Below are 101,885 nucleotides of genomic sequence, written 5' to 3'. Positions count from 1 at the left end.
AANNNNANNNCNGNNNACGAGATGCTGGTGATCGATCTGGCCCGCCGCTTTCCCGGCATCGGCAGCTTCGGGCTCAATCCGGGGCTGATCCGCACCGATATCCGCGGCAACCTGCTGGGCGAGAACAGCCTGCGCCACCGCATCGTCGAAACCCTGATCGGCCTGCTGGCGCCGGATGCCGACAGCTATGCGCGCCGGATCGCCCCGCTCCTCCTTTCGCCCGATCTCGAACGGTTCAACGGCGCGATGTTCGATCGCAAGGCCCGCGCGATCCTGCCCACGGCCGCGCTGACGCCGGACCATATCGATCGCTTCATGGCGGCGTCGGAACGGCTGGCGCAGCCGTGGCTTGAAGGCGCCTCGTCGCCCCGGCTTTGACATGAAATCGCTGCCGGCGCATGGCTATGCCGTGGGAAGTCAGGCGCAGGTTCTGGATCGGTGACGGGCCGGAAATTCACGATATTCGCGATCGTTCTGCTGTTCGCGGGCTCGCTCGCCCTCAACCTCGCGGGCGCGGTCGATCGCTGGAGCTGGCTGATCCCGCCGGCGATGATCGCGGGCTGGTATGCCGCCGATCTGATGTCCGGCCTGGTCCATATGTATATGGATTACCGGCCCTGCCGCCCCGGCATGGGGCTGGACCGGCTCTATTTCTACGAAGGATCGCGCGAGTCCGATCATTATCAGGCGCTGTTCCGGCAGACGATGGCCCAGCTCTCCCCGCTCGAGCGGCTGGTCTATGATTTCAAGAACCACCATCCCCGCCCCAACGCGCTCGGCCGGCGGACGATGTGGCGGCAGATCGGATCGACGGTGATCGCGGGCGCGCTGCCTGCCTCGATCCTGCTCAACATCCTGTGGCTGGCGCTGCCCGTGCCCGGCTGGGCGGTGGCGGGCGCGATCACCTTCATCCTGGGCGGCACCTTCGCCCAATATTTCCACGGCACGCTGCACCGGGATCATAATCCGCCGGTGGTGCGGGCGATGCGGCGGCTGGGCCTGCTGATGACGCCCGCCGCCCACCAGCTCCACCACGACTCCCTCGCCCGCGATTTCGCCACCAATTGCGGCTGGTCGAACCCGGTGGTGAACCTGATCTTCAACGCCGCCACCCGTCGCGGCCTGCTCACCCCGGCGGGGCTGGAACCCACGGCCTGAAGGCGCGCGCCGACGACGCGCGCGCGCCTTCAGCTCAGCTGCAATTGGCCCCGCCCGATCCCACGCGGCGGATGGTGCACTTGGCGCCGCCGGTGACGGTCGCATTGCCCGATCCGATCACGGAGATGGCGGCGGTGGATCGCGCCGTCAGGTCGGCGTCGCCCGATCCCGCGATCGAGATGGAGGCGGTGTCCGCCTTCAGCCCCTGACCCCGGATCGATCCCGATCCGTTGATCGATCCGCTCACCGTCCGCGTGCTGCCGGCCACCGTCAGATTGCCCGATCCGTTGACCGAAAGGTCCACCGTCTCGCCTTCCACGGCGCCCACGCCCAGATTGCCCGATCCCGCGATCGACGCCGCGAATTCCCTGGCCTTGGCGTGATCCACGGACATGTTGCCCGATCCGGCGACGGTCGCGCCGCGCAGCGCCGGCAGGGTCACGATGAAGCGGGCGCTGCCGCGCGTGTTGGAATTCCAGCCTTCCTTGCGGCGGGCGAGGCGCAGCTCGCCGTCGACCACGCTCACCTCCAGCCGGTCGAGCACCGCACGGTCGCCCTCGGCGCGCACCGACACGGCAGGCCCCACCCGCACCGTCACGTCGTCAGGCCCGCGCAACGCCACCCGATCGAAGCCGGCGGCGGAGAATTGCCGCACGTCGCGCCCGCCGCCGCCATTGTCGGCCGCGGCCGGTCCACCGGCGTTGCAGGCCGCAAGCAAGGCCGCGGGCAGGGCTATAAGGGCAAGGCGCATCGGTCGATCCTCCACTGTGTTATGCAAGCAATACACAGCTTGGCGGGCGGCCTCAAGCCCGTTCCGCCCCTTCCCGCTCACCGCACCCGGATGCGCGGATCGGCCGCATCCCGCCGCATCCGCTTCAGGAACTCGCCCAGGGGCGCCGGCTCCGCCACCTCCGGTTCGTCCGACTGCGGCGGATTGGCCCAGAAGTCCTTCCAGGACGGCCAGAGCGCGTGGAACGTCCCCTCATAGGGCTCCCGCCCCGGCCAGCGCATCTTCATGTCGCCGATCGGCGACTTGTTCAGGTCGGTCGCATACCAGTAGCAGGGCAGCCGTCGCCGGAAATACCAGCGCCCGTCGATCCGTTCATAATTGTCCCAGTAGAGCATCTGCATGATCACCCATTCGGGGCCGGTCTCATGCTCGTTCTTGGAATAGACGACGCCATGTGCATGATCGGCATCGTCGAACTCGATCACATGGTTGCCGACATGATGGGACGTGCCCGTGAACTGCAGGCGAAGCGTATCGTCCAGCCACCGCTTCAGGTGGCTGCGACCCACCTTGTCGCGGCTCACGCGGATGTCGGGCGCAAACAGGTTCACGTGCGCGTCGAGATCGCGCATGTCGAGCGACAGGGAATAACGCGAAACGAGCTGACGGATCGCCTCGGTCGATTCGAGGCGGTCGATCCGGGTCTCGAGGTCTGTCATCATCCTGTATCTCCCGTCGTCTTTACGGCTTCCGGTTGCCGCGATCCCCTCGGCACGTCCAGCCCGGCGATGAAGGGCCGAAGGAACATGATTTGCTGAAGAGCCTCCAATCATCCCCCCGGATATTGTCGCTCATCCTTCTCGCCGGCTGCGTTGCGGGCGCGGCGATCGATGCCCATGCCGATGATTCCCCGCCGCCAACCAACTGGCGCGTCATCGCCACCAGCGCCGATCGCGAACGCCTGCGCGGCTGGCGGACGGCCTGGATCAAGGCGCTGGACCAGGTCGCCGCCGCCGGCCAGTCGCAGCAGATCGCCCCATTGGGCGCGCTGATGCAGCCTGATGCGGCCCAGCCCGGCGCCACGCCGCCGGCCGGCGACTATGCCTGCCGCGTCTTCAAGCTCGGTTCCCGCCGCCCCGCCGGGCCCGTGGTCACGACCCTGCCGCCCTTCACCTGCCGTGTCGCGCAGGAAGGCGGCATCCTCAGCCTCACCAAGCTGGAAGGCGGGCAGAAGCCGGTGGGGCTGCTCTTTCCCCAGGATGGCAGCCGCATGATCTTCCTCGGCACGATGATGCTGGGGGACGAACGGCGCGCGCTGGAATATGGTCGCGATCCGGAACGCGACATGATCGGCGCCTTCGAACGGATCGGCGACCAGCGCTGGCGCCTCGTCCTGCCCTATCCGCGCTGGGAATCGCTGCTCGACGTGGTGGAGCTGGTTCCGAAGGCGCGCGGCTGATCGGGCCTATCGCCCCGCTTCGCGCCAGCGCGCGGTGAGCTTCTGCGCGGCGTCGAGATCGGGGAGGAAATCCACCTCCTGCCATTCCATGCCGTGGATCGATGTCGTGCTGACGATGCCGAGCGGGGCGAGCTGGTCGATCAGCTTCAGATACCAGCTCGATACGCCTTCCGGCCCGTGCATCAGCGTATCGACCGCATCGACGAACACTGCCGGCCCCTGCCCCCGGAAGGCGAGGAAGCCGATCGACTCCGCATTGCATTCGGTGATGGTCTTGCCGATGCGCAGCAGCCGGTCGCCGTCGCGCAGCACCTTCATGTCGTCATCGTCATAGGCAGGCTTCTCGTCCACCGTCACGGTGATCGGCGCGGTCGCATTGTCGATCACCCTGCGGACGATATCGGGGCCGATCAGCGTATCGCCGTTGAGGATCAGGAAATCCTCCTTCATCTCCTCGCGCGCCATCCACACCGATCCGGTATTGTCGGCGACATGGTAGAAGGGGTTGTAGAGCGTACGCGCCCGCCGGTCAGGCCGGGCGGCGACCAGCGCGTCGACGAGATCGGAACGGAAACCGGTGACGATCACCGCCTCCTCCACGCCGGCGGAGAACAGCGCGTCGAGCTGCCATTCCAGCAGCGTCTTGCCCGAACAGTCGAGCAGGCATTTCGGCCGGTTCTCGGTGAGGGGCAGCAGGCGGGATCCCTTGCCCGCGCTCAGGATAACGGCCTTGCGGATGGTCATGATGCGCTCGCGCTGATGATGGGGACAGAATATGGCCCGCGCCTATCGCCCGCAATCGTGACTTTTCCGGGGCGGCGGCTATAGGCTCGGGCTTCCCGGCAGGCTGGCCGGCGGACAGGAAGGGCGGAGCGGCGGTGAACGAAACGGGCCAATGGACGGCGATCCTGCTCGCCGGGTCGCGGCCGGGCGGCGATCCCTTCGCCGAGGCTTATGGCGAACGCTTCAAGGCCCGCATCCCGATCGCGGGCGAGGCGATGATCGCCCGCATGGTGCGCACGCTGGCCGCCGTCGATCGCATCGGCCGCATCCTCATCCTCTCGCAGGAGCCCGAGGCCGTCGTCGCGGGCGATCTCGGCTGGATCGCCGATCACCCCAAGGTGCGGCTCCACGTCAGCGGCATGGGCATATCGCGCAGCATCGAGGCGGTCGCCGGCCGGCCGGAGGCGCCGTGGCCCGTGCTGATCGCCACCGCCGATCATCCGCTGCTGCTGCCCGCCGATGTCGATGCCTTCATCGATGGCGTGGGCGATACCGACGTGGCCGTGGCGATGGTGCCCGCCCGCGTGCTGCTGGCCGCCTATCCCGAGAACAAGCGCACCTGGCTGCGCTTCCGCGACGGCGGGTTCACCGGCGCCAACCTGTTCGCGCTCACCGGCCCGGCCGTGGCCCCGGCGCTGGAATTGTGGGCCGGCGCCGAACAGGACCGCAAGGCCGCGCGCAAGCTGATGATGCGCTTCGGCCCCTGCCTCGCCCTCCGCGCGCTCACCCGCACGATCACGCTGGCCGATGCGCTGGCGACGGCGGGGCGCCGGCTCGGCTTCCGGGTGAAGCCGGTGCTGCTCGACCGCGCCGAAGCGGGCATCGATGTGGACAAGGCCAGCGACTATGATCTCGTCGCCGGCATCCTCGCGAAGCGCGAAGGGCAAAACTCCGCCGGCTGATCGCCGGCGCGCCCGATCATTTGTCGATCAGCAGGCTCAGATGCTCGACGCGCGGCGGCTTGGCGAAACACGGCCCGGCCAGCCGCCGCCATTCCAGGAAGGCATCCGAATTGCGGAAGCCCACCATATGCGCATCGACCGATTCCCACTGCACCAGCAGCCGGAAACGGTGCGGATGCTCCATCGATCGGGTCACCTTCATGCCCAGGCAGCCGGGTGTCCGCAGGAAATGGCCCGAAGCCTCCTCCAGCACCGATTCGAACGCGGCTTCCTTGCCGGGGAGGATATCGATTTCAGCAAGTTCGAGGATCATGCCCTCCCCTTAGCGCAGCGCCGCGCGCTAGGCGAGCGGCTTCGCGGAAGGCCGGCCATCGCCCTTTTCCAACGCCCCGTGGACTTGCGGTTTCGCCCGGCCGATGGGACCGGTAACATTGCTGTCATCAAACGATCGACGATTACCCGCGAGGGTCGCGGGGAAGCGCCCGCTCCATCCCGGACGGGCGCTTCCTTCATTCTATCCCGCGCTCATCGGCCGCGCAGCGCGCTCACCGTGATCCCCGGCCCGATCTGCTCGATATCGGTCTTGAGGTGGAGCAGCGCCACGCCCGGCTGTTCCTGCGCGCGCGCCAGCGCGGGCGCGAACGCCGCCGTCTCCGTCACCGTCTCCGCCCAGGCGCCATAGGCCCGCGCCAGCGCGGCGAAGTCCGGGTTCACCAGGTCGGTGCCGGAAATGCGGGAGGGGTAGCGCCGTTCCTGATGCATGCGGATGGTGCCGTAACTGCCATTGTCGATCACCAGCACCAGCAGCTTCAGACCATATCGCACCGCCGTCGCCAGTTCCTGCCCGTTCATCAGGAAACAGCCGTCGCCGGCCAGCACCACCACCTGCCGCTCCGGCGCGCGCATCGCGGCGGCAACGCCCGCCGGCAGGCCGTAGCCCATGGCGCCAGCGGTCGGCGCAAGCTGGCTCACCGGGCCGGCATAGCGCCAGAAGCGGTGCCACCAGCCGGAAAAATTGCCGGCGCCGTTGCAGATGATGCTGTCCGCCGGCAGCGCCTCGCGCATCGCCGTCACGCAGGCGCCGAGATCGAGCGTCGCGCTGCCGGGCGTGGGCGTGGACCATGCCAGCCATTCGACATGGGCATCCTTGCCGGTGGTGAAGCGGATGTCCCCGCTGCCGGCATCGTCGCGGACCATCCCGCCCAGGGCAGCGGCGAAGGCCGCCATTCCCGCGCAGACGGCAAGGTCCGCGCGATAGACATGGCCCAGCTCCGCCGGATCGGGATGGACATGGATCAGCTTCTGGCCGGGATGGTTCGGGGTGACGAGGGTATAGCCATCGGTGGTGGCCTCCCCCAGCCGGGGTCCGACGACCAGCAGCAGGTCCGCCTCCTTCACCCGCCGCACCAGCGCGGGGCTCGGCCCATAGCCCAGATTGCCGGCATAGACGGCGCAATCATTGGGTATCGCATCCTGCCGGCGGAACGCCACCGCGACGGGCAGGCCGATCGCCTCGGCCGCGCTGGCGAAGTCGCGCGCGGCCTTGCCGTTCCAGCCCGCGCCGCCGATGATCGCCACCGGATCCTTGGCCTCGGCCAGCAGGGCCTTCACCTGGGCCATCGTCTCCGCGCCCACCGCCTGCTGCGGCGGCTCCACGCGGGGCCGATCGACCGCGCCGACCAGATCGGTCAGCATGTCCTCCGGCAGCGCCAGCACCACCGGCCCCGGCCGGCCGGACATGGCGACCGCATAGGCGCGCGCGACATATTCGGGAATGCGCTCCGCATCGTCGATGCGGGATGCCCATTTGGCGATGGGGGAGAACATCGCCGTGAAGTCGATCTCCTGGAAAGCCTCGCGGTCGCGGTCGCCGCGCGCGACGTCGCCGATGAACAGGATCATCGGCGTCGAATCCTGCATCGCCACATGCACGCCGATCGATGCGTTGGTGGCACCGGGGCCGCGCGTGACGAAGGCGATGCCGGGCCGGCCGGTCATCGCGCCGTCCGCCTCCGCCATGAAGCCGACGCCGCCTTCCTGCCGGGCGACGACCAGCTCGATCTCCGGCGTGTCGTGCAGGGCGTCGAGGACGGCCAGATAGGATTCGCCGGGCACGCAGAAGATGCGATCGCATCCCTGGGCGACGAGGGCGTCCACAAGGATCCGCCCGCCAGTGCGCTGATTGCTCATGATGCATCCATAACCCGCCCCGATCGGCGGAAAAAGGGACATCCCGCCTCCGCGTTTCCCGAGTGCGATTGCGTGGCGGACAATCGGGACAAGCTTCGATTGACGGCCATCCCCGCCTGCTTTTATCCCGCCGGCACAGAAGCGTTCAGGGGAGAGGAGAAGGCGTGGCTAACAAGATATATCCCGATGCTGCGGCGGCACTGGAAGGGCTGCTGTTCGATGGCATGACGATCGCGGCCGGGGGCTTCGGCCTGTGCGGCATCCCAGAACGGCTGATCGATGCGATCCAGGCTTCCGGCGTGAAGGGGCTCACCGTCGCCTCCAACAATGCCGGCATCGACAATGAAGGGCTCGGCAAGCTGCTGCGCACCCGCCAGATCGCCAAGATGATCTCCTCCTATGTGGGCGAGAACAAGGAGTTCGAGCGGCAGTATCTGGCCGGCGAGCTGGAGGTGGAATTCTGCCCCCAGGGCACGCTGGCGGAACGGATGCGCGCCGGCGGCGCCGGCATCCCCGGCTTCTACACCAAAACGGGCGTGGGCACGCTGGTGGCCGAAGGCAAGGAGTTGAAGGAGTTCGACGGCGAGACCTATGTGCTCGAACGCGGCATCCGCGCCGATCTTTCGATCATCAAGGGCTGGAAGGCCGACGAAGCCGGCAATCTCGTCTTCCGCAAGACGGCGCGCAACTTCAACCAGCCCGCCGCCACCTCCGGCAGGATCTGCGTGGCCGAGGTGGAGGAGATCGTGCCGGTCGGCAGCCTGGATGCGGACTGCATCCATCTGCCCGGCATCTATGTGAAGCGCCTGATCCTGGGCGCGCCCTATGACAAGAAGATCGAGTTCCGCACCGTGCGGACGCGGGAGGCGGCATGATGACGGAAGCAACCAAGGGCTGGACCCGCGACCAGATGGCGGCCCGCGCCGCGAAGGAATTGCAGGACGGCTTCTATGTCAATCTCGGCATCGGCATCCCGACGCTGGTGGCCAACCATGTGCCCGAAGGCGTGGAGGTGACGCTCCAGTCCGAAAACGGCATGCTCGGCATCGGCCCCTTCCCTTATGAGGACGAGGTGGACGCCGATCTGATCAACGCCGGCAAGCAGACGATCAGCCAGCTGCCGTCGTCCAGCTACTTCTCCTCGGCGGACAGCTTCGCAATGATCCGCGGCGGGCATATCGACCTTACCGTGCTGGGCGCGATGGAGGTTTCCGAAAGCGGGGACATCGCCAACTGGATGATCCCCGGCAAGATGATCAAGGGCATGGGCGGCGCGATGGATCTCGTCGCCGGCGTCAAGAAGATCATCGTGGTGATGGAACATAACGCCAAGGACGGCAGCCCCAAGTTCATCCCCGCCTGCACCCTGCCGCTGACCGGCAAGAATGTGGTGGACATGGTCATCACCGATCTCGCGGTGTTCCAGCGGCCGGACCACAAGTCCCCCTTCCGGCTGATCGAGCTGGCGCCGGGCGTGACGGCGGAGGAAGTCGCCGCCAGGACGACGGCCCATTATCTGAGCTGACCCATTATCTGAACTGAGGCGCCGTCGCCCGTTCCAGCGACCGGCGCCGGAACGGGCGGCCGCCATCCGATCCGGCAGCGATCCCGCCCGGCGGCGGCGGCGCAATTTCGTCGCAAGATCGCGCGGAATCGCATCTTCGTCGCGCGCCTCTGGCCGATCCGCCCGCGATCGGGCCTCTCCCGCCCCACATCCCGCGAGCCCCACCTTCGGGGCTCCCGCCTTGTGGGGAGGCCGGATTGGCTACGATTGCTCTTGCCCGCCGGCGCCGATGGGCGCCGGAACATATCTTCTATACCGGCATCGCGGCGTCGATGCTGGTCGCCGTCTTCATCGGCTTCGCGCCGTCCTGGTTCCTGGTGCCGTTCAACGGCCGGCCGGCTCATGTCCTGCCGCCGACGCCGCTGGTGCACCTGCACGGCGCGGTCTTTTCGGCGTGGATGCTGCTGTTCGTGGCGCAGACCGCGCTGGCCGGCGCCGGCCGCACCGACATCCACCGCCGGCTCGGCATGCTGGGGCTGCCGCTGGTCATCGCGATGATCGTCATCGGCACCCTGACCGGGCTTCACGGTGTCGCCCGCGCCTCCGGCCCGCCGATCGTGCCGCCCCTGTCCTGGGCGGCGATCCCGCTGTTCGCCGTGCCCGGTTTCGGCGGCCTGATCCTTGCCGCCCTGTGGAAGCGCCGGGCGCCGCAGACCCACAAGCGGCTGATGGTGCTCGCGATGGTGCCGATGATGGGCGCCGCCTTCGGCCGCATGCCCTGGTTCGCCGGGCTCAGCGGGATCGTGCTGGTGCCGGCGCTCTACATCGTCCTCGTCGCTTTGTGGGACATGGCGACCATCCGCCGCATCCATCGCGCGACCCTGTGGGGCGGCCTCTATGCGCTGGCGGCGATGGTCCTGCCCATCCTGGTCTGGCAGACGGAAGCCTGGCTCGGCTTCGCGCGCTGGGCCACAGCGCTCGTCGCCTGAAACGTCACGGGGCCGGGCGCGAAACCCGGCCCCGGATCGCGGCACGCGCCCCAAAGCGCGCCGCAACCCCTGTTTCCGCTCAGTCGTAATATTGCGCGGCGTAGCTGCGGAACTTCATGATCGGGCCGTCGCCGGCGCACAGGCGCGGCTGGGTCAGGTGCTTCTTATAGTCCAGCACCTTCAGGTCCTGTTCCACCTCGAACACGAAGCGCTCGACGAAGGCCTTGCCGATCTGCTCCATCGCCTCGGCATTGCCATTGTCCTTCAGGTAGAGCCGGGCCGTCTCCACCATCCGCTCCTCGTCGATCGGCGTGAAGGAGATCACGAACAGCGCCGTGAAATGCACGCCGTGATAGATCTGGGTCAGCAGCGACAGCGCGGAAAGGTTCATCTCGAACGAGGAAATCGGCGTCTCCTCGCCGGCGTCCGGGTCCGTCACATATTGCAGGCGCAGCCCGTAATCCCTGGGCTCGTAATTGGTGATGTCGGGCAGCGCGGCCGCATTGTGGAGCTGCGTGATGTGCGCGGTGTCGAAGATGTTCTCCAGCATGTCGCGGAAGGGACAGCGCGTCTCCCAGCTCTTCACCGCATAGCGCACCCATTTGTCGTCGCCGCGCAGCCCGCTCGAATCGAACGGCTCGAAGCTCGGCTTGCCGCCGGCCGGGTCGTGCCAGATCAGCACCATGCCGTCGGTCTCGCGCGTGGGATGCAGCGTCAGCCGCACGCTCGCCGGCACCGGCACGTCGGTATAGGGGATATGCTCGACCTTGCCGGTCGCGCTGTCGAATTCCCATTTGTGGAAGGGGCAGGTGATCCGCCCGTCGCACAACTTTCCGTCATGGCTGGCAAGATGCGCGCCCAGATGCGGGCAATAGGCGTCGGCCGCCTGCGCCGCACCGTCCTTCGTGCGGTAGATGATGAGCTGCTGGCCCAGCCAGCTCACCGGCAGCATCTTGTCGGCGGCCACATCCTCCGACTCGGCGATGCAATACCATCCGCGCGGATAGATGGTGTCGTGCGTCCGATAGCGCATCGGAATCGGGCTGATCGCATTCATTGGGCCTCTCCATTCTGTTTTCGGCAAAAGACATATCACGGGCCATATGATCGTCAATATTCCATACATATGTATGGCCTTGTCTTCGCCGCCGCGTCTGATAGCCAAGGTCCATGTCGATCGCGCCCAGCATCCAGGCCCGGCCCAGCCCGATCCCGCTTCGGGAACAGCAGCGCCGCGCCACCCGCGCGCGGATCGTCGATGCCGCGCTGGCGGTGTTCGAACGGCGCGGCATGGCGGCCGCCACGATCGAGGAGATATTGGGCGCGGCCGGCGTTTCCCGCGCCACCTTCTATGCCCATTTCACCGGCAAGCCCGATGTCGGCCGGGCGATCCTGGCGGACATGTGGGAGCGGGGAACCGGCCTCTACGTCCGCTTCGCCGAACTGCCGGACTGGTCGCGCCGCTCGATCCGCGGCTGGCTGGCGGAGGTCGGCGCCGCCTGGCGGGTCCATAATGACGGCATGCGCACCCTACTGCGCGAAATGCTGGCCGAGATTTCGGCGGATTCGAGCGCGCACGAGGCCGCCTTCGTCGCCGCGCTGATCGGGGATGGCGCGCGCTGGTCGGCCTTCACCGCCGATGAGGCGCGGCGGCGCGCGCAATTGCTGATCTTCCAGCTCGAACGCGCGATGATGGCGGTCCACATCCAGGGCTGGGAAACGGATTTCGAAGGGCTGCTCGATACGCTCGCCGATATCTGGGTGGCGACGCTGCGATCGGAAGGCGCCTGACGGGAGCCCGGCCTTCCGCCCTTATTTATCGAAATAATTGTCCCATTTCCGGCGCTTCTTCTTGCCCGCCTGCCAGGCCGAACGGACGGTGAAGCCGAAGCCGGTCAGGAACAGCAGCAGGGCCATCGCCTTGGCGCGATTGTCGCCCCCCATCAGCAGCAGCACGATCAGCGCGGCGATCGAAAGCAGGCTGAAGACTCCCCAGGCGGCAACCACCAGGTTGCGCTGCAGGCGGGTGACGGCCCGGCGCGGCGACGCCGCCACCAATATCAGGGCCGCGAACAGCATGATGCCCGCGACGATCGGGCTTACCGTATACTGGGCCAGGCCAAAGCCGAAATAGGCCGCCGCCAGCAGCCCGACGATCAAGGCAAAGAGGCGAGGTAAAGCCACGTTTTCCCCTTGCTACAGGTCCGCTCGATATCCTGCGTATCGTCTCTTTGCGATCCGGTCAAAGCACAACCATTTCGTCCCCGTCCCGCATTGGTGCGCCCCGCATTTCGCGTAAAAGCAGGGGAGGCGATTTGGTTTCACGCCTCCGCAACGATCGCGGATTCTCGCGGCAGAACGGCACCGATCAGGAACTCCACATTGCCTTCGGGGCCGGTGATCGGGCTGGGCGTGATTCCGGCCACATTCCAGCCACGTGCGGTCAGCCAGTCGGCCACCTCGCGGCACACCCGTTCGTGCACGTCCGGGTCGCGGACCACGCCGCCCTTGCCCACCTCTCCGCGCCCCGCCTCGAACTGCGGCTTGATCAGCGCGATCAGGTGCGCGCCGGGACGGGCGAAGCCCAGCGCGGCATCGAGCACCTTGGCCAGCGAGATGAAGCTCGCGTCGCAGACGATGACGTCCACCGCCTCCGGCACATGTTCGGCCGTCAGGTTGCGGGCGTTGGTGCGCTCATGCACCACCACGCGCGGGTCCTGGCGCAGCTTCCAGGCAAGCTGGTTGGTGCCCGAATCGACCGCATAGACCCGCGCCGCGCCGTTGGTCAGCAGCACGTCCGTGAAGCCGCCGGTGGAGGAGCCGACGTCGATCGCGATCGCGCCTGCCACATTCCAGCCAAAATGTTGAAGCCCATGGGCCAGCTTGACGCCGCCGCGCGACACCCAGGGATGGTCGCGGCCCTTCACCTCCAGCGCCGCATCGGGCTTCAGCGCCTGCCCCGCTTTTTCCACTTTCCGGTCAGCTACATAAACCAGACCTGCCAGGATCAGCGCCTGCGCCCGCGCCCGGCTTTCCGCCAGCCCGCGTTCCACCAGCAGCTGATCCGCCCGGATATTCTTCGTCATGGCGCCGTCCATGGCTGATCGGATTGCCGCAATAAAGCCATAATTGAGCGCCGCCCCTCTTGTTGACTGCAACGATAGAGATATCCTCCTCCCCAGCGAATCGCTTCGGGGGAGCTTCTTCCCGGTGCGGACAGGATCGGGAGACGACGCATGGTGCAGGCAATCTCCGAATTCAGCGGCCGGCGGCCGCTGGTGCTCACGGTTCCCGGCCTCAATGGTTCAGGCCCCGCGCATTGGCAATCGCTGTGGGAACAGAGCCGCGGCGATGTCGTGCGGGTGGAGCTGGGCATGTGGGATACGCCGCGCCGCAACCCCTGGGTCACCAAGCTCGATCAGGCGATCCGCTCCGCCGAACAGCCCGTGCTGCTCGCCGCCCACAGCCTCGGCTGCCTCGCCGTGGCGTGGTGGGCGGAACTGGCCGGACAGCCCTGGGGCTGGCCGGTCGCCGGCGCGCTGCTGGTGGCGCCGCCCGATGTCGACCGTCGCGACATGCCGGCCGAAGTCGCGGGATTCGCGCCCACGCCCCGGTGCAGCCTGCCCTTCCCCTCGATCGTCGTCGTCAGCGAGGACGATCCCTATTCCTCCGTCCAGCGCGGCTTCGATATGGCGCGGGACTGGGGCAGCCATTTCGTCAATATCGGTGCCTGCGGCCACATCAACGCCGCCAGCGGCATTGGCCTGTGGCAAGAAGGGCAACGCCTGCTCGATCGGCTGATCGGCACGGCGGAAGGGCCGATGGCGCAGGGCGCCGGCCTGAACGAGATCCTCGCGTCGCTGACGCATGAGGAGGCCGGGCTGCGGACGATCTGAGCAGCCGTCCGCAACCCGGCCCAACCCATCAGGCTTCGTTGACGGAAAGGGAGCCGCTCGATCCCAGTATATAGGGCTTCACCGTCGCCGGGCGGTTCGCATAGGCCGGCCGGCGCGCGGCGCGCAGCCGGGTCTTTGCGATCTCGGTAAAGCACACCCGGTCGGACTGGTTGCCGCCCAGCACATGATAGCTGCGCGCGCTTTCACCGACATAAAGCGCGACATGCCCGCCCTCGGGCCGCACGAAGGTCAGCACGTCGCCCAGCATCGGCTGGCCCGCCTCGACGCCGAATTTCCCCCAGTTCAGCGCCCAGAGCGGCCCGGACACCGGCTGCCGGGCCGCCCGCTTGGCGACGATCGCCATGAACAGCCCGCACCACGGCACGGCATCGGCGGTATAGACGCTGGCGACGGCGGGGTCGGCCAGCTCCCGCACCCATTGCATGATCACGGGATTGTTGCCCGGCCCCGGCTGCTCGCGCGTGTCGAGCAGCTTCAGCGCCTCCCGCAGCATGCGCGGCAAGGGATCGAGGCGTTCGAGGAATCGGTAAAGTTGAGGAAGTTGAGGCATCGGGATCGCTCCTTCTCCGGCTTCAAAACCGGAGAAGGCGATCATCCAGGCAATAAGCGCGCGGACCTTGCGCGATTATAGCGATTCCAGCCGTGTAGGACAGCCTTTCGGCCATGCGGCCCGGAAAAGCGCTTTCAGGCGCGGGCCTCCTGCGACACGCCGCCGCTATTTTTTCTGAGGGCAGCGAGGACGGTGGCGGTGATGGCGTTGTGGTCGAGGCCGGCCTGTTCGTATTGGCGCTCGGGCTTGTCCTGGTCCTGGAAGATATCGGGCAGGCGCATGGTGCGCAGCTTCAGGCCGCCGTCGATCAGCCCGGCGTCGGAGGCCAGCGTCAGCACATGCGCGCCGAGGCCGCCGATCGCGCCTTCCTCGATGGTGACCGCCACCTCATGGGTGGACAGCAGCCGGCGGATCAGCGCCTCGTCCAGCGGCTTGGCGAAGCGCAGGTCGGCGACGCTGGTGGAAAGGCCCAGGGCCTCCAGCTGGTCGGCCGCGCGCTCGGCCTCCGCCAGCCGCGTGCCGAGCGAGAGGATCGCCACCGTCTTGCCCTCGCGCACCAGCCGGCCCTTGCCGATCTCCAGCCGCTCCGGCGTGGCGGGGATGGCGNCGCCGGTGCCGTTGCCCCGGGGNTAGCGCACCGCGATCGGCCCCGTATCGTGCAGCGCCATGGTGTGGACCATGTGGGTCAGCTCCGCCTCGTCGGCGGCCGCCATCACCACGAAATTGGGCAGCGAGGCGAGATAGGTGACGTCGAAGCTGCCGGCATGGGTGGCGCCGTCCGCCCCCACCAGCCCCGCCCGGTCGATCGCGAAGCGCACCGGCAGGTTCTGGATCGCCACGTCGTGCACCACCTGGTCGTAGGCGCGCTGCAGGAAGGTGGAATAGATCGCGCAGAACGGCCGCATGCCGCGCGCGGCCAGGCCGGCGGCGAAGGTCACCGCATGCTGTTCGGCAATGCCGACGTCGAAGCAGCGATCGGGAAACGCCTTCTCGAACCGGTCGAGCCCGGTGCCCGACGGCATCGCCGCGGTGATCGCGCAGATCGTCTCGTCGCGCTTCGCCTCGGCCACCAGCGCATCGGCGAAGACGGCGGTATAGGCCGGCGGCCCCGGCGGCGCCTTGGCCTGCGCGCCCGTCACCACATCGAACTTCTGCACGCCATGATATTTGTCGGCCGCCGCCTCCGCCGGCGCATAGCCCTTGCCCTTCTGGGTCACGACATGAACCAGGATCGGCCCTTCGGAGGCGTCGCGCACATTCTCCAGGATCGGGATCAGGTGATCGAGATTATGGCCGTCGATCGGCCCGACATAATAAAAGCCCAGCTCCTCGAACAGCGTGCCGCCCATCGTCATGCCGCGGGCGAACTGGTCGGTCTTGCTGGCGACGTCGTGCAGCGGGCGCGGCAGCCGGCGCGCCACCTTCTTGGCGAGATCGCGCAGGGACAGGAANGGCCGCGACGAGACGATCCGGGCGAGATAGGCGGACAGCCCCCCCACCGGCGGCGCGATCGACATGTCATTGTCGTTCAGGATCACCACCAGCCGGTTGCCGGCCTGGGCGGCGTTGTTCATCGCCTCATAGGCCATGCCCGCCGACATCGCCCCGTCGCCGATCACCGCGATCGCCTTGCCCGGCGCGCCCGCCAGCTTGTTCGCCACCGCAAAGCCGAGCGCCGCCGAGATCGAGGTCGAGCTGTGCGCCGCCCCGAACGGATCATATTCGCTCTCGGACCGCCTGGTGAAACCCGAAAGCCCGCCGCCCTGCCGCAAGGTGCGGATGCGATCGCGCCTGCCGGTCAATATCTTGTGCGGATAGGCCTGGTGGCCCACGTCCCAGATCAACACGTCCCTGGGCGTGTCGAACACATAATGGAGCGCCACCGTCAGCTCCACCACACCCAGGCCAGACCCCAAATGCCCCCCCGTCACACCCACCGCCGATATCATCTCCGCACGCAACTCGGACGCAAGGGTGCGGAGCTGTTCCGGCTTCAGCCGGCGCAGGGCGTCAGGGGTGTCGACCGTGTCGAGGAGCGGGGTCTCGGAGCGTTCGGTCATGGATGCGGGCAATCCTTTCATGCCCTCCCCGTAGACCATCCTTCCGGGAAGGTGAACCGCGGCTGTCAGGATCGCGCAGGCGCATCCTGCGGCGGAAAATCAGGCCCCGGCGCAATCCGCGCAGGTGCCGTGGACCTCGATGATCGGCCGGGCCGCGGCGAATCCGGCCTTTTCCGCGGCACGGCGCACATTGCCGCTCAGGCTGTCGTCGTCGATATGGGTCGCCTGCCCGCAGGTGTCGCATACCAGGAAGATGCAGTCGTGCATGCAATCGGGATGCGCGTTGGCGACATAGGCGTTCACGCTTTCCACCCGCCGCGCGAGGTTGGAGCCCACGAACAGGTCGAGGATGCGGTAGATGCTGTTGGCCGCGATCCGCCGCCCTTCCGCCTTGGAAACCGCCTCGGCGATGTCATAGGCTGATGCCGGCCGATCGAACTGGACGAGCGCGTCGAACACCGCCGCGCGCATCGCCGTCCATTGCTGGCCCGATTTCTCCAATGCGTCGCGCGCGGCCGCCTTCAGCTCGGCGCCTTCGTGCAGGACGTGCGAATGGGCATCGGAATGCGCATGATTGTGGGCGTGGGCCATGGGCCAAATCTAGGCGCTGCCACCCCGATCGGCAAGCGATAGCCGCCGAAGCGGGGCTTAGATCAGCGCCCGGCGGTTGAGATCATGGCCCAGCGCCACAAGGCCCACGCCGATGATCGTGTAGATCACCTCGTCCGCATTGTGCGGCATGGTGAGCGCGCCGGCCATCACGCCGATGCCGAGGCCGCCGATCGATCCGGGCAGCATGAAGCCGTGCCGCATCACGCCGCGGCCGAGCCCCAGCACCGCGAAGCAGATCGCCAGCGCCAGGCCCACTTCATGGATGGAATGGTGGACGAGGATGCCGCCGGCCGACGCCAGCAGCGCCACGAACACGGCCGATCCGATGCAATGCGCGAGGCACAGGCCCGACAGGCCGATCGCCAGCCGGTCCAGCCACATCCCGCGTCCCGCAACGTCAGACACCGTTCGAATCCACTCCCTAAGCTGCCAGTGTAAATGGCATGATCGAGAGGAAGATACAACATATCATTTGCAGCGACCGGCGTTTCCCCGCCCCCGCACATGTTCAGCGGGCGGTGGTCCGGTCATGCGAAGGAATCGTCACCCTGAAGGGTCGATTCCGTCACCGGCGATGTCGGTGCGCGGAGGGAAGAATGCCGAGCCCGGCTCGGCATGACGAATTGGAGCAGGAATGTGCCCAGACATCCGGGATATCCCCGATCACGGTTTCACGACGAAGGAGAGAATGATGCTGGCCGGAGGATGCCATTGCGGCGCGATACGCTATGAGGTCGCCTCGCTGCCCGATCGCCATTCGCTCTGCCATTGCAGCGATTGCCGCCGTTCGGCCGGCGCGCCCTTCGTCGCCTGGGCGATCTTCCCGGAAGCCGACGTGACGATCCTTGCCGGCACGCCGAAGGTCCACGCCTCGTCCGAACATGGTCGCCGCCACTTCTGCCCGGATTGCGGCACCGGCCTTTTCTATACCAGCGCGGCGATCTTCCCCGGCCTGATCGACGTGCAGACCGCCACGCTGGACGATCCCGATGCCGTGCCGGCGCCTTCGGCCCACATCCAGATCGCCGAGCGCATCGGCTGGATCCGGGATGCGCACCATCTGCCCGAATTCGAACGCTATCCCGGCCCAGAGGATTGAGGAGGGGCCGGCACGCCCCACGGCTTGTCTGCCGCGCGCGCCGGGGGCATAGCCGCTCCTCATGTCGCTATCCCGCCCCATCGCGGCCCGCCCGCAACCCGCCCATATCGCCCGCTGGCTCCTTCTGGTTGCCTTCATGGTCTTTGCGATGGTGGTGGTGGGCGGGATCACCCGGCTCACCGAATCGGGCCTGTCGATGGTGCGGTGGGAACCGATATCGGGCATCGTGCCGCCGCTGAACGAGGCGCAGTGGCATGCCGAATTCGATGCCTACAAGGCGACGCCCGAATATCTGAAGATCAATCGCGGCATGTCCCTCGACGAGTTCAAGGGCATCTTCTTTTGGGAATATCTGCATCGGGTGATCGGCCGGCTGATCGGCATCGTCTTCGCCTTGCCGCTCGCCTGGTTCGCGTGGAAGCGGATGATCCCCAGGGGCTATGGCCCGCGCCTCATCCTGCTGCTGGCGCTCGGCGGCCTGCAGGGCGCGATCGGCTGGTGGATGGTCGCTTCCGGCCTGATCGACCGGCCGGACGTGAGCCATATCCGCCTCGCCGTCCACCTGCTGACCGCGCTCCTGATCCTTGCGGCGCTGGTGTGGACCGCGCTCGACCTGTTCGATCTCCAGCGCAATCCCGATGCCCGCCCGGCGCGGCTGACGGGTATCGCCGCGCTCGCCTTCCTGGTCCTCTTCGTCCAGCTCATGCTCGGCGCCTTCACCGCCGGCCTCGACGCGGGCTATGCCTTCGCCGAATGGCCCACCATGGGCGGCCGCCAGTTTCCCGAGGGCGTGGCCTTCCTCAAGCCGCTCTGGGCCAACCTGGTCGATAATCCGATCGTCGTGCAGTTCGTCCATCGCTGGTTCGCCTGGGTCGCCGCCGCGATCCTGCTGTCGCTGGCCTGGACCGCGCACAAGGCGGGGGTGAAGGGGCCGGTCCACGCCATCGCCACCTTCCTCATCCTCCAGATCGGCCTCGGCATCGCCACCCTGCTGACCGGCGTGGACATCCATGTCGCCGTCGCCCACCAGGCCGTCGGCGCGCTGCTGGTCGCCAGCACCGCCTGGACGGCGCAGCGGCTGGGCAAGGCTCGCCGCGCATGACCGGCATCGCCACCGTCTATGCCGTGTTCGCGGACGAGGCGGAGGCGGCGCGCATCGGCCGGGCGATGGTGGAGGCCGGCCTCGCCGCCTGCGTCAACATCCTCGCGCCCTGCCGCTCCATCTATCGCTGGCAGGGCGCGATCGAGGAAGCGACCGAAATCCCCGCCCTGTTCAAGACCCGCGCCGACCGCGCGGAGGCGCTGATCGCCGCCATCGCGGCCGCCCATTCCTATGACGTTCCGGCCGCGATCGCCTGGCCGATCGCGGCGGCCCACGGCCCTTATGAAAGCTGGGTTTCGCAAGAGGTATCTTGATACCACTCACGAAACCGGCCAATTTTCTTGACTCTGGCCCCCTCCATCGCCATTAGCGCTTCCGTCTGCGCCGCCCCTTGCCGGGCGGCGTGCTTCGTTTTTCGAGAAGGTCCGAGCCAATGAAAGCGCTCATGAAGACCACCAAGTCGGCCACGCCGGCGACGGTGGAAAAGAAGTGGCTGCTGATCGACGCCGAAGGGCTCGTCGTCGGCCGCGTCGCCAGCATCATCGCCAACATCCTGCGCGGCAAGCACAAGCCGAGCTTCACCCCGCACATCGATTGTGGTGACAATGTCATCGTCATCAATGCGGACAAGGTGCGCTTCACCGGCAAGAAGCTGGGCCAGAAGGTCTATTACAAGCACACCGGCTATGCCGGCGGCATCAAGGGCGTGACCGCCGCCAAGGTGCTGGAAGGCCGCTTCCCGGAGCGCGTTCTGGAAAAGGCCGTCGAGCGCATGATCCCGCGTGGTCCGCTGGGCCGCCAGCAGATGCGCAACCTGCGCATCTTCAACGGTGCCGAGCATGACCATGCCGCGCAGAACCCCGAAGTGCTCGATGTCGCTTCGATGAACCGCAAGAACAAGGTGGGCGCATAATGTCCGACAATCGCCAGTCTCTCGCCGATCTCGCGGCGCTGACGAACGCCGCCCCGGCCCCCGTCGCTGCCACCGCCCCGGTCGAAGCCGGCGTGGAAGCGCCGATCGCCCCCGTCCAGCCGACGACCCCGCTGCGCGAGCAGCAGATCGACGCGCAGGGCCGCGCCTACGCCACCGGCCGCCGCAAGGATGCCGTCGCCCGCGTGTGGCTGAAGCCGGGTTCGGGCAAGATCACGATCAACGGCCGCGATCAGGAAGTCTATTTCGCGCGTCCGACGCTGCGTCTCGTCATCAACCAGCCGTTCGGCGTCGCCGGCCGCGAAGGCCAGTATGACGTGATCTGCACCGTCAAGGGCGGCGGCCTTTCGGGCCAGGCCGGCGCGGTCAAGCACGGCATCGCCCAGGCGCTGACCCGCTACGAGCCGATCCTGCGCAGCCCGGTGAAGGCCGCCGGCTTCCTGACCCGCGACAGCCGCGCGGTCGAGCGTAAGAAGTACGGCAAGGCCAAGGCCCGCCGCAGCTTCCAGTTCTCGAAGCGCTGATCCGGAAATCGGGTTTACCGCTTGGACTACAGAAGATGGGGGTCGGAAACGGCCCCCATTTTTTGTGGCCGCAACGATGCCCGCGACGGGCGCGCGGCCTCAGACGTTCATGTCGATCGGCGGAATGTCGCCGGGCAGCGATGCCGCCCCGTGGCATTCCTCGCACGCCACCATATCCATCCCCACGCCGTAACAGGTCATCGACAGCGACCCCAGCGAATAGCCGCGCACGATCGGCTTCGCCCCTTCGTTCGCGGCGACGGCGAGCCCCGCCGTATAGAGCAGCGGGATGAAATGATCCGGCGTCGGCACCGCCATGGCATAATCCGGGTGATCGGCCGCCTTCAGCACCTCGCCGGGCGATTCGCCCATCAGGGCCGCCACCGCCTCGTCGAAGCGCTGCGCCCATGCCTCGCCCGCGTCGGGCATGTTCCACTGGATGCGGCGGAGGTTGTGCACCACGTTGCCGCTGGCAAGGATCAGCACGCCGGCATCGCGCAACGGCGCCAGCCGCGCGCCGAGATCGAGATGATAGTCCATCGGCTTCAAGGCGTTGATCGAAAGCTGGACGACCGGCACGTCCGCATCCGGGAACAGATGGGCCAGCACGCTCCATGTGCCATGGTCCAGCCCCCACTGGTCCACGTCCGCGCCCACCCAATGGGGCCGGGCAACCGCCGCCACCTCCTCCGCCAGCTCGGGCAGGCCCGGCGCGGGATATTGGAAGGCGAACAGTTCGTCGGGGAAGCCGTAGAAATCGTGGATGGTGCGCGGGCGCGCCATCGCCGTCACGGCCGTCACCCCCACGAACCAGTGCGCCGAAACGCACAGGATCGCGCGCGGACGCGGCAGCGCCCGGCCGATCCGGCGCCAGGCATCGGTATAGTCGTTCTTTTCCAGCGTGTTCATCGGGCTGCCATGGCCGATGAAGATCGCCGGCATCGGTGCGGAGCCGTTCGCCATGCTTATGGCGCCACACCGATCTGCTGCATCAGGGCGGCATTGTCCCAGAAGAGATATTCCTCGTCCATCGTGCCTTCCTTGTTCCAGCGCCCGAGCGTGGCCATCGGAAGATGATAGCTCTTGCCGGTGGGCTGGATGACCTTGCCGTCCGCCAGCACCATCGGCCTGGTGAAGGTGCCGTCGATATAGCCGATGACGGCGGTCCATTCGCCTTCCGCCGTGCCGAACCGCACCGGATGCTGGGTGATGCGGTTATCGGGCGCGAACGTCCACATGAAGGCCAGTTCCTTGATGTGGTCGGGAATGCCGCTGCTGGTGTGGCCGTCCGGATAATGGACGACGATGTTCCGCGCATGGCTCTTGTGGAGGTCCGCCCATTGCCGGCCGGTATAGACCCGGAAATCCAGATCGTCGAAGTTGCGCAGATTCTTCGCCAGGATTTCCGGCATCTCCGCCATTTCCGGGGCGGTCTGGCCGGCTTTCGTGCCCGGCCAGCGGCCCGGCCCGGCTCCATCCGGGGGCGCCGCGGACACGGGCTGGGCCGCGAGGCCCAGCGCCGCCGTCAGGATCATGGCCGCGCGCATCATGCCGTTCCTCCGCCCTGTTCCAGGCTCGTCGCCTCACCCGCCGGCCGGCATCAGAAATCATAGACCAGCGTGGCGCGCGTGATCGTGTCGGTATGCTTGTCGCCGGCCGGGGGATCGCTTTCATATTGCACGTTGAAGGAAAGCCGCGCCGATAGCGCGCCGATCAGCTGGGCGGTGACCGCCGTCGTCGAAAGGATGCTGCTGCTGCCGCCTTCGATGAAGCCGGTGGTCAGCTGGGTCAGCTTGGTGGTGGGCGTGATGCTCCAGGCGAAATCCGATGCCGCGCGGAAGGCGACGCCATTCTCGTCGCGATCGACGAACTTGGCCTGGCGCAGCGCCGGGCCGCCTTCCAGGTTCCAGGTGAGGTTGGGCTGGTTGATGACGGTATAGCCCAGGCCCAGCGCCTCGGTGAATCGCGATTTCAGCCCGGCGACGCGGTTGCGTTCCCAGCCGAAGGTGCCGAACAGGTAGAAGCGCTCGCCGAACTTGCGATCGATCTTGTAGCCGGCGGCATAGCGTTCCTGCGTATTGTCGCCGTCGCTGCGCNGCAGATCGGCCAGCGCGGTGATCGCGTGGCGCCAGACGCGGCCTTCCTTGTTGAGCGTGAGGCCCGCCGCGACGGTGACGGTATCGGAATTGCCCGTCGCCTTCGATCCGCCAAGCTCGCCCGATCCCTTCCAGTTATCGAAGAAGCCGGCATGGGCCATCTGCTCCTGCCGGGCCGCTTCCTGCTCCGCCTGGATGGAGGCGACCAGCGCATCGATCTCGCCCGCGCTGTCGGGATAGGTTTCCTTGGCCACGCCCACCACCGCATCGGCCTTGGCCTTGTCGCCGCTGCGCACCGCTTTTTCGACCATCGCCTTCACCGAAGGCGTCATCGGTTCCGCCAGCGCCGGCGTCGCCAGCACCAGCGGCAGGATCGCAAGATATCCCTTCACGTCGCCGCGCTCCCCTGTTCGAACCCAGCATCAGGGCCGAAACGGTGCGACGCGCCCAGATGTTCCGCATGCGATTCGAAATAGGCTTGGGGGCTGTTCAGGCAGCCGATAGCCTGGCGATGATCCGCTGCTTCATCGGCGCCACCCATTCCGCCTTCAGCCGGGGGGAAAGCAGGCCGGCGGCGTCCAGCTCATCGCACAGCACCATCTGGTGGCCGATGTCGAACATGTCGAACTGGCGGATGAACTTGCCGTCGCCGCCATAGGTGATGAAGGACACGCCCGGCGTCTCATAATGGCTGCCGTCGGGCCGGAGGCCGGGGCCGCGATTCTTCCAGTGGGTGATGATGCTGTCGCCGTTCACCGCATAATCGACGATCGGGAAGCTCCAGCCCGCCCAGCCGGAGCCCACTTCCATGTCGCGGCCATAATGGGTGCGGCGGATCTCCTCCCGCCCGTTGGCGACGACCGGCATCACCCCGCCATATTCGCAGGTGTAGACGCAATCCTGATGATAGAATTCGTCGGCCAGCCAGCTCCAGCTGTTGCGCCGCTCGCATTCCTTGAAGGCCTCGATCAGCCGCTCGATCGTGTCGACCACTTCCTGATGGGGGTGGGCCATGTCGCTCTCCTGCCATTTTGGCGGCGAGCCTAGCGCGGTCGTCCGGGGATGCCGCCTCCCCGGGGAAGGTTGATGGCCGCGATCCGCATCGCGGCCATATCCGTAATTAGAAGTTGATCCGGGTGGTGATGCGGAAATCCCGGCCCGCCAGCGGCGCATAATCCTTCAGGAAGCTGGCGTGCCGCCGCGCGACCACATCGAAGATGTTGTTGGCGGAAAGCACGATGCTGGTGGAATTGGCGCTGCCGAACGGCTTGAACGCCAGCGAGGCGTTGACCATCGTATAGCCTTCCGTCGGCGTTTCGAACTCGGTCACGCGCTTCTGGTCGTCGGTCCATTCCACCTCGACGCGGCCGGTGATGCGTTCGGCCTGCGCCTCGATGCCGCCCAGCACGCGGAGCGGCGGGATACGGGGCACGGGGCCGTCATGCTTGATCTTCGCGCGGACATAATCGGCCAGCGCGTCGGCCACGATCGTCGTCTGGCCGATATGCGCCAGCGTCGCCGATCCTTCGACCTCGAAGCCGTAATAGCGGGCGTCGCCCTGCGCGAACCGGTAGACGGGCAGATCGTCCTCGATCTCGCCGGTCGCGGTTTCGTAGATGTAATTGTCGAACCAGCTGTGGAAGACGGAGGCGTTGATGCTGTAGCCTTCGCCCTTGCCGCGCAGCGTCGCCTCCAGCCCCCAGCTCTTCTCCTTGCCGAAGGTGGGATCGCCGATCTCGAACGCCTGGGTTCCGGCATGCGGGCCGTTGGCGAACAGCTCGTCGGCCGAAGGCGCGCGTTCCGTGCGCGACAGGTTCAGGCCGACGCGCCAGCCCTGCACGATGTCCACGCCCGCGCCCAGCGAGGCGGAAAGCGCGTCGAAGGTGCGGTGGTAGGCGGGATTGCCCAGGTCCGCATCGGCATCGGCGCTGATCACCGAATGCTCGAAGCGGCCGCCGGCCTCCACCTTCACCGCGCCCAGATCGAATTCCTGGAGGGTGAAGAGGCCATATTGCTGGGTTTCGTTCTTCGGCAGGAATTTCTCCTCGCCGATCACGTTGAAGTCGCGGATCATCATCTGGCCGCCGATCGCGCCGCGCCAGCCGCCGCGTTCCTGCTGCACCAGCTCCAGCCGCCCTTCCCAGCCCTGGCTGTAGAAGGTGGTGCCGACCTCGCCGGTATCCTCGATCTCGCTATGCTGATAATCGGCATAGCCGCCGCGCAGCTTGATCGATTGCAGGAAGCCGCCGCCCGTCTCCACCTCGCCGCGGAAATCGACACGGGTCTGCTTCACGTCCAGCCGCACCGCCTCCGCCTCGATATCGGGATCCAGCGAATAGCGGATCGGCACGCCGTAGAGGCTGTCATAACGGCTCACCGACACGCCGAAATTGCCGGTATCGGTGATGACGGCCGCGCCGCCCGCCACTTCCCAGGTGCGCGCCGCACTGTTGGGCAGCTTGCCCTTGAGGTCGGCCAGCTCCGCGATCTCGGGATCGGGGTTCGCCGCCGCCTGCGCGCGCAGCGCCGGCGTCAGGATATGGCCGCCGGTGTCGAGATCGCCGGTCTTGCTGTAGCTGCCGTCGAAATGGACGACGAACTTGTCGCCGATCGGGCTTTCCACCGCGCCGCCCACCGAACGCTCGTTGGCCGCCGTGCCATAGGTGCCGATCGCATCGACGTGGATCGGCTCGTCCGGCACCCGGCGGGGGATGCGGCTGTCGATCACGTTCACCACGCCCCCCACCGCCGATGATCCGAACAGCAGGGCGGAAGGCCCGCGCAGCACCTCGATCCGGTCCGCCGTCAGCGGATTGATGACGACGGCATGGTCGGCCGACGTGCTCGATACGTCGAAGGTGCCGATGCCGTCGGTCAGCACGCGCACGCGATCGCCCTGGAAGCCGCGCAGGATCGGGCGCGAGGCGTTGGGGCCGAAGGAAGTGGAGGACACGCCCGGCTGGCGGGCCAGCGTCTCACCGATGGTGGGGCGCAGCTCGCGCGTCAGCGTCTCGCCGGAAACCACCGAAGCGCCGCTCAGCAGCGTGCCGACATCGCGCTTGAACGGCGCGGTGACGACGATGTCGCTCGCGGCCTGCGCGTGATAGTCGCCCGGCGCGTTGCGGTCATGCCGTTCCCCGGCCACGTCGGCATCGCCAGCCGGCGCCGCATCGTTCGTCGCGGGCGCCTCGCCCGCCGCCTCCCCCGCATGGGCCACCCCGGCCCAGAGAAACGCCACACCACATAACAGACCCGCCCGGAGCATTCGCGCCACCCTTTTGTTACGTTATATCAGGGTCGGCGATAGAGCAGATGATACATCATATCAACAGGCATTTGTCGCATTGCGGCACCGCTTTAACGTCCGCGGGCGATCGATATTCGGGATCGGCACGGCGCGTGCCCCGGAAACCCGCCATCCGGACAGGATGACGGTGGAAGGAATGCCGATGCGGCCGGAAATTCCGCCCGCTTTCTAGAGCAGGGCCTCGATCAGCCCGATCAGCGGGCGGTCGGCCGGCGGCATGTCCAGCCCGTGCATCTCCAGCGGCCGCACCCATTTCAGCGCGCTCGCCTCCAGCGCCTGCGGCACGCCCCGCCATTTGCGGCAGGCATAGAGGAGGAGCAGCAGATGCCGGTCGCCCAGCGGCTCGCTGGCGAAGGTGGCAGGCGCGAGACAGGCCGCCTCCACGTCGATCCCCAGCTCCTCGCGCAATTCCCGCACCAAAGCCGCCTCCGGGCTTTCCCCCGCTTCCAGCTTGCCGCCTGGAAACTCCCAGAGCCCCGCCATCGCCTTTCCCTCCGGCCGCCGCTGCAGCAGCACCCGCCCATCGCCATCGACAAGGGCCACGGCGACGACGGTCATGATCCGGGAAATCGCAAGATCGGGCTTCGTCATAAGGGCTTTCTTAAGGCTGACATGGCTAAGCTGCCCATGCCGGGAAACGAGTCCGGCGGCTAGAGCCTGATCCTCCGCGCGGGAACCGGAGAGGTCGGATCTGACGGGGAACGGTTCGGATGGGATATTTGCTGCACAGGCTGGCCGGAAACGATCGAGGCGCCACCGCCATCGAATATGGCCTGATCCTCGCTTTCATAGCGATGGCGATGGTCGGCGTGCTCAGCCAGGTCGCCGGAACGACCATCGATATGTGGCAGCACGTAGCGGACAAAGTAGCAGATAATAGTTAAGCGAACTTTCAGGTTATTTCTGGATTCGCATTAAATATTTCTCAACCAGCGCAGGGCCAGGATCATGGGCGTCGGGCCCCGGAAGGCTTCGGCGGGGGAAGACGGAACACTTCCCGGACAATGGAACGACGGAGACCGGATATGCAGTTTTTTCGCAAACTTCTGAAGAACAAGGTCGGCGCCACCGCCATCGAATATGGCCTGATCGCTGCCCTGATCGCCGTTGCCTGCGTGGGCATCATGAGCCAGCTGGGTACCACGCTGAACGAAACCTTCACCACGGTCGATGGTAAGCTGGCGGAAGGCAACGCCAAGAGCAACTAAGGTTAGCTCTCTCTGAAGAACGCAGAATCGGGCGGCGGATCACCAGATCCGCCGCCTTTTTCTTATCCCCAGACGATCAGCTTCACCCGCTGCCCCGGCGCCAGCCGGGCGCCGGCATCCAGGCCGTTGATCGTCAGGAAGCGTTCCTGCTTCAGCGTGTCATAGGCCATGCGCTGGCTCAGGCTCTGCACCGTATCGCCCGCCTTCACCGTCACCACGTCGATCCGGCGGGGGTGGATGGCGGCCGCCTGCGCCGGGCTCAGCCGGCTGAAGCTCTGCACCATCGGCTGGAACGGGCCTAACCCGCGCCCTGCCGGTGCGATCGTCACGAAATGATAGGCGCTGCCATTGCCCATGGAATAAGCGATCACGCCCACGTCCACCTGGCCCTGCTTGGTCTGCGCGCGGGTGACGGCATAAGCGGTATCGACGCCGTTGATCTGCGTCGTCTGCACATTGCCGACGCTCCCCTGCCCGCCGAGCTGCCGATAGACCCCGTCGATATAGGCGGCCAATGATCCGCCGAGCTTGCCGCCGGAAAATTGCGCCTGCCCGCCGCTGCCGCTGATCGACACCGCATCGCTGCCGTTGGAAAGGGCGAAGCCCTGCGGCACGGTGAAGGCGATGCGCAGGTCGGGGTGGCGGAAGGTCCGCCCGTCCACCACGCCCTGATGCGGATCGTCGCCATAGAGCAGGCCGTCCACCGCGTTCAGGAAAGCATCGCGGTTCCGTATCCGTCCGGTGCCGCCCATCGCCTGCGCCTTCTGCCGGGCGCGGACGACGCGGCCGGCGGGATCGGGGTGGGTGCTCGCCCATTCGGGCAGGTTGCGCGCCTCGCCGCCCTGATCGCGCGCGTCGAGCGTGGTCTGCGCCGCGAGCGAGGCGAGCATGGTGGACGACGCCAGCGTGTCATAGCCGGCCGAATAGAGATAGCGGATGCCGAGATCGTCGGCCTCATATTCCTGCTTGCGCGAATAGCGCAGGGTCATGAGCTGGGCCGCCTGCCCCGCCCCCTGCTGGAGCAGCTGCCCCAGCCCCGAATCGCCGGCGATCGCCCCCAGCCCGAGGCCGAGCAGCGCCCCCAATATGCTGTTGCGCTGCTGCGCTTCCTGCCGCTTGGCCGAATGGCGCGCGGCGACATGCCCCACCTCATGGCCCAGCACGGAAGCCAGCTCCGCCTCGTCGTTCATCAGGCCCACCAGCGCGCGGGTGGTGTAGACATAGCCGCCCGGTATCGCGAAGGCGTTGTTCACCGGCGAATTGAGCAGCGTGATCGTGAATTCGGATTGCGAATTGGCCAGCCCCGATTGCACGGCGATCTTGCGGCCCACGCCGGTCACATAATTGGCCGTCGCCCCCGGAAAGGCCCCGCCGAATTCCTGCAGCAACTGGGGATGCGCGGCCGCCCCCGCCTTCTTGTCGGCGGCCGATATGCTCTGCGCCTGCTGCGCCGCGCCATAGCCGGCATAACCCAGCAGGGACGCCGCGACGCCCCATGCCACGATCCGCTTCATTCGCCTCTCCCACGATCGGTCATCGCCCGTTCAACCCGGCGATTTCGGACGGGTTCCGTGCGGATTGTCAACCGATGGTCAGGAATTTCCGGCGGCGTTCGGCCTTCAGCTCGGCCGCGGACTTGCCGGCCAGCGCGTCCAGCTCCTCGCCGATCGCCTGCGCCAGCGCCGCGATCGCCACCGCCGGATCGCGATGGGCGCCGCCCACCGGTTCCGGCACGATGCGATCGGCCACGCCCAGCTTTTCCAGATCCTGCGCGGTGATGCGCATGGCATCGGCGGCGTCGGGCGCCTTGTCCGACGTGCGCCACAGGATCGAGGCCGCGCCCTCGGGCGAGATCACCGAATAGATCGCATGTTCGAACATCAGCACGCGGTTCGCGGCCGCCAGCGCCACCGCGCCGCCCGATCCGCCCTCGCCCACCACGGCCGCCACCATCGGCACGCCCAGTTCCAGGCAGGCCTCGGTCGACCGCGCGATCGCTTCCGCCTGGCCGCGCTCCTCCGCCTGGATGCCGGGGAAGGCGCCGGACGTATCGACCAGGCTCACCACCGGCAGGCCGAAGCGGTCGGCCAGCTTCATCAGGCGGATCGCCTTGCGATAGCCCTCGGGCTTCGCCATGCCGAAATTGTGGCGGATGCGGCTGGCGGTATCGTCGCCCTTCTCATGGCCGATCACCACCACGCGGCGCCCGCCGATCCGGCCGAGGCCGCCGATGATGGCGAGATCGTCGGCAAAGGCGCGGTCGCCCGCCAGCGGCACGAAATCGCTGACGAAGCCCGCCAGATAATCCTTCAGGTGCGGCCGTTCCGGGTGGCGCGCCACCTGGGTCTTCTGCCAGGGCGTCAGCCGCGCATAGGTGTCGCGCAGCAGCTTGTCCGATTTCGCCTCCAGCCTCGCGACCTCGGCGGCGATATCGACCGTGCCGGCCTCGGCCGTCTCGCGCAAATCGGCGATACGGTTCTGCAGTTCGGCAATCGGTTTTTCGAATTCGAGGAAAGCGACCATGCAGCGCGGTTAAGCCCGCTTTGGCAACACGTCAACGAGCGGATGGCGCGCATTGACCAGCTCGACCAGCCGGCGGCTGTCCACATGGGTGTAGATCTGGGTGGTTGCGATGTCGGCATGGCCCAGCATCAGCTGCAGCGCGCGCAGGTCCGCCCCGCCTTCCAGCAGATGGGTGGCGAAGGCGTGGCGCAGCACGTGCGGGCTGATCCGGTCGGGCGGCACGCCCGCGTCCGCCGCCAATATCTTCAGCAGCTGATAAAGGCGGATGCGCGAAAGATGGCTCTTGCCCGAAGGGAACAGCCACGGGCTGTCCACCGGCACCTTCACGCCCCAGGCGGCGACGGCCGCGCGCGCACGATCGGATATCGGCACCAGCCGCTCGCGCCCGCCCTTGCCCTTCAGGATCAGGAAGGGCTGGTCCGGCCGCAACGCCCGGCGGGGCAGGGAAACCAGCTCGGTCGCGCGCAGCCCCGATCCGTAGAGCAGCTCGATGAGCGCCGTCAGCCTGAGATTGGCCGGCGACGGGTCCGCCGCCTGCCGGCGCTCCAGCTCGGCGAACAGCCGGTCGACATCGCCGCGATCCAGCGTGCGCGGCAGGGCACGGCGCGTCTGCGGGCGCGGCAGGGCGGCGGAAGGATCGTCGGCGCGCATCCCCTCATCCACCAGAAAGGCGAAGAAGCGCCGCAGCGCCGCCGCCTTGCGCGCCGCCGTAGCGGGGGAAAGATCGGCCCACGCCTCCGCCAGCCGGCCCAGCGCGCCCTCGTCGGCCGCCGCCAGCCGCGCCCCCAGCACGGCGGAAGCCCCTTTCAGGTCGGTGCCGTAGGCGATCAGCGTGTTGCGCGCCGATCCCGCCTCGGCCGCCATCATCTCCAGGAAACGGGCGATGGCGCGGCCGTCCTCGCCGGCTTCCAGGCCATCCACCCCTGCTTTCCCCATCAGTGCCTCTCGCGGATCACGCGCGCGTCATCGCCTCCGCCGCCATCATCCGCGCCTCGCCTTCCAGGCCGACCCGGCGGAGCGCGGCCAGCATATGGCTGAAATATTGCGGCGGCACGCCCGCCCAGTCGCGCGTCTGCATGCCGGCGGCGACGAGCAGCGCCACCGTGCCCGCCTGCCCGCGCGCGGCGGCAGTATCAATCGCCTGCGTCCAGGCATCCTGATGGGCAAGGTTCACCCCGGCCTTCTGGCCCAGCCGGGCGGCATCGGCGGCGGAGACACGGCCCAGCCCCGCCAGCGCCGCCACCAGCAGCCGCGCCCGGTGCGCGCCCTCGTCCCCCCGGCGGCCGACATAATCCTCCACCCGGCCGGCGCTGGCATCCACCACCGGCGCCGGCGCGCCGACGGCAAGCAGCGCCCAGGCGTCGTCGCCGGCCGATCCGCCCATGCCCTTCACCACCGGCGCCCAGCGTTCGGCCTGGTAATCGAGGCCCGCCGACAGCATCGATCCGATCAGCGCGGCGGCATCGTTCGCCCATTCCTTGTCGGGCGCGATCCGCGCCGCCGCCCGCGCGGTGAGGATCGCGGCGGCATAGCGGTCGCGCGGGCCGGTGGCGCCGCCCCAGAGGGCACGGATCGCCTCCATGCGGGCGGCGGCATCCTCCCCCACATAAGCGGCGCGCAGCCGGCCGGCATCGCTGGCGGCGATCTCCGCCTCGTCGGTCTGCTCGGCGACCGTGCCGTAAAGGTCGACCAGCGCCGCGTTGGAGAACACCCCCAGCGCCGCCGCGACCCGCGCCGGCGCGATGCGGGTGGGCGCGGCCAGCAGCGGCGCGCGCGCCGCCCAGGCCCGCGCCTGCGGGCCGACCGTGGCGTAGAGCGAATCGGGGATGGGCACGTTGGTCGCCGTCGCCATGCCGAAGCGCCAGCTGGTGAGCTTGCTCACGCCCGTCCATTCGATGGTGACGGCGCGGCGGCCATTGCTGCCGGCGCCGATCACCTTTTCCGCGAGCAGCGTATCGATGCCGCGCGCGATACCGCGAGCGCGCGTGCGATCGATCAGCGCGCCGGACACCGCCGAATCGCCGGCCAGCGCCGCGCATATCGCCGTCGCCATCGGCCAGATCGGCTCGCTGCTGCCGCCCGCCGCCCCGGTGAGCGGGCAGAGCGCCGCCGGATCGGCGGTGGCGAGCGCCGTCTGCGCCGCGATCGAAAGCAGGCGGGGGTTGAAGCGGTCGACATCCACCTTCTGCACCAGCATGCGCGCGCCATCGGCCTCGCCCATGCGCAGCAGCAGCCAGGCGCGCTCCGCCACCCAATCCTGCGGCTGCGCGCCGCGCGGCGCCGGCACGCGCGACAGCAGCGCGCGGCGCAGCACGATGGAGGCCCAGCGCGACGGCATCGGCGCGGCGGTGCGCCGCATCAGGCCGGTGAGCATCCGCCCGCCGGCATCGCCGAACGCATCGCCGCTCATGCCCCAGCGATCGTCGAGCACACCCACCGTGTCGATCGGCCGGCGGGCGGCGTCGGGCAGCTCCAGCTCGGCCGCCTTCTCCGCATCGGCGGCAAGCTCGGCCGCGCTCTTCTCCTCCGGTGCTGCCGCCTCCGCCGCCATTTCCGGCGGCGGGACCGGCGGCAGCAGATCGGCCGGCGCGCCCGGCGCGGGGGCGGGCGCGGCGGGCCGGCTCGGCAGTGCGGGTTGGGCGGGCTGCGCCGGCGGCGCGGGCGCAGGATCGCCGAAGCCGGGCGGCAACAGCGATTCGGGGGCCTGCTGCCCCATGGCCGGCCAGAGCGCCGGTCCCAGCGCCGCGCCGCCCAGCAGCGCGGCTAGGACCAGCTTATTTCGCGGCAGCTTCATTCAGCATCGCCTTTTCCACGCGCACCGGCGGCACTTCGGTGTCCACCGTCGACAGGAATATGACGCCGCCGACAAGCACGATCAGCAGGACGATGAGGATGATCCCGAAACGCGACATATTCTTCCCTTGATCGCCAATCCTGGACGGCCGCCAGGCAGCCGGCACGCGGCTTTTGCCCGATGCCGCCGCTCTGTGTATAGCCCCCGCGCAATGCCGCATACCCTCCATTCCTCCCACGCCGCGCTCCGCCGGCCGATCGTGCTGGTCGGGCTGATGGGATCGGGCAAGTCCACCGTCGGCCGCCGGCTGGCATCCCGCCTGCATCTTCCCTTCGTCGATGCCGATCACGAGATCGAGGTCGCGGCCGGGCTTTCGATCCCCGAAATCTTCGAGCGATTCGGCGAGGCGGAGTTCCGCAGCGGCGAACGCCGGGTGATCCAGCGGCTGATCGACGGATCGCCCAAGGTGGTGGCGACCGGCGGCGGCGCCTTCATGCAGGATGAAACCCGCAAGCTGATTCTCGACAAGGCGACCGCCATCTGGCTGGACGCCGATATCGAGGTGCTGGTCGATCGCGTCGGCCGGCGCGACGGGCGCCCGCTGCTCAAGGATCGCGATCCGCGCGAGGTGCTGAGCGAGCTCGCCGCCATCCGCAATCCGGTCTACGCGCTGGCGCCGATCCGCGTGCGCAGCCAGCCGCTGCCGCACGACGCCACCGTCGATGCCATCATGAGGGCCTTGAAGCTATGAGCCGTGTCGAGGTCGCCCTGGGTGATCGCAGCTATGCGATCGACATCATGGCCGGCGCGCTCGATCGCGCGGGCGATCTGCTCGCCCCCTTCGCGCGGCGCGGCCGCTTCGCCATCGTCACGGACGAGGCCGTGGCGCAGGCGCAGCTCGGCCGGCTCACCGCCAGCCTGGACGCCGTCGGCATCGCCCACGCCGTCATCATCCTCCCTTCGGGCGAGGCGACCAAGAGCTGGGCCAGCCTCGAGCGCGTGACCGACTGGCTGCTCGATCGCGAGGTGGAGCGCAACGACAACATCATCGCGCTGGGCGGCGGCGTGATCGGCGATCTCACCGGCTTCGCCGCCTCGATCCTCAAGCGCGGCTGTGGCTTCGTGCAGGTGCCGACCACGCTTCTGTCGCAGGTCGATTCCTCGGTCGGCGGCAAGACGGCGATCAACGCCCGCGCCGGCAAGAACCTGATCGGCAGCTTCTACCAGCCGGCCTATGTGCTGATCGATCCCGCGACGCTCGATACGCTGCCCGCGCGCGAGGTCCGCGCCGGCTATGCCGAGGTCGTGAAATACGGCCTGATCGACGATGCCGGCTTCTTTGGCTGGTGCGAGGCGAACGCGCCCGCGCTCCTCGCCGGCAACGCCGACGCCCGCGAACATGCCATCCACCGCAGCGTCGCCGCCAAGGCCGCGATCGTCGGCGAGGATGAACGCGAGACCAGCGGCCGCCGCGCGCTCCTCAACCTCGGCCACACCTTCGGCCACGCGCTGGAGGCGGAGACCGGCTTTTCCGATCGCCTGCTGCATGGCGAGGCGGTTGCCGCCGGCATGGCGCTGGCCTTCGCCTTCTCCGCGCGCATGGGGCTGTGCCCGGCGGAGGACGCCGCGCGCGTCGCCACCCACCTGTCCGCCGTCGGCCTGCCGGCCACGCTCGCCGATGCGGGCGTCGCGGCCTCGGGCCAGGCGCTGGTCGCGCACATGATGCACGACAAGAAGATGGAGGGCGGGCGCCTGCCCTTCCTGCTGGCGCGCGGGATCGGCCGGACCTTCCTGGCGAAGGATGTCGACCTGGCCGAGGTGGCCGCCTTCCTCGACGAGGCGCGCTGAGTTCAGTCGCGCTTCGCGGGGACGAGCCTGTTCCAGCGGGCGTCGAGCGCTGCGGGGCCGGCCTTGTCGGCGCCCGCCCCGCCTTTGATCCGCTTCACCAGCGAAAGCCCGCGCAGCGTCACCTGATGGCCGCTCAGCATCTGGCCGCGTATGGTGTAGCCGATGTCGTAGACGGCGATATCGTCATGCGCCTCGCCATCGACGAGGAAGCGGGTTTCGATCAGCACCGGCAGCCGCTCGTCGCCCCGGCTGTCGTCCTGCAGGCCGGCGCGGTTGCGCGCCTTCTTCAGCCCGGCATCGAACCAGCGCGCCTCGATCCGCGGCTCGCCGGTGGTCTCGACCGGGTCGGCGCCGATCGCGGCCGGAAAGCGGATCGTCTGGCTCTGCACCGATTGGGAAGGGGAAACCGGCCGTATCGCCAGCCGGGCGCCGCGATCCTCGGGCGCGGCGCCGAGCACGAGCGTCGCCGCCCGCGCCGTCTCGCGCGTGGATTGCGCCGCCTTCTCGACCGCCTCGCCCCGGCGCTGCGACCAGTTCAGCCAGAGCGTGAGCGCCGAGATGGCGACCGCCAGCACGGCCAGCACCTCGCCCAGCGTGATCCAGCGGCGGCGGATGGCCGCGGCTTCCTCGGCCCTTTTCTCGCTGGCGCTATCGGCTTCGTTCATGCTTGTCGTTCCGGTTAAAGAAGGGACGGAGGCGGAATATGGGCGTGGACATGGATATCGGCGAGATCGACGGCGCCTGCCATTGCGGCCGCGTCCGCTTCCGCGTGAAATTGACGGACGGGCTGCGCACCGCGCGCCGCTGCACCTGCAGCTATTGCCGGATGCGGGGCGCGGTGGCGGTTTCGGCCGACCTTTCCGGCATCACCATCCTCGCGGGCGAGGATGCGATCGCGACCTACCAGTTCAACACCATGACGGCGAAGCACCATTTCTGCCGTCATTGCGGAATCTACACGCATCATCAACGCCGCTCCAACCCGCAGCAATATGGCGTCAACGTCGCCTGCCTGGAAGGGCTGAGCCCGTTCGATTTCACCGAGGTGCCGGTGCTGGACGGCGTGCATCATCCCAGGGACATGGCGGCATCCGGCCCCCGCCTTGCCGGCTATCTCCGTTTCGAGCCCGCCGGTCAGCCCTGATCGTCCCAGCGCGCGGCCGCCGCCGCGTCGCCCGCGCGCGGCTCCACCCAGGCTTCGCGCCCGTCGGCGAAGCGCTCGCGCTTCCAGAAGGGGGCGGCCGTCTTCAGCCAGTCGATCAGGAAGGCCGAGGCCTCCAGCGCCGGGCCGCGATGCATGGCCGCCGTGCCGACGAACACGATCCGCTCCCCCGGCGCCATCGGCCCATGGCGGTGGATCAGCGTCAGCCCCAGCAGCGGCCAGCGCCGTTCGGCCTCGGCCGCGATGCGCGCCATCGCCTTTGCGGTCATGCCGGGATGATGTTCCAGCAGCAGCTCGACAAGGCCGCCCTCGCCCCGGACGATGCCGGTGAAGCTCGCCACCCCGCCGCCGCCCAGCGCCTCCAGCCGGGCCAGTTCCTCGCCCGGATCGAAGCGCTCGATCTGGACGCGGATGTCCCTCATCCCCCCGTGACCGGGGGAAAGAGCGCGATTTCCCGCGCGCCGGCGATCGGCGCCGCGAAATCCACGAAATCCTGGTCGATCGCCGCGCGCAGCCGATGCGGCTCGGCGAAGGCTGTGGCATGGCCGGGCGAGCGGCCGGAAAGCCAGCCGACGAGATCGCCCAGCGTCGCGACGCCCTCGGGCGGCGTCACCGTTTCGGCGCCGGTGCCGATCGCCTCGCGCACCCAGGCAAAATAGAGCATCTCGATCGCCGCCATGGGCACCTAGTCCATATGCTTCAGGCCGACGCGCAGATAATCCCAGCCGGTCAGCAGGGTGAGCGCGGCGGCCATCCACAGGCTGAAGAAGCCGACCCAGGCCACCCACGGCCATTGCGGCACCGCGCCCGCCAGGATCAGCGCGCCCAGCGAGACGAGCTGGAAGGTCGTCTTCCACTTGGCAAGCTGGCTCACCGGCACCGATACGCGCAGGTCCGCCAGGAATTCGCGCAGGCCCGAAACCGCGATCTCGCGCAGCAGGATCACCAGCGCCGCGATCACGGCATAGCCGTCGATATCGCGGGTGAAGACGAGCATCACGATCACCGCCGCCACCATGATCTTGTCGGCGATCGGATCGAGGAACACGCCCAGCTTCGAAACCGTGCCCCGCGCGCGGGCGAGATAGCCGTCGAAATAATCGGTAACGCCCATCAGCACATAGAGGCCGAAGGCCAGCGCATAATCGTACCAGCCCGGCTTCCACAGCAGGAATACCAGGATCGGCACCGCCAGAATGCGCGAAAGCGTAAGGATATTGGGCAAGGTCAGCATGTTTCGGGCATCGTCTTAGCGCGCTTTGCCGGCCTTGGGGAGTGCGATCGGCATGGCGATGCCATGGCGGGCGACAATGCTTGGTCCCGCCCCGCCCATGGGCTATGCAGCGCGACCGATAAGAACAAGGCGAACCACGCTCGGCATGCATGCATCGATAGGGCTTCTAGCCAGAAGGCGGTTCCTGCCGCTGTTCGTCACCCAGTTCCTGGGGGCTTTCAACGACAACCTCTTCAAGACCGCGATGGTGCTGTTCGTCACCTACGAGGTCTATTCGGACCCCCGCGTCGAAGCCTGGTTCAACGCCATCGCCACCGGCCTGTTCATCCTGCCCTTCTTCCTGCTGTCCGCGCTTTCCGGCCAGCTTGCCGACACCCGCGACAAGGCCCGCATCGTCCGGCTGGTGAAGACGGCGGAAATCGGCATCATGGCCGTGGGCGCCACCGGCCTGCTGCTGTCGTCCGTGGCGCAAGGCTGGTCGATCGGGCTGATGCTGCTGGCGGTGCTGGCAATGGGTGTCCATTCCACCTTCTTTGGCCCGATAAAATACGCGATCCTGCCCCAGCATCTAAAGGAGGATGAGGTGCTGGGCGGCACCGGGCTGGTCGAGGCCGGCACCTATATCGCCATCCTCGCCGGCACGATCCTGGCGGGTTTCATGAGCCGCAACGAGGGCGCGGTGGCCGTCACCGTCCTCGGCGTCGCGGCGCTGGGCTGGCTTTCCGGCCGGCAGGTGCCGCCGGCCCCGCCGCTGGGCGATACGCCGCCGCTCGATTTCCACATCGTCCGCTCCTCGATCCGGCTGGTATCGGCGACGATGCACATCCCCCGCCTGTTCCTGGCGATCTGCGCGATCAGCTTCTTCTGGGCGATCGGATCGATCCTGGTGGTGATCTTCCCGCCGCTGGTGAAGAACGTGTTCACCGCCGACGAAACCGTCGCCAGCCTGTTCCTCGGCATCTTCTCGGTCGGCGTCGCCATCGGATCGGTGCTCATCAACCGCCTGCTCGGCGCCCATGTCTCCGCCCGCTACGCGCCGGCGGCCGTGATCGCGATGGGCATGGCGGTGCTGTTCATGTTCCACGTCGCCAATGGCTGGCAGGGGCAGCCGGAAGGGCATCTCTACAGCCTCGCCGAATTCACGCACCATCCCGGCGCGATCGAGGTGTTCGCCGCCCTGTTCGGGGTGGCGGTGTGCGGCGGCATGTTCGTGGTGCCGCTCTACGCCTTCCTCACCACCACCGTCGCCAAGGATCAGACGGCGCGCACCGTCGCCGCCAACAATATCGTCAATTCAGGGGCGATGGTGCTGGGATCGCTGGCGATCATGGGGCTGACAGCGATGGGCGTCACCGTCGTCCAGTCGCTGCTGCTGGTCGCCGCCATGTGCCTGGTTTCGGCCTGGATCGCCTGGAAGCTGCACTGCGCCTGCGACTGACGGGGCCGATGCCCGCTCCGGCTCCGGACGAAAGGCCCTTCAGCCCAGGAAGGTCAGGAAGAACAGGAATCCCGCCGCGAAGGTGATCGCGAACAGCCGCGCATCCTCGGCCTTCCAGCCCGATTCCGCGTCCGCCGGCAGCGCTTCGCCCCGCGCCAGCGGCACGGACGCCGCCGGCCGGATGACAGCACCGGCGAGGAGCGGGCGAATCCGTCGCCCCGCCCTGCCCGGCGATCGATATGGGGTGCCACGGCCGGCACCAAATCCCGTGCGTGCCTCGATCATATGCAAGGCTTAACGCCTTGGTAACGATTCTGTCGCCTGCGGAATTTGCGGGGCGATGTCCCGTCGCGGGACGGGACATCGCAGCAGCCCGGTCGGCCGTCAGAGCGGCGTGGAGCCGCCGCCCGGTGTCGTCGGCGGTTTCTTCGTCCGCGCCTTGGCGATCGATTTCTTCACCGATTCGACGATCTCGCCCGATGTGGCCGCGATCTTCTTGCGCCCCAGCGTCGCCGCGATGCCGGCGCCTACCGCGACGACCGCGGCCGCAGCACCGATGGCGACGTTGCGCGAGGTGGCCGGCGGCAGCTTGTCCTTCGCCTTGGCGGCGGTGGCCTTCGCCTTGCTCGCCGTGGCCTTGGCGCGGGTGGAGGCCGATTTCGCCAGCGCGCTCACCTCCGCTTCCACCTTGTCGATCGCCGCGCGGGCGCGGGTGGCGGGCTTGGCCGGCGCCGATTTGGCGGCGGCGGACCGGGCCGTCTTTGCCGCAGTCCGGGGCTTGGCGGCCGCCGGGGCCTTGGGTGCCGTGCGCTTGGTCGTCGCCGATTTGGCGGTCGAGCGGGCGGCCCGGCGGCGGACCGGCTTGGCGGGGGCGTCTCCGATCGGGGTATCAGCCATCATCGTCTCCCATCAGACTTCGGGATAACGAACATATGGCGGCGCTTGCGGTTCCGAAACGATAAAGTGCGATCGTTCGGCGGCGTGCTTCAGCCGCGCACCAGCGTCACCTGCGCGACATCGATTCCCCGCCCGCGAAAGCCGCCCTCGCAATACATGAGGTAGTAACGCCACAGCCGCACGAAGGCATCGTCGAACCCCGCCGGCAGCGCGCCGCCCGCCACCGCCCGGTCGAAGCGTTCGCGCCAGCGCCGCAGCGTTTCGGCATAATGCAGGCCGAACCGGTCGATCGCCTGCCAGGCCAGCCCCGCCTTCTCGGCGATGGCGCGGAACCGGCTTTCCGAAAGCAGCAGCCCGCCGGGGAAGATATAGGCCTGGATGAAATCCGCGCCGGTCGCATAATTGGCGAAGATCGCATCGTCGATATCGATGAACTGGATGCCGGCGCGGCCGCCCGGCTTCAGCAGCCGCGCGATCGCTTCCAGATAGGCCGGCCAATAGGCCTCGCCCACCGCCTCCACCATCTCGACGCTGGCCACCGCATCGAAGCGGCCCTGGACATCGCGATAATCGACCAGCCGGAAATCCACGCGATCGGCGAAGCCCGCGGCGGCGATCCGCGCCTCGGCATAGGCCTTCTGCTCGGCCGAAAGCGTGATGCCCGTCACCCGCGCGCCATAATCGCGCGCGGCGATCTCGGCGAGGCCGCCCCAGCCGCAGCCGATCTCCAGCAGATGATCCCCCGGCTTCAGCATCAGCCGGTCGAGCAGCATCCTGACCTTGCGCTCCTGTGCGGCCTCCAGCGGCTCGTCGGCCGAAATCGGCTCGGCGAAGCGGGCGCTGGAATAGGCCATCGTCCCGTCGAGCCAGGCGGCGTAGAAATCATTGCCGAGATCGTAGTGGAATTCGATGTTGCGCCGCGCGCCGCTGCGNTCGTTGCGGCGGAGCGCATGGCGCAGGCGGTTGACCAGCCGGCCCAGGCCCTGCGCCCGGCCGATCTCGCCCAAAGCCACGCGATTGCGCATGAACAGATCGAACAGCGGCACGGGATCGGGGCTGGTCCATTCGCCTTCCGCCCAGGCGCGATACCAGCCGATCGATCCGCCGGTGATCAGCCGCACCAGCGCGCGCCAGTTCCTCACGTCGACCACGGCGACGGGGCCGTCCGCCCGGCCGCCCAGCAGCCGGCGGGTGCCGTCGGGCAGGGTCGCATCGATCGCGCCCGCCTCCAGCCCGCGATCGACATGGTCCAGCAGCCGGCGGAAGCCGGGCGCCAGCAGCCGCGCCCACAGGCCGCCGCCCGTGGAAAATCCGCGATCGGCCGTCACCAGATGGCGGCCCCGCATGGGTTTTTCGGCGTTCATCCTGTCCTCGAGCCCAGACCCGCATTTGCGCCGAAGTCGATGACGAATGCAATCGGGAGAGAGAGGGCGCGGCCTTTTCCCCCGCGCCTCCGGCCGGGCCCCAAAAAACGGGGAGGAACCGGCGCTTGATGGCGACGCCGGCTCCTCCCCGGTGCGGCGGCGGGATGGCGCCGCCGCCGCAACACCGGTCAGGCGCGCGACACGCTGATCACCGTGCGCTGGGCGAATTCGGTGAGGCCCTCCTTGCCGAATTCCACGCCGAGCCCCGATTGCTTGGCGCCCGCGAAGGGGATGTGCGGGCCGAAATGGGTATGGTGGTTGATCCACACCGTGCCGCTTTCGATCTGGCTGGCGACGGCCACCGCCTTGTCGATGTCCTCGGACCATACCGATCCGCCCAGGCCATATTCGGAGGAATTGGCCCGGCCGATCACGTCGGCGGGGTCGTCATAGGCGATCACCGGCAGGATCGGGGCGAACTGCTCCTCGTCCACCAGTTTCGATCCGTCGCCGATGTCGCGCACCAGCGTCGGCTCGATGAAGTAACCGCCGCCCGCGCGCGCGCGGCCGCCGGCGATCACCCGGCCATCGGCGTGGGCGGCCTCCAGATAGGTCTTGGCCTTCTCATATTGCTGGGCGTTCTGCAGCGGGCCGACGCGGGTGCCCTGCTCCAGCCCGTCGCCCAGCGCGAGCTGCGCCACCTCGCTCGCCAGCGCGTCGCACATCTCCTCATAGATGGAACGGTGGACGTAGAGGCGCTTCAGCGCGATGCAGACCTGGCCGGCGTTGAAGAAGGCGCTGCCCACGGCGCGCTGCGCGGTCTTGGCGATATCGGCGTCGGGAAGGACGATGCCGGCGTCGTTGCCCCCCAGTTCCAGCGTCAGCCGCTTGAGCGAGGATGCCGCCGCCTCCATCACCTTGCGGCCGGTGGGCGTGGAACCGGTGAAGCTGATCTTGGCAACATCGGGGTGCGAGGTCAGCACCGCGCCGAGATCGTTCTTGTCGACCAGCACGTTGACGATGCCGGCGGGGAAGATGTCCTTCGCCAGCTTCCCGATCATCAGCGCGGTGACGGGCGTGGTCGGCGCGGCCTTCCAGATGAAGCTGTTGCCCAGGAGCACGGCGGGCGCGAGCTTGTAGCAGCCGATCAGCAGCGGGAAATTCCACGGCGTGATGCCGGCGACCACGCCCAGCGGACGATAATGGGCCTGGATGTGATAGGCCTCGTCGTCCTGCACCGTCTCCGGCTCCAGCGACTGGGCGGCGAAATGGCGGATGAACACGGCGGCATAGGCGGTTTCGGCCTGGGCCTGCTCCAGCGGCTTGCCCTGCTCCATCACCAGCGTGCGGGCGAGATCGGCGGCGTTCGCGTCGATCGCGTCGGCCAGGCGCATCAGCGCCGCCTGCCGTTCGGCGAGCGGCTTCGCCGCCCAGCCCGGCTGGGCCGCCTTGGCCGCGGCGATCGCGCGCAGCATATCGGCTTCGGACGCGCGGGCGACACTGGTGAAGGGCTGCCCGGTCGCGGGGTTCACCACCTCCAGCTCCGCCGATCCGTCGGTCAGCGCGCCATCGATCAGCATCTGATATTCGGCCATCTCGTCATCCTCCATGCCGCCGGCTCGGGCCGGCGTTTCCGGGGGAGGCTATGCGATGGGGAGGAGTCGGTCCTAGTCCGTTTGGAGGGGGTGGCCGAAGGACCGGCCATCAGTGCCGGCCGGATCGCCCGTCAAGCTCCGCAAGCCTCTGCGCCAGATCCCGATTCATCGCATGGAGCCGCGCGATCAGCCGGGCATTCTCGATCGCGGTCGCGGCCGATCGCGCCAGCGCCTCCAGCATCGCCACCTCGGTCTTCTTCGGCACGCGGATGCGATCCCAATAGGCCCCCAGCGCGGCGATGGCCGCGGGCGCCCCGATCGGCACCATCACCAGGCTGCGAACGAAGGTCTGCCGATAGGCCTCGATCGGCACGCGGGGATCGGCGGTGATATCGGGGATGACGGCCGTCTGGCGGTGGCGCATCGCCCAGCCGGACACGCAGGTTTCAGCCGGGAAGCGCTGGCCGGCCCAGAGCGGCTCCACCGCATCCTCGGCCACATAGAAGCACTGGTCCCCGTCCTTGAGCACCACGGCGATGCCGTCCGCGCCCACGATGCTGCGCGCCGATCCGCGCAGCATATCGATCACCTCATCGTCGGAACGGGCGCCGGCAAGCTGCTCGATCGTCGAGGCGAGGCTATACCAGCGGTCGTCCTCGTCGGCGAAGCCCGCCATCCCCTTCATCCGATCGCGGCCATATCCGGGTTGATCGACCACAAGCCCAATATCCCCTGCCCGTTCCGAAGCATAGGACGCGAATCCGCCGTGCCTTGAGCAGAAATACGTTCAAACCGGATCGTTCCGCACATAGCTGCCGGATATGCGATTCTTCGGCGGCGGCATCCGCAAGGATGTCAGGCGGCCGCGGGCAGCCTCAGCCGCGCGAGCAGGCCGCCCAGATCCTCGCTCTCCTCCAGGCTGACCGTGCCGCCGTAAATCTCCACGACATCGCGGACGATGGCGAGGCCCAGGCCCGTGCCCGGCTTGCCGGTGTCCAGCCGCGCGCCGCGATGGAACAGCACCCGCCGATCCGCCTCGGGAATGCCGGGGCCGTCATCCTCGACGATGATCTCGACATAGCCGGCGTCGCGCTTCACCTCCACGAACACGCGGCCCTGGCCATATTTGGCGGCATTCTCGATCAGGTTGCCGACGATCTCCTCGAGGTCCTGATGCTCGACATGGACGGCGGCGTCCTTCACGCCGGCCAGGTCCACCGTCACATGGCGATGGAGCCGGGCCATGGCGCGTTCCACCGCCTTCAGCGCGGGCCACACCTCGGCCCGGCTCTGCATCTGGCCGCGCCGGCCGACGGCGCGGGCGCGGGCGAGATGGTGGTCCACCTGCCGGCGCATCGTCGTCGCCTCGCGGATCACCGTGTCCTTGAGGTCGGGGCTGCCGGCGGTCGCCTCGTTCATGATGACGGTGAGCGGCGTCTTCAGCGCGTGGGCGAGGTTGCCGGCATGGCGGCGCGCTTCCTCCGCCTGCTTCTCATTATGGGCGAGCAGCGCGTTCAGCTCCTCCACCAGCGGCACGATCTCGTTGGGCACGGCATCGTCCACCAGCGCGATCTGGCCGGCGCGCACCGCGCTGATGCCGCGCCTTATCTTGCGCAGCGGCCAGAGGCCGTAGGTCGCCTGCAGGGCCGACGCGACGATCAGCCCCAGCCCCAGCAGGGCGAAGGACCGCACCAGCGTGCGCCGCAGGGTGGCGATCTGCTCGTCCAGCGCCGCGCGCCCCTGCGCCACCTGGAAGCGCCAGCGCGTGCCCGATCCCGGCAGGCGCACGTCACGTTCCAGCACGCGCAGCGGCTCGTCGGCGAATTCACGGCTGTCATAGACATGGACCGAATCGTCGCCATGCTGCGCCTTCACCGTCAGCGCCCGATCCCACAGCGATCGCGACCGGAAGGTTTCGAAGCCGCGCCCGCTGATCTGGTAATAAAGGCCCGAATAGGGCTCCAGGAAACGCTGGTCGGCGAGCGGCCGGTTGAAGCGCACCTCCCCGTCCGGCCCGATTTCCGACGATGCGATCATCGCCGTCAGCACATATTCGAGCTGCGCGTCGAAATTGCGGGTGATGGCGGAGGAAAGCACGCGATCGAGCGCGAGGCCCCCGCCCACCAGCAGCACGAATATCCACGCCGCCGAAATCACGATCATCCGCCGCGTGAGCGATCCGGTGGATCGCGCGGTGGACGGCGGCGGCCGCAGCCGCGCGCGCAGCAGGCGCAGGAAGGCGGGCAGGCGATAAAGCAGCGGCACCGCCTCCGTTGCGGGAGACGGCGGCGGCGCGGCTTCTGGCTCGGGCGGCTGGCTCATCGCCGGCTCAAGGCCGCTCGGGGATGGGCTTTCGCCCATTGGACGGCATCGGCGCGTTCCCCCAGCCGGCCGCCCAATGGCAGCATATTATGGGTGGCCGGATCGGGGCGCCTGAAATGCGCTGAAGGCGAATTTTCCAACGATCTCTCAGGCGTCCGGGTCCTCGAGGCTGTAGCCCAGGCCCCGGATGGTGGTGATCACATCCTGGCCCAGCTTCTTGCGGATGCGGGTGACGAACACCTCGATCGTGTTCGAATCGCGATCGAAATCCTGGTCGTAGATATGCTCGATCAGCTCGGTGCGGCTCACCACCTTGCCCTTGTGGTGCATCAGGTAGCTCAGCAGCTTATATTCCTGCGCGGTCATCTTCACCGGCTCGCCGGCCAGCGTGACCTTGCCCGATCGCGTGTCGAGCCGCACGTCGCCCGCCACCAGCTCGGACGAAGCATTGCCCGAGGCGCGGCGGATCAGCGCGCGCAGCCGGGCGATCAGCTCCTCCGTCTGGAAAGGCTTGGCGAGATAGTCGTCGGCGCCGGCATCGAGGCCCGCCACCTTGTCCGACCAGCTGTCCCGTGCCGTCAGCACCAGCACGGGGGTTTCCTTGCCTTCCTTGCGCCACCTGTCGAGCACGGTCAGCCCGTCGAGCTTGGGCAGGCCCAGATCGAGGATGATCGCATCGTAATTTTCGGTGGAGCCCAGGAAATGGCCGTCCTCGCCATCGGTGGCCAGATCGACGGCATAGCCCGCTCCTTCGAGCGTGGCGCGAAGCTGGCGGCCGAGATTCGGCTCGTCCTCGACAATCAGTACGCGCATATTTCAGTCATTCTCCCGAACGGCGAAGGATCTGGCCGGTGCGTCCGTCCACGTCGATCCATATCACGGAACCGTTCCGCATGAACTTCATGCGATACATGTTCGATCCTGCATCATATTCGGGTCGGCCGAGATAATCGCCCCTGATCTGCGGCAGCACGCGGCGCTCCAGCATCGGCAACGGCTGGCTGCGGCCGCTGCGCACGGCTTCGAACGCGGCATCCTGATCGCGGCGGCCGGCCTCCGCCGGCGCGGCGATCGCGCTGACGGCAAGGGTGCCCGCCAAGCAGGGCAGAACTAAAGTCTTCATCGGCATGGGCTTGTGGCATAGGGCCTCCGCCTTGAATAGGTCATGAATGCCACAGCCTTGCGCCAATCATCGCGCGAAAGGCGCGGAAAACGGCCATCCCGGCCTGAACAGCCGCGCGGCCCGCCCTTTCAGGCGTAAAGATCCACCACCTCGGCATCGGGCGCCACGGCGGCCAGCAGCAGGCTGCGATGGCAGGCGGCGGGATCGCGCTCGAAACAGAGGAGGGCGCTCGGTGCCTCCCCGGCCAGCTCGATCATCCGTGCCGCCGCGACGATCGCGTCCGGCTGCTCGAGCTGCCCGGCATAGACGGATTCGAGGCCGGCCCTGTCCCCCTTGCGCGCCGCCTCGCGCCCGGCCGGCGGCGTGCCGAGCGGCTTCAGGTGGACATAATCGATGCCGGCCTCCTTCAGCCCCGCCGCCAGCACGGTCTTGGAGAAGCCGGGCTTGCGGGACAGCGGCACGGCGCGCACGTCGATCACCCGCTTCACGCCCGCATCGCGCAGCGCGGCGATGAAGTCCGCCTGGGTCGCGCCTTCATAGCCGATCGTGAAGATCCGCATCAGGCGGCCGCCCCGCCCAGTTCCGGCGGCATCCGCGCGCCGGCGCGGCGCAGCCACCATTCGGCCGCGAGCAGGTTGGGCACCCAGCACAGCCAGGCAACGATGCGATAGGCCGGCACGAAATCGCCGAACGCCATGATCAGCAGCGGCAGTTCGATACGGAGCGTCACGGCGGCGAAGATCAGGGCATAGCTGCGGATCATCCAGCGGCGATGCGCGGCAACCCGGCGGGACCGGATGGCGATCCAGCCGGCGGCGGTCGTCAGCATCGTCAGCACCGCGAGCAGGCCGAAGCCGGTGGCCGCGATCGGCCCCGTATCGGCATAAGGCGCCAGGTAGAGGCCCGCCGCGCCGCCAAGGATCGCGGCGGTGGCATAAGCCCGCCCCAGCCAGCGGTGCAGCCCATAGCTTGCCGATCGGATCGCGGGATTGAGCTGGATGAAGCCCACGCCCAGCGCCACCGCGCCGAAACCGGCATGGACATAGATCGCCCAGGGGTGCCGGAGGAAGCTATCCCGCAGGCCCGCCGCGAAGGCGGGCGGCCCGACGATCGGATAGCGCGCGGCATAGGCCGACACCCCCAGCGCCAGCAGGCCCGCGATCGCGAAGCCGGCCCAGCCCGATCGGCTCAGGCGGGCGCGTGGCATACCGCCTCGATATTATGGCCGTCGGGATCGAACACGAAGGCGCCGTAATAATCGGCATGATAATGCGGCCGCAGGCCGGGCGCGCCATTGTCCCTGCCGCCGGCGGCGATCGCGGCGGCGTGGAAGGCATCGACGGCGGCGCGATCGGGCACCGTGAAGGCGACATGCACCTCGCCCCCCGCCGGGGCATCGCCATATATCCAGAAGAAGGGCTTGCCTTCGCGGCCATAGCCCAGCGCGCTGCCGGGCGTGCCCTTCATCTCGGGCGTTATCTCCATGACGAGGGCGATGCCGAGCGGCCCGAGCGCCGCCGCATAGAAAGCCCGCGACCGGGCGATGTCCGTTGCCGTCAAGCCGATATGGTCGATCAAGCTCCCGCTCCCACTCGCTTCCGTGCGCTTAACCTTCTATCGCACTTCGCCATGACTCACGACATTCATATCATCGGCGGCGGGCTGGCCGGGTCAGAGGCCGCGTGGCAGATGGCCGAGGCCGGATATCGCGTGCGGCTTTCCGAGATGCGCGGCGTGGAAGGCACGCCCGCGCACAAGACGGACGACCTGGCCGAGCTGGTCTGTTCCAACAGCTTCCGTTCCGACGACGCGGCAAGCAACGCCGTCGGCCTGCTCCATGCCGAGCTTCGCCAGCTTAACTCACTCATCATGGCCTGTGCCGACGCGCATCGCGTGCCGGCGGGCTCCGCCCTGGCCGTGGACCGGGACGGCTTCTCCGCCGCCGTGACGAAACGGGTTTCGGATCATGAGCGGATCGAGCTGGTGCGCGAACGCGTGGACGGCCTGCCGCAAGGCCCGGCGATCATCGCCACCGGCCCGCTGACGGCCGCGCCGCTCGCGCAATCCATCCTCGCCGAAACCGGCGAGGCGGAACTCGCCTTCTTCGATGCCCTGGCCCCCATCGTCCACCGCGACACGATCGACATGGACGTGGCCTGGTTCCAGAGCCGCTGGAACAAGGGCGACGGCAAGGATTATATCAACTGCCCGCTCGACAAGGACCAGTATCTCGCCTTCATCGATGCGCTGATGACGGGCGAGAAGACCGCCTTCAAGGAATGGGAGGCCGATACGCCCTATTTCGACGGCTGCATGCCGATCGAGGTGATGGCCGAACGCGGCGTCGATACGCTGCGCCACGGGCCGATGAAGCCGGTCGGCCTCGATGATCCGCGCACCGGGCGCTGGCCCTATGCCGTCGTCCAGCTCCGCCAGGATAATGCGCTCGGCACGCTGTGGAACATCGTTGGCTTCCAGACGAAGCTGAAGCATGCCGAACAGGTCCGCATCTTCCGCACCATACCGGGGCTGGAAAAGGCGGAATTCGCCCGGCTGGGCGGGCTGCACCGCAACACCTTCATCAATTCGCCGCGCCTGCTGGATGGCGAGCTGCGGCTGAAGAGCGCGCCGCACATCCGCTTCGCCGGCCAGATCACCGGCTGCGAAGGCTATATCGAATCCGCCGCCGTCGGCCTGCTTGCCGCGCGTTTCGCCGCCGCCGATCTGGGCGGCCGCACGCTGGCGCCGCCGCCGGTCGAAACCGCGCTCGGCGCGCTGCTGGGCCATATCACCGGCGGCGCGGACGCGGAGACGTTCCAGCCGATGAACGTCAATTTCGGCCTGTTCCCGCCCATCCCCGGCCGGACGAAGAAGGCCGACCGCAAGCTGCTCTATACGACGCGCGCGCGGGAAAAGCTGGCCGACTGGATCGACGCCGCCGCCTGATCCTCAGCCCTCCTCGCCCTCGTCGCGCGCGGGCGGCGGCGGGCAGTTGGGGCGGGCGGGCGCCTTGCGGGCGACGCGGGTGGTGGCGAACTCGGCAGCGTCCAGCGCGCCCGAACGATCCGCATCGGCCTGGCCGAACTTGTCGATCGTGCGGACGGCATATTCCTCGAACGAAAGCCGGCCGTCGCCATTGGTATCGAGCTTGGCGAAGGCCTTGCGCCGCGCCGCCAGATATTCCTCGCGGCCGACCCGGCCGTCCCTGTCGCGATCGTAGCGGGCGAAGCGGCGCTGCTCGCGCGTCCGCTCGCTCGCCTGGGGCGGGTCCCTATCCGCGCCGGCATCGGCGGGTGCTGCGATCAGCGGGGCCGACGGCAGCGCGGCCGGCCCCGCATCCGCCGCCCGCCCGCNCCACCAGAAGAAACCCGCAGCCGCCAGCAGCAGCGCCGATGCGACGCCCGCCAGGAATCGCGCCATGATCGCCTCCCCCATGTCCCCTGGGGCGGAAGGCTATCGCGTCTCCGCTCAGCGGCCAAGCAGTCCCGCAACGATCGCCCGGCCGAGCCGCGCCGGCGATCCCTGCCGCCGCGCCGCCGGATCGCCCGCCCGCGCATCGCGCCGCGCCAGCGCCGCCAGCACGCCCAGCGGCCGCAGCGCGCGCGGCCAGCGGCGCCGCGCCAGCAACGCCGCCGCCCGCGCCTGCAATTCCGCCCGATCCTCGTCCGGCCCATCCCCGGCGGCCAGCCGGTCGATCAGCGCCCAGCCCTCCCCGGCATCGGCCAGGTCGCGCGGCGCGGCCTCGCCCAGCAGCCGCGCCGACAGATCGAACAAGGCGCGCCCGCGCGCGCGCGCGTGACGACCAAGGTCCGGCGGCAGGTCAGCCAGCGCCGCCCAGCCTTCCTCCAGCGCCGCGACATCGGCGCCGGCAAGGCCCAGCGGCAGGATATGCGCCGCCACGTCCTGCAGCAGCGGCTCGTCCGGCGGGGGGCCATCGTCCAGCGCCTCCAGCGCCTCGCGCCACCAGGCCAGGCGGATCGCGCGGATCATCGGCTCCTGCGCCATCGCCAGCACCGCGCCCAGCCGCTCGTCCAGCCGCCACAGCACCGCCAGCGCCGCCCGCCGGTCCGCCGGCGCATAGACAAGCGCGAGCGCGCGTTCGGGATCGTCGGGCGGGATCATGCCGCCCGCCATAATCCCGCCGCGCGCGCCGCCCAACCGATATTGCGCAAGCCCACGGCCGAACGACGGCAACGCCGCGTTAACCACGGGATTTCAGATAGCCTTAGCCCTTCCCTGCGATGAAGGCAGACAGGCGCGCGTGGGGCGCCGGGCGGGGCGACCAAATGGCTCGGATAAACGAACGCGAAATACGCAATCATCCGAAGGGCCTGCACGAAAAGGGCCAGCGCGGATTCCTGGCACGGCTGCGCGACGACACCCGCGGCAACGTGCTCGCCATCGCCACGGCGGCGATCATCCCGCTGCTCTGCCTCATCGGCTCCGGCATCGATCTGAGCCGCGCCTATGCCGCCCAATCACGCCTGCAAGTCGCCTGCGACGCCGCCGCCCTCGCCGGCCGCCGCGCGATGAGCGCGGGGGTGGTGGACAGCACCGTCACCACCGAAGCGGAGAAATTCTTCAACTTCAACTTCCCGCAAGGCAGCTTCGATACCGATCATTTCACCTTATCCACCAAGGCCAAGGATGGCACGGAAAAGGGAAAGACGACCGTGCTAGTGAGCGCGCAGACGCGCATCCCGACATCGATCATGAAGATATTCGGCTTCGAATATCTGCCGCTCTCGGTCACATGCGATGCGCGCCAGGATTTCGTGAACACCGATGTCATGCTGGTGCTGGACGTCACCAAATCGATGGATGAAAATCTTGGCGGCAGTCCCAAGATCGCCGCCCTGCGAGAGGCCGTTATGGCTCTCTACGACGAGCTGGCGCCGGTTCAGGATCAGCTTAAAAAGGCCGGCCTGCAACTCCGCTATGGAATCGTGCCCTACTCCAGCAACGTGAACGTCGGAAACGTGGTTAGGGGCATAAACAATAGCTATGTTGAAAGCGATAAATGGACTTATCATTCGCGAAAGTTGACATACAAGCACACCAAGGCTGTCAACAACCAATCCGATTGCAACGCTATTCCCGCCGAATATCGCTCCTATAGCAACAAGCAATGCACATATTATGATTCCGACAGCACAGGCAATCAGTCCACCTGGATATACATGCCCGTAGAGTATGATATCGCCAATTTCGTCAAGGGCAACGAGGTGGACGTCCCGTCCAGGGATAGCGGAACGACGAAGAAAGCCAAGTGGGCGGGCTGCATCGAGGAAGCCCAAACGACGTCATCGATAACGACGTCTTCGGACTATACCATACCCTCCGGTGCCCATGACCTTGACCTGGACCTCATTCCGAACAGCAAGGAAACCCGCTGGAAACCCTTCTGGCCAGAGGTAACCTATCTTCGTGCAGCGGGAACGAGCGCGGATATCAATGGTGAATATCTGCCCAGGAAGGGGACTCCGACGACACCGGAAAACGCCTATACGGCCTGCCCGTCCGAAGCTCGCCGGCTCACCGCCTGGTCGAGAGACGACCTCAAGGCCTATATCGATAATCTGGTCACCACCGGCGGCACCTATCACGATATCGGGCTGATCTGGGGCGGCCGACTGCTCTCCCGAAAAGGCGTGTTCAAGAGCGACAATCCCGAGCAGGTCGGCAGCATGCCGGTCAGCCGCTTCCTGATCTTCCTGACCGATGGCGCGCTGGCGCCGAATGTCGACAGCTATTCCGCTTATGGCATCGAACAACTCGACAGGAAGATCACCGGCACCGCAAACACCTCGACCCAGACGAGCCGCCACGAGCAGCGGTTCAAGATGGTCTGCCACGCGATCAAGGGCCAGAGCGTGTCGATCTGGGTGATCAGCTTCACTTCCACCGATCCCAGTGCCGCGCTGAAGGAGTGCGCCAGCAGCCCGAATCAGGTTTCGAAATCGTCCGATAAAGCCCAGCTGATCGCCAAGTTCGTGGAAATCGGCAAGAATATCGGCTCGCTGAGGCTTACCCAATGACGCGCGCGTGCCGGAACCGGCTCGCCCGCGACCAGCGGGGCGCCACCATCGTCGAACTGGCATTCGTGATGCTGCCGTTCCTGGGCATCCTGCTGGGCTTCATTGATTTCGGTTACAGCATGTATCTGGGATCGGTGGTGGAGGGCACCGTCCACCGGGCGGCACGGCTGGCCACGGTGGGCGATATGCCCGCCGATAAGGTGGACGAATATATACGCGATCAGCTTTCCGCTTTCTCCAACACCGCCACGATCGAGATCGAGAAGACCAACTATTACGAATATTCGGGCATCGGCCGGCCGGAGAAGATCACCAAGGATCGTGGCCCAGTGGGCGAAGACCCCAGCGACTGCTTCGAGGATCTGAACGGTGACGGCATCCGCAACACCGTCGCCGGACGCGCCGGCCTCGGTGGATCGGATGACATCGTCTATTACAAGGTGACGGCCAGTTTCGAGCGGCTGGTGCCGCTGACCAAGATCTTCGGCTTCTCGCCCACGGCCACCGTCAGCTCCGGCACGGTGCTGCGCAACCAGCCTTATGCATCGCAGACCATCCCCAAGGAGGTATGCCCCGGTGGCTGACCTCTCCACCCTCCACCGCAGCCAAAGTGGCGTGGCGATGACCGAATTCGCCTTTGTCCTTCCGCTGCTGCTGCTGCTCGGGCTAGCGGGCATCGAAACGGCCAACTATGCCATCGCCCATCTGCGCATCAGCCAGATCGCCATGGCCACTGCCGACAATGCCGCGCGCGTGCGCGATTCGATCGACGAATATGACATCAACGAGCTGTTCATCGGCGCCAAGCTGGTGGGCCAGAGCATCGACTTCGCCGATCATGGCCGGATCATCCTGTCCAGCGTGGAGCCTCGCACGGTCGCACCGACCATGACCAACGGCAAACCCAACCAGTGGATCCGCTGGCAGCGCTGCTTCGGGATGAAGCAGGCCGCCTCCAGCTTCGGCGCGCCCAGGACCAAGGGCGGGACGATCATCACCAATGGGAGCGAGGCGGATTCGGACGCCACCAAATCCAGCGACCAGGCCAAATCCCAGCCTGAAGCCAACGGCACCCCCACGCCGACCGGCATCGGCCCGGCCAACAACCAGATCGGCGCCAGCCCCGGCACCGCGCTGATGTTCGTGGAGGTCGTCTATGATTATCAGCCGCTGGTCCCCAATTCGATCCTGAAGGATCGCACGATCCGCTACACCAGCGCCTTCAACGTCCGCCAGCGCTCGGATCAGGTGATGAAGACCGGGGGCATCGCCGCCGGTCAGCGCTCCACCTGCAACCGCTATTATAGCTGACCGGACTGACGACCCGGCAGGCCCACGGCAAGAGCCCGCCTGCCTTACTACCGCGGCAGCACCCCTCCCAGCATCGGCGGGCCGAAGCGGGCGAAGGCGTGGCTCTTGAGGTCGATCGGCTCCTTCAGCATCTCCACCCGTTCGAACAGGCGGACATAGCCGGAATGGCGGATGCGCCATTCGCCGTCGCGGTGGACATAATGGTCGTGATAGAGCGCGGTGCCGTGGGTCATGCGGTTGGTGGCCATGTTCACCGCCCAGTCGACCATATACCAGCGCCCCTCGGCCACAGCGCCGTCTTCCGCCACGTCGATCTCGGGCATCAGCGCCAGGTGCATGCCGACATATTGGTTGTTCTGCATCTGGCCGAGCATGGCGATGATCTCGTCGCGCCCGTTCGCCTCGTAGAGGTAGGAACCGCCCTCGTAGCGGATCGTCGCCTCGGCCACGAAGCAGCCGGCCAGCCCCTCGCTGTCGCCGCTGTCCAGCATCCGCATGTAGCGATGCTTGAGCTGCTTGATCCGCTCGATATCCTCCAGCCGCAGGGTCATGCGCCTCTCCCGATGCCGCCCGTCATGCCGAACTTGCTTCGGCACCCGTTTTCCGCAGGCGATCCCTTCGCCTGCGGCGCCACAGGCCCCGAAACAAGTTCAGGGTGACGAAAGGGCCAAGATCATGGCCGTTTAGATATCCCCGATCATCTCGCACAAGGTGGCCAGGCAATCCTCGGCCAGCCGCTTCGATCGCGCGGGCGACCAGCCGAAGGCGGCGTCGGGCAAGTCGTCATTGTCCTTGAACGGCATTTCCAGCGTCATCGCCACGCAATCGAAGCGGTTGGCGAGCTGGTTGGTGGACATGGAGAGGTTGGCCTTGCCGGGGGCGGCCGTCTCATAGCCGTGCGCCGTCTGGAAATCGGGCGTGCGGGCAGCCAGCGTGTCGCGGAAGCGGGCGTAGAGCGCGCCCTGCCGCTCGGTCCATTTGGGAATGCCCTCGAACCCCGCGAGGAAGACATGGGGGATCGCCTCGTCGCCATGCACGTCCATGGCGAAGTCCACGCCCGTCTCGTCCATCCGCGCCAGCGTGTGGAGCACCTCCGGGCTGCGCTCCGCCGAGGGCTTGTGCCATTCGCGGTTCAGGTTCACGCCGGCCGCATTGGTGCGCAGGTGGCCGCGCCGCGAACCATCGGGGTTCATGTTGGGGACGATGTGGAAGGTGGCGGCCGCGCGCAGCCGGCGGGCCACGCTGTCCTGCCGGTCGGTCAGCCGTTCCAGCGCGCCTTCCATCCACCATTCGGCCATGGTCTCGCCCGGATGCTGGCGGGCATAGAGCCACACCTGCCGGGGGCCGTCGCCCAGCGAGAGACAGTCGATCTCCTGCCCGTCCAGCGTGCGGCCGAGCGAACGATGGGTCACGCCCTCGCGGCTGGCGATCCGGGCGACCAGATCATGGTGCCGCTCCATCGAATAAGGCGCGAAATAAGCGAACCAGGCATTGTTGGTGGCCGGCATGTGGCGGATGGTGAGCACGCCGTCGGCATAGTCGGTCTCCGCCTGCCGCCACGTCTCGCGATCCTCGGACACGCGGGCGCGATAGCCGGGCCAGCCGCCCGGATAGGCCGATCCGCCCGCGTTCAGGATGCGCAGCGTCACCGTCCGTCCCGCCGCGCCCGTCAGCCGGAAATGGAACCATTGGTAGAAGTCCGACTCATGATCGCGGGCGATCTCCAGGTCGAACCGGTCCCCTTCCCGCCCCTTGACGATGATGTTGCCGCTGTCGAACGCCGCCGAAATGCCGATATCCATGTCACCCATACCTACGCCTGCACCGATTACTTCACCGTCACCACGCGGCCCGATTCGCCGGGGAAATCCTTGAACAGGGCGGCCGCCAGCCGCTGCACCGCGGCGGCCGGGGCCGCGCCCGGCGTGCCGGCGCGCGCCTCGCTCCTGGCGCGGCCTTCCCAGATCACCGTGCCTTCGGATCGGCGCTTGATCTGCACCGCAAGCTCGGTCAGGTCCACGTCCCTGGACTTGCTCTTGCCGATCGGGAAGCTCACCCCGCCGCCAACGCCCACGCCGCCGCCATAGCTGCCGCCGCCCAGCCCCACCGACACGCCCGATCCCGTATCCGCATCGCGGCGGGTGCGCCGCGTCACATCGACCACGGCGACCAGCTCGGACTTGGCGATGCCCGGCGCCAGCCGGAAGTTCAGCCGGGCCAGCTCGGCGCTCACCGCCTCCGCCTGGCTGCGGAATTCGAGGCTGTTGGCCAGCGTGGGATCGCGCGGCTCCACCACGATCTCGCCGCGGGCGATCGGCTGGCCGAGGTGGAATCGCGTCACCTGCACGGGCGGCACCTGCGAGGCGCAGCCCGCGACGAGCGTCAGCACGAAACCGGAAAGAACGAGGCGGCGAAGCGACATGGAGAGATTCCCCAGCTATGTTGAAGCACCACATGGACGTGGATCGAAACGCTTGTCCAACGTCTTTTGCTGCATGCCGCGCGCAAAGGCCGCGCACATGCTTGACTCGGGGCCGGGCGTTGAATAGGGGAGCGCCTCGCTTTTTCCAGACTGATGACAAGATAAGGCAGGCGTTCAAGCCATGAAGATCCGCAATTCGCTCAAATCGCTCAAGGGGCGTCACCGCGACAATCGCGTGATCCGTCGTCGTGGCCGCACCTACGTCATCAACAAGACCAACCGTCGCTTCAAGGCGCGCCAGGGCTGATCCACGCCCGGCCGATGGCCGTCATCTTCGATGTCGGCCACGTCCTTTTCGACTGGCATCCCAGAAACCTCTATGCCCGCCTGATCCCCGATCGGGCGGCGCTGGAGGATTTTCTCGCGCGTGTCGTTACCTTCGAATGGCACAGCCAGCACGATGCCGGCCGCCCGTTCGCGGAAACCAGCGCGGAGCTGGCGACGCTCCATCCCGAATATGCGCCGCTGATCGCCCAGTTCGGCCCGCGATTCGGGGAGATGGTGCCCGGCCCCATCCCCGGCAGCCCGGAAATCGTCGCCGCGCTCGACGAAGCGGGCGTGCCGCTGTTCGCGCTTACCAACTTCTCGGCCGAATTCTGGCCGCCCTTCCGCGCGGATCATGCCACGCTGTTCGATCGCTTCCGTGATATCCTCGTCTCCGGCGAGGAGAAGCTGGTGAAGCCCGATCCCGAAATCTTCCGCCGCGCCATGGCGCGATTCGGCCTTGCCCCCGGCGAGGCACTGTTCGTGGACGACCGGGCGGACAATGTCGCCGCGGGCGAAGCCGCCGGGCTGATCGGCCATCATTTCCGCGATGCACCCACGCTGCGCGCCGATCTCGTCGCGCGCGGGCTGCTGCCGGGCTGATCGCCGATGGCCGGCGGCGATCCCCACGATCTCGCCCGCTTCCTCGCCGCGCAGGAAGCCAGCTACGCCGCCGCGCTGGCGGAGATCACCGCCGGCGCCAAGCGCAGCCACTGGATGTGGTTCGTCTTCCCCCAGATCGAAGGGCTCGGCCACAGCTTCATGGCCCAGCGCTACGCCATCGCCTCGGCCGCCGAAGCCCGCGCCTTCCTCGCCCACCCGATCCTCGGCGAAAGGCTGCGCGCCATCACCCGCGCGCTGCTGGCCCATGCCGGCCGGCCGCCGGAAGCGATCATGGGCGGCATCGACGCCCTCAAGCTCCGCTCCTCGCTCACCCTGTTCGATGCCGTCGCGGCCGATCCCGCCGCAGAACCCTTCGCCGCCGCGCTCGACGCCTTCTACGACGGCCAGCGCGACGCCCGCACGTTGGAGAGGCTTTAGGATCCGATCCCTCCCCTCCCTTTCAAGGGAGGGGCCGGGGGGTGGGTAGCGCAGCCGACGGGCTCGATGCCCGTTGGCGAAGCCCGGCAACCGAGGGCGCAAGCTCGCTGACGCTCGCCACGCACCCCTCAATCCCCTCCCCTTGAAAGGGAGGGGAGGCATCGCCCTACCCCACCCGTTCGATCAGCGCCTGCGCCGCCGCCGGATTGCGCACCTTGGCGCCGGAAATGAAGAACAGGAACACGTCCCGCCCTTTCGCCGCCGGCGCGCTCGGCGCCACATGATCGAGCCCGCGCGGCTGGTGCCCCCCGGCCCAGCTCCGCGCGACATCGGCCCAATGGTCGAGCGCCGCCGCATCATAGCCGGTCGCCGCCTCCTCGCGCGATTGCTGCAGCCGGGCATAGACGAAATCGGCGGTCAGATCGGCGATGGCGGGATATTCGGCATGGTCGGCAAACACGATCGCCACGCCATTGTCGCGCGCCAGATCGACGAAGGCGGGATCGCGGAAGCTTTCGTGCCGCACCTCCACCGCATGGCGCAGCCGCCGGCCGCCTTGCTCATGCGGCAGCAGCTTCAGGAAGGCGCCGAAATCCTCGCGGTCGAACTTCTTGGTCGGCATGAACTGCCAGAGGATCGGGCCGAGCCTGTCGCCCAGCTCGGTCAATCCCTGCCCCAGGAACTTGGCGATCGAATCGCCCGCCTCCGCCAGCACCCGGCGGTTGGTGCAGAAACGCGATGCCTTGGCGGTGAAGACGAAGCCCTCGGGCACGGCATCAGCCCATTTGCGCCAGCTTTCCGGCTTCTGGGTGCTGTAATAAGTGGAATTGATCTCGATCGCGGTGAGCCGCTCCGCCGCATAGGCCAGCTCCTTCGCCTGGGGCAGCTTCTCCGGGTAGAAGGTGCCGCGCCACGGCTCATAGTTCCAGCCGCCGATGCCGACGCGGATCGCGCCGTGGCTCAAAGCTTCGCCCCGTCGAAATGCTGGACGGCGATGGCATCGGGGTCCACCTCCTCCACGCAGCGCAGGTTCACCGCGCGGGTCGCGCTGCCGTCCGGCGCCGTTCCCTCGGCGAAGGGCTGGCAGCCGCAGGTGGTACAGAAGCGGTGCGTGATGGCGTGGCGGTTGAACAGGTAGCTGCCCAGCGCCTCCTCGCCCTGTTCCAGCCGGAACCGGTCCGCGCCGTAGAAAGCCAGCAGGAAGCCCTTGCGCCGGCAGTGGGAACAGTTGCACGCCACCGCCTGTTCCGGCGGATCGGCCTCCACCGTGAAGGTCACCGCTCCGCAATGGCAGCTTCCGTGCAGCATTCACATCCTCCCCAAATCCTCGTCCGCCACGTCCAGCGTGCGCAGCAACAGATCGTCCGTGACCGTCAAGGTCAACAGCGGATCGTGGGGCGCATCGGCGATCGCATCGACGAAGGCGGCCCGCGTCTCCGGCTCGTCATAGGCCATCTTGGCATCCATGGCGTGTTGCCATGTTTCCTCGTCCGGCCATTCGGCGATGCCGACGAAGCGGCCGTCCGCCGCGCGGTGCAGCCGCGATCCCAGGCTGCCGTAGATTCGCGTGATCAGTTCCGTCCCGCGCCGCCAGGCCGCGCGGAACTGATCCTCCTTGCCGGGGTGGACCCACCACCAATAGACCGCGACGAACATCCGTCACGCCCCCCGCCAGGCGCGCTCCAGCCCGGCGATGTCGATCCTGGTCATGCCCAGCATCGCCTCCATCACCCGCTTCGCCTTCGCCGGATCAGGATCGGCCAGCAGTTTCGGCAGCGCGGTCGGCACGATCTGCCAGGAAATGCCGTAACGGTCGCGCAGCCAGCCGCACTGCTCGGTCTTGCCGCCGGCCGAAAGCCCGTCCCACAGCCGGTCCACCTCCGCCTGGTCCGCGCAGTCGATCTGGAAGGATATGGCGTGGCTGAACTCCGCCCCCACCCCGCCGTTCAGCGCGGTGAAGCGGGTGCCGCCCAGGGTGAAGCCCACCACCAGCACCGTTCCCGCCTGCCCGCCGGGGCTGTCGGCCGGCGCGCGCTGCACCTGATCGATCCGCGAATCGGGGATCAGGCCGGCGTAGAAGCGGGCGGCTTCCTCGGCTTCGGTGGCGAACCACAGGCAGGGTGCGATCTTCGACATCGGATTCTCTCCCGATCGGGGGGCGGGGCTCTCGCGGCCCTGTCGTAGCGTCCGACCCGGAAGCGCGGCTTTTGTTCNGCGACCGGGCAAGGGAATTGCGCCATCGAAGGATCGCTTCCCGGTTCCGCCAGCGCGCGAACCGCACTAGTGGATCGGTGGTCTGATTGTCCGGGCGATGCGGATGCACCCGTCCCGGCCAGACCGCTAGGCATGCGGCAAAAAGTGGTTTCAGCCACGCCGGAACCATGATCGAGGGAGAACAGGCTTGGCCGATCGGCAGGATCAGAACAGCGGCACCACCCCCGTGCGCGAGGCGCATCGCTTCGATGAGGCGCGGCTGGCCGCCTGGATGGCCGATAATGTCGCGGGCTATGAAGGCCCGCTGACGGTGGAGCAGTTCAAGGGCGGCCAGTCCAACCCGACCTACAAGCTCACCACGCCCGGCCGCGCCTATGTGCTGCGCCGCAAGCCGCCGGGCCAGATCCTGAAGGGCGCGCATGCGGTGGAGCGCGAGGCGCGGGTGCTATCCGCGCTCGCCACCGTCGATTTCCCGGTGGCCCGCGTCCACGGCCTTTGCACCGACGACAGCGTGATCGGCACCTGGTTCTACGTGATGGACATGGTGGAAGGGCGCATCTTCTGGGATGCCACCTTCCCCCAGGTTTCGCGTGAGGAGCGGCCGGCCTATTTCGACGCGATGAACGCCACGCTCGCCCGGCTGCACGGCATCGATCCGCAGGCGATCGGCCTTGGCGACTATGGCAAGCCCGGCAATTTCTTCGAACGGCAGATCGGCCGCTGGACGAAGCAATATCATGAGGATGTCGAGGCCGGCCGCAACGACGACATGGATGCGCTGATCGGCTGGCTGGAGGCGCATGTCCCGCCGCAGGGCGAGGTGCGCATCACCCATGGCGATTATCGCTGCGACAACATGATCTTCCACCCCACCGNGCCGCGCGTGGTCGCGGTGCTCGATTGGGAATTGTCCACGCTGGGCGATCCGCTGTCCGATTTCGCCTATCATCTCATGATGTATCGCCTGGCCCCGCCGATCGCGACCGGCATCGCCGGCGCGGACCTCGCGACGCTCAACATCCCGTCCGAAGCCGATTATGTCGCGGCCTATTGCGCGCGCACCGGCCGCGCCGGCATTCCGGACCTGCAATTCTACACCGCCTTCAACATCTTCCGGCTGGCGGCGATCATCCACGGCATCAAGGGCCGCGTCGTCCGCGGCACGGCGGCATCCGCCCACGCCCGCGAAATGGCGGAAAAGTTCCCCGCCCTCGCCGCCGCCGGCTGGAAGGCGGCCCAGGGCGGCTAGCTGCGCCGGGAGGGCCGGCGAGGTGCCTTTCCTTGGAAAACGGCCCTTCCGTTCGCGCCACCACCGTCATTCCTGCGGAAACGCCCCCCCAAAACCGTGATTCCCGCCTGCGCGGGAATGACGAAGGGGGGGAACTGGCGGAATGTCGGCCCGCCCCCCAGCACTCCAGTCGTCAGCGGGCCTGCCCAGCCCCCCTCACATCAGAAGTCCACATTCACCGAAAGCCACAGGCGGCGGCCTTCCTGGTTGATCGAATAAGCCGGCGTGTAGGCCGTGGTCGTCCCGCTGGGATAGGGCAGGTAGACGGCATAGTCGGTGTCGAACAAATTGTAGACGGTCGCGGCCAGCCGGAAGGCCGGCGTCACCTGATAGGCGCCGCCGAAATGGAACAGCTCATATCCCCTGAAGTCGCCCACGGCCGCCTGCTGGGCATTGTCGCCGCGCCAGCGGCTCGAACGGATCTCGCTGCGCGCCCATAGGGTGGCCTTGTCGTCCACCTTCCAGCGGATCTGGCCGTTCAGCATATGCTCGGGCGTGCCGATCAGCGGCATGCCCTTCTGCTCGCCGCTCTTCTGCTCGCTGTCGGTATAGGTGTAGTTCAGCGACAGCGTCAGGCTTGGCGTGAAGGCGAGGCGGGTGGCCACTTCCACGCCCCGCGTCACCGCCTTGTCGATGTTGATCGACTGGCCGAACAGGTCGACATTGGGGAAGGCGCCCACATCCAGGCATCCCGGCCGATCGGGATTGCCGGCGAACCGGCAGTTGGGAATGCCCGGCCCGCTGGCGATCTTGTCCTTGAACGCGTTGTTGAACAGCGTGACGTTGCCGCTGAAGAAGCCGTGCCCGTCATAATAGAGGCCGGCTTCGTAGGAGGTGCTGGTCTCCGGCTTCAGGCCCGGCGTGCCGATCAGCGGGATGGTGCCCTGCCCGCCGAAGCCGATGATGCCGTCGGCGATCTGCTCCAGCCGCGGCGTCTTGAAGCCCCGGCTCACGCCGCCCTTCAGGGTGAAGCGCTCGTCGATATTCCACACCGCATAAGCGCGGGGGGACCATTTTCCGCCGAAGGTGGAATGATCGTCATACCGCGCCCCGCCCGTCAGGCTGAAGCCGTCGACGATCGTCCAGGTTGCCTCGCCGAAGCCCGCCCATTGGGTGAACTTGAACGGCGCCGGCGCTACGCCGTCCACCATCCGCGCCCACCAATATTGGCCCCCCACGGTGAAGGCGACCGGCCCGGCCTTCCCGGTGAAGCGGGAATCGAGGATGTCGTTGCGCGCCTCCAGCATGCGGGGGCTGCCGGGGTCCACGCCCGGCGTGCCCGGCGGCACGGTGCGGCCGATTGTCTCGGTATCGTTGCGGGTGAAGGTGGTGTCCAGCGTGCCGATGCCGGTGCGCCAGCTATGCGCCGCCACATAGTTGGACCGGTTGAAGCGCTGCTCCTCCGCATATCCGCCGCGCACGCCCAGCGTGCCGAGTTGCCCCTCGCTATTGTCGTAGGTCTGCTCGTTGCGGTCATATTCGAACCACAGGTCATGGTCGGCATGCGGGGTCAGCGTCAGCCGGCCGCCATAGGTGTAGATGTCGGATCGCACCGGGTTGCGGCCCAGCGTCAGCGCCGGATCGCCGGGGATGCCGATATTCGCTGCCTCGCGGTGGAACAGGCTGCCGCGCAGCGTGAGCCCCACGAGGCCGGGCACCACCGGCCCCTGCGCGAAGCCGTTGAGCGACTGGATGTTGCCGAACCGGTCGTCGCCCTGGATGGTGGTCTCGGCGGTCGCGCTGCCCACCCAATGATCGCCGACCTTGCGGGTGATGATGTTCACCACGCCGCCCATCGCATCCGATCCGTAGAGCGTGGACATCGGCCCGCGCACCACCTCGATCCGGTCGATCGCGGAAAAGGGCGGCAGGAAGCCGGTGGAGGATTCGCCGAACCCGTTGGGCGTCACATTGCCGGGCGCGTTCTGGCGGCGGCCGTCAATCAGCACCAGCGTATAGTCGCTCGGCATGCCGCGGATCGAGATGTTGAGGCCGCCGGTCTTGCCCGCCTCGCCGCCGACATCCACGCCCTGCACGTCCTGCAGCGCCTCCGCGAGGCTGCCGAAGCGCTTGTCCTCCAGGTCCTGCCGGTCGAGCACGCTGATGCTGGCCGGCGCCTCGGCGATCTTCTGCTCATAGCCGGCGGCGGTGACGACGATGGTGTCGGCATCGGCCTGCGGCCCGGCGTCCGCCGCAAGGGCCGGATCAACGGCCAGGCCAAAGGCGATAAGGGCTGCGCCGACGAGATGCCGTGCGCGCGACGTGGATCGGAAATGCATGTTCCCCCGACTCTTTATTAATAATCATTTTCAATATCAGTCGGGCTGATGCGAACCGCTCCCCGCCCTGTCAACCGAAGCGAGGGCGAGCAACAAATCATTACATATTTGAATTGAACGGAAATTATCGCAGCAGCGGCCATGCTCATCGGGTGACGGGCCGGCAACGCCCTCCGGCCCCGCAGGCCGTCGGCTCTCGTCTCGTGGCGCGGCAATAGCCCGGCCTTGGGTCATTTTGCCGCATTCCCGTTTGCGGTTTCGCCGCCTAGAAGGGGCGGCCATGACCCAAGCCAGCTTTCCCGCCCTCCGCCTCCGCCGCACCCGCGCCTCCGCCTGGAGCCGCGCGCTCGTCGCCGAAACGCATCTGTCGCCGGCGCACCTGATCTGGCCGCTGTTCGTGACGGAGGGCCAGGGCGTCACCGATCCGGTGAAGACGCTGCCGGGGGTGTCGCGCCATTCGATCGACCGGATCGGCGCCGTGGCGAAGGAGGCGAAGGCGCTGGGCATCGGCTGCCTCGCCCTGTTCCCCAACACCCCGCGCGATCTGCGCACCCACGACGGGCGCGAGGCGCTCAATCCCGACAATCTGATGTGCCGCGCCATCCGCGCCATCAAGGATGCGGTGCCCGATATCGGCGTGCTCACCGATGTCGCGCTCGATCCCTATACCTCGCACGGGCATGACGGGCTGGTCGACGCCACCGGCTATGTCCTCAACGACGAGACGAGCGAGCTGCTGGTCGCCCAGGCGCTGGTGCAGGCGGAAGCCGGCGCCGACATCGTCGCCCCTTCGGACATGATGGACGGCCGCGTCGGCGCGATCCGCGCCGCGCTGGAGGCCGGCGGCCATCGCAACGTGCAGATCATGGCCTATTCGGCCAAATATGCGAGCGCCTTCTACGGCCCCTTCCGCGATGCGGTGGGATCGGGCGGGCTGCTGAAGGGCGACAAGCGCGCCTATCAGATGGATTATGCCAATGCGGAGGAGGCGCTGCGCGAGGTCGCGCTCGATCTCGCCGAGGGCGCGGACAGCGTGATGGTGAAGCCCGGCCTGCCCTATCTCGACATCATCCGCCGGGTGAAGGAACGGTTCGAGGTGCCGGTGTTCGCCTATCAGGTGTCCGGCGAATATGCGATGATCGAGGCCGCCGTCGCGGCCGGCGCGGGCGATCGCGACGCGCTGGTGCTGGAAGCCCTCACCGCCTTCCGCCGCGCGGGCTGTTCCGGCATCCTCACCTACCACGCCGCCCACGCCGCCCGCCTGCTCGCGGGCTGAGGGTGGGCCTCAGGCGGGCCGCCGGGGCCCCGCGCCCGTCTTGCAGGCCCGGCCGAGCCGACCTGCATGCCTGCCGCCGCCCCGGACCCGGTCCGGGGCCATCCCTCCACGGACGCTGCCGCCAGGAGCCTCCCGGCGCCCGCCACGGCCCCCGGATCGACCCCGCGTGGCGGAGCCTTCGGGGCCGGCCCGCATCTGCACCCGGGATGCCGATCCGCCCCCGCGCGCTTCCGGCGAGCCCTGCCGTCGCCATCCGGCCATCGCATCGCGGCCGCCCGATCAGGCGCCCGCCCGCACCAGCCGGCCGCTCCGTATTGCCATCACGCTCGCGCGCTTATCCCCAAACGAAAACCGCCGGCCCCCTTGCGAGGGCCGGCGGCCTTCCTCCCCGATAAGGGAATAAAGCGGATCAGGCGGCCTGCGGCGCGATCCCGCGGCGACGGCTGCGCAGGCCGGTGCCGATCAGGCCGAAGCCGGCCAGCATCAGCGCCCAGGCCGAAGGCTCGGGAACCGCGGTGATCGCGAGATTGTCGACCTCGAACGAGTTCGAGTCCGAAGAGAAGCGGATGCCGGTGATGATCTTGCCGGCATCGGCCCACACGGTCAGGCGGCCATTGGCGGACGGGCTGGTCTGGTTGCCATCGGCATCGCCATTGAAGATGGTGTCGCCGCTCAGGTCGGCGGTGGTGCCGTCCGAATATAGCAGCGTCATCAGGTTGTAGCTGTCAAGCGAGCCGACATCGATGCTGAAGCTCGTCGCGGCCGGCAGGCTGATCTCGGCATAGCCGCCGCCCAGCACCGAAAGATAGCGGCTGCCATCGCCCGCGCCCGGCAGCGCGCCGGTGCCGCCGCTGGTCGCGGCGTCGAGGAAGCTGAAGTTGATGCCGCTCACCAGGCTGTTGTTCGCGGGATCGTTGAAGTCCGCGATCACGGTTTCGAACGCCTTGGCGCCGCCCTCACCCTGGGCGAACACGAAGGTGGCCGCATTGGCCGAGGTGGCGGCGCAGGTCAGAAGCAGAGCGGCTGCAAGCGTCTTGAACATGGATTCCCTTTCGACGGGGATTGAAGCTGAAAGAGGTATCCCGAAAGTGGTATACCCTCGCTGCCATCACATGCACGGGCCGTGCCAGACAGCCGTGCTGGCGCAATTCCGCGGATTTTGCGAATTTGCCGCAGGGGTTGCTGCGCTGCGGTGTAAAAGTTTCCGACTCTCGCCGCCGCGGCGCTCCCGATATTTGCGATGCCGCCCCGCCCTGCCTAGGACAGGCGCGGGGAGAGACAGATGATCGAGACGAACCGATTGATTCTCCGGCCGATGACGGAGGCCGACAAGCCCTGGGCGGCCGCTCAATGCGCCGATCCGGAGGTGATGGCCTTGCTCGGCGGCCCGCAGACGCGCGAGGCCAGCGACGAGCGCATCGACAAGATGATCCGCCTCCAGGCCGAACGCGGCTTCAGCTTCTTCGGCCTGTTCCGCAAGGCGGACGGCCGGCCGATCGGCCTGTGCGGGCTCAAGCTGTTCGACGCGGAAGGCGCGACGCTGCCCGGCGAGGTGGAGATCGGCTGGCGGCTGGACAAGGATTGCTGGGGCCAGGGCTATGCGCGGGAAGCCGCCTCCGCTTCGCTGGACTTCGCCTTCGGCACGGTCGGCGCGCCGCTGGTGATCGCCATCACCAGCCAGCGCAACGCCGCTTCCTGGGGCCTGATGCGGCGGCTGGGGATGACGCGCCGGCCCGATCTGGATTTCAACGATCCCCGTTTCGGGCCGGAGGACAATCCCACCATCCTCCACCTGATCGAGGCGAAGGACTGGGAGGTCGGCGCATGGAAAACGGCATGACGATGGCGGGCGTCACCCTCCTGCCCTTCGACGGGGCCACGCCGGACGTGTCGCGCGCGGGCTTCGTGGCGCCGGGATCGCGCCTGATCGGCGATGTCGTGCTCGGGGAAGGGGCGAGCGTCTGGTATAATTGCGTGCTGCGCGGCGATGTCGCGCCGATATCGGTGGGCGCGCGCACCAATATCCAGGACGGCACCGTCGTCCACGTCACGACGAAGCAATATGATACGGTGATCGGCGCGGATTGCCTGATCGGCCATCTCGCCATCGTCCATGGCTGCCACCTGCACGATCGCGCCTTCGTCGGCCTGGGGGCGATCGTGATGGACGGGTGCGTGATCGAAAGCGATGCCATGCTCGCGGCGGGCGCGCTGCTCACGCCGGGCAAGCGCATCCTCTCCGGCCAGATGTGGGCGGGCCGCCCGGCCAAATATGTCCGCGATCTGACGGAGGAGGATCTCGCCGCGCATCGCAAGGGCGTGGCCGGCTATGTCGAGCTGGCCCGCCGCCACGCCGCGGCCCTCGCGGGCTGAGGATATCCAGCCGGCGTCGATGGGGCTCCGCCGGGGATCGAACCCGGTCAGGGGTTGGGCAGCTTGCCCGCCACCTCGCCGAAGGCCCGGCGCTGCGCCTCGTCGATCGCCGAAACCCGGCTCCAGGCGTTGGCCAGCTCGGGCGAGGGGGCGCCGCCGGTCGCGACCACCATCTCGTCCAGGCTGGCCAGCGCCGACGTCACCGGCCCCCGCTCCTGATCCAGCCGGCTGATCGCCTGCTGCGCCGCGATCCACTCCTCGCTTTCCGCCGGCTGCCCCGCCGCGGCGGCCACCGCGCGCCGCGCATCGGCCAGTTCGCCGTCGAATCGCCCGCGCGCCGTCTCCGCCGCGGCAAGCTGCGCCCGGATCGCGGCCGCCGTCGCCGCATACGCCGGCACCGCGACCGGCCCGGTCGAATCGCTCACCGGGTCCTCGATCGGCAATTTTTCCACCGCGCGGGGCGCGAGCGAGGGGAAGGCGATGTCCGATCCGGCGCATCCCGCCAGCATCGCCACGGCCAGAATCGCCGCTGCGGGCGCCATCTTCGGGAGGAAAATCATGCCATGGCTTTAGGCCCGCAAATTATTCGCGGCAACGGGCTTGCGCTCCGCTTCGCCCCCGACTAATAGCGCCACTCCAACGCGCCCGTAGCTCAGCTGGATAGAGCATCAGACTACGAATCTGAGGGTCGGACGTTCGAATCGTTCCGGGCGCGCCACTTTTTCAATGACTTAGGTGAGGTGGCTTCCTGTCGGGTGCCACCTCTCGCCGTTCTAGCAATCAGATAGCAATCAGGCGGGGAAAATTGGGCAGCCTCGCCTCTGCGCAACAGTGCCATCCCACTAGCGCGCAAACCTTGCCTCCATGCGCGCACGAGTGTTTGCGTTCGAGCATGGGGATTGCGCTTTTTATATTCCAGGCGGTTTTCATATCATCCCCCTGCCCGCGCACGGAATGCGCAATGGCGCAACGGCGGGGTTAATTCAGCGCCCTTGATAGTTCCTTGATCAGCGCCAGCGCCTGCATGGTTTCAGCAGATCGCCCGCCATGCTTCCACGCGTTCTTGTTACCCTCAGGCGCGCCGCTGCCTTTTCCGCCGTGCATCCTGCAACGGCGATTTCCCTTCACTGCTGGCGACTGGCACGGCTTCCCCGTTCTGGTCCGGGCAAGGCAACGTGGAGCCTGTGCCAGCCGCTCCACTTTCGGGTGCATGGGGTTGTTCGGCTGATTTTGCATTTTCTGATCCCCCCGCGTGATGATGGAATTGATCGGCGACCACGGCTTGCCCGCCTTCGTTCACATGAACATGGCGCACCGTCTGTTCGCGCGGTTGGTGCAGCTTCGCCAAGGCTTCCAATGTCGCGCGCGATGACGCTTGGGCTTTCAACGCAATACGAGCATATATCCCGGTCGCTCCAAGGTGCTCGCCTGTGTTCAAAGCCATGCGGCGGGCCATCTCCGCGAAAATCACGTCGAGGGTAGATGCTTGGGCCGCCAGCGTCCTGCTGACTAATGCCAAGTCGCCTTTCTCCGCCTCGTCTTCCCGCTTTCGGAGCGCGTCAGAATAATCGCCCAACCCAGGTGCGGAAGCCAGCTTGCCAAAATGTGCTGACAGCAAGTGCTGTATTACTGCACTGTGCCTCGCGTCCGGTGCTAACAGCGCTTTCGCCACGGCGGGGCATATCTTTTCGCTGTCCCCCCTCGATACCTCGAAGGCATCATTGGGGTGGTTGTCCGGCGGCACGATACTCGCGGCAGCCTTCGGAGTTGGATTTGGTTCGGGTTTCATTTTTTTACCTTTCAAAGCTCTTTACCCGCACCACCACCACCGCACTCCCCTAAAGGGAGGTGCGGGTGGTGTGGTTGGTTCAGTCAGGGTCGCTCGCCACACCTTCTGCACTTGCCGCACCACACTTTTCAGGGTGCGGATTTTCGGTTAGTTCCGCATCGGCGACCGATTTACCCATGATCACCATGGGGCGATCCCGCCCGCTAACTCGGCGAGCTTCGGGCTTCAGGTATGCGGCGGCAATCATCTGGCGCTGGATCGCCTGCACCTCGGCTCTGTCGTCCACTGGACAAAGCCCGATCACGTCAGCGATCACATTGCCAATCCAGTCGCGAGCTTGGCAATTTTCCCCGAAAGCCGCGCCGCCCATGCGATGCTGAATTTCGCGAACGCTCATCGGATCAAGATCGGCAGCTTCGGGAGCGTGCCAGATTCGCGCGACAGCCACCTGGTCGCCGGGAACCCAAAATTCGCCATTCCCCAAATCCTGGCTTTCCAGCTTGATCCATGTCGCCTGGTCCGGCGGCGCGCGATTGCCCTTGCCGGTATCTATGCGAACGAGCGACTTCCATTCAGTCCCATTGACTATGCCCAGCCGGGTCGCCTCACCTTTGGACATTCGATTGAGGGTGAGAACGACACGGGCGGCAGCGGGCAGTGCCGACGCGCCGCGCCCGTCTTCGGCGGATACGTCGCGGTCGCCTAGCTTCTTGGTGTGATGTACCAAGACCACTGCACAGCCGGTTTCCTGTGCCAGCCGCTTCCACCGTTTCACGATGGCGTCGATTGCTTCGTTGCTACTCTCTCGCACCAAATGGCTGGAAACGAAGGGATCAACGAACAGGACCGATATGTCTCGTTCGCGAATTGTCGCGGCGAGCTGATCGAAGGTAGCTTCGGACAGCGTGAAACCGTGTCTGTCCTCAGTCGCGGTGCAAAGCGGCTGAATTATGCCGCTATCAAGGTAGAGCCGGTCGTCGCATTCTTCCCGGTCGATGCCGTGGAACAGGCAAGCGGCAGCCATTTGACGCTCCAATTCCTCGGTGCCGTCTTCGAGATTGAAAATCCAAACCCCTTGCGAGCCTCGCGGAACCGGCTTCTCCAAAAACGTTCGGCCGCTTGCCAAACACAGCGCAATAATATTGCTGATCGTGCTTTTACCAACCCCACCCGGCGCGATCATCACCGTGACCTCGCCCCGAAGGAGCCAATGACCAAGCAGCCATTGCCGCGTCGGTAGCGATGCCGGATCGGGCCAGCGGTAGGGCGTGGCGCGCAAGGTGTTGTGGGCATGGATTCGCGCCGCCGCTTCATCGGGGTGTATTGCAGCCAAATCCATAGGCGCGGTTGCGGTTGATGCCATGGCGATCACTCCTCCAACCGAGCAGCGGCAATACGTGCTGCAACCCGATCGCGGGGAATGTCCGCAAAATCGATTCCTGATTTTACCGAGCGCGTTTCTAGCCCAAGGGGCAGCGGCACAGCCAAAAGCGCCCCAACGGCCTGAGCGGCCTTTCGGGCGGCATCCAGACCAAGATTTTCTGGCAGGTGACGGTCATCGTCCGCCGCGATGATCAGCGTCCGGCTGGGGAACAACTCGCGCATGGCGCGGGCGACAGTTTTGAGGTTGCGAGCAAACATGGCCGCGACAACGCCGTACCCGGTCGCATGGTGGACCGCCGCCATGGTGGCAAAGCCTTCCCCGATTACCAGCGGCCCAGCCGATGGCCTGCCATCCTGCATGTACACCGCATGGGGCCAGAACAGGCCATCGGTACGCCCACCAGACAGGAACAGCTTGCGGCCATCCGGATACATGCGCTGGACATTCCACAGGCGAAAGCCGGGATCGACCATCGGGACAAGCAGCGCGTCGCCATATTGCCGAATGCCGAACGGGGGCAGCCCCTTGCGTGCCAGATACCCATGCGCCGGATCGGCTTTGCCTGCACCGCGCCACAGATCGCGAGCCGCGCCAGCCGCCGCTTCCTGCTTGGCCACGGTTTCCGCTTTGCGCCGGGCTTCGCTTTCACGGGCCTGAGCCATGATCGCGCGTCGTTCGGCTGGTGACAGCGAACGGGGATCGCTCCCCGCCCGCCATACCGTCCGGATGCCCAGCCGATAATGCCGGAACACACCAGCGGGCACGCCATCAAGGTGCAGCCATGCCCAGCCGTTACGCCGTCCGGGCTTGTCACCGATGGCGCGAAAGCGGACAGGATGACCGGAAGCCAGCTTGACGGCAATCGGCTCGATGGGGCGGATGCCTGCCGTTGCCATCGCATCCATAAAATCAGCCACCGGGTTAGACATCGCAGCCTCTCCCAAACACGACTGCCGCTACCATCGCCGCCAGTTCAGGTCGGACGTGATGCACGGCGATCAGGAATTGAGCCTGCGCCGCAATAATGGTATTGAGCGCGTCGGAATTACTGATGCCAGCAGCGTCATGGTTCCCGGCCCCGGTCTGCACACCGGGGCCATTTTCGTTTGCGGTTCCCATTATGCCGCGCCCCTCTCGCTGGTGGAGCGGGTCAGACGGCTAGCGAGCCAATCGTCCAGATCAGCCTTGCGATAGCGCACAGCGCGGCCAAGCTGGGCATAAACCGGACCTTCGCCCGATACGCGAAGCCGGTCCAGCGTCGGCTTCGAAAGGCGGACATATTCCGCCGCTTCAATTGTATTCAGAATATCCAATGTCGCCTCCTTTTGTTTGGCGACATTTCATATATGCTGGTAGAAGTGACGGCGCTTAGCCAGCCTCGTCAGGTTTTTTCAGAGCCTGCCTGATTGTATTCACCTTGCCCCCCCTCAGCTTACAGATAATCTCTGCGACGGCTGCCTTCGTTAGGCCCCGGCGCTTGGCCCAAATTTTATCAGCTTCTTCCTGCCACGCACTGTGCACTTGGCGGGCTTTTGCACGCCTCTGGTCATTGGCGCGGGTTCGCGTGTCTGACAGTGTTTCATGCTGTTTCACGCCTGTTCGCCACTTGGGTTCATGCTCCAGTTTAATGCGCATTTCGGCACGCATTATTCCCAGAAAATAGGATTGGAGTGCAACCCAGCCAGCCTGTTCCGGATTAGTCGCACGCTTGATCAAGACTATCTGCTGTAGCATTCGAGCCGCGAATCCGACCACGCTGTCCAAACCGAAACCGCGTGCTTCTGCTATCGGCCAATGGGTGTTCGCTATACTCCAGCCGCCGCCAAAATAATCTTCGAGATTGGGTGGACTCTTCCATTCACCCTTGGCGTTGTAACTCCAACTTCCGTAACAATTAGGCAAATCTACCTCTGCCATGATTGCGAAGCATTCCGTTTCAATCAGGGAAAGCATTCCTTCAAAAGTATTACCCTCCATAATTTCCGCAATTTGCGGGTCCTTCTCGTCCTCCTTGTTCCAAGTGAACGTCTCATGCGCAGTTATTCCCTCGCCCCTGATGCTGCGCCGGATAACCATCAAACGTTGGCCTCTAGCAGCGCGATTTCATCGGGTGTCAGATCGAACAACGCATAAACCTTCGCGTTTATTTCGGCTTCTAGCCGGGCGATTTCGGCGGTCAGGGCATGAATCTCGGTGCGGCTGGTGGTGATCCAGTTTTCCCACTCGTTGCGCTCCTGAAGGGGTATTTTGGCCTTTAGCGCCTTTTCCACTTCCTTCTGGAAGGCGGCAAAGTCGGGCAGGCCCCACCATTGCTTCAACTTGCCAGTCAATTTCGCATTGGTCGAATCGGCGGCAAGGTCGGGAATTCGGCGGGTAATCGCCTGTTGCAGATCGTAGCGTTTTACCGCCGCTGCGTGTGCGGCTGCTGCCAGCGCGCCCAGTTCCGCTTTTTGGGTTTCGGTTGCTGATGGGATTGGCGTTTTTGCCAACCCTTCCGGCTGAATCTCAAAAAAACCGCCTTCCTTGACCACAAACAAGCTTGGCAAAAGCATCGTGGCCACGGAAGAATTGAGAATCGCAACGTAAAAATCAATGTCAGTTTCTGAGTTCAAGAAATATGATGTATTTCCTAAAAAAGATCCACATCTGTCCACGGTAAAGGTCGGACCAATTGATATTTTTGTAGAAATTATTTTTGGCTCTTTAAAGTGTTCATAATAGGTGCAGGCCCGAAGTTCCCACCAATAATCCCCTTTATCAAGCCGCCTTTTGCAAAACTCCTGTTGAGGTTCAAGCCATGCACAGATAGCAGGATACTTGGCTCGCATTCGTTCCCACTGGACGGCTTCGGTGTCTGGCCCGAACGTCCTATCGGTCCATCCACGCTCAAAAAGTATCAGATAAAGGTTGCGGCTTTCAGCGCGCCACCTCTTTATGTCTTTACCTTCAAGCCAAGGCTTAAGGATTTCGGCAGATTTCGGGTCGCTTTCAATTATTTTGTCGCGTGTGATTTTATCAATTACAAAGGCTTCGTTGCGCCCCGTGGTAAGGCCTCTGGTGGCACTGCCGATGCACTGCCCAAGCGTTTGCCTCCCGCTAACAAGCTTGGTGCGTAGCTCACGCAGCGCAGGGCTTTCTAGTTCCCACGAACCGCGCCCCATTGCCTCTTGCGGGAAGGGTTGCGCCGCATCGGCAAAGGCGTCGGCAAAACTGCCATCTGGCATTACGTCAATGTTCCAGAATTGTAATGCATGGTTCTGCGGCGGTGCGTCCGCACGCATGGTCAGGATCGCGGGATAGGTGGTGACGCCTGCAAAAATCTGATGATCGCCAAAGTCCACTATTGTTTCCAGCGTGGCGTTGGTGCGCAGAAAATCGCGCAGCGGCGCGCCCGATCCGGTCTTGAAAAAGGTAGCACTGCTGATGAATCCCAGCCGTCCGCTCGGTTTCAGGATACGCAAGCCACGTTCAAAGAAATAGGCGTAAAGGTCCGCTACGCCGTGATAGACCTCAAATCGGTTTTCGAGATATGGTTTCAGGTCTTTCAGCAATTCCTGTCGCACATAGGGCGGATTGCCCAGCACTACGTCGAAGCCGCCGCGTGCGAATATGTCAGGGAAGGCGGTTTTCCATTCGAAGCCGTGGTTGCGATAAGCGAAACTGCTATCTTCGATCAGGCTATCGCCCACCCGCAGATTGCGATCGAGACTGTTCAGCACCTTGCCGCGCCGTGCAGTCTTGATCCACAAGCTCAACTTGGCGATTTCCACGCTTTCGCTGTTCACGTCCACGCCGAACAGGTTGTGTGTCAGGATTTCGCTGTCAGGGTCCAGCAGGTTCCCCGCCATGCCCTTGCCTTCCAGTTCGGCCAGCTTGGTGTTCACCTGCTCCAGTTCGGCCTTCATGTAATCAAAGGCCATGATCAGGAACACGCCCGATCCGCAGGCCGGATCGACAATGCGCAGGGCTGTTAGCCGGTCGCGGTATTCGGCCCATGCCTGCCTTTCCGCCTTTGCGGATTTCCACGCAATCGCGTCGTCATGGGCCTTCGCCCCCTTGGCGGCATATTGGGCAAGGATTTCGGCAAAAATCTCTTTGCAGTGTGTGCCTAGCGTCTGATCCACAATGAAGCGCGCCACGTAGTCGGGAGTATAGACCACGCCGTCACGCTTGCGCCGCCCACTGGTGCCGCTGGCTTTCTTCTCCACCGGCGCTTCGCCCAGCGCTTCGGCCTGAAGCTGCTCCACATCGGCAATCGACTGCTCGAATATGTGGCCCAGCACCGTGACGGAAATTTCGCTGGCGAAGTCATATTCCGCCAGCCGTCTGAAACCCTCGCAAATGTGATCCGGCAAGGCCAGCGCATCGATGGTAGCGTTCGGCTGGAACAGGCCGCCATTGTAGCGGGGGATTCTGAGCGCGTCGTTGCCCCGATCAATCGCGTTGAACAGGCCCAGGAACGTCAGCCAGACCGGCTTGGGGTTGTAGGGGTCGTGGTGCTGGAAGGCGTTCAGCAGGCTGTCATCGGGCAGCAGGCCGTTATCCTCGGCAAAGGCAATGAACAGCACCCGGTCCAATATGGTCTGGCCCAGCCGGATGGATTCCAGCGGGTCGCCTTCGGGCAGTTCGGTTCGCACCGCGCCGATCAGATCGCTGCGCAGGGTGCGATAGTCGGCATAGAGCCGGGCGGTAATGTCGCGGTCTTCCTTCCGGCTTTCTTCCAATATCGCCAAGGTCTGCCCGGACAGCAGGTTTTCCGCTGACAGCAGCAGCATGAAGCGCTGATATTCGGCTGGATCATGCAGCTTCGCCAGATCGAAACTGTCATGGAATTGCCGCCCGTCCGCATAGCTGTAGAGCCGGATTTCAAGATAGTTGGAAACCAGCACCCATTTGGTTCCAACGTTGTCGCTGGCGTATTCCCATGCCTGTTGAACGGGAGACTTGGCCCGGCCGGGCATAATGGCATCTAGGTTTTTGGTCTTTGCGCCCTTCAGTTCGAATGGGGCGATGATCCGGCGCGAATCTTTGGTGAAATCCCCGAAAGCAAGGTCAACCGATCCCGCGCCAATTTGCGCTTCCACGTCCACGGTCCACTGGCCGCTTTCGTTGAAATCGCGATAGCCCAGCACATCGCAAATGATCCGCTGCTTGAAATTGCCGTGAAGGGCGGTTTCCTTTTGCGTCTCAATCGAGCGGTCGCGGATCGTGTCGCCCCACTGACGAAGGATTTCCAACTTGGCTGGATCGGGTGTTGCAGCGCGGGCGATGTGGCGATTGATTGTCTTGGCATTGAAAAGTTGCACGCGGCCAGCCCCTGCTTTGCTATATGTTTCTGCCAGCCGCCCCATAAGTTGGGAAACCAGCCCTCATCAAAGTTTATGCCGATTTTTGAACGATTCCTATTTTCACGATGTTGCTAGCGTCGGCAGGATGCACGATGGCCTGCACATGACGCGCCCATGCGTCTAACGCCGCCCGCTTTTCCTCTTTCCAGTCATGGCGCTGATAGACGCCTGCAATTCCGCCCTTGGCCCCGCTCACATGATTAAGCGTTGCCTCGGTCACTTCAAACCGGATGCCTAGCCGCTGAAACCCGGTGGCCAGCGTGCGGCGAAGATCATGCACCCGCCAATGAGCCATCGGTTCGTCGCCAGCTTTCGCCAGCACCTTGGCAATTTCGGCATCAAGCGCCGCCTTGGCCTGTGAATAGCAGCTAAGCGCGACCTTGCCGGTAAAGGACATGACGGGGCCAGCCTTGGGCCAGTTCCGCGCATCCTGATTATCGCTTTTTTCGCGGACCTGCACCGCCAGCGCCAGCCGGTCCAGTTCGGCCACCACGGTGGAGGCGAGGGGCACGATATGGGCAACGCCGTTCTTCGCCCGGTCGGCTGGTATCGTCCACGTCGCCGTCGAGCGGTCCAGTTCAGCCCAATTCATGCCCGCCACTTCCTCGCGGCGCTGCCCGGTCAGCAGCAACACGCGATAGAAGGTGCTCAAGGGCTGGCGCAGGTCGGTTGTCGCTTTCCAGATCGTCGCCAGTTCCTGATCGGCAAGCGCCCTATCGCGCGCCTTGGGGGCCTGGGGCTTGGCCATCGCTTGCAATGGGTTTTCGGCAATGTCGCCGCGCTGGAATGCCCAGCCGAAGAATATGGACGCATAGGCATAGACAGTGCGGCGGGTTGCCGCTTGGCGTGCCGGGATGCCGTCCAAAATGTCTTGCAGATCGGCGCGACCTATGGAGGGCAGGGGCTTGCTCGCCAGCTTGGGCATAAGGTGCTTGTTCACCACGAGCGCGGCCTGTCCATAGGAACGGGGACGGTGCCCCAATTCATATTCCGCCAACCAGCGGGCTGCGACATTCTCGAAGGCCAGATCGGTATCGCGCCGGGCCTGTTCCTCTGCCCGTTGCTTGGCTTCGTCAGCAGCGGCGAACGCGTCCAGTTCACGTTGGCGGGGGTCAATGCCCTGTTCCACCATTACCGCCAGTTCCTTCGCCCGCTTGCGCGCCTGATCGGGCGTCAGGTTTCCGTGCTTGCCGATGGTGAACCGCTTCATCGTGGTCCGTTCGGCGTGGCCGGGGCGGGCGATACGATATTGGTAGATGTAAATTCTACCGCCAGATGGTGTGACCTTGAGACCAAACCCGGCAACGTCATCGTCCCATAGGAACGAATCTTTCAGGCCCGGCTTTGCCGCGTCCACCGTCCGTTTCGTGATTGACGCTCTAGCCATCGCCGTTGCCTTTTCCTGATTGCTGATCACCCTCCAGCAATCAGATAGCAATCAGACAGAATACAATCAAGGATGGTTTGTGATAACGTGTGACAGTGAAAATGGCGGATTTATGGAGTTTTATAAAAACACAGCACCCAGTGCTGCTGATATTCCTCTAACTACGAATCTGAGGGTCGGACGTTCGAATCGTTCCGGGCGCGCCATTTCGGTTCAAAGGCACGAACGCCTAGCACCGCCGCCTCTACGCCAGAGGCGGCGGTTAGGGTTCGGAGCAGCTCGCTGCGCAGGCCGCGAATCCGAACCTCCGTCTTGCTGACCACTTCGACGCGCTGTGCAACTGCCCGGACATGATCGCGGGCGAATGAGCCATCGCGCTGCCGCAGCTTCTTGCGGGCAGCCATTGCAAAGGCACGCAAGCTCTCTGGCGTGATCGCAGGGCCGATCTTCTCGATATGCGCCACCGCCCGCTCGGCATCGCCCCTGGCTTGATCGCGGGTTGCCGTCAGTTCGGCGATCCGATCCTTGAGCGACGAATCGCTCACGTCGATCACCCCATTCTCGATCGCGTCATAGAGGCGCTTGAGCCGGGCTTCGGCTTCCGTCGCGCGGCGCTCCAGATCGGCGACATGGAGCCGCCGCTGATCCACCCATTCGTCGCGGCGTTCGAGGATCTGATCCATCAAATCCTCAAGCCGCTTCGGATCGAGCAGTCGCCACTCCAGATGTCCGACGACGGCTTCATTAAGCCGATCCATCGGAACCGTGATGCCGGGGCAACCCTTCGCGCCCTGCCGCGCCTTCGTGGAACAAGTGTAATAGCGATACTCGCGGCCGACGCTGCTGGTGCCGGTGCGCAGCGTCATCGCCCCGCCGCAGCAGGCGCAGAAGCAGATGCCCGTGAGCAGCGTGGGGCCGCCCACCGCCATCGGTGGCATCATTTTCGGGCTGCGCGCCTTCAATGACCGCTGCACGGCCTCGAACTCGGCCTCCGACACAATGGCAGGCACTTCCATGATGGCGTGCTCGCTCTCGGGCTTGGGCGCCTTCGTGCGATAGTCCCGATAGTTGAACTTGTGCTGGCCGATATAGGTTGTCCGGGTGAGCACTTGATGCACCGCGCCAAGCCCCCAGCGTCCGCCATCGCGGGTGCGGATGTTGTTGTCGTTGAGCCAGGTCGCGATGGCTTTGAGGCCCATTGGCCCGTTGTCTTCGACGCCGTTCAGCGCCATCCGGTAGATGCGCCGCACCGTTTCAGCCTGGATCGGGTCGATCTCCAGCTTCTTCTTGATCTTCGCGCCACGCTGCCCGGCTTCGACGATGCGATAGCCGATCGGCGGCCGCGCGCCGTTCCAGAAGCCTTGCCGGGCGTTTTCCTTCATCGACCGCAGCGTGTGCTTGCCGTTCTCCTTCGACTGATACTCGTCGAACAGCGTCATGATCTGGCGCATCATCACGCTCATCGGATCGTCGCCCAAATCCTGCGTGATCGAAATCAGCCGCACGCCGTTCTTCGCCAGCTTGCGAACGTAGAACTCGAACTGGAACTGATCGCGGAAAAAGCGCGAGAAGCTGTGGACGAGGATCACGTTGAACGGCGGCGGCTTCTGCATCGCCGCGTCGATCATCGCCTGAAACGCCGGTCGGCGATCATCGGTCGCGGTATTGCCTGGCTCTACGAACTCCGCTGCCACCTCCCAGGCGCGCGACAAGCAATAGCCTTCGATATGGCGGCGCTGGTCGGGGATCGACAGGTCACTATCGGCCTGACGCCCGGTCGATACGCGCAGGTAGAGTGCGGCGCGGGCCGGCGCCACGACCGGCGAGCTATCCGCAACGCGACGGGCGGCGTCGGTCATGGCGTTATCCTCCTTAGTTCACGGCAGGGGGCCGAACAGATCGTCCAACTCCTTGCGCAAATGTCCTTCGATGACACGCAACTCGGTGTCCCCGATAGGAACTCGCTCGGGCCAATCATCAGTAACGGTGATCGGTCCGCTATCCTTGGCGATCCGCTTGTGGGACGCCGCCCGCTTCGGCGGCGCTCGCAAATAATCGTGGAGGTCGTCGAGACCATCCGACCAGCCGCTGGGAGCGCGGCGGCGACGTTTGCGAGACAGAGCCATGCGCCAACGCTGGCGCGCGACTGTGCAGGCTGCAAATGGTCCGGCGGGGCGTAGCGCAGATAAGTGCTCAGGGCGGCTTTGCCGCCAAGCGCCACGCCGCCGACTATGCTCACCGACGCCATTGCCGCTACTCCTCCGACTCGAAGCTGCGGTTTTCGCGGCAATGCCACAGTCGCAGGATGAAGATGGTCCCGGCTGCGATCTCGTAGCGCATCTCATAATTGCCGACGATGACCCGGCGGACCTCACGCGGTTCATAGGCTTCCAGCTTCTCGCCGATCCTTGGATAATCGAGCAGCCGATCCGGCGCGTGGGCGAGCTGCTGGACCACGCGCGCCGCCGCTTCGGGGGCAACCGGGCTCAGATGCTCGTGCAGGCGCACGAGGTCCGACGACGCCTTGCTGGTCCACTGGATCTTCATTTGATCGGCGAAGGCAGCGGTCTGTCCGTCCCAAGGCTGTCCGCCCATGCCGTGATCGCCTGGTGGTCGATCACCCGTCCGGCATCGACATCCTCCAGGGCTTCAAGCGTCATCCTATGACGCTCCTCCTCCTGATCGACCCATGCGGCGAGCGCTTGTTTCATCACCCAGCCGCGCGAGCGTTCGAGCCGAGAGGCCATCGCTTCAACCTTTTCCGCGAGCCCCAGGGGGACGTGCGCGGTCAATACTTTTGTCTCGGTCGCCATATTTATCACCTGCTATCAGTGCGATTAAAATATAATCGAAATGACGGAATAGTGCAAGTTGGGCAGATGAGGTTGGCGCCTCCCTGCGGGACCGCCGCTCTATCTCCGCTGTGCTCCGACCGAGCCCCTGACGGGTCTCGTCCCTGTCGGGTGACGATCAGCATGGCGGGGTGGCGCTGCTGCGCCGTTCGGGCAATCCGCCGCGCGGATTGTCGTCTTTCCGGTCTGCGGAGATCGGGCCAGGGCTGCGCCGTCCCGATCGCGTGTGATCGTTGCTCACTCCGTCGATGGGGTGGGCGACGCTTCCCTTTAGGCCCGCCGCGCCGGGCCGCAACGCGCTGTTGGCGCGTCCTCCACTGCGTTCCGGTCCTGCGGATGCCGCCCGGCTCCGCCGACGGGCCTGCCGGTCGCTTCTTCGCCGCCCACCCCATTCCGGGGTGAGTGTGGTTTTTAGGAGAAGTGTGATGAACGCTGTTACCGAAACCGTAGCCGCCGAGCCTGTGTCGGGCGTCGAGATTTTCGTGCCGCTCGCCAAGCTCAAGAAGTCTCCGCGCAATGCTCGCAAGGTGCCGCATGGGGAGGCCGCAATCGAGGCGCTGGCCGCTTCGATCCAGCACAAGGGGCTGATCCAGAACCTTGTCGTGGAGCCGGAGACCAAGGAGGACGGGACGCCGACCGGCAACTATCTCGTTACCGCTGGCGAAGGCCGCAGGCTGGCGATGCTGCTGCGCGTCAAGCGCAAGCAGATCAAGAAATCCGATCCGGTGCGATGCTGGCTCGATACCGCCAACGATCCGTCCGAGATCAGTCTGGACGAGAATGTCACCCGGACCCCGATGCACCCTGCCGACCAGTTCGAGCGCTTTCAGGAGCTTTCGGAGAACAAGGGCTGGGGCGCGGAAGAAATCGGCGCAAGGTTCGGCGTGTCGGCTAGCGTGGTGAAGCAGCGGCTTCGCCTCGGCGCTGTCAGCCCCAAGCTGTTGCAGGTCTATCGCGAGGACGGGCTTACGCTAGATCAGCTAATGGCCTTCGCGATCACCGAGGACCATGACCGGCAGGAGCAGGTGTTCGAGGGGCTGCATCACAACCGCGAACCGTGGATCATCCGGCGCGACATGACCGCCGCCAACGTGCCCGCCGATGATCGCCGCGCGGTGTTCGTCGGGGCCGACGCCTATGTCGAGGCGGGCGGCAATATCATCCGCGACCTGTTCAGTGAGGACCGGGGCGGGTTCTTCGAGAATGCGGGCTTGCTCGATATGCTCACCGCCGAAAAGCTGCGCGACATTGCGGGCGAGGTTCAGGCCGAGGGTTGGAAATGGACCGAGGCGCATATCGACTATCCCCATGCCCACGGGATGCGGCGTTTCTATTCGCAGTCGGTGCCGCTGTCCGATGAGGACGAGGCGCGGCTTGAGGCGCTGTCCGCCGAGTATGATGCGCTTGCCGAAGGCTATTCGTCCTATGACGAAATGCCCGAGGACACGGCGGCGAAGCTGGAGGCCGTGTCCGACGAGATCGACACGCTTTCGGCCAAGCGTTCGGCCTACGACGCCAATGTGATCGCGCATGGCGGCGCGTTCATCGTGTTGCACCATGACGGCAGCGTTCGGGTCGAGCGCGGTTTCGTGCGGCTCGAGGACGAGGCGCTGGCCGATCCGCAACCCAAGCCGGAAGCGGGAGACGATGCGACCGCCCCGGAGATCGGGGAGGACGGGAAGCCGGAGGATGGCGACGAGGACGTGCAGGATGCCGACGAGGACGAAGAACCGGGCAAGCCGATTTCCGACAGCCTCACCCGTGACCTGTCCGCCCATCGGACGCTGGCGCTTCGCGTGGCGCTGGCCGAGCAGCCCGATACGGCGCTGATCGCGCTGACCCATACGCTGACCGCGCAACTGTTCTACAGCTATGCCGAGGCCGGTTGCCTTGAGGTTCGTCCGACCGTGACCCCCTTGGGGAGCCATGCGGACGGGATCGAGGACACGCCGTTAGCAGCACGGGCGAGCGAGCAGCATGAGGCATGGGCCGAGCGGATGCCGCGCGACGTGGCGGACCTGTGGGGCTTCATCGTCGGACTGACGGACGAAAAGCGGACTGCGTTGCTGGCGCATTGCGCGGCCCGCACCGTCAACGCGCTGCGTCTGCCGTGGGACCGTAAGCCCCGGTCGCTGCAAACGGCGGACAGGCTGGCGGGCGCGCTGGCGCTGGACGTGGCGAAGGACTGGACGCCGACCGTGGACAGCTACCTTGGCCGTGTCACCAAGGCGCATATCGTGGAGGCCGTGACCGAAGGCGTGTCCGAGGACGCCGCCCGCCGCATCGCGGACATGAAGAAGCCGGACATGGCGCAAGCCGCCGAGCAGCTTCTTTCCGGGACCGGCTGGCTTCCTGCCGTGCTGCGGACGCCCGAACCGGCGGGAACGGACCTCGCGCGCGTGGAGCCGGAGGACGCGGATAGCGTGGAGCAACCGCCCGAAGTGGAGGACAGCGAAGCGTCCTTTGCTGTCGCCGCCGAATAGCGGCACGGGCCGGGACCGCGCGAGCGGTCCCGGCTTCCTTTTGTAACCGGCAAAAAATCGCGGCCGCGCCCGTTGGAGCGCGGCCGCTTTCCCATTGCACAGGCGCCCCGCTCGGAGGGCGCGGGGCGGCGTGCTAGTGGCGGATCGACGGTTGCATTTCTGGAGGTGGGTTCATCGAGTGATGTTGCAGACCCACGCGGCGGGACCGCTTGGCGACGATGATGCGGGCGATGAGCGACGGTCTATGCCAGCCTCACGCGGGATCTCGGCGAACACATAGGGAGGGTCAGCGGCGCCCGCTCTCCTGTCGTCTCTGCGAAGGATTACTTGCGAGGTGAGCCCGGCGCGGTCCAGCAAAGAAGCGAATGTCCTCTGACTGACGAGGCCCGTCATAGCCACGGCGTAGAACTTCCGGCTCGGCGACAACCGCGCGGCCTCTCGATTGGCTTGATCTAACCGGGGCCGGCTTCGCCTTGATCGGCCTGGCGCAACGGCGCCGCGCGGCTTTTTTCCGCCGCCTTCGGCTTTGCATCGCGAAACAAAAAAGCCGCGCGTCGCCATCCTCCGCTGTGCTTCGGCCGCAAGCGGTGCGCGCCCGATCATCCCCGCTTCACCGATCGCCATCGAGGCCGCGGCGGTCGTGGCCCGAAGCAAAAGGAACTTCGACATGGCTACCATCGGCACCTTCACTCAGGCAGGCAACGGCTCCTTCAGCGGAACCATCAAGACGCTCACCCTCAACGCAAAGGCCACCCTCCGTCCGATCGACAAGGAGAGCGACAAGGCCCCCGATTTCCGTCTCGTGGTCGGCACCGTCGAATGCGGCGCGGGATGGAAGAAGACCAGCCGCGAGAACCGCGACTACATCTCGGTCAAGCTGGACGATCCGACCTTCGCGGCTCCGATCTACGCCACGCTGGTCGAAACAGAGACCCCCGGCGAATACGCTCTCATCTGGTCGCGCTGACCTCGACACGGCGCCCCGCTCCCTCGGAGCGGGGCGCCTTCGTGTGTTGGTTCGCCAGTTCATAATATGGACGGGCCATTGGCCCGGCATGTTGTGAGGTGCTTGGGGCGCCGCCCCCAGCGCCCTTCGGAGCGGCTTCCGCCCAGCTTCCTCCACGCTTCGCGTTCCGTGCAGCCGGTTCCCCGCGAAGCCGCCCACTCCGGTTGCACCCCCGGTCTCGCCGACGGGCAGGGTTTCAGCGCGGCGCTCCGCTGCGCGGAANCCCAAGCCCAAGGAGTTCAGCCATGTATCATCAACTTGCCACCCGGTTCGGCCGTAACGCCCATCAGATCAGCGGTCGGGACCCACTCGACAACGAGGCGCTATATCGCCACGTCCCGTCCATCTTCGCCCGCGAGGCGCATGACAGCCGTTCGGAGCGGTATGTCTATGTCCCGACCATCGACATCGTGGAGGGATTGCGCCGGGAAGGATGGTTCCCGTTCTTCGCCGTCCAGTCGGTTCCGCGCGACGGTTCACGCCACGGCCACGCGAAACACATGCTGCGCCTTCGTCGTGACGAGGGAATCGGCAAACCCGAGGCCGCAGAAGTCATCATCGTGAACAGCCATGACGGGACCAGCGCCTATCAGATGTTCGCCGGGATGCTCCGCTTCGTCTGCACCAATTCCATGATCGCGGGCGAGCGGTTCGAGGAGGTCCGCGTGCCACACAAGGGCAATATCGAGCACAATATTATTGAAGGCGTTTACACCGTCGCCGAGGACTTTCCCCGCCTGATTGACGCGAGCGAGGCCATGAAGGAGATGCGGCTTTCCGAGGACGAGCGGCGGTTGCTTGGCGAGGTCAGTTTGGTCGCCCGCTATGGCGAGGATGAAAGCCCGCTACGGCCTGAACAGATCATCGAACCGCGCCGCCGCGAGGACATGGGCGATAGCCTGTGGACCACCTTCAACGTCATTCAGGAGAACGTCGTGCGGGGAGGTTTGCAGGGCCGCAAGCGCAACGCGGAGGGCCGCATACGCCGGGCGCAGACCCGCGCCATCAACGGCATTGACCAGAACGTCACGTTGAACCGGGCGCTCTGGACGCTGGCCGAGGGAATGCAACGCCTCAAAGCATGACCATTCGCCACCGCAGGGCCGGACCTTCCGCCCTGCGGCTCGGCCATCTCGCGCCGATCCGCTGTGGCGGATCGGCGGCGGCCGCGCTTCCCAAGGTCCGCACGGCCGCAAACGCGCNCGCCGGGCTTACGCCCGGCTCGCGGTTGGTAGTGGCATTCTCGTCACCGCTACCGTAAAAGGAGCGCGGGCCGCTACGCGGCGGCCTGGGGCGTGGAAACCCCGGAATATCCGGTTGGGCGTCGGCCGTGACGACGCCGCCATCCTTGACCGCATGGTCGGGGAGCCTGTGACGTATACAACAGGCTCTCGGGCTAAAGGTCATAGGGACCGAGTTATTCCGGTTTTCCAACTCCCCGATCACGGGTCTAGGAGCTGTTTGCGGGGGCGCACCGCAAATCAGCAGCCTATTCGAGTGTCGGCGAGCTATGCAGAATTTGCGGCCAATCATGCCTGTCACGCTCATCGAAAACGCAGCGCCCTGATCTAATTGGTTAAAGAGGGCGGATCGGCGAGAACGAGATGAACACCAAAGTTTTCGATGATCGCGCGCCCGATTCTGCCGAACTTACGGCCTATGATAATGGCCATCTCACCGACTATCTGCGGTTGCTCGACGCTGACGCAGACGGGGCGGATTGGCGAGAGGCCGCTGGTTTGATCTTTGGCATCGACGTCGCGCGCGAGCCGGGTCGCGCGAAGGTCATGCACGACAGCCACCTTGCCCGTGCGCGGTGGATGACGGAAGTAGGATACGCTCATTTGCTAGGAAGCCGACGCGGCTAAATCGTTAAGATTACTCTCCATTTCGGACCAATTGCCGCGCCAACTTGCCGCCTGCACGGCATGGTTGTGTGCGACCTTCGCGCTATCGCGCAGGCGTTCCATGACGATCTTCAATCTTCCACAAACCGCGCTGAAGGCGCGATTGGGAGGATGCCATGCCGACGCCGCCGGGGCGTCGCCAGCGGCGTGTCGGCGGACTGTCCGATGCGCTCGGGCGCGCCGACATAGCCGCCGAATTTCTACGCCGAAATCGCACCTATCGCGCCGAACATGCACAGATGCGCCAGCGCATCGCGGACGGCGCCGTCGCCAAGAACGCAGCGGAAGCAGCGTTCGCGCGGCGCTGGGGGTTATCCTTTCGCCACCGCGCCCGATGACCTGACCGAGCCCGTCATCTGGCGGCCGGAGCTGTCCGCCGTGACGGTCATTCTTGACGCGGCGCCGGACGGATTTGCGAGCGCTCAGCCGGTTGATCCGCACTTGCTCGGCGCGCTGCTCGCGGACCTGGCTGGGATCGACGGGCGCCACGTCATTGTCGCCGACGCGGCCGGCGAGCATCGGTTATGGCTGCGTGACCCGACGCCCGGCCGCCCGCTCGCCGCCATCGTCCCCCTCGACCGCGACTTCATTACCCGCATCGCCAGCCTGTTGCGTTTTCATCGCCGGTTGCTTGGCCGGGAGGCCGGACCGTTGCCGCGCGGTTGGCCGCTCACAGCCTATCGCCTGGCCCGCCTGAACCTGATCCTCCGCGCCCTTGATTTGCGTGACGGCGGCGCGACCTATCGCCAGATCGCGGTCGAGCTGGGGCGCGAGGACGCGACCCACCTCTCCGCGAGCGACTGGAAAATGTCGGCGTCCCGGTCGTTCGTGGTTCGGCTCGTCCGTGATGGCATCGCCATGTTGAAAGGCGACTACCGCAAGCTGCTTCGCATCCGCTGAAACGCCCATCCAAGCGCGCCGTCGCTGGGGGTGGTCACATCCGCGCAGTCGCACATCTTCATACCCCACCCGGCCGCCTCCATTCTGACAATTACGCCTCCTGCCGCCACCGCCCGCAGGAGCCGTCACTTGTCCGATACGCCCACCAATTTGCCGCCCCGCTTCCTGCGCACGCCGGAAGCCGCGCGCTTTCTCGGCCTTTCCGGTCGCACCCTGGAGAAGCATCGCTACTTCGGCACCGGCCCCGCCTACCGCCGGATCGGAGGGCGCGTCGTCTATTCGGTCGATGACCTGCGCGCCTGGGCCGACATCGGCATCAAGCATTCGACCTCCGATCCGGGTCAGGACGACCTCATGCCGCGCGCGGATTCGGCCATCGCCCGGAGCCGGCGATGACCGTCCCGCCGTCACCCATGCGTCACCGCCAGCCGTCCGGCGACGGCATGACCCGCGTTGAACTGACGTGGATCGAGAAGCGGATCGAGCACTGGATCAGGTTCGGCCGCGTCGCCGTGGACGAGATCGTTGATCGCCGCCGACGCATTGTCCGCTTCCGACCCGGCGCGATCTTCGCGTTCGTCCGCTGGGCGGCGAACGACTATGGCACGGTAGTCTCGCGCATCGACATCGTGCGCGCAGTCGGCGCGGAGGAGCCGTTCACGACGCTGCCGTTCGTGCGGCCCGGTGGCGACATCCTGCTCAAGATCGAAGGCTGGCCCAAAGTCAGTCAGGTCCTCGCGGCGATCGACGCGACCGAAACGGCCGGCGTCGATCCGTGTGACGCCGCGCCTGACCATTGGCGGCACGTCCATAACCGCATCGCCGCCGGACAAGTCCCGCGCCCCTACACGCTGGAGCGTCATCGTGCCTGGCTCAAGCGCCGGGAGATCGAGGGATGACGCGCCGCTTCTATCTCCGCGCGACCGCCGCCGCTGCGTCAGTGTTCGTCCTATCGTTCGCTGCCGTCGCGCTCACCGATCCGCTGCCGCGCGTCATCTGGAACGCCAGCGCAAGCGCGCCGCTCGGTCTCTATCGCATACGGCCCGACAGCGATCCGCCCGTTGGCGCGCTTGTCGCCATCGCGCCGCCCGAGCGGCTTGGCCGCTGGATGGCCGAGCGTGGCTATCTCGGCCGCGACGTGCCGCTGTTGAAGCATGTCGCGGCCAAGGCGGGACAGCGCGTTTGCCGGATCGAAGCGACGGTCAGCGTCGATGGGCGGGCGGTTGCCGTCGCCCTGATCCGCGACCGGATCGGCCGTCCGCTGCCCGCGTGGCAAGGTTGCCGCACGCTCGCAGCCGGTGAGCTGCTGCTGCTCAATCCCGATCACCCCGACAGCCTGGACGGGCGCTATTTCGGGCCGCTGCCGGCCTCGACTGTGCTCGGCCGCGCGATCCCGATCCTCACCCGAGACACCCCCGGAGCGCCCCTGACGTGGCGCGTCGGCCGATCCTGACTTCGCATCCACCCCTGCCAAACGAAAGGACATTCCCATGCAGATCGGCAGCTTTTTCCGCACCGCCAACGGCTATGAAGGCATCATCGAGACGGCGACGCTCGACATCCGCATCTCGATCGTTCCCGCCGACCCGACCGACGCCGAAAAGGCGCCGGACTGGCGCGTCCACCGCGGCGATAGCGAAGGCCCGGAGATCGGCGCGGGCTGGAACGAGACCGGCGAACGCGCCGGAGATTACGTCTCGCTGCGCATCGACGACCCCGCGTTCGCGCAGCCGATCCGCGCCGCGCTGTTCCAGAACACGGGCGACAAATCGGCTTGGTCGTTGCGCTGGAACCGCCAGCCCAAGTCGCGCGAGCAGGACTGAGCCGGTGCGATCCCTGTTCATCCCTTTGTTCGCGGGAAAGCCGTCCCATCCCTTCGTCCCGCTCGGCCCAAGGCCCGCCGGTGCGCGCAGCGGAGGTCAAGGGCGGCCGCAGGCCGGCGCCTGGCGCGAACCCTTTACCGCAGCGAGCACGCTGGCAGGCTGGCGGCGAAGCGGAGTCGGATCGGCCATATTGATTGCCGCCGTCCTGCTGTCGGTTGGCGCTGCGCCGGGAACGGTTTGGGCGCAAGACGCACCCGTCGCCGCCCCGGCCGCAGCACATCCCTATGCCGGTCATGTCGCCGACGCCGCGCGGCGGTTCGGGATTCCCGAAGCGTGGATATGGGCGGTCATGCGCGTCGAAAGCCGGGGCAACTCGCGCGCCGTCTCGCGGGCAGGCGCGATGGGGCTGATGCAGATCATGCCTGCGACCTGGGCGGGGCTGCGCGCCCGCTACGGTCTCGGCCCCGATCCATTCGACGTGCGCGACAACATCATGGCGGGCGCGGCCTGTCTGCGCGAGATGCATGATCGCTACGGCAACGCGAGCGCGATGCTGGCGGCCTATAATGCCGGACCGGGGCGCTACGACGACTATGTGTCGCGCGGCCGTCCGCTGCCCGCCGAGACGGTCGGCTACCTCGCCCAGCTTACAGCCTTAGTCGGCGCTCCGGGTGCGGTCGAAACGGCGGTGAGTGCGCCACCGGACCGCTTCGCATGGCGTCGTTCGGCGCTGTTCGTCCGCATCACAGGCAGCGGGTCCGCGCCGTCTGCCGCGCAATCGGACGACACATCCGATGCGCCAGGATCGGTCGCGGTGCGCGCCACCGAAGCGCAAGAGATTGCGGTTCCCTCGTCACCGGAAACGCAGGCGGACACGCTGTTCGTCCCCCGCGCCCGCGCGGGCCGATCGCAATGATCGGCGCTCGCGCCCGATCGGCCGCCGGATTCGGGCAGGGAACCGGGAGGGCAGGAAACAGGGGGGAAGTGCGAGGGCAAGATATAAGCAGCGCCCCGTTCAGCCGAAAAACCGAGGCTTTTCCGTGGCTTCACGCGGGGGCGTCGGTCGGCGCGCGTGCCGCGCGGAAGGGAAAAGCCAGCAAAAACAACGCCTCGAATGGCACCACAGGCCATTTTTGGCCGAAAGCGGCCCGGCCGTGAACGAGGACAGCGAGTTCCGCGTTCGGCCGGGCAAGGCCAAGCGCAGCAAGGCGCAGAGCCGCAATGCCCGCGGCCTGGTCGCCGAGGTGCTGCGCGTCGCCGCCATCCACAGCGGCGGCCGGCGCGGCGGCGCCAGCGGCGCGCGCCGGGGTGCGCAATCGACCTTCGGCCGGGGGCGCACGGCGTTCGCCCGCAGCCGCCTGTTCGGTTCGGGCCGCCGCGTCATGGTCAAGATGCTGCCCGTGACCACCCGCAGCCGGGGCGGCAGGCGCTCGGCGCCGCTGTCCGCGCACGTCGCGTATTTGAAGCGCGAAGGCGTCACCCGCGACGGCTCGCCGACGCGGATGTTCGACGCGAGCGGCGACAACGCCGACGATCGCGGTTTCACCGCAAGGTGCAAGGATGACCGGCACCATTTCCGGGTGATCGTGTCGCCCGAGGACGCCGCTGAGCTGACCGACCTGCGCGAATACACGCGCGACCTCATGCGGCAGATGGAGGCCGACGTGGGCACGCGGCTCGATTGGGTCGCCGTCGATCATTGGAACACAGATAATCCGCATGTCCACCTGCTCGTGCGCGGGGTTACCGATCAGGGCGCCGATCTCGTCATCTCCCGCGACTACATCAGCCACAATCTCCGCTCGCGCGCGCAAGACTTGGCCTTCGCCGAGCTTGGACCGAAACCCGAGCATGAAGTCCAGCGCGCGCTCGACCGTGAGGTGACGGCGGAACGCTGGACCCGGCTCGATTCCGAGATCCACCGCACCGCCGACGAGCTGGGCGTGATCGACCTGCGCCCCGAGCGGCCCGGTCCCGACGACCCGCGGCTCCGTCGGTTGATGATCGGCCGGTTGCAGCGTCTGGAGACGATGGGTCTCGCGGCCGAGGGCGAACCGGGCCAATGGGCGGTAGCCGAAGGCACGCAGGCGAGGCTGCGCGAACTGGCCGCGCGCGGTGACATCATCCGCACCATCGGCCGGGCGCTCAAGGACCAAGGCCACGATCGGCCGCTCGACAGCTACGCCCTCGTGAGCGGAGCGCCCGAAAAGCCGATCGTCGGCCGTCTCATCGACAAGGGGTTGTACGACGAACTGAGCGGCGCGGCCTATGCCGTGATCGACGGCACGGACGGGCGCGCCCACCATGTCCGGCTGCCCGGAATCGAGGCGATGGAGCATAGCCCGGCGCTCGGCGGGATCGTCGAGCTGCGCGCGATCGGCAAGCCGGGCGAGCCGAAGCCGACCCTGATCCTCGCGACACGCTCGGACCTCGACCTATCGGCGCAGGTGAAGGCTCCCGGCGCGACCTGGCTCGACCACCGGCTGATCGAGCGCGGCGCCAGCGTCGCGGACGGCGGTTTCGGCGCCGAGGTGCGTCGCGCGATGGACGCGCGCACCGATCATCTGGTCCGCGNGGGGCTGGCGCGCCGCTATGGCGAGCGCACCGTCTTCGCGCGCGGAATGCTCGACACGCTTCGCAAGCGCGAGTTGGATTCCGTCGGCGCGAAGATCGCGGGCGAGACCGGGCTTGCCTATCGCGCCGCCGCATCCGGCGAAAAGATCGCGGGCGTCGTGCGCCAACGACTCGCGCTCGCATCCGGCCGCTTCGCCATGATCGACGACGGCCTGGGCTTCCGGCTCGTCCCTTGGGCCAGCACCCTCGAACAGCAGCTCGGCCGTCAGGTGTCCGGCGTCGTCCGCGCTGGCGGCGGCATCGACTGGACCCTTGGCCGCAAGCGCGACCTCGGCATCTGACTCAGGAGAGAACCCATGTCCGCGACCAAGATTTTATGGGGCCAGGTCATCATTGTGTTCCTGATCGTGCTCGCCGCCTTGTGGGGCGCGACCCAATGGACCGCTGCCGCGCTGGCCTATCAGCCCGAGCTTGGCCCGCCCTGGTTCATGCTCGGCGAGTGGCGAATCTATCCGCCGCCGGCCTTCTTCTGGTGGTGGTTCAGCTTCGACGCATACGCACCCGACATATTCCTGACGGGGGCATACATCGCCGCGTCCGGCGGGTTCGTGTCGATCGCCGTCGCCATCGGCATGTCGGTGTGGCGGGCGCGAGAACTGAAGAACGCCGAGACCTACGGCTCGGCGCGCTGGGCGGGCGAGAGGGAGGTGCGCGCGGCCGGGCTGCTCGGGCCGAGCGGCGTCGTGCTCGGTAAGCTCGCGCGCGACTATCTGCGCCATGACGGTCCCGAGCATGTGCTGTGCTTCGCCCCGACGCGCAGCGGCAAGGGCGTTGGCCTGGTGGTGCCGTCGCTGCTGACTTGGCCGGGAAGCTGTATTGTCCACGACATCAAGGGGGAGAACTGGACGCTCACCGCAGGCTTCCGCGCGCGCCACGGCCGCGTGCTCTTGTTCGATCCGACCAACGCGGCGTCGGCCGCCTACAACCCGCTGCTGGAGGTGCGGCGCGGCCAGTGGGAGGTGCGCGACGTCCAGAATGTCGCCGACGTGCTGGTCGATCCCGAGGGAAGTTTGGAGCGCCGCAATCATTGGGAGAAGACCTCCCACTCGCTGCTGGTAGGCGCCATCCTCCACGTCCTCTATGCGGAGACTGACAAGACGTTGGCCGGCGTTGCGGGATTTCTGTCCGATCCGGCGCGCACGATCGAGCAGACGCTGGGGGCAATGATGGCGACGCCGCACCTCGGCGAAGCCGGCATTCATCCCGTCGTCGCCTCAGCCGCGCGCGAGCTGCTGAACAAGTCGGACAACGAACGGTCGGGGGTGTTGAGCACCGCCATGTCCTTTCTCGGCCTCTACCGCGATCCCGTCGTCGCGCAGATAACACGGGCGTGCCAGTGGCGCATATCGGATCTGGTCGAGGGCGAGCGCCCGGCGACACTCTATCTGGTCGTGCCGCCCAGCGACATATCGCGCACCAAGCCGCTGATCCGACTCATCCTCAACCAGATCGGGCGCCGGTTGACCGAGGAGCTGACGCCGAAGGGCAATCGCCATCGCGTGCTGCTGATGCTCGACGAGTTTCCGGCGCTCGGCCGCCTCGACTTCTTCGAGTCCGCCCTGGCGTTCATGGCGGGCTACGGGCTCAAGGCGTTCCTGATCGCGCAGTCGCTCAACCAGATCGAGAAGGCTTACGGCCCCAACAACGCGATCCTCGACAACTGCCATGTCCGCGTGAGCTTCGCCACCAACGACGAGCGCACCGCCAAGCGCGTGTCGGACGCGCTCGGCACCGCCACCGAGATGCGGGCGATGAAGAATTACGCCGGGCATCGCCTATCGCCGTGGCTTGGGCATTTGATGGTGTCGCGGTCAGAGACCGCCCGGCAGCTCCTCACCCCCGGCGAGGTGATGCAGCTCCCGCCCGACGACGAGATCGTCATGGTGGCGGGCGTCCATCCGATCCGCGCGAAGAAGGCGCGCTACTATCAGGATCGCCGTCTGGCCGAACGGATCGCGCAGGCACCAGCGCCGGAGGCCGCCAAGATCAGGCCCGACGACTGGACCGGGCGGCAGGCATTCGCCGATCCGAAGCAGGTCGCACGCATCGTCCGCGATGCCGAAGACGCTGCCAATGGCGGGCTGCGCCGCGAGCCCGAGCTGCCCGAGCATGTGGCCATTGCGCCGGAAACGACGGCCCCGCCCGCGCAGGAGTTCGCGATCGTTGAGGACGAGCAGGACGACGCGGCCCGGCAGGCGGCCGTGCGCCGCGGGATGCAGGGGCTCGCACGGCAAGCGTCGCTCGATCCAGGTGACGACATCGACTTGTAGGAGGCCGTCATGCGAACCCGGCTCAACGTCTATTTCCCGCCCGCGCTCGCCAAGCAGGTGGACGAGTTGGCGATCCGCCGCCGTATATCACGCTCGGCAATCGTGGAGGCAGCGGTCGCGTCTTACCTTTCTCCGGACGGCGCCGACCGGATGGAGGCGGCGTTCGCGCGCAGGCTTGATCGCCTGTCGCGCCAAGCCCAGCGGCTTGAGCGTAACACCGCCCTGACCACCGAGGCACTGACATTGTTCGTCCGGTTCTGGCTGTCCGTGACCCCGCCGCTGCCCGACGAGGATCAGGCGGCGGCGCAGGTCAAAGGCCGCAAGCGCTACGAGGGCTTCATCGAGACGCTCGGCAGGCGTTTCGCCAGCGGCAAGACCTTGCTGGACGAGATACCGGAAGATGTCTGGCCGCGTTCAACATCCCCCGAGTCGGACTGATTTGCCGCGCCTGACCTAGATGTAGCGGAAAGCCGCTTCCGCCCTCGGCAACGTATCTGCCGCCCCTTCTACTACGCCGGCAACTAGCTATTGCGAGCCGAGTATTCCTGCGTCTCTTGATGTGCCCCGACAGCCGGGCGGCGGTTCGCCCGGCCCATTTCAGGGGCCAATCGTTGACCGTCCACCCGATCCGATCCGAGGCGAAATCACGCGGCGCGCGGATGCTGCGCACCGCGCTCGGACCGTCGATCGCGGGCTGGCTGGACGATCCCGCCGTCATCGAAGTGATGCTTAACCCGGACGGCCGGCTTTGGCTCGATCGGCTCGGCGAAGGCATCAGCGATACGGGCGAGACGCTGAGCGCCGCCGACGGCGAGCGCATCGTTCGCTTGGTCGCACATCATGTCGGTGTCGAGGTGCACGCCCGCAGCCCCCGCGTCTCTGCCGAGCTGCCGGAAGGCGGTGAGCGGTTCGAGGGGCTGCTGCCGCCCGTCGTCGCCGCGCCGGCCTTCGCGATCCGAAAACCGGCCGTCGCCGTGTTCACGCTCGACGATTATGCGCGCGCCGGGATCATGTCGGCGGCCGAAGCCGAGGCGCTGCGCCACGGCGTCGAAACCCGCGCCAACATCCTCGTTGCGGGCGGCACCGGCGCGGGCAAGACCACGCTGGTCAACGCGCTGTTGGCGGAAGTCGCCAAAACCACCGACCGCATCGTCCTGATCGAAGACACGCGCGAGCTGCAATGCGCCGCGCCCAACCTCGTCGCGATGCGGACCAAGGACGGCGTGGTGTCGCTGTCCGAGCTGGTCCGCTCGTCGCTGCGCTTGCGCCCCGACCGCATCCCCATTGGCGAGGTGCGCGGCGCCGAGGCGCTCGACCTCATCAAAGCTTGGGGCACCGGCCATCCCGGCGGCGTCGGCACGATCCACGCCGGCACCGCGCTCGGCGCGCTGCGACGCATGGAGCAGCTCATCCAAGAGGCCGTCGTCACGGTCCCGCGCGCGCTGATCGCCGAGACGATCGACCTGATCGCCGTGCTGGTCCGCGACGGGTACGGCCGCCGGCTGACCGAGCTGGCCCGCGTCGACGGGCTTGACCCCGCGACCGGCGACTACCGCCTCGCACCGCTCACCACCCCCCAACCCGGAGACCTACCATGATCCATGCCCTTCGGCATGGCGCGCGTCGCGCCATGCTCACTGCCACCGCCAGCGTGATCGCGCTGACCTTCGCCGTTCCGGCCTATGCCGGCGGCTCGTCGATGCCGTGGGAAGCGCCGCTCCAGTCGATCCTCGAAAGCATCGAGGGGCCGGTGGCGAAGATCATCGCCGTCATTATCATCATCGTGACCGGCCTGACGCTGGCGTTCGGCGACACGTCGGGCGGCTCGCGCCGGCTGATCCAGATCGTGTTCGGCCTGTCGATCGCGTTCGCCGCGTCGAGCTTTTTCCTGTCGTTCTTCTCGTTCGGCGGCGGAGCGCTGATCGCATGAACGGCGCGGCCGATCATGGCGATCCGATCGCGGGCTATTTCGCTCCGGTCCACCGGGCGCTGACCGAGCAGATATTGCTCGGCGGCGCTCCGCGCTCGCTCGCCATCGTCAACGGGACGCTGGCGGGCGCGATCGGCCTCGGCCTGCGCCTGTGGATCGCCGGCCTGGTCATCTGGGCCGTCGGCCACGGACTGTCCGTCTGGGCCGCCCGCCGCGACCCGCAATTCGTGGACGTGGCCCGGCGCCACCTGCGCTACGCGACATGGATGCGGCCATGATGAGCTTGCGCGAATATCGCAGCAAAGCTGCGAACCTTCCCGACTTCCTGCCCTGGGCCGCGCTGGTCGGCGAAGGCGTCGTCCTCAATAAGGACGGCAGCTTCCAGCGCACCGCGAAGTTCCGCGGCCCCGATCTCGACAGCGCGACCCCGGCCGAGCTGGTCGCCACGACCGCCCGGCTCAACAATTCGTTGCGCCGGCTCGGCTCCGGCTGGGCGATCTTCGTCGAGGCGCAGCGCACGCCCGCACTCGACTATCCGGAAGGCCACTTTCCCGATCCCGTGTCGTCGCTGGTCGAGTTCGAGCGCCGCGAACAGTTCCGCGAGGAGGGCGCGCACTTCGAGAGCCGCTACTTTCTGACGTTGCTGTGGATGCCGCCGGCCGAGGAAGCGGCTCGCGCAGAAGGCTGGCTCTACGAGGGCCGTTCCATATCCGGCGTCGATCCGTGGGAGCTGCTGAAAGGCTTCACCGATCGCAGCGACCGCGTGCTCAACCTGGTCGAAGGCTTCGTGCCCGAAGTCCGCTGGCTCAAGGACGCCGAGACGCTGACCTATCTGCACAGCACGGTTTCGACGCGCCGCCAGCGCGTGCGCGTGCCGGAAACGCCGATGCACCTCGACGCGCTCCTGGCCGACGAGCCGCTGACCGGCGGGCTGGAGCCGCGCCTAGGCGAGCATCATCTGCGCACGCTCACCATCGTCGGCTTCCCAAGCGTGACGTTCCCCGGCCTGCTCGACGAGCTGAACCGGCTCGCCTTCGAGTATCGCTGGGCGACCCGCGCGATCATGCTCGACAAAACCGATGCGACCAAACTGCTGAGCCGCATCCGCCGGCAATGGTTCGCCAAGCGCAAGAGCGTGGTCGCGATCCTGAAAGAGGTGATAACCAACGAGGCGTCGGTCCTCGTGGACAGCGACGCCTCGAACAAGGCCGCCGACGCCGACACCGCCCTGCAGGAGCTGGGCGCCGACTATGCCGGCATGGCCTATGTCACCGCGACGGTTACGGTATGGGACCGCAACCCCGCCGTCGCTGCCGAGAAGCTGCGGCTGGTTGAGAAGGTCATTCAGGGCCGCGACTTCACCGTCATCCCGGAGGGCATGAACGCGATCGAGGCATGGCTGGGGAGTCTGCCCGGCCACACCTACGCCAATGTCCGCCAACCCCCGATTTCCACCATCAATCTCGCCCACCTGATCCCCCTGTCAGCGGTATGGGCGGGGCCGGAACGGGACGAGCATTTCGGTGCGCCCCCCTTGCTTTACGGCAAGACCGAAGGCTCGACCCCGTTCCGGTTTTCCCTTCACGTCGGCGATGTCGGCCACACGCTGATCGTCGGCCCAACAGGCGCCGGCAAGTCAGTGCTGCTCGCGCTTATGGCGATGCAGTTTCGGCGCTACGAGAACGGCCAGGTCCTCGCCTTCGATTTCGGCGGCAGCATCCGCGCCGCCGCGATCGGCATGGGCGGCGACTGGCAGGATCTCGGCGGGATGCTCGCCGACCAGGCCGGCGAAGGCGTGCAGCTCCAGCCGCTCGCTCGGATCGACGATCCGGCCGAGCGCGCATGGGCGGCGGAATGGCTGGCGGCGATCCTCGCGTCCGAGGGCGTCACGGTCGATCCGCAGGCCAAGGAGCATTTGTGGTCGGCGCTCGGCTCCCTCGCCAGTGCGCCCGTGCCGGAACGCACGCTGACCGGGCTCGCCGTGCTGTTGCAGAGCCAGCAGCTCAAGCAGGCGCTCGCCTCCTATTGCCTTGGCGGGCCGTGGGGCCGGCTGCTCGACGCCGAGGCCGAGCGGCTCGGGGAAGCGTCGGTGCAGGCGTTCGAGACCGAGGGTTTGGTCGGCGCCGGATCGGCCGCCGCAGTGCTGTCCTACCTGTTCCACCGGATCGAAGGCCGGCTGGACGGCTCGCCGACGCTCATCATCATCGACGAAGGCTGGCTGGTTCTTGATAGCCCCGACTTCGCCGCGCAGCTCCGCGAATGGCTGAAGACCCTGCGCAAGAAGAACGCCAGCGTCGTGTTCGCCACGCAGAGCCTCGCCGACATCGAGACGTCGAACATCGCGCCGGCCATCATCGAGAGCTGCCCGACGCGCATCTTCTTGCCGAACGAGCGCGCGGCCGAGCCGCAGATTGCCGCCATTTACGAGCGGTTCGGGCTCAACGCCCGCCAGATCGAAATACTCAGCCGGGCGACGCCCAAGCGCGACTATTACTGCCAGTCGCGGCGCGGCAACCGGCTGTTCGAGCTGGGGCTGGGCGAGGTCGCGCTGGCCTTCGCCGCCGCGTCTTCCAAGGCCGATCAGCTCCGCATCGCCGAGCTGGTCGAGACCCACGGCCGCAAGCGCTTCGCCGCCGAATGGCTGCGCCATCGCGGCTTGGCCTGGGCGGTCGATCTTCTTCCCGAACCCCAACCCGATCCGCTGGCCGGTCGCCGGGAAGATGCCGGCCAGCTCCCCCTTGCCTTGAAGGACATGACCCCATGAAGCCCAATATCCTGTGCCGCGCCATGCTGGCCGGCGCCATCGCCACGTCGAGCATGATCGGCATCACCGCCGCCACGCCGGCGCACGCTCAGTTCGGCGGGATCGTCTATGACCCGACCAACTACGCGCAGAACGTGCTGACGGCCGCGCGGTCGCTCCAGCAGGTCAACAACCAGATTCAGCAAATCCAGCAGCAGGCGACCAGCCTGATGAACGAGGCGCGCAACCTGGCTTCGCTGCCGTTCAGCTCGCTCCAGCAGTTGCAGCAGCAGGTGCAGCGCACCCAGCAGCTTCTCGGCGAGGCGCAGCGCATCGCCTACGACGTGCAGAACGTCCAGCAGGTGTTCAACGGCCGCTACAAGGGCGCGGCGCTGACCGGCACCCACGCGCAGATGGTCGCCAACGCCAATGCGCGCTGGGCGGATAGCGTCGGGGCGTTCGAGGACGCGCTGCGTGTTCAGGCCGGCGTCGTCGGCAACATCGACGGCGCGCGCACGACGATGGACGGCCTGGTCACGTCCAGCCAGTCGGCGACGGGCGCGCTTCAGGCGGCACAGGCGGGCAACCAGCTTCTCGCGCTGCAATCGCAGCAGCTCGCGGACCTGACGGCGCTGCTCGCCGCGCAGGGCCGGGCGCAGGCGCTGGACTCGGCGCGCAACGCCGCCGTCGAAGCCGAAAGCCGCGAACGGCTCCGCCGCTTCCTCACGCGGTCCAACGGCTATCAGCCGGGCAACGCCCGCATGTTCCACGACTGATCGTCATGGACAGCAAGCTCCTCGCGCGCATCGGCGCTGTCGTCTTCATCGCCATCGCCATCACGATGACGGCGATCGAGATGAGCCGTGCGCCCGAGCCACCGCGCGCGGAGCCGGCGGCCGTCGCCGACACCTCGGCGACGGACCCGCTGCTGATCGAGCTGCGCCGCTGCCAGTCGATCGGCGCGGCCGGGGCAAGCGACCCCGACTGCCTGCGCGCCTGGGCCGAGAACCGTCGCCGGTTCCTCGCGCCCGGCGCGCGTCCCGCCGCCCGCATCGCCGATGGCGTCACCCCGCAGGAGAAATGATATGGGCGGCACCGGCGTCGTCGATCGCTTTCTGGATGTCTTCACTCGCTACATCGACAGCGGGTTCGGCCTGCTCGGCGGAGAAGTGGCGTTCATCGCCACCACCCTGATCGTCATCGACGTGACCCTGGCCGCGCTGTTCTGGACGTGGGGAGAAGGCGACGACATCATCGCCCGCCTCGTCAAGAAAACCCTGTTCGTCGGCGTCTTCGCCTACATCATCGGCAACTGGAACAGCCTTGCGCGGATCGTCTTCGAGAGCTTCGCGGGACTCGGGCTGAAAGCGTCCGGCACCGGCTTCACCGCCGCCGAACTGCTCCAGCCAGGCCGGGTCGCACAAGTCGGGCTGGAGGCGGGCGAGCCCATCCTCCAGTCGATTTCCGACCTCATGGGCTGGGTCGCGTTCTTCGAGAATTTCATCCAGATCGCGGTGCTGCTGTTCGCATGGGTGCTGGTCATCCTCGCCTTCTTCATTCTGGCGATCCAACTCTTCGTGACGCTGATCGAGTTTAAGCTGGCGACGCTCTGTGGCTTCGTCCTCATCCCGTTCGGCCTGTTCGGCAAGACCGCCTTCATGGCCGAGCGCGTGCTGGGGCTGGTGATCTCGTCGGGGATCAAGGTGCTGGTGCTTGCCGTCATCGTCGGCATCGGCTCGACCTTGTTCGACGAGTTTCGCGCCGGCTTCGGCGGCGCGCAGCCGAGCATCGAGGATGCGATGGCGGTCGCGCTCGCCTCGCTATGCCTGCTTGGGCTCGGCATCTTCGGCCCGTCGATCGCCAATGGCATCGTCTCGGGCGGCCCGGCGCTGGGCGCAGGGGCTGCGGCGGGAACCGTGCTCGCAGCGGGCGGAGCGCTTGCCGGTGGCGCCGCTGCCGCCCGCCTCGGCGCCGGCGCTGCGGCGGGTGCGATCGGCGGCGCGGCGAGAGGCGCCGCCTTCACCTCGGGCGCGGCCAACAGTGCCTATGCGCTCGGCNCGGCCGGTAAGACCGGCGCGGCTGCGGTCGCCGGCGGCGCTGGCGGAGTCGGCGAAGCCGCCGTCGGTGCGGCCATGTCGCCGCTCCGCAAGGCCGCAGCCTCGCTCAAGGACAACTATCGCTCAGGCGGCCGCGCCGCCGTCACCGCAACGGGCGGGACCATTTCAGGCGGTAGCTCCACGCCGTCGCCGGACGCGCCGGCCGGCGCACCCGCCTGGGCGTCCGCGATGAAGAACCGCCAGACCATGACCCACGGCGCGACCATCGCCGCCCACACGCTGCGTTCCGGCGACGGCGGCGGCAGCGGCGCGTCCGTCGATACCAGCCAGAAGGATTGATCCATGTTCAAGCGCCCCACCATCCGCTACGGCCAGACGCCCGAACCGGCCACACCTTACCAGCGCGCGGCGCAGGCATGGGATGACCGCATCGGTTCGGCGCGCGTGCAGGCGAAGAACTGGCGGCTCGCCTTCTTCGGGACGCTGGCGCTTTCAGGCGGCTTGGCCGGCGGCCTTGTCTGGCAATCGACACGCGGCCACATTGTCCCCTGGGTCGTTCAGGTCGATCGGCTGGGCGAAGCCCAGGCGGTTGCACCGGCCGAGGCCGGCTACCGCCCGACCGATCCGCAGATCGCGTTCCATCTCGCTCGCTTCATCGAGCAGGTCCGCGCGATCCCGGCCGATCCGGTGATCGTCCGTCAGAACTGGCTCAGGGCTTACGACTTCACGACCGATCGCGGCGCGCTTGCGCTCAATGACTATGCGCGCGCCAACGACCCGTTCGCCAATGTCGGGCGGGTGCAGGTCGCGGTGGAAGTGTCGAGCGTTATCCGCGCCTCACCCGACAGCTTCCGCGTCGCCTGGATCGAGCGCCGCTATCAGGACGGCAGCCTTGCCGCCACCGAACGCTGGTCTGCGATTCTCACCATCGTCGTCCAGCCGCCACGCACTCCCGACGCCCTGCGCAAGAACCCGCTCGGCGTCTTCGTCAATGCCCTCAACTGGTCGAAGGAGCTGTCGCAATGACCGGCATACCCATCCGCCGCGCGGCCACGGCCGCGCTGTTCGTCTCCGCATCCGCGCTCGCCGGCTGCGCCACCACGTCGGCCAGGCCGCCCGTGATCGCTTCCGACGATCCGCCCCCGGCGATTGTGGCGACGCCCGCGGCCGAGCCGCCCCGCGCGGTCGAGATCGTCACGATCCCCGAGCCGTTGCCGCTGCCCGGCCAGTTGAAGCAGGTGACGGAGAGCGCGCGAACGTCAGAGCCCGCCGATCCGCGCCGCCGTGTCGGCGACGCCAACGACGCCGCGCGCATCCAGCCCGTGCGCGACGGCTTCCTCAACGCCATCCAGCAATATCCGTGGACCGAAGGCGCGCTCTATCAAGTTTACACTGCGCCCGGCCAGATTACGGACATTGCCTTGCAGAAAGGCGAGCAGCTCGTGGGGCCGGGGCCGGTCGCGGCCGGCGACACGGTGCGGTGGATCATCGGCGACACGGTGAGCGGCAGCGGCGCGACCGCGCGCGTCCATGTCCTCGTCAAGCCCACCCGGCCCGACCTGGCCACGAATCTCGTCATCAACACAGACCGGCGAACCTATCATATGGAGCTGCGGGCGACGCCTTCGACCTATATGGCGTCGGTAAGCTGGACCTACCCGCAGGACCAGCTCATCGCCTTGCAAGGCCGCAACGCGGCTGCTGCTGCCACTGTGCCGGCCGCGACCGGCGTGGACGTGACGGCGCTTAATTTCCGCTACCGGATCGAAGGCGACCGCGTGCCGTGGACGCCAGCCCGCGCGTTCGACGACGGACGGCAGGTGTTCATCGAGTTTCCCGGCGGGATCTCGCAGGGCGAGATGCCGCCGCTGTTCGTGACCGGCGCGCGCGGTGACGCCGAGCTGGTCAATTACCGCGTGCAGGGCCGCTACATGGTGGTCGATCGCCTGTTCGCCGCCGCCGAGCTGCGCCTGGGCGATCGGCGCACCGAGCAGCGCGTCCGCATCGTGCGCGACGACGGACGGCGGGGGCGGCCGTGACCGACAGCCACGATCCGTTCGTTGAAGATCGGCCCGCCCCGCAGTCGGCCCGCCCTGATCCGGCCGCGTTCCAGCTTCGCGGCGATCCACCCCGCGTCATGCGGCTCTCCCGTAAAGCGCTCGCCATCGTCGGCGTCGCCGCCGGACTCGGCATAGGTGGTTCGCTGATCTATGCGCTGCGACCACCGGGCGAGAAGGCCGCTCAGGAACTCTACAACACCGACAGCCGCGCCACTGCCGAAACCATCACGTCCGGCCCGCGCGACTATGCTCAGGCGCCCCGACTCGGCCCGCCGCTTCCCGGCGACCTCGGCCGCCCGATCGTGTCCGCGCAGCAGCGCGGCGAGGACGTTCCCGTGCCGCCGATCGGCGCGCAGCCAGGTCCGCCCGATCCCCGCGCTCAGGCGGCGGAAGCCGCCCGGCAGCGCGCGGCGCAGGAACGCGATGCGGCCCGCACCAGCNCGGTCTTCCTCGGCAGCGGCGGCGCGCGTGCGGGTGCGGAGCCGGTCTCGACGCCGGGCTTGCCGGCGCCTTCCGCGCAGGAACCGGCGCAGCAGGCGGCGCAAGGCGACCAGGCCGGCAAGCGCGCCTTCATGGCGCAGGCGGCCAACCAGCGCACGGTCAGCGTCGAGCGGCTGACGGCGCCGGCATCGCCAAACATCGTGCAGACCGGCAGCATTATCCCGGCTGCGCTCATCACGGGCGTCCGTTCGGACCTGCCCGGCCAGATCACCGCGCAGGTGACGGCGAACGTCTATGACAGCCCCACGGGGCGCATCCTCCTCATCCCGCAGGGCGCGCGGCTAATTGGCGAGTATGACAGCGAGATCGCCGCCGGGCAGACCCGCGTGCTGCTCGCCTGGGACCGTCTTATCATGCCGGACGGCCGCTCGATCGTTCTCGAGCGCCAGCCCGGCGCGGACGGTGCCGGCTTCGCCGGCCTACAGGATCGCGTGAACCAGCATTGGGGCAACCTGCTCAGGGCAGCCGCCGTCTCGACGCTGCTCGGCGTCGGAACTGAGCTGAGCGCGGACAGCGAGGACGACCTGACCCGGGCGCTGCGGCGTGGCTCGCAGGACACCATCAACCAGACCGGCCAACAGATCGTGCGGCGGCAGCTCAACGTGCAGCCGACGCTCACCATCCGGCCCGGCCATCCGCTGCGCGTGGTTCTTACCCGTGACCTCGTGCTCGAACCGATCGGAGCAACGCGATGACGAAGTTGAAGCTGGGCCCCCTGGCGGACGACCGCCCCCTCAAGCTGACGGTCGAGCTGCCCGCAGCCGTTCACCGCGATCTTGTCGCCTACGCCGCTGCTCTTGCGGCCGAAACGGGCGGGGAGGCCG

General features: G+C 66.9%; 118 protein-coding genes and 1 tRNA gene (1 of these 119 running past the window's edge). 56 read left to right on the top strand and 63 right to left on the bottom strand.

The features are described 5' to 3' along the window. Positions 1-438 precede the first annotated feature (438 nt). Positions 439-1,158, top strand: a complete 720-nt coding sequence (locus BHE75_RS04705; protein ID WP_015459518.1) for a fatty acid desaturase CarF family protein — start codon at positions 439-441, stop codon at positions 1,156-1,158. A 34-nt stretch (positions 1,159-1,192) separates the two neighbouring features. Here BHE75_RS04705 and BHE75_RS04700 read toward each other — a convergent pair whose 3' ends face one another. Together BHE75_RS04700 and BHE75_RS04695 are read right to left on the bottom strand one after the other, a co-directional pair. Then, positions 1,193-1,909, bottom strand: coding sequence for a head GIN domain-containing protein (locus BHE75_RS04700; RefSeq protein ID WP_015459517.1), 717 nt, complete (start codon positions 1,907-1,909; stop codon positions 1,193-1,195). Positions 1,910-1,986: 77 nt separating this feature from the next. Further along, entirely contained in the window at positions 1,987-2,610 is a 624-nt protein-coding gene (locus BHE75_RS04695) for a nuclear transport factor 2 family protein (protein ID WP_139181641.1), read from the bottom strand. Positions 2,611-2,699: 89 nt separating this feature from the next. Here BHE75_RS04695 and BHE75_RS04690 point away from each other — a divergent pair, with 89 nt between their 5' ends. Further along, complete coding sequence (locus tag BHE75_RS04690) at positions 2,700-3,347, top strand: DUF4893 domain-containing protein (RefSeq protein ID WP_236626787.1); 648 nt, start codon at positions 2,700-2,702, stop codon at positions 3,345-3,347. Positions 3,348-3,353: 6 nt separating this feature from the next. Here the strand turns inward: BHE75_RS04690 and BHE75_RS04685 are convergent, their stop codons facing one another. Further along, a complete protein-coding gene (locus BHE75_RS04685; RefSeq protein WP_015459514.1) occupies positions 3,354-4,091 on the bottom strand; it encodes an NTP transferase domain-containing protein in 738 nt (245 codons plus the stop codon). Positions 4,092-4,225: 134 nt separating this feature from the next. On the opposite strand from BHE75_RS04685, the gene BHE75_RS04680 reads away from it, so the two are divergent. Then, positions 4,226-5,032: an NTP transferase domain-containing protein gene (locus BHE75_RS04680; RefSeq protein WP_070932737.1), complete on the top strand. Its 807-nt coding sequence runs from the start codon at positions 4,226-4,228 to the stop codon at positions 5,030-5,032. A gap of 16 nt (positions 5,033-5,048) precedes the next feature. Here BHE75_RS04680 and BHE75_RS04675 read toward each other — a convergent pair whose 3' ends face one another. Then, a complete protein-coding gene (locus BHE75_RS04675; RefSeq protein ID WP_015459512.1) occupies positions 5,049-5,345 on the bottom strand; it encodes an antibiotic biosynthesis monooxygenase family protein in 297 nt (98 codons plus the stop codon). A 212-nt stretch (positions 5,346-5,557) separates the two neighbouring features. Then, positions 5,558-7,222 (bottom strand): thiamine pyrophosphate-binding protein, encoded by a 1,665-nt coding sequence (locus BHE75_RS04670; protein ID WP_070935500.1) that lies wholly within the window; start codon positions 7,220-7,222, stop codon positions 5,558-5,560. 164 nt (positions 7,223-7,386) lie between these two features. Here BHE75_RS04670 and BHE75_RS04665 point away from each other — a divergent pair, with 164 nt between their 5' ends. The 3 genes from BHE75_RS04665 to BHE75_RS04655 all read left to right on the top strand — a co-directional run bounded on the left by BHE75_RS04665 (position 7,387) and on the right by BHE75_RS04655 (position 9,715). Beyond that, entirely contained in the window at positions 7,387-8,097 is a 711-nt protein-coding gene (locus BHE75_RS04665; protein WP_015459510.1) for a CoA transferase subunit A, read from the top strand. Continuing rightward, a complete protein-coding gene (locus tag BHE75_RS04660) occupies positions 8,097-8,747 on the top strand; it encodes a 3-oxoacid CoA-transferase subunit B (protein WP_041865433.1) in 651 nt (216 codons plus the stop codon). Before BHE75_RS04665 ends, BHE75_RS04660 begins: the two co-directional genes overlap by 1 nt. A 236-nt stretch (positions 8,748-8,983) precedes the next feature. Beyond that, positions 8,984-9,715 (top strand): hypothetical protein, encoded by a 732-nt coding sequence (locus BHE75_RS04655; protein WP_015459508.1) that lies wholly within the window; start codon positions 8,984-8,986, stop codon positions 9,713-9,715. Positions 9,716-9,794: 79 nt separating this feature from the next. Here BHE75_RS04655 and BHE75_RS04650 read toward each other — a convergent pair whose 3' ends face one another. Continuing rightward, entirely contained in the window at positions 9,795-10,772 is a 978-nt protein-coding gene (locus tag BHE75_RS04650) for a Rieske 2Fe-2S domain-containing protein (RefSeq protein WP_015459507.1), read from the bottom strand. A 113-nt stretch (positions 10,773-10,885) separates the two neighbouring features. On the opposite strand from BHE75_RS04650, the gene BHE75_RS04645 reads away from it, so the two are divergent. After that, positions 10,886-11,506 carry a TetR/AcrR family transcriptional regulator gene (locus BHE75_RS04645; protein ID WP_070932735.1) on the top strand — a complete coding sequence of 207 codons (621 nt, stop codon included), beginning with the start codon at positions 10,886-10,888 and terminating at the stop codon, positions 11,504-11,506. 21 nt (positions 11,507-11,527) lie between these two features. On the opposite strand, the gene BHE75_RS04640 is transcribed toward BHE75_RS04645, so the two are convergent. Together BHE75_RS04640 and BHE75_RS04635 are read right to left on the bottom strand one after the other, a co-directional pair. Then, on the bottom strand, positions 11,528-11,899 hold the full coding sequence (locus BHE75_RS04640) for a hypothetical protein (RefSeq protein ID WP_236626786.1): 372 nt from the start codon (positions 11,897-11,899) through the stop codon (positions 11,528-11,530). Between the two features lie 137 nt (positions 11,900-12,036). Continuing rightward, positions 12,037-12,801, bottom strand: a complete 765-nt coding sequence (locus BHE75_RS04635; RefSeq protein ID WP_070935498.1) for a TlyA family RNA methyltransferase — start codon at positions 12,799-12,801, stop codon at positions 12,037-12,039. 150 nt (positions 12,802-12,951) lie between these two features. Here BHE75_RS04635 and BHE75_RS04630 point away from each other — a divergent pair, with 150 nt between their 5' ends. Continuing rightward, a complete protein-coding gene (locus tag BHE75_RS04630; protein ID WP_015459503.1) occupies positions 12,952-13,611 on the top strand; it encodes an RBBP9/YdeN family alpha/beta hydrolase in 660 nt (219 codons plus the stop codon). A gap of 28 nt (positions 13,612-13,639) precedes the next feature. On the opposite strand, the gene BHE75_RS04625 is transcribed toward BHE75_RS04630, so the two are convergent. The 4 genes from BHE75_RS04625 to BHE75_RS04610 all read right to left on the bottom strand — a co-directional run bounded on the left by BHE75_RS04625 (position 13,640) and on the right by BHE75_RS04610 (position 17,235). Beyond that, positions 13,640-14,182 (bottom strand): TIGR02594 family protein, encoded by a 543-nt coding sequence (locus BHE75_RS04625; RefSeq protein ID WP_070935496.1) that lies wholly within the window; start codon positions 14,180-14,182, stop codon positions 13,640-13,642. Between the two features lie 134 nt (positions 14,183-14,316). After that, positions 14,317-16,242, bottom strand: coding sequence for a 1-deoxy-D-xylulose-5-phosphate synthase (gene dxs, locus BHE75_RS04620; RefSeq protein WP_070935494.1), 1,926 nt, complete (start codon positions 16,240-16,242; stop codon positions 14,317-14,319). A 99-nt stretch (positions 16,243-16,341) separates the two neighbouring features. After that, positions 16,342-16,833, bottom strand: a complete 492-nt coding sequence (locus BHE75_RS04615) for a Fur family transcriptional regulator (RefSeq protein ID WP_070932733.1) — start codon at positions 16,831-16,833, stop codon at positions 16,342-16,344. 57 nt (positions 16,834-16,890) lie between these two features. Beyond that, positions 16,891-17,235, bottom strand: coding sequence for a MerC domain-containing protein (locus BHE75_RS04610; RefSeq protein ID WP_070932732.1), 345 nt, complete (start codon positions 17,233-17,235; stop codon positions 16,891-16,893). Positions 17,236-17,542: 307 nt separating this feature from the next. Here BHE75_RS04610 and BHE75_RS04605 point away from each other — a divergent pair, with 307 nt between their 5' ends. The 5 genes from BHE75_RS04605 (at position 17,543) to rpsI (ending at position 20,510) form a co-directional block, all read left to right on the top strand. Then, positions 17,543-17,953, top strand: a complete 411-nt coding sequence (locus tag BHE75_RS04605; RefSeq protein WP_084652928.1) for a GFA family protein — start codon at positions 17,543-17,545, stop codon at positions 17,951-17,953. A gap of 61 nt (positions 17,954-18,014) precedes the next feature. Continuing rightward, positions 18,015-19,055, top strand: a complete 1,041-nt coding sequence (locus tag BHE75_RS04600; protein ID WP_070932730.1) for a COX15/CtaA family protein — start codon at positions 18,015-18,017, stop codon at positions 19,053-19,055. Continuing rightward, positions 19,052-19,369 (top strand): divalent-cation tolerance protein CutA, encoded by a 318-nt coding sequence (gene cutA, locus BHE75_RS04595; protein ID WP_070932728.1) that lies wholly within the window; start codon positions 19,052-19,054, stop codon positions 19,367-19,369. The genes BHE75_RS04600 and cutA overlap by 4 nt, the downstream gene beginning before the upstream one ends. Before the next feature lie 119 nt (positions 19,370-19,488). Beyond that, positions 19,489-19,968, top strand: coding sequence for a 50S ribosomal protein L13 (gene rplM / locus BHE75_RS04590; protein WP_015459495.1), 480 nt, complete (start codon positions 19,489-19,491; stop codon positions 19,966-19,968). After that, positions 19,968-20,510 (top strand): 30S ribosomal protein S9, encoded by a 543-nt coding sequence (gene rpsI / locus BHE75_RS04585; protein WP_070932726.1) that lies wholly within the window; start codon positions 19,968-19,970, stop codon positions 20,508-20,510. Before rplM ends, rpsI begins: the two co-directional genes overlap by 1 nt. A gap of 99 nt (positions 20,511-20,609) precedes the next feature. On the opposite strand, the gene ygiD is transcribed toward rpsI, so the two are convergent. The 6 genes from ygiD to BHE75_RS04555 form a co-directional block, all read right to left on the bottom strand. Continuing rightward, the gene (gene ygiD / locus BHE75_RS04580; protein ID WP_202192011.1) at positions 20,610-21,473 is read right to left on the bottom strand and encodes a 4,5-DOPA dioxygenase extradiol; all 864 of its coding nucleotides are present in this window, start codon (positions 21,471-21,473) and stop codon (positions 20,610-20,612) included. Between the two features lie 2 nt (positions 21,474-21,475). Then, positions 21,476-22,060 (bottom strand): ester cyclase, encoded by a 585-nt coding sequence (locus tag BHE75_RS04575; RefSeq protein WP_070932724.1) that lies wholly within the window; start codon positions 22,058-22,060, stop codon positions 21,476-21,478. Between the two features lie 50 nt (positions 22,061-22,110). Further along, entirely contained in the window at positions 22,111-22,767 is a 657-nt protein-coding gene (locus BHE75_RS04570) for a DUF481 domain-containing protein (protein ID WP_438830608.1), read from the bottom strand. Between the two features lie 328 nt (positions 22,768-23,095). After that, positions 23,096-23,620 (bottom strand): nuclear transport factor 2 family protein, encoded by a 525-nt coding sequence (locus BHE75_RS04565; protein ID WP_015459488.1) that lies wholly within the window; start codon positions 23,618-23,620, stop codon positions 23,096-23,098. A gap of 106 nt (positions 23,621-23,726) precedes the next feature. Then, positions 23,727-25,871, bottom strand: a complete 2,145-nt coding sequence (locus tag BHE75_RS04560) for a TonB-dependent receptor (protein ID WP_254684362.1) — start codon at positions 25,869-25,871, stop codon at positions 23,727-23,729. Between the two features lie 210 nt (positions 25,872-26,081). After that, complete coding sequence (locus BHE75_RS04555) at positions 26,082-26,504, bottom strand: (deoxy)nucleoside triphosphate pyrophosphohydrolase (protein ID WP_070932719.1); 423 nt, start codon at positions 26,502-26,504, stop codon at positions 26,082-26,084. A 119-nt stretch (positions 26,505-26,623) separates the two neighbouring features. On the opposite strand from BHE75_RS04555, the gene BHE75_RS04550 reads away from it, so the two are divergent. Both BHE75_RS04550 and BHE75_RS04545 read left to right on the top strand, forming a co-directional pair. Further along, positions 26,624-26,797, top strand: a complete 174-nt coding sequence (locus BHE75_RS04550; protein WP_070932717.1) for a Flp family type IVb pilin — start codon at positions 26,624-26,626, stop codon at positions 26,795-26,797. 141 nt (positions 26,798-26,938) lie between these two features. Beyond that, the gene (locus tag BHE75_RS04545) at positions 26,939-27,121 is read left to right on the top strand and encodes a Flp family type IVb pilin (RefSeq protein WP_070932715.1); all 183 of its coding nucleotides are present in this window, start codon (positions 26,939-26,941) and stop codon (positions 27,119-27,121) included. A gap of 62 nt (positions 27,122-27,183) precedes the next feature. Here BHE75_RS04545 and BHE75_RS04540 read toward each other — a convergent pair whose 3' ends face one another. From BHE75_RS04540 to BHE75_RS24365, 5 genes are all read right to left on the bottom strand, one after another. Beyond that, positions 27,184-28,635 (bottom strand): M48 family metalloprotease, encoded by a 1,452-nt coding sequence (locus BHE75_RS04540; RefSeq protein ID WP_015459483.1) that lies wholly within the window; start codon positions 28,633-28,635, stop codon positions 27,184-27,186. Positions 28,636-28,702: 67 nt separating this feature from the next. After that, the gene (locus BHE75_RS04535; protein WP_015459482.1) at positions 28,703-29,644 is read right to left on the bottom strand and encodes an acetyl-CoA carboxylase carboxyltransferase subunit alpha; all 942 of its coding nucleotides are present in this window, start codon (positions 29,642-29,644) and stop codon (positions 28,703-28,705) included. Between the two features lie 9 nt (positions 29,645-29,653). Continuing rightward, entirely contained in the window at positions 29,654-30,580 is a 927-nt protein-coding gene (locus BHE75_RS04530; RefSeq protein ID WP_051128747.1) for a tyrosine-type recombinase/integrase, read from the bottom strand. 16 nt (positions 30,581-30,596) lie between these two features. Further along, positions 30,597-32,438 carry a hypothetical protein gene (locus BHE75_RS04525; RefSeq protein WP_070932714.1) on the bottom strand — a complete coding sequence of 614 codons (1,842 nt, stop codon included), beginning with the start codon at positions 32,436-32,438 and terminating at the stop codon, positions 30,597-30,599. Further along, entirely contained in the window at positions 32,419-32,556 is a 138-nt protein-coding gene (locus BHE75_RS24365; RefSeq protein WP_015459479.1) for a hypothetical protein, read from the bottom strand. Before BHE75_RS24365 ends, BHE75_RS04525 begins: the two co-directional genes overlap by 20 nt. 93 nt (positions 32,557-32,649) lie before the next feature. On the opposite strand from BHE75_RS24365, the gene BHE75_RS04520 reads away from it, so the two are divergent. Next, positions 32,650-33,189, top strand: a complete 540-nt coding sequence (locus BHE75_RS04520; RefSeq protein WP_015459478.1) for a shikimate kinase — start codon at positions 32,650-32,652, stop codon at positions 33,187-33,189. Next, complete coding sequence (aroB, locus tag BHE75_RS04515; protein ID WP_070932712.1) at positions 33,186-34,286, top strand: 3-dehydroquinate synthase; 1,101 nt, start codon at positions 33,186-33,188, stop codon at positions 34,284-34,286. Before BHE75_RS04520 ends, aroB begins: the two co-directional genes overlap by 4 nt. Before the next feature lie 2 nt (positions 34,287-34,288). On the opposite strand, the gene BHE75_RS04510 is transcribed toward aroB, so the two are convergent. Continuing rightward, positions 34,289-34,951, bottom strand: a complete 663-nt coding sequence (locus tag BHE75_RS04510) for a hypothetical protein (RefSeq protein WP_070932710.1) — start codon at positions 34,949-34,951, stop codon at positions 34,289-34,291. 38 nt (positions 34,952-34,989) lie between these two features. Between BHE75_RS04510 and BHE75_RS04505 the strand changes: the two genes are divergently transcribed. Beyond that, positions 34,990-35,430 carry a GFA family protein gene (locus BHE75_RS04505; protein ID WP_015459475.1) on the top strand — a complete coding sequence of 147 codons (441 nt, stop codon included), beginning with the start codon at positions 34,990-34,992 and terminating at the stop codon, positions 35,428-35,430. On the opposite strand, the gene BHE75_RS04500 is transcribed toward BHE75_RS04505, so the two are convergent. The 3 genes from BHE75_RS04500 to pgsA are packed head-to-tail and all read right to left on the bottom strand — an operon-like array spanning position 35,421 to position 36,682. Continuing rightward, a complete protein-coding gene (locus BHE75_RS04500; protein ID WP_070932708.1) occupies positions 35,421-35,870 on the bottom strand; it encodes a molybdenum cofactor biosynthesis protein MoaE in 450 nt (149 codons plus the stop codon). The genes BHE75_RS04505 and BHE75_RS04500 overlap by 10 nt on opposite strands. Beyond that, positions 35,867-36,127, bottom strand: coding sequence for a molybdopterin converting factor subunit 1 (gene moaD / locus BHE75_RS04495; protein ID WP_015459473.1), 261 nt, complete (start codon positions 36,125-36,127; stop codon positions 35,867-35,869). Before moaD ends, BHE75_RS04500 begins: the two co-directional genes overlap by 4 nt. A 6-nt stretch (positions 36,128-36,133) precedes the next feature. Next, positions 36,134-36,682, bottom strand: a complete 549-nt coding sequence (gene pgsA / locus BHE75_RS04490) for a CDP-diacylglycerol--glycerol-3-phosphate 3-phosphatidyltransferase (RefSeq protein WP_015459472.1) — start codon at positions 36,680-36,682, stop codon at positions 36,134-36,136. 145 nt (positions 36,683-36,827) lie between these two features. Here pgsA and BHE75_RS04485 point away from each other — a divergent pair, with 145 nt between their 5' ends. Beyond that, positions 36,828-38,120: an MFS transporter gene (locus tag BHE75_RS04485; RefSeq protein WP_015459471.1), complete on the top strand. Its 1,293-nt coding sequence runs from the start codon at positions 36,828-36,830 to the stop codon at positions 38,118-38,120. Positions 38,121-38,159: 39 nt separating this feature from the next. Here BHE75_RS04485 and BHE75_RS25170 read toward each other — a convergent pair whose 3' ends face one another. The 11 genes from BHE75_RS25170 to BHE75_RS04430 form a co-directional block, all read right to left on the bottom strand. After that, on the bottom strand, positions 38,160-38,285 hold the full coding sequence (locus tag BHE75_RS25170) for a hypothetical protein (RefSeq protein ID WP_302622698.1): 126 nt from the start codon (positions 38,283-38,285) through the stop codon (positions 38,160-38,162). 219 nt (positions 38,286-38,504) lie between these two features. After that, positions 38,505-39,017 (bottom strand): hypothetical protein, encoded by a 513-nt coding sequence (locus tag BHE75_RS04475; protein WP_139181640.1) that lies wholly within the window; start codon positions 39,015-39,017, stop codon positions 38,505-38,507. Positions 39,018-39,106: 89 nt separating this feature from the next. Next, on the bottom strand, positions 39,107-40,381 hold the full coding sequence (locus BHE75_RS04470; RefSeq protein ID WP_070932702.1) for an SAM-dependent methyltransferase: 1,275 nt from the start codon (positions 40,379-40,381) through the stop codon (positions 39,107-39,109). Between the two features lie 188 nt (positions 40,382-40,569). After that, positions 40,570-41,976, bottom strand: coding sequence for an aldehyde dehydrogenase family protein (locus BHE75_RS04465; protein ID WP_070935490.1), 1,407 nt, complete (start codon positions 41,974-41,976; stop codon positions 40,570-40,572). A gap of 109 nt (positions 41,977-42,085) precedes the next feature. Beyond that, positions 42,086-42,694, bottom strand: coding sequence for a GAF domain-containing protein (locus BHE75_RS04460; protein WP_254684361.1), 609 nt, complete (start codon positions 42,692-42,694; stop codon positions 42,086-42,088). Positions 42,695-42,831: 137 nt separating this feature from the next. After that, on the bottom strand, positions 42,832-44,139 hold the full coding sequence (locus BHE75_RS04455; protein WP_015459465.1) for a sensor histidine kinase: 1,308 nt from the start codon (positions 44,137-44,139) through the stop codon (positions 42,832-42,834). Positions 44,140-44,445: 306 nt separating this feature from the next. Then, positions 44,446-45,111 carry a response regulator transcription factor gene (locus BHE75_RS04450; RefSeq protein ID WP_015459464.1) on the bottom strand — a complete coding sequence of 222 codons (666 nt, stop codon included), beginning with the start codon at positions 45,109-45,111 and terminating at the stop codon, positions 44,446-44,448. Between the two features lie 7 nt (positions 45,112-45,118). Then, entirely contained in the window at positions 45,119-45,421 is a 303-nt protein-coding gene (locus tag BHE75_RS04445) for a hypothetical protein (RefSeq protein ID WP_236626782.1), read from the bottom strand. A 128-nt stretch (positions 45,422-45,549) separates the two neighbouring features. Further along, on the bottom strand, positions 45,550-45,981 hold the full coding sequence (locus tag BHE75_RS04440; RefSeq protein WP_070935486.1) for a DUF488 domain-containing protein: 432 nt from the start codon (positions 45,979-45,981) through the stop codon (positions 45,550-45,552). Continuing rightward, the gene (locus BHE75_RS04435) at positions 45,981-46,628 is read right to left on the bottom strand and encodes a DUF2306 domain-containing protein (RefSeq protein WP_070932700.1); all 648 of its coding nucleotides are present in this window, start codon (positions 46,626-46,628) and stop codon (positions 45,981-45,983) included. The genes BHE75_RS04440 and BHE75_RS04435 overlap by 1 nt, the downstream gene beginning before the upstream one ends. After that, positions 46,610-46,999 (bottom strand): VOC family protein, encoded by a 390-nt coding sequence (locus BHE75_RS04430; protein WP_070932698.1) that lies wholly within the window; start codon positions 46,997-46,999, stop codon positions 46,610-46,612. The genes BHE75_RS04435 and BHE75_RS04430 overlap by 19 nt, the downstream gene beginning before the upstream one ends. Positions 47,000-47,050: 51 nt before the next feature. Between BHE75_RS04430 and trmFO the strand changes: the two genes are divergently transcribed. Beyond that, complete coding sequence (gene trmFO / locus BHE75_RS04425; protein WP_015459459.1) at positions 47,051-48,367, top strand: methylenetetrahydrofolate--tRNA-(uracil(54)-C(5))-methyltransferase (FADH(2)-oxidizing) TrmFO; 1,317 nt, start codon at positions 47,051-47,053, stop codon at positions 48,365-48,367. 3 nt (positions 48,368-48,370) lie between these two features. Here the strand turns inward: trmFO and BHE75_RS04420 are convergent, their stop codons facing one another. Together BHE75_RS04420 and BHE75_RS04415 are read right to left on the bottom strand one after the other, a co-directional pair. Then, positions 48,371-48,841 carry an EF-hand domain-containing protein gene (locus tag BHE75_RS04420; RefSeq protein ID WP_070935484.1) on the bottom strand — a complete coding sequence of 157 codons (471 nt, stop codon included), beginning with the start codon at positions 48,839-48,841 and terminating at the stop codon, positions 48,371-48,373. 48 nt (positions 48,842-48,889) lie between these two features. After that, positions 48,890-49,543: a hypothetical protein gene (locus tag BHE75_RS04415; RefSeq protein ID WP_084653449.1), complete on the bottom strand. Its 654-nt coding sequence runs from the start codon at positions 49,541-49,543 to the stop codon at positions 48,890-48,892. A 119-nt stretch (positions 49,544-49,662) separates the two neighbouring features. On the opposite strand from BHE75_RS04415, the gene BHE75_RS04410 reads away from it, so the two are divergent. From BHE75_RS04410 to BHE75_RS04400, 3 genes are read left to right on the top strand one after another with little or no spacing between them, the layout of a single operon-like run. Further along, on the top strand, positions 49,663-51,459 hold the full coding sequence (locus tag BHE75_RS04410) for a Tad domain-containing protein (RefSeq protein ID WP_254684360.1): 1,797 nt from the start codon (positions 49,663-49,665) through the stop codon (positions 51,457-51,459). Further along, entirely contained in the window at positions 51,456-52,043 is a 588-nt protein-coding gene (locus BHE75_RS04405) for a TadE/TadG family type IV pilus assembly protein (protein ID WP_070932696.1), read from the top strand. Before BHE75_RS04410 ends, BHE75_RS04405 begins: the two co-directional genes overlap by 4 nt. Next, positions 52,036-52,770 (top strand): TadE/TadG family type IV pilus assembly protein, encoded by a 735-nt coding sequence (locus BHE75_RS04400; RefSeq protein ID WP_368073058.1) that lies wholly within the window; start codon positions 52,036-52,038, stop codon positions 52,768-52,770. Before BHE75_RS04405 ends, BHE75_RS04400 begins: the two co-directional genes overlap by 8 nt. 47 nt (positions 52,771-52,817) lie before the next feature. Here the strand turns inward: BHE75_RS04400 and BHE75_RS04395 are convergent, their stop codons facing one another. The 3 genes from BHE75_RS04395 to BHE75_RS04385 all read right to left on the bottom strand — a co-directional run bounded on the left by BHE75_RS04395 (position 52,818) and on the right by BHE75_RS04385 (position 55,192). Next, positions 52,818-53,321: a nuclear transport factor 2 family protein gene (locus BHE75_RS04395; protein WP_070932694.1), complete on the bottom strand. Its 504-nt coding sequence runs from the start codon at positions 53,319-53,321 to the stop codon at positions 52,818-52,820. 132 nt (positions 53,322-53,453) lie between these two features. After that, a complete protein-coding gene (locus BHE75_RS04390; protein ID WP_070932692.1) occupies positions 53,454-54,572 on the bottom strand; it encodes a M14 family metallopeptidase in 1,119 nt (372 codons plus the stop codon). A gap of 26 nt (positions 54,573-54,598) precedes the next feature. Beyond that, positions 54,599-55,192 carry a DUF4136 domain-containing protein gene (locus BHE75_RS04385; protein WP_015459451.1) on the bottom strand — a complete coding sequence of 198 codons (594 nt, stop codon included), beginning with the start codon at positions 55,190-55,192 and terminating at the stop codon, positions 54,599-54,601. Between the two features lie 181 nt (positions 55,193-55,373). Here BHE75_RS04385 and ykgO point away from each other — a divergent pair, with 181 nt between their 5' ends. From ykgO to BHE75_RS04370, 3 genes are read left to right on the top strand one after another with little or no spacing between them, the layout of a single operon-like run. Next, the gene (gene ykgO / locus BHE75_RS04380; RefSeq protein WP_004210176.1) at positions 55,374-55,499 is read left to right on the top strand and encodes a type B 50S ribosomal protein L36; all 126 of its coding nucleotides are present in this window, start codon (positions 55,374-55,376) and stop codon (positions 55,497-55,499) included. A gap of 14 nt (positions 55,500-55,513) precedes the next feature. Beyond that, entirely contained in the window at positions 55,514-56,119 is a 606-nt protein-coding gene (locus BHE75_RS04375; protein WP_070932690.1) for an HAD family hydrolase, read from the top strand. Positions 56,120-56,125: 6 nt separating this feature from the next. Beyond that, positions 56,126-56,557, top strand: a complete 432-nt coding sequence (locus BHE75_RS04370; RefSeq protein WP_070932688.1) for a DUF1810 domain-containing protein — start codon at positions 56,126-56,128, stop codon at positions 56,555-56,557. Positions 56,558-56,723: 166 nt separating this feature from the next. On the opposite strand, the gene BHE75_RS04365 is transcribed toward BHE75_RS04370, so the two are convergent. The 4 genes from BHE75_RS04365 to BHE75_RS04350 are packed head-to-tail and all read right to left on the bottom strand — an operon-like array spanning position 56,724 to position 58,693. Next, positions 56,724-57,521: a DUF72 domain-containing protein gene (locus BHE75_RS04365; protein WP_070932686.1), complete on the bottom strand. Its 798-nt coding sequence runs from the start codon at positions 57,519-57,521 to the stop codon at positions 56,724-56,726. Continuing rightward, positions 57,518-57,865, bottom strand: coding sequence for a GFA family protein (locus BHE75_RS04360; RefSeq protein ID WP_015459447.1), 348 nt, complete (start codon positions 57,863-57,865; stop codon positions 57,518-57,520). Before BHE75_RS04360 ends, BHE75_RS04365 begins: the two co-directional genes overlap by 4 nt. Then, positions 57,866-58,213: an antibiotic biosynthesis monooxygenase family protein gene (locus BHE75_RS04355; RefSeq protein ID WP_070932684.1), complete on the bottom strand. Its 348-nt coding sequence runs from the start codon at positions 58,211-58,213 to the stop codon at positions 57,866-57,868. It abuts the gene before it with no gap. A 3-nt stretch (positions 58,214-58,216) separates the two neighbouring features. Then, positions 58,217-58,693, bottom strand: a complete 477-nt coding sequence (locus BHE75_RS04350) for a VOC family protein (RefSeq protein ID WP_070932682.1) — start codon at positions 58,691-58,693, stop codon at positions 58,217-58,219. Between the two features lie 265 nt (positions 58,694-58,958). Between BHE75_RS04350 and BHE75_RS04345 the strand changes: the two genes are divergently transcribed. Further along, on the top strand, positions 58,959-60,020 hold the full coding sequence (locus tag BHE75_RS04345; RefSeq protein ID WP_070932680.1) for a phosphotransferase: 1,062 nt from the start codon (positions 58,959-58,961) through the stop codon (positions 60,018-60,020). Positions 60,021-60,220: 200 nt separating this feature from the next. Here BHE75_RS04345 and BHE75_RS04340 read toward each other — a convergent pair whose 3' ends face one another. Beyond that, positions 60,221-62,338, bottom strand: coding sequence for a TonB-dependent receptor domain-containing protein (locus BHE75_RS04340; RefSeq protein WP_070932678.1), 2,118 nt, complete (start codon positions 62,336-62,338; stop codon positions 60,221-60,223). 280 nt (positions 62,339-62,618) lie between these two features. Here BHE75_RS04340 and hemB point away from each other — a divergent pair, with 280 nt between their 5' ends. Then, complete coding sequence (gene hemB / locus BHE75_RS04335; RefSeq protein WP_070932676.1) at positions 62,619-63,614, top strand: porphobilinogen synthase; 996 nt, start codon at positions 62,619-62,621, stop codon at positions 63,612-63,614. A gap of 409 nt (positions 63,615-64,023) precedes the next feature. Here hemB and BHE75_RS04330 read toward each other — a convergent pair whose 3' ends face one another. Next, positions 64,024-64,656 carry an Npun_F0296 family exosortase-dependent surface protein gene (locus BHE75_RS04330; RefSeq protein ID WP_070932673.1) on the bottom strand — a complete coding sequence of 211 codons (633 nt, stop codon included), beginning with the start codon at positions 64,654-64,656 and terminating at the stop codon, positions 64,024-64,026. 240 nt (positions 64,657-64,896) lie between these two features. On the opposite strand from BHE75_RS04330, the gene BHE75_RS04325 reads away from it, so the two are divergent. Together BHE75_RS04325 and BHE75_RS04320 are read left to right on the top strand one after the other, a co-directional pair. Beyond that, the gene (locus BHE75_RS04325; RefSeq protein WP_070932671.1) at positions 64,897-65,454 is read left to right on the top strand and encodes a GNAT family N-acetyltransferase; all 558 of its coding nucleotides are present in this window, start codon (positions 64,897-64,899) and stop codon (positions 65,452-65,454) included. Positions 65,455-65,456: 2 nt separating this feature from the next. Next, positions 65,457-65,987 (top strand): gamma carbonic anhydrase family protein, encoded by a 531-nt coding sequence (locus tag BHE75_RS04320; RefSeq protein ID WP_245896751.1) that lies wholly within the window; start codon positions 65,457-65,459, stop codon positions 65,985-65,987. A 47-nt stretch (positions 65,988-66,034) separates the two neighbouring features. Here BHE75_RS04320 and BHE75_RS04315 read toward each other — a convergent pair whose 3' ends face one another. Next, complete coding sequence (locus BHE75_RS04315) at positions 66,035-66,547, bottom strand: hypothetical protein (RefSeq protein ID WP_070932667.1); 513 nt, start codon at positions 66,545-66,547, stop codon at positions 66,035-66,037. Positions 66,548-66,628: 81 nt separating this feature from the next. Between BHE75_RS04315 and BHE75_RS04310 the strand changes: the two genes are divergently transcribed. Further along, positions 66,629-66,705, top strand: a tRNA-Arg gene (locus BHE75_RS04310). Between the two features lie 260 nt (positions 66,706-66,965). On the opposite strand, the gene BHE75_RS25280 is transcribed toward BHE75_RS04310, so the two are convergent. From BHE75_RS25280 to BHE75_RS04265, 13 genes are all read right to left on the bottom strand, one after another. Beyond that, complete coding sequence (locus tag BHE75_RS25280; RefSeq protein WP_368073057.1) at positions 66,966-67,115, bottom strand: hypothetical protein; 150 nt, start codon at positions 67,113-67,115, stop codon at positions 66,966-66,968. Beyond that, positions 67,060-67,776, bottom strand: a complete 717-nt coding sequence (locus BHE75_RS23065; protein WP_254684359.1) for a hypothetical protein — start codon at positions 67,774-67,776, stop codon at positions 67,060-67,062. Before BHE75_RS23065 ends, BHE75_RS25280 begins: the two co-directional genes overlap by 56 nt. Before the next feature lie 79 nt (positions 67,777-67,855). After that, a complete protein-coding gene (locus BHE75_RS04305) occupies positions 67,856-69,139 on the bottom strand; it encodes an AAA family ATPase (RefSeq protein WP_139181639.1) in 1,284 nt (427 codons plus the stop codon). A gap of 5 nt (positions 69,140-69,144) precedes the next feature. After that, positions 69,145-70,089: a toprim domain-containing protein gene (locus BHE75_RS04300; RefSeq protein ID WP_070932663.1), complete on the bottom strand. Its 945-nt coding sequence runs from the start codon at positions 70,087-70,089 to the stop codon at positions 69,145-69,147. Further along, the gene (locus tag BHE75_RS23915; RefSeq protein WP_139181638.1) at positions 70,082-70,279 is read right to left on the bottom strand and encodes a hypothetical protein; all 198 of its coding nucleotides are present in this window, start codon (positions 70,277-70,279) and stop codon (positions 70,082-70,084) included. The genes BHE75_RS04300 and BHE75_RS23915 overlap by 8 nt, the downstream gene beginning before the upstream one ends. Next, positions 70,279-70,473, bottom strand: coding sequence for a helix-turn-helix transcriptional regulator (locus tag BHE75_RS04295; RefSeq protein ID WP_070932661.1), 195 nt, complete (start codon positions 70,471-70,473; stop codon positions 70,279-70,281). The genes BHE75_RS23915 and BHE75_RS04295 overlap by 1 nt, the downstream gene beginning before the upstream one ends. Positions 70,474-70,528: 55 nt before the next feature. After that, positions 70,529-71,236, bottom strand: coding sequence for a hypothetical protein (locus BHE75_RS23910; protein WP_139181637.1), 708 nt, complete (start codon positions 71,234-71,236; stop codon positions 70,529-70,531). Then, complete coding sequence (locus BHE75_RS04290) at positions 71,236-74,466, bottom strand: Eco57I restriction-modification methylase domain-containing protein (protein WP_191225147.1); 3,231 nt, start codon at positions 74,464-74,466, stop codon at positions 71,236-71,238. The genes BHE75_RS23910 and BHE75_RS04290 overlap by 1 nt, the downstream gene beginning before the upstream one ends. 73 nt (positions 74,467-74,539) lie before the next feature. Further along, positions 74,540-75,925, bottom strand: coding sequence for a tyrosine-type recombinase/integrase (locus BHE75_RS04285; RefSeq protein WP_084652917.1), 1,386 nt, complete (start codon positions 75,923-75,925; stop codon positions 74,540-74,542). Positions 75,926-76,056: 131 nt separating this feature from the next. After that, complete coding sequence (locus tag BHE75_RS04280) at positions 76,057-77,754, bottom strand: recombinase family protein (protein WP_070932658.1); 1,698 nt, start codon at positions 77,752-77,754, stop codon at positions 76,057-76,059. Positions 77,755-77,772: 18 nt separating this feature from the next. After that, entirely contained in the window at positions 77,773-78,021 is a 249-nt protein-coding gene (locus BHE75_RS04275; protein ID WP_070932656.1) for a hypothetical protein, read from the bottom strand. A 127-nt stretch (positions 78,022-78,148) separates the two neighbouring features. Continuing rightward, positions 78,149-78,442, bottom strand: coding sequence for a type II toxin-antitoxin system RelE/ParE family toxin (locus tag BHE75_RS04270; RefSeq protein WP_070932654.1), 294 nt, complete (start codon positions 78,440-78,442; stop codon positions 78,149-78,151). Continuing rightward, complete coding sequence (locus BHE75_RS04265) at positions 78,439-78,708, bottom strand: CopG family ribbon-helix-helix protein (protein ID WP_070932653.1); 270 nt, start codon at positions 78,706-78,708, stop codon at positions 78,439-78,441. The genes BHE75_RS04270 and BHE75_RS04265 overlap by 4 nt, the downstream gene beginning before the upstream one ends. A gap of 464 nt (positions 78,709-79,172) precedes the next feature. On the opposite strand from BHE75_RS04265, the gene BHE75_RS04260 reads away from it, so the two are divergent. The 25 genes from BHE75_RS04260 to BHE75_RS04145 all read left to right on the top strand — a co-directional run. Beyond that, complete coding sequence (locus BHE75_RS04260) at positions 79,173-81,230, top strand: ParB/RepB/Spo0J family partition protein (RefSeq protein WP_070932652.1); 2,058 nt, start codon at positions 79,173-79,175, stop codon at positions 81,228-81,230. Positions 81,231-81,897: 667 nt separating this feature from the next. Next, positions 81,898-82,197: a DUF736 domain-containing protein gene (locus tag BHE75_RS04255; RefSeq protein WP_070935476.1), complete on the top strand. Its 300-nt coding sequence runs from the start codon at positions 81,898-81,900 to the stop codon at positions 82,195-82,197. Positions 82,198-82,481: 284 nt separating this feature from the next. Further along, positions 82,482-83,321, top strand: a complete 840-nt coding sequence (locus BHE75_RS04250; protein WP_070932650.1) for a DUF932 domain-containing protein — start codon at positions 82,482-82,484, stop codon at positions 83,319-83,321. Between the two features lie 519 nt (positions 83,322-83,840). Next, on the top strand, positions 83,841-84,104 hold the full coding sequence (locus BHE75_RS04245) for a DNA -binding domain-containing protein (RefSeq protein ID WP_070932648.1): 264 nt from the start codon (positions 83,841-83,843) through the stop codon (positions 84,102-84,104). Positions 84,105-84,259: 155 nt separating this feature from the next. Next, positions 84,260-84,481 (top strand): transcriptional regulator domain-containing protein, encoded by a 222-nt coding sequence (locus BHE75_RS23060; protein WP_084652915.1) that lies wholly within the window; start codon positions 84,260-84,262, stop codon positions 84,479-84,481. Between the two features lie 40 nt (positions 84,482-84,521). Next, positions 84,522-85,043, top strand: coding sequence for a DUF2285 domain-containing protein (locus BHE75_RS04240; protein ID WP_254684358.1), 522 nt, complete (start codon positions 84,522-84,524; stop codon positions 85,041-85,043). 129 nt (positions 85,044-85,172) lie between these two features. Beyond that, entirely contained in the window at positions 85,173-85,439 is a 267-nt protein-coding gene (locus tag BHE75_RS04235) for a helix-turn-helix transcriptional regulator (protein WP_015459426.1), read from the top strand. Further along, positions 85,436-85,942 (top strand): DUF2840 domain-containing protein, encoded by a 507-nt coding sequence (locus tag BHE75_RS04230; protein ID WP_070932646.1) that lies wholly within the window; start codon positions 85,436-85,438, stop codon positions 85,940-85,942. Before BHE75_RS04235 ends, BHE75_RS04230 begins: the two co-directional genes overlap by 4 nt. Continuing rightward, positions 85,939-86,496, top strand: a complete 558-nt coding sequence (locus tag BHE75_RS04225; RefSeq protein WP_070932645.1) for a S26 family signal peptidase — start codon at positions 85,939-85,941, stop codon at positions 86,494-86,496. Before BHE75_RS04230 ends, BHE75_RS04225 begins: the two co-directional genes overlap by 4 nt. Before the next feature lie 37 nt (positions 86,497-86,533). Next, entirely contained in the window at positions 86,534-86,866 is a 333-nt protein-coding gene (locus BHE75_RS04220; RefSeq protein ID WP_070932643.1) for a DUF736 domain-containing protein, read from the top strand. A 187-nt stretch (positions 86,867-87,053) separates the two neighbouring features. Next, the gene (locus BHE75_RS04215; protein ID WP_368073069.1) at positions 87,054-87,782 is read left to right on the top strand and encodes a lytic transglycosylase domain-containing protein; all 729 of its coding nucleotides are present in this window, start codon (positions 87,054-87,056) and stop codon (positions 87,780-87,782) included. Positions 87,783-88,248: 466 nt separating this feature from the next. Then, a complete protein-coding gene (locus tag BHE75_RS04210; RefSeq protein WP_438830607.1) occupies positions 88,249-89,781 on the top strand; it encodes a relaxase/mobilization nuclease domain-containing protein in 1,533 nt (510 codons plus the stop codon). Between the two features lie 15 nt (positions 89,782-89,796). After that, positions 89,797-91,770, top strand: a complete 1,974-nt coding sequence (locus tag BHE75_RS04205; protein WP_070932638.1) for a conjugal transfer protein TraG — start codon at positions 89,797-89,799, stop codon at positions 91,768-91,770. Between the two features lie 9 nt (positions 91,771-91,779). Then, entirely contained in the window at positions 91,780-92,208 is a 429-nt protein-coding gene (locus tag BHE75_RS04200; protein ID WP_070932636.1) for a CopG family transcriptional regulator, read from the top strand. 173 nt (positions 92,209-92,381) lie between these two features. Then, positions 92,382-93,368 (top strand): P-type conjugative transfer ATPase TrbB, encoded by a 987-nt coding sequence (trbB, locus tag BHE75_RS04195; RefSeq protein ID WP_070932634.1) that lies wholly within the window; start codon positions 92,382-92,384, stop codon positions 93,366-93,368. After that, complete coding sequence (locus tag BHE75_RS04190) at positions 93,365-93,700, top strand: TrbC/VirB2 family protein (RefSeq protein ID WP_070932632.1); 336 nt, start codon at positions 93,365-93,367, stop codon at positions 93,698-93,700. Before trbB ends, BHE75_RS04190 begins: the two co-directional genes overlap by 4 nt. Continuing rightward, positions 93,697-93,978: a VirB3 family type IV secretion system protein gene (locus BHE75_RS04185; protein ID WP_070932631.1), complete on the top strand. Its 282-nt coding sequence runs from the start codon at positions 93,697-93,699 to the stop codon at positions 93,976-93,978. The genes BHE75_RS04190 and BHE75_RS04185 overlap by 4 nt, the downstream gene beginning before the upstream one ends. Next, complete coding sequence (gene trbE, locus BHE75_RS04180; RefSeq protein ID WP_070932628.1) at positions 93,975-96,464, top strand: conjugal transfer protein TrbE; 2,490 nt, start codon at positions 93,975-93,977, stop codon at positions 96,462-96,464. The genes BHE75_RS04185 and trbE overlap by 4 nt, the downstream gene beginning before the upstream one ends. Then, entirely contained in the window at positions 96,461-97,219 is a 759-nt protein-coding gene (gene trbJ, locus BHE75_RS04175; protein ID WP_070932626.1) for a P-type conjugative transfer protein TrbJ, read from the top strand. Before trbE ends, trbJ begins: the two co-directional genes overlap by 4 nt. 5 nt (positions 97,220-97,224) lie before the next feature. Then, positions 97,225-97,527 (top strand): putative entry exclusion protein TrbK-alt, encoded by a 303-nt coding sequence (gene trbK-alt / locus BHE75_RS04170; RefSeq protein ID WP_070932625.1) that lies wholly within the window; start codon positions 97,225-97,227, stop codon positions 97,525-97,527. A 1-nt stretch (position 97,528) separates the two neighbouring features. After that, positions 97,529-98,839: a P-type conjugative transfer protein TrbL gene (gene trbL, locus BHE75_RS04165; RefSeq protein ID WP_070932622.1), complete on the top strand. Its 1,311-nt coding sequence runs from the start codon at positions 97,529-97,531 to the stop codon at positions 98,837-98,839. Positions 98,840-98,842: 3 nt separating this feature from the next. After that, positions 98,843-99,526 carry a conjugal transfer protein TrbF gene (gene trbF, locus BHE75_RS04160; RefSeq protein WP_070932619.1) on the top strand — a complete coding sequence of 228 codons (684 nt, stop codon included), beginning with the start codon at positions 98,843-98,845 and terminating at the stop codon, positions 99,524-99,526. Continuing rightward, entirely contained in the window at positions 99,523-100,539 is a 1,017-nt protein-coding gene (trbG, locus tag BHE75_RS04155) for a P-type conjugative transfer protein TrbG (protein ID WP_070932618.1), read from the top strand. The genes trbF and trbG overlap by 4 nt, the downstream gene beginning before the upstream one ends. After that, a complete protein-coding gene (locus tag BHE75_RS04150) occupies positions 100,536-101,756 on the top strand; it encodes a TrbI/VirB10 family protein (RefSeq protein WP_070932616.1) in 1,221 nt (406 codons plus the stop codon). Before trbG ends, BHE75_RS04150 begins: the two co-directional genes overlap by 4 nt. Then, positions 101,753-101,885: the 5' portion of a DUF2274 domain-containing protein gene (locus BHE75_RS04145; protein ID WP_070932614.1), read on the top strand. The gene runs 92 nt beyond the window's last position; only the first 133 of its 225 coding nucleotides appear in the window; it begins with the start codon at positions 101,753-101,755; the stop codon falls past the right edge of the window. The genes BHE75_RS04150 and BHE75_RS04145 overlap by 4 nt, the downstream gene beginning before the upstream one ends.

This window comes from Edaphosphingomonas haloaromaticamans, from assembly GCF_001853345.1.
In the GTDB taxonomy this organism is placed as follows: Bacteria; Pseudomonadota; Alphaproteobacteria; order Sphingomonadales; family Sphingomonadaceae; genus Sphingomonas_E; species Sphingomonas_E fennica.
The sequence above is the reverse complement of the archived record's forward strand: the minus strand, read 5'-3'. Positions and strand labels throughout refer to the sequence as shown.

Coding starts and splice junctions, on each gene's coding strand:
- BHE75_RS04700 (WP_015459517.1), bottom strand. CDS start 1,909: ATGCGCCTTGCCCTTATAGCCCTGCCCGCGGCCTTGCTTGCGGCCTGC.
- BHE75_RS04695 (WP_139181641.1), bottom strand. CDS start 2,610: ATGATGACAGACCTCGAGACCCGGATCGACCGCCTCGAATCGACCGAG.
- BHE75_RS04685 (WP_015459514.1), bottom strand. CDS start 4,091: ATGACCATCCGCAAGGCCGTTATCCTGAGCGCGGGCAAGGGATCCCGC.
- BHE75_RS04675 (WP_015459512.1), bottom strand. CDS start 5,345: ATGATCCTCGAACTTGCTGAAATCGATATCCTCCCCGGCAAGGAAGCC.
- BHE75_RS04670 (WP_070935500.1), bottom strand. CDS start 7,222: ATGAGCAATCAGCGCACTGGCGGGCGGATCCTTGTGGACGCCCTCGTC.
- BHE75_RS04660 (WP_041865433.1), top strand. CDS start 8,097: ATGACGGAAGCAACCAAGGGCTGGACCCGCGACCAGATGGCGGCCCGC.
- BHE75_RS04650 (WP_015459507.1), bottom strand. CDS start 10,772: ATGAATGCGATCAGCCCGATTCCGATGCGCTATCGGACGCACGACACC.
- BHE75_RS04645 (WP_070932735.1), top strand. CDS start 10,886: ATGTCGATCGCGCCCAGCATCCAGGCCCGGCCCAGCCCGATCCCGCTT.
- BHE75_RS04635 (WP_070935498.1), bottom strand. CDS start 12,801: ATGACGAAGAATATCCGGGCGGATCAGCTGCTGGTGGAACGCGGGCTG.
- BHE75_RS04630 (WP_015459503.1), top strand. CDS start 12,952: ATGGTGCAGGCAATCTCCGAATTCAGCGGCCGGCGGCCGCTGGTGCTC.
- BHE75_RS04625 (WP_070935496.1), bottom strand. CDS start 14,182: ATGCCTCAACTTCCTCAACTTTACCGATTCCTCGAACGCCTCGATCCC.
- BHE75_RS04615 (WP_070932733.1), bottom strand. CDS start 16,833: ATGGCCCACGCCCACAATCATGCGCATTCCGATGCCCATTCGCACGTC.
- BHE75_RS04610 (WP_070932732.1), bottom strand. CDS start 17,235: ATGTGGCTGGACCGGCTGGCGATCGGCCTGTCGGGCCTGTGCCTCGCG.
- BHE75_RS04605 (WP_084652928.1), top strand. CDS start 17,543: ATGATGCTGGCCGGAGGATGCCATTGCGGCGCGATACGCTATGAGGTC.
- BHE75_RS04600 (WP_070932730.1), top strand. CDS start 18,015: ATGTCGCTATCCCGCCCCATCGCGGCCCGCCCGCAACCCGCCCATATC.
- cutA (WP_070932728.1), top strand. CDS start 19,052: ATGACCGGCATCGCCACCGTCTATGCCGTGTTCGCGGACGAGGCGGAG.
- rplM (WP_015459495.1), top strand. CDS start 19,489: ATGAAAGCGCTCATGAAGACCACCAAGTCGGCCACGCCGGCGACGGTG.
- rpsI (WP_070932726.1), top strand. CDS start 19,968: ATGTCCGACAATCGCCAGTCTCTCGCCGATCTCGCGGCGCTGACGAAC.
- ygiD (WP_202192011.1), bottom strand. CDS start 21,473: ATGGCGAACGGCTCCGCACCGATGCCGGCGATCTTCATCGGCCATGGC.
- BHE75_RS04575 (WP_070932724.1), bottom strand. CDS start 22,060: ATGATGCGCGCGGCCATGATCCTGACGGCGGCGCTGGGCCTCGCGGCC.
- BHE75_RS04565 (WP_015459488.1), bottom strand. CDS start 23,620: ATGGCCCACCCCCATCAGGAAGTGGTCGACACGATCGAGCGGCTGATC.
- BHE75_RS04560 (WP_254684362.1), bottom strand. CDS start 25,871: ATGCTCCGGGCGGGTCTGTTATGTGGTGTGGCGTTTCTCTGGGCCGGG.
- BHE75_RS04555 (WP_070932719.1), bottom strand. CDS start 26,504: ATGACGAAGCCCGATCTTGCGATTTCCCGGATCATGACCGTCGTCGCC.
- BHE75_RS04550 (WP_070932717.1), top strand. CDS start 26,624: ATGGGATATTTGCTGCACAGGCTGGCCGGAAACGATCGAGGCGCCACC.
- BHE75_RS04545 (WP_070932715.1), top strand. CDS start 26,939: ATGCAGTTTTTTCGCAAACTTCTGAAGAACAAGGTCGGCGCCACCGCC.
- BHE75_RS04540 (WP_015459483.1), bottom strand. CDS start 28,635: ATGAAGCGGATCGTGGCATGGGGCGTCGCGGCGTCCCTGCTGGGTTAT.
- BHE75_RS04535 (WP_015459482.1), bottom strand. CDS start 29,644: ATGGTCGCTTTCCTCGAATTCGAAAAACCGATTGCCGAACTGCAGAAC.
- BHE75_RS04530 (WP_051128747.1), bottom strand. CDS start 30,580: ATGGGGAAAGCAGGGGTGGATGGCCTGGAAGCCGGCGAGGACGGCCGC.
- BHE75_RS04525 (WP_070932714.1), bottom strand. CDS start 32,438: ATGAAGCTGCCGCGAAATAAGCTGGTCCTAGCCGCGCTGCTGGGCGGC.
- BHE75_RS24365 (WP_015459479.1), bottom strand. CDS start 32,556: ATGTCGCGTTTCGGGATCATCCTCATCGTCCTGCTGATCGTGCTTGTC.
- BHE75_RS04520 (WP_015459478.1), top strand. CDS start 32,650: ATGCCGCATACCCTCCATTCCTCCCACGCCGCGCTCCGCCGGCCGATC.
- aroB (WP_070932712.1), top strand. CDS start 33,186: ATGAGCCGTGTCGAGGTCGCCCTGGGTGATCGCAGCTATGCGATCGAC.
- BHE75_RS04510 (WP_070932710.1), bottom strand. CDS start 34,951: ATGAACGAAGCCGATAGCGCCAGCGAGAAAAGGGCCGAGGAAGCCGCG.
- BHE75_RS04505 (WP_015459475.1), top strand. CDS start 34,990: ATGGGCGTGGACATGGATATCGGCGAGATCGACGGCGCCTGCCATTGC.
- BHE75_RS04500 (WP_070932708.1), bottom strand. CDS start 35,870: ATGAGGGACATCCGCGTCCAGATCGAGCGCTTCGATCCGGGCGAGGAA.
- moaD (WP_015459473.1), bottom strand. CDS start 36,127: ATGGCGGCGATCGAGATGCTCTATTTTGCCTGGGTGCGCGAGGCGATC.
- pgsA (WP_015459472.1), bottom strand. CDS start 36,682: ATGCTGACCTTGCCCAATATCCTTACGCTTTCGCGCATTCTGGCGGTG.
- BHE75_RS04485 (WP_015459471.1), top strand. CDS start 36,828: ATGCATGCATCGATAGGGCTTCTAGCCAGAAGGCGGTTCCTGCCGCTG.
- BHE75_RS04475 (WP_139181640.1), bottom strand. CDS start 39,017: ATGGCTGATACCCCGATCGGAGACGCCCCCGCCAAGCCGGTCCGCCGC.
- BHE75_RS04465 (WP_070935490.1), bottom strand. CDS start 41,976: ATGGCCGAATATCAGATGCTGATCGATGGCGCGCTGACCGACGGATCG.
- BHE75_RS04455 (WP_015459465.1), bottom strand. CDS start 44,139: ATGATCGTGATTTCGGCGGCGTGGATATTCGTGCTGCTGGTGGGCGGG.
- BHE75_RS04450 (WP_015459464.1), bottom strand. CDS start 45,111: ATGCGCGTACTGATTGTCGAGGACGAGCCGAATCTCGGCCGCCAGCTT.
- BHE75_RS04445 (WP_236626782.1), bottom strand. CDS start 45,421: ATGAAGACTTTAGTTCTGCCCTGCTTGGCGGGCACCCTTGCCGTCAGC.
- BHE75_RS04440 (WP_070935486.1), bottom strand. CDS start 45,981: ATGCGGATCTTCACGATCGGCTATGAAGGCGCGACCCAGGCGGACTTC.
- BHE75_RS04435 (WP_070932700.1), bottom strand. CDS start 46,628: ATGCCACGCGCCCGCCTGAGCCGATCGGGCTGGGCCGGCTTCGCGATC.
- trmFO (WP_015459459.1), top strand. CDS start 47,051: ATGACTCACGACATTCATATCATCGGCGGCGGGCTGGCCGGGTCAGAG.
- BHE75_RS04415 (WP_084653449.1), bottom strand. CDS start 49,543: ATGATCCCGCCCGACGATCCCGAACGCGCGCTCGCGCTTGTCTATGCG.
- BHE75_RS04410 (WP_254684360.1), top strand. CDS start 49,663: ATGAAGGCAGACAGGCGCGCGTGGGGCGCCGGGCGGGGCGACCAAATG.
- BHE75_RS04405 (WP_070932696.1), top strand. CDS start 51,456: ATGACGCGCGCGTGCCGGAACCGGCTCGCCCGCGACCAGCGGGGCGCC.
- BHE75_RS04395 (WP_070932694.1), bottom strand. CDS start 53,321: ATGACCCTGCGGCTGGAGGATATCGAGCGGATCAAGCAGCTCAAGCAT.
- BHE75_RS04390 (WP_070932692.1), bottom strand. CDS start 54,572: ATGGATATCGGCATTTCGGCGGCGTTCGACAGCGGCAACATCATCGTC.
- BHE75_RS04385 (WP_015459451.1), bottom strand. CDS start 55,192: ATGTCGCTTCGCCGCCTCGTTCTTTCCGGTTTCGTGCTGACGCTCGTC.
- ykgO (WP_004210176.1), top strand. CDS start 55,374: ATGAAGATCCGCAATTCGCTCAAATCGCTCAAGGGGCGTCACCGCGAC.
- BHE75_RS04375 (WP_070932690.1), top strand. CDS start 55,514: ATGGCCGTCATCTTCGATGTCGGCCACGTCCTTTTCGACTGGCATCCC.
- BHE75_RS04370 (WP_070932688.1), top strand. CDS start 56,126: ATGGCCGGCGGCGATCCCCACGATCTCGCCCGCTTCCTCGCCGCGCAG.
- BHE75_RS04360 (WP_015459447.1), bottom strand. CDS start 57,865: ATGCTGCACGGAAGCTGCCATTGCGGAGCGGTGACCTTCACGGTGGAG.
- BHE75_RS04355 (WP_070932684.1), bottom strand. CDS start 58,213: ATGTTCGTCGCGGTCTATTGGTGGTGGGTCCACCCCGGCAAGGAGGAT.
- BHE75_RS04350 (WP_070932682.1), bottom strand. CDS start 58,693: ATGTCGAAGATCGCACCCTGCCTGTGGTTCGCCACCGAAGCCGAGGAA.
- BHE75_RS04340 (WP_070932678.1), bottom strand. CDS start 62,338: ATGCATTTCCGATCCACGTCGCGCGCACGGCATCTCGTCGGCGCAGCC.
- hemB (WP_070932676.1), top strand. CDS start 62,619: ATGACCCAAGCCAGCTTTCCCGCCCTCCGCCTCCGCCGCACCCGCGCC.
- BHE75_RS04330 (WP_070932673.1), bottom strand. CDS start 64,656: ATGTTCAAGACGCTTGCAGCCGCTCTGCTTCTGACCTGCGCCGCCACC.
- BHE75_RS04325 (WP_070932671.1), top strand. CDS start 64,897: ATGATCGAGACGAACCGATTGATTCTCCGGCCGATGACGGAGGCCGAC.
- BHE75_RS04320 (WP_245896751.1), top strand. CDS start 65,457: ATGGCGGGCGTCACCCTCCTGCCCTTCGACGGGGCCACGCCGGACGTG.
- BHE75_RS04315 (WP_070932667.1), bottom strand. CDS start 66,547: ATGATTTTCCTCCCGAAGATGGCGCCCGCAGCGGCGATTCTGGCCGTG.
- BHE75_RS23065 (WP_254684359.1), bottom strand. CDS start 67,776: ATGAAACCCGAACCAAATCCAACTCCGAAGGCTGCCGCGAGTATCGTG.
- BHE75_RS04305 (WP_139181639.1), bottom strand. CDS start 69,139: ATGGCATCAACCGCAACCGCGCCTATGGATTTGGCTGCAATACACCCC.
- BHE75_RS04300 (WP_070932663.1), bottom strand. CDS start 70,089: ATGTCTAACCCGGTGGCTGATTTTATGGATGCGATGGCAACGGCAGGC.
- BHE75_RS23915 (WP_139181638.1), bottom strand. CDS start 70,279: ATGGGAACCGCAAACGAAAATGGCCCCGGTGTGCAGACCGGGGCCGGG.
- BHE75_RS23910 (WP_139181637.1), bottom strand. CDS start 71,236: ATGGTTATCCGGCGCAGCATCAGGGGCGAGGGAATAACTGCGCATGAG.
- BHE75_RS04280 (WP_070932658.1), bottom strand. CDS start 77,754: ATGACCGACGCCGCCCGTCGCGTTGCGGATAGCTCGCCGGTCGTGGCG.
- BHE75_RS04275 (WP_070932656.1), bottom strand. CDS start 78,021: ATGGCTCTGTCTCGCAAACGTCGCCGCCGCGCTCCCAGCGGCTGGTCG.
- BHE75_RS04270 (WP_070932654.1), bottom strand. CDS start 78,442: ATGAAGATCCAGTGGACCAGCAAGGCGTCGTCGGACCTCGTGCGCCTG.
- BHE75_RS04265 (WP_070932653.1), bottom strand. CDS start 78,708: ATGGCGACCGAGACAAAAGTATTGACCGCGCACGTCCCCCTGGGGCTC.
- BHE75_RS04260 (WP_070932652.1), top strand. CDS start 79,173: ATGAACGCTGTTACCGAAACCGTAGCCGCCGAGCCTGTGTCGGGCGTC.
- BHE75_RS04255 (WP_070935476.1), top strand. CDS start 81,898: ATGGCTACCATCGGCACCTTCACTCAGGCAGGCAACGGCTCCTTCAGC.
- BHE75_RS04250 (WP_070932650.1), top strand. CDS start 82,482: ATGTATCATCAACTTGCCACCCGGTTCGGCCGTAACGCCCATCAGATC.
- BHE75_RS04245 (WP_070932648.1), top strand. CDS start 83,841: ATGAACACCAAAGTTTTCGATGATCGCGCGCCCGATTCTGCCGAACTT.
- BHE75_RS23060 (WP_084652915.1), top strand. CDS start 84,260: ATGCCGACGCCGCCGGGGCGTCGCCAGCGGCGTGTCGGCGGACTGTCC.
- BHE75_RS04230 (WP_070932646.1), top strand. CDS start 85,436: ATGACCGTCCCGCCGTCACCCATGCGTCACCGCCAGCCGTCCGGCGAC.
- BHE75_RS04225 (WP_070932645.1), top strand. CDS start 85,939: ATGACGCGCCGCTTCTATCTCCGCGCGACCGCCGCCGCTGCGTCAGTG.
- BHE75_RS04220 (WP_070932643.1), top strand. CDS start 86,534: ATGCAGATCGGCAGCTTTTTCCGCACCGCCAACGGCTATGAAGGCATC.
- BHE75_RS04205 (WP_070932638.1), top strand. CDS start 89,797: ATGTCCGCGACCAAGATTTTATGGGGCCAGGTCATCATTGTGTTCCTG.
- BHE75_RS04200 (WP_070932636.1), top strand. CDS start 91,780: ATGCGAACCCGGCTCAACGTCTATTTCCCGCCCGCGCTCGCCAAGCAG.
- BHE75_RS04190 (WP_070932632.1), top strand. CDS start 93,365: ATGATCCATGCCCTTCGGCATGGCGCGCGTCGCGCCATGCTCACTGCC.
- BHE75_RS04185 (WP_070932631.1), top strand. CDS start 93,697: ATGAACGGCGCGGCCGATCATGGCGATCCGATCGCGGGCTATTTCGCT.
- trbE (WP_070932628.1), top strand. CDS start 93,975: ATGATGAGCTTGCGCGAATATCGCAGCAAAGCTGCGAACCTTCCCGAC.
- trbJ (WP_070932626.1), top strand. CDS start 96,461: ATGAAGCCCAATATCCTGTGCCGCGCCATGCTGGCCGGCGCCATCGCC.
- trbK-alt (WP_070932625.1), top strand. CDS start 97,225: ATGGACAGCAAGCTCCTCGCGCGCATCGGCGCTGTCGTCTTCATCGCC.
- trbF (WP_070932619.1), top strand. CDS start 98,843: ATGTTCAAGCGCCCCACCATCCGCTACGGCCAGACGCCCGAACCGGCC.
- trbG (WP_070932618.1), top strand. CDS start 99,523: ATGACCGGCATACCCATCCGCCGCGCGGCCACGGCCGCGCTGTTCGTC.